This is a genomic window from Mycobacterium sp. JS623 (assembly GCF_000328565.1).
Taxonomy (GTDB): Bacteria; Actinomycetota; Actinomycetes; order Mycobacteriales; family Mycobacteriaceae; genus Mycobacterium.
Genome location: NC_019966.1, coordinates 344663 through 460005, shown reverse-complemented (window position 1 = coordinate 460005; position 115343 = coordinate 344663). Strand labels below are relative to the sequence as shown.

General features: G+C 65.0%; 95 protein-coding genes and 1 pseudogene (2 of these 96 running past the window's edge). 32 read left to right on the top strand and 64 right to left on the bottom strand.

Translation table 11 applies throughout. The annotated features are described in order from the left end of the window. Positions 1-20, bottom strand: the beginning of a protein-coding gene (gene fgd, locus MYCSM_RS02055) for a glucose-6-phosphate dehydrogenase (coenzyme-F420) (protein ID WP_015304464.1). Its footprint begins 991 nt before the window's first position; the window shows 20 of its 1011 coding nt (coding positions 1-20); the start codon lies at positions 18-20; its stop codon lies off the left edge, out of view. 35 nt (positions 21-55) lie between these two features. Between fgd and MYCSM_RS02050 the strand changes: the two genes are divergently transcribed. Further along, complete coding sequence (locus MYCSM_RS02050) at positions 56-787, top strand: MBL fold metallo-hydrolase (RefSeq protein ID WP_015304463.1); 732 nt, start codon at positions 56-58, stop codon at positions 785-787. Here MYCSM_RS02050 and MYCSM_RS02045 read toward each other — a convergent pair whose 3' ends face one another. Genes MYCSM_RS02045 through MYCSM_RS02025 form a run of 5 tightly spaced genes read right to left on the bottom strand, consistent with a single transcriptional unit; the run spans position 788 to position 5128 of the window. Then, positions 788-1084 carry a hypothetical protein gene (locus MYCSM_RS02045; protein ID WP_015304462.1) on the bottom strand — a complete coding sequence of 99 codons (297 nt, stop codon included), beginning with the start codon at positions 1082-1084 and terminating at the stop codon, positions 788-790. A gap of 36 nt (positions 1085-1120) precedes the next feature. Continuing rightward, positions 1121-2455, bottom strand: a complete 1335-nt coding sequence (locus MYCSM_RS02040; RefSeq protein WP_015304461.1) for an NtaA/DmoA family FMN-dependent monooxygenase — start codon at positions 2453-2455, stop codon at positions 1121-1123. Between the two features lie 2 nt (positions 2456-2457). Beyond that, entirely contained in the window at positions 2458-3573 is a 1116-nt protein-coding gene (locus MYCSM_RS02035) for an LLM class flavin-dependent oxidoreductase (protein WP_015304460.1), read from the bottom strand. Then, positions 3570-4637 (bottom strand): LLM class flavin-dependent oxidoreductase, encoded by a 1068-nt coding sequence (locus tag MYCSM_RS02030; RefSeq protein WP_015304459.1) that lies wholly within the window; start codon positions 4635-4637, stop codon positions 3570-3572. Before MYCSM_RS02030 ends, MYCSM_RS02035 begins: the two co-directional genes overlap by 4 nt. Then, complete coding sequence (locus MYCSM_RS02025; RefSeq protein WP_015304458.1) at positions 4634-5128, bottom strand: GNAT family N-acetyltransferase; 495 nt, start codon at positions 5126-5128, stop codon at positions 4634-4636. Before MYCSM_RS02025 ends, MYCSM_RS02030 begins: the two co-directional genes overlap by 4 nt. Before the next feature lie 151 nt (positions 5129-5279). Here MYCSM_RS02025 and MYCSM_RS36955 point away from each other — a divergent pair, with 151 nt between their 5' ends. Both MYCSM_RS36955 and MYCSM_RS02020 read left to right on the top strand, forming a co-directional pair. Continuing rightward, the gene (locus tag MYCSM_RS36955; protein WP_157681265.1) at positions 5280-5417 is read left to right on the top strand and encodes a hypothetical protein; all 138 of its coding nucleotides are present in this window, start codon (positions 5280-5282) and stop codon (positions 5415-5417) included. 20 nt (positions 5418-5437) lie between these two features. Continuing rightward, a complete protein-coding gene (locus tag MYCSM_RS02020) occupies positions 5438-6331 on the top strand; it encodes an SDR family oxidoreductase (protein ID WP_015304457.1) in 894 nt (297 codons plus the stop codon). A 114-nt stretch (positions 6332-6445) separates the two neighbouring features. On the opposite strand, the gene MYCSM_RS02015 is transcribed toward MYCSM_RS02020, so the two are convergent. The 6 genes from MYCSM_RS02015 to MYCSM_RS35670 are packed head-to-tail and all read right to left on the bottom strand — an operon-like array spanning position 6446 to position 10557. Then, on the bottom strand, positions 6446-6868 hold the full coding sequence (locus tag MYCSM_RS02015; protein ID WP_015304456.1) for a hypothetical protein: 423 nt from the start codon (positions 6866-6868) through the stop codon (positions 6446-6448). After that, positions 6869-8101, bottom strand: a complete 1233-nt coding sequence (locus MYCSM_RS02010) for an O-succinylhomoserine sulfhydrylase (protein ID WP_041311205.1) — start codon at positions 8099-8101, stop codon at positions 6869-6871. Next, entirely contained in the window at positions 8086-8499 is a 414-nt protein-coding gene (locus tag MYCSM_RS02005) for a rhodanese-like domain-containing protein (protein ID WP_015304454.1), read from the bottom strand. The genes MYCSM_RS02010 and MYCSM_RS02005 overlap by 16 nt, the downstream gene beginning before the upstream one ends. Before the next feature lie 19 nt (positions 8500-8518). Beyond that, on the bottom strand, positions 8519-8926 hold the full coding sequence (locus MYCSM_RS02000) for an Rv0361 family membrane protein (protein WP_015304453.1): 408 nt from the start codon (positions 8924-8926) through the stop codon (positions 8519-8521). Positions 8927-8961: 35 nt separating this feature from the next. After that, positions 8962-10215: a formate-dependent phosphoribosylglycinamide formyltransferase gene (purT, locus tag MYCSM_RS01995; RefSeq protein WP_015304452.1), complete on the bottom strand. Its 1254-nt coding sequence runs from the start codon at positions 10213-10215 to the stop codon at positions 8962-8964. Between the two features lie 24 nt (positions 10216-10239). Then, on the bottom strand, positions 10240-10557 hold the full coding sequence (locus MYCSM_RS35670) for a UBP-type zinc finger domain-containing protein (RefSeq protein WP_015304451.1): 318 nt from the start codon (positions 10555-10557) through the stop codon (positions 10240-10242). Between the two features lie 24 nt (positions 10558-10581). On the opposite strand from MYCSM_RS35670, the gene MYCSM_RS01985 reads away from it, so the two are divergent. Genes MYCSM_RS01985 through MYCSM_RS01970 form a run of 4 tightly spaced genes read left to right on the top strand, consistent with a single transcriptional unit; the run spans position 10582 to position 14358 of the window. Then, positions 10582-12153 carry a Na+/H+ antiporter gene (locus MYCSM_RS01985; protein WP_015304450.1) on the top strand — a complete coding sequence of 524 codons (1572 nt, stop codon included), beginning with the start codon at positions 10582-10584 and terminating at the stop codon, positions 12151-12153. Beyond that, positions 12146-12955, top strand: a complete 810-nt coding sequence (locus MYCSM_RS01980; protein ID WP_015304449.1) for an alpha/beta fold hydrolase — start codon at positions 12146-12148, stop codon at positions 12953-12955. The genes MYCSM_RS01985 and MYCSM_RS01980 overlap by 8 nt, the downstream gene beginning before the upstream one ends. Before the next feature lie 9 nt (positions 12956-12964). Beyond that, on the top strand, positions 12965-14170 hold the full coding sequence (locus MYCSM_RS01975) for a cytochrome P450 (RefSeq protein WP_015304448.1): 1206 nt from the start codon (positions 12965-12967) through the stop codon (positions 14168-14170). Further along, on the top strand, positions 14167-14358 hold the full coding sequence (locus MYCSM_RS01970; RefSeq protein ID WP_041313011.1) for a ferredoxin: 192 nt from the start codon (positions 14167-14169) through the stop codon (positions 14356-14358). Before MYCSM_RS01975 ends, MYCSM_RS01970 begins: the two co-directional genes overlap by 4 nt. Here the strand turns inward: MYCSM_RS01970 and MYCSM_RS01965 are convergent. The 3 genes from MYCSM_RS01965 to MYCSM_RS01955 are packed head-to-tail and all read right to left on the bottom strand — an operon-like array spanning position 14332 to position 16967. Then, positions 14332-15009, bottom strand: a complete 678-nt coding sequence (locus MYCSM_RS01965; RefSeq protein WP_015304446.1) for a hypothetical protein — start codon at positions 15007-15009, stop codon at positions 14332-14334. The genes MYCSM_RS01970 and MYCSM_RS01965 overlap by 27 nt on opposite strands. An 18-nt stretch (positions 15010-15027) precedes the next feature. Further along, a complete protein-coding gene (locus MYCSM_RS01960; RefSeq protein WP_015304445.1) occupies positions 15028-15672 on the bottom strand; it encodes a PaaI family thioesterase in 645 nt (214 codons plus the stop codon). Beyond that, complete coding sequence (locus MYCSM_RS01955; protein ID WP_015304444.1) at positions 15669-16967, bottom strand: adenylosuccinate synthase; 1299 nt, start codon at positions 16965-16967, stop codon at positions 15669-15671. The genes MYCSM_RS01960 and MYCSM_RS01955 overlap by 4 nt, the downstream gene beginning before the upstream one ends. A gap of 81 nt (positions 16968-17048) precedes the next feature. On the opposite strand from MYCSM_RS01955, the gene MYCSM_RS01950 reads away from it, so the two are divergent. From MYCSM_RS01950 to MYCSM_RS01940, 3 genes are read left to right on the top strand one after another with little or no spacing between them, the layout of a single operon-like run. Continuing rightward, positions 17049-17639, top strand: coding sequence for a hypothetical protein (locus MYCSM_RS01950; protein WP_015304443.1), 591 nt, complete (start codon positions 17049-17051; stop codon positions 17637-17639). Between the two features lie 36 nt (positions 17640-17675). Continuing rightward, positions 17676-18455 carry a site-2 protease family protein gene (locus MYCSM_RS01945; RefSeq protein WP_015304442.1) on the top strand — a complete coding sequence of 260 codons (780 nt, stop codon included), beginning with the start codon at positions 17676-17678 and terminating at the stop codon, positions 18453-18455. 41 nt (positions 18456-18496) lie between these two features. Continuing rightward, positions 18497-19390, top strand: coding sequence for a cation diffusion facilitator family transporter (locus tag MYCSM_RS01940; RefSeq protein ID WP_015304441.1), 894 nt, complete (start codon positions 18497-18499; stop codon positions 19388-19390). Between the two features lies 1 nt (position 19391). Here the strand turns inward: MYCSM_RS01940 and MYCSM_RS01935 are convergent, their stop codons facing one another. After that, the gene (locus tag MYCSM_RS01935; RefSeq protein WP_041311200.1) at positions 19392-19808 is read right to left on the bottom strand and encodes a DUF3151 domain-containing protein; all 417 of its coding nucleotides are present in this window, start codon (positions 19806-19808) and stop codon (positions 19392-19394) included. 59 nt (positions 19809-19867) lie between these two features. Here MYCSM_RS01935 and MYCSM_RS01930 point away from each other — a divergent pair, with 59 nt between their 5' ends. Then, on the top strand, positions 19868-20656 hold the full coding sequence (locus MYCSM_RS01930; RefSeq protein ID WP_041311198.1) for an Rv0361 family membrane protein: 789 nt from the start codon (positions 19868-19870) through the stop codon (positions 20654-20656). Here the strand turns inward: MYCSM_RS01930 and MYCSM_RS01925 are convergent. The 3 genes from MYCSM_RS01925 to MYCSM_RS01915 all read right to left on the bottom strand — a co-directional run bounded on the left by MYCSM_RS01925 (position 20653) and on the right by MYCSM_RS01915 (position 23135). Continuing rightward, positions 20653-20934: a hypothetical protein gene (locus MYCSM_RS01925; protein WP_015304438.1), complete on the bottom strand. Its 282-nt coding sequence runs from the start codon at positions 20932-20934 to the stop codon at positions 20653-20655. The genes MYCSM_RS01930 and MYCSM_RS01925 overlap by 4 nt on opposite strands. Before the next feature lie 36 nt (positions 20935-20970). Further along, positions 20971-22008 carry a class II fructose-bisphosphate aldolase gene (fbaA, locus tag MYCSM_RS01920; protein WP_015304437.1) on the bottom strand — a complete coding sequence of 346 codons (1038 nt, stop codon included), beginning with the start codon at positions 22006-22008 and terminating at the stop codon, positions 20971-20973. Between the two features lie 113 nt (positions 22009-22121). Further along, complete coding sequence (locus tag MYCSM_RS01915) at positions 22122-23135, bottom strand: alcohol dehydrogenase catalytic domain-containing protein (protein WP_015304436.1); 1014 nt, start codon at positions 23133-23135, stop codon at positions 22122-22124. A gap of 81 nt (positions 23136-23216) precedes the next feature. Between MYCSM_RS01915 and MYCSM_RS01910 the strand changes: the two genes are divergently transcribed. Beyond that, positions 23217-23912 carry a VTT domain-containing protein gene (locus tag MYCSM_RS01910; RefSeq protein ID WP_015304435.1) on the top strand — a complete coding sequence of 232 codons (696 nt, stop codon included), beginning with the start codon at positions 23217-23219 and terminating at the stop codon, positions 23910-23912. A 16-nt stretch (positions 23913-23928) separates the two neighbouring features. Here MYCSM_RS01910 and nhaA read toward each other — a convergent pair whose 3' ends face one another. From nhaA to clpB, 7 genes are all read right to left on the bottom strand, one after another. Then, the gene (gene nhaA / locus MYCSM_RS01905) at positions 23929-25734 is read right to left on the bottom strand and encodes a Na+/H+ antiporter NhaA (protein WP_015304434.1); all 1806 of its coding nucleotides are present in this window, start codon (positions 25732-25734) and stop codon (positions 23929-23931) included. Positions 25735-25763: 29 nt separating this feature from the next. Then, complete coding sequence (locus tag MYCSM_RS01900) at positions 25764-26867, bottom strand: glycoside hydrolase family 76 protein (RefSeq protein WP_015304433.1); 1104 nt, start codon at positions 26865-26867, stop codon at positions 25764-25766. Positions 26868-26882: 15 nt separating this feature from the next. After that, a complete protein-coding gene (locus MYCSM_RS01895) occupies positions 26883-27554 on the bottom strand; it encodes a TrmH family RNA methyltransferase (RefSeq protein WP_015304432.1) in 672 nt (223 codons plus the stop codon). Further along, positions 27551-28450, bottom strand: a complete 900-nt coding sequence (locus MYCSM_RS01890) for a hypothetical protein (RefSeq protein WP_015304431.1) — start codon at positions 28448-28450, stop codon at positions 27551-27553. Before MYCSM_RS01890 ends, MYCSM_RS01895 begins: the two co-directional genes overlap by 4 nt. Positions 28451-28461: 11 nt before the next feature. Beyond that, entirely contained in the window at positions 28462-29238 is a 777-nt protein-coding gene (locus MYCSM_RS01885; RefSeq protein WP_015304430.1) for an SDR family NAD(P)-dependent oxidoreductase, read from the bottom strand. Between the two features lie 14 nt (positions 29239-29252). Beyond that, positions 29253-30113: a trehalose monomycolate transport factor TtfA gene (gene ttfA, locus MYCSM_RS01880; RefSeq protein WP_015304429.1), complete on the bottom strand. Its 861-nt coding sequence runs from the start codon at positions 30111-30113 to the stop codon at positions 29253-29255. Positions 30114-30238: 125 nt separating this feature from the next. Next, positions 30239-32809: an ATP-dependent chaperone ClpB gene (gene clpB, locus MYCSM_RS01875; protein WP_015304428.1), complete on the bottom strand. Its 2571-nt coding sequence runs from the start codon at positions 32807-32809 to the stop codon at positions 30239-30241. 47 nt (positions 32810-32856) lie between these two features. Between clpB and MYCSM_RS01870 the strand changes: the two genes are divergently transcribed. Together MYCSM_RS01870 and MYCSM_RS01865 are read left to right on the top strand one after the other, a co-directional pair. Next, the gene (locus MYCSM_RS01870) at positions 32857-33423 is read left to right on the top strand and encodes an Rv0361 family membrane protein (RefSeq protein ID WP_232425706.1); all 567 of its coding nucleotides are present in this window, start codon (positions 32857-32859) and stop codon (positions 33421-33423) included. Next, entirely contained in the window at positions 33423-34070 is a 648-nt protein-coding gene (locus tag MYCSM_RS01865) for a GAP family protein (RefSeq protein ID WP_015304426.1), read from the top strand. Before MYCSM_RS01870 ends, MYCSM_RS01865 begins: the two co-directional genes overlap by 1 nt. Here the strand turns inward: MYCSM_RS01865 and MYCSM_RS01860 are convergent. Next, complete coding sequence (locus MYCSM_RS01860) at positions 34065-34703, bottom strand: TetR/AcrR family transcriptional regulator (protein WP_015304425.1); 639 nt, start codon at positions 34701-34703, stop codon at positions 34065-34067. The two genes, MYCSM_RS01865 and MYCSM_RS01860, sit on opposite strands and share 6 nt — an antisense overlap. A 99-nt stretch (positions 34704-34802) precedes the next feature. Here MYCSM_RS01860 and MYCSM_RS01855 point away from each other — a divergent pair, with 99 nt between their 5' ends. From MYCSM_RS01855 to MYCSM_RS01845, 3 genes are read left to right on the top strand one after another with little or no spacing between them, the layout of a single operon-like run. Next, positions 34803-35822 (top strand): hypothetical protein, encoded by a 1020-nt coding sequence (locus tag MYCSM_RS01855; RefSeq protein ID WP_015304424.1) that lies wholly within the window; start codon positions 34803-34805, stop codon positions 35820-35822. An 11-nt stretch (positions 35823-35833) separates the two neighbouring features. Next, entirely contained in the window at positions 35834-37000 is a 1167-nt protein-coding gene (locus MYCSM_RS01850; RefSeq protein ID WP_015304423.1) for an FAD-binding oxidoreductase, read from the top strand. A gap of 20 nt (positions 37001-37020) precedes the next feature. Then, complete coding sequence (locus MYCSM_RS01845) at positions 37021-37920, top strand: aldose 1-epimerase (protein WP_015304422.1); 900 nt, start codon at positions 37021-37023, stop codon at positions 37918-37920. Here MYCSM_RS01845 and MYCSM_RS01840 read toward each other — a convergent pair. The 8 genes and pseudogenes from MYCSM_RS01840 to MYCSM_RS01805 form a co-directional block, all read right to left on the bottom strand. Further along, positions 37917-38297 (bottom strand): heat shock protein transcriptional repressor HspR, encoded by a 381-nt coding sequence (locus MYCSM_RS01840; protein ID WP_015304421.1) that lies wholly within the window; start codon positions 38295-38297, stop codon positions 37917-37919. The two genes, MYCSM_RS01845 and MYCSM_RS01840, sit on opposite strands and share 4 nt — an antisense overlap. After that, positions 38297-39463, bottom strand: a complete 1167-nt coding sequence (dnaJ, locus tag MYCSM_RS01835; protein WP_015304420.1) for a molecular chaperone DnaJ — start codon at positions 39461-39463, stop codon at positions 38297-38299. Before dnaJ ends, MYCSM_RS01840 begins: the two co-directional genes overlap by 1 nt. A 42-nt stretch (positions 39464-39505) precedes the next feature. Next, a complete protein-coding gene (gene grpE / locus MYCSM_RS01830) occupies positions 39506-40159 on the bottom strand; it encodes a nucleotide exchange factor GrpE (protein ID WP_015304419.1) in 654 nt (217 codons plus the stop codon). Further along, a complete protein-coding gene (gene dnaK, locus MYCSM_RS01825; protein ID WP_015304418.1) occupies positions 40156-42015 on the bottom strand; it encodes a molecular chaperone DnaK in 1860 nt (619 codons plus the stop codon). Before dnaK ends, grpE begins: the two co-directional genes overlap by 4 nt. 252 nt (positions 42016-42267) lie before the next feature. After that, positions 42268-43779, bottom strand: a complete 1512-nt coding sequence (locus MYCSM_RS01820; protein ID WP_015304417.1) for an amino acid permease — start codon at positions 43777-43779, stop codon at positions 42268-42270. Positions 43780-43870: 91 nt separating this feature from the next. Continuing rightward, positions 43871-44050 (bottom strand): annotated as a pseudogene (locus tag MYCSM_RS01815) (hypothetical protein); the annotation flags it as partial. A 121-nt stretch (positions 44051-44171) separates the two neighbouring features. Next, positions 44172-45404: a glycosyltransferase gene (locus MYCSM_RS01810; protein ID WP_015304415.1), complete on the bottom strand. Its 1233-nt coding sequence runs from the start codon at positions 45402-45404 to the stop codon at positions 44172-44174. Next, positions 45405-48587: an ATP-binding protein gene (locus MYCSM_RS01805; RefSeq protein WP_015304414.1), complete on the bottom strand. Its 3183-nt coding sequence runs from the start codon at positions 48585-48587 to the stop codon at positions 45405-45407. It abuts the gene before it with no gap. A gap of 72 nt (positions 48588-48659) precedes the next feature. Between MYCSM_RS01805 and MYCSM_RS01800 the strand changes: the two genes are divergently transcribed. The 3 genes from MYCSM_RS01800 to MYCSM_RS01790 are packed head-to-tail and all read left to right on the top strand — an operon-like array spanning position 48660 to position 50542. Then, a complete protein-coding gene (locus MYCSM_RS01800; protein ID WP_015304413.1) occupies positions 48660-49376 on the top strand; it encodes a flavoprotein in 717 nt (238 codons plus the stop codon). Further along, a complete protein-coding gene (locus MYCSM_RS01795) occupies positions 49373-49912 on the top strand; it encodes a hypothetical protein (protein WP_015304412.1) in 540 nt (179 codons plus the stop codon). The genes MYCSM_RS01800 and MYCSM_RS01795 overlap by 4 nt, the downstream gene beginning before the upstream one ends. A 9-nt stretch (positions 49913-49921) precedes the next feature. Continuing rightward, the gene (locus MYCSM_RS01790) at positions 49922-50542 is read left to right on the top strand and encodes a TIGR03085 family metal-binding protein (protein WP_015304411.1); all 621 of its coding nucleotides are present in this window, start codon (positions 49922-49924) and stop codon (positions 50540-50542) included. A gap of 1 nt (position 50543) precedes the next feature. On the opposite strand, the gene tpx is transcribed toward MYCSM_RS01790, so the two are convergent. Both tpx and MYCSM_RS01780 read right to left on the bottom strand, forming a co-directional pair. Next, positions 50544-51047, bottom strand: a complete 504-nt coding sequence (tpx, locus tag MYCSM_RS01785; RefSeq protein WP_015304410.1) for a thiol peroxidase — start codon at positions 51045-51047, stop codon at positions 50544-50546. A gap of 43 nt (positions 51048-51090) precedes the next feature. Further along, positions 51091-51387 carry a hypothetical protein gene (locus MYCSM_RS01780; protein WP_015304409.1) on the bottom strand — a complete coding sequence of 99 codons (297 nt, stop codon included), beginning with the start codon at positions 51385-51387 and terminating at the stop codon, positions 51091-51093. Positions 51388-51442: 55 nt separating this feature from the next. Between MYCSM_RS01780 and MYCSM_RS01775 the strand changes: the two genes are divergently transcribed. Beyond that, positions 51443-52384 (top strand): LLM class F420-dependent oxidoreductase, encoded by a 942-nt coding sequence (locus MYCSM_RS01775; protein ID WP_083906225.1) that lies wholly within the window; start codon positions 51443-51445, stop codon positions 52382-52384. A gap of 63 nt (positions 52385-52447) precedes the next feature. On the opposite strand, the gene MYCSM_RS36950 is transcribed toward MYCSM_RS01775, so the two are convergent. Beyond that, entirely contained in the window at positions 52448-52876 is a 429-nt protein-coding gene (locus MYCSM_RS36950) for a hypothetical protein (protein ID WP_015304407.1), read from the bottom strand. 38 nt (positions 52877-52914) lie between these two features. Here MYCSM_RS36950 and MYCSM_RS35660 point away from each other — a divergent pair, with 38 nt between their 5' ends. Further along, positions 52915-53382 carry a hypothetical protein gene (locus MYCSM_RS35660; RefSeq protein WP_083906223.1) on the top strand — a complete coding sequence of 156 codons (468 nt, stop codon included), beginning with the start codon at positions 52915-52917 and terminating at the stop codon, positions 53380-53382. Between the two features lie 95 nt (positions 53383-53477). Here MYCSM_RS35660 and MYCSM_RS01760 read toward each other — a convergent pair whose 3' ends face one another. The 4 genes from MYCSM_RS01760 to MYCSM_RS01745 form a co-directional block, all read right to left on the bottom strand. Continuing rightward, positions 53478-54962, bottom strand: a complete 1485-nt coding sequence (locus MYCSM_RS01760) for a dynamin-like GTPase family protein (protein ID WP_015304405.1) — start codon at positions 54960-54962, stop codon at positions 53478-53480. 237 nt (positions 54963-55199) lie between these two features. Then, positions 55200-57059, bottom strand: a complete 1860-nt coding sequence (locus MYCSM_RS01755) for a dynamin family protein (protein WP_015304404.1) — start codon at positions 57057-57059, stop codon at positions 55200-55202. Between the two features lie 103 nt (positions 57060-57162). Then, complete coding sequence (locus tag MYCSM_RS38830) at positions 57163-58185, bottom strand: IniB N-terminal domain-containing protein (RefSeq protein ID WP_015304403.1); 1023 nt, start codon at positions 58183-58185, stop codon at positions 57163-57165. A 279-nt stretch (positions 58186-58464) separates the two neighbouring features. After that, a complete protein-coding gene (locus MYCSM_RS01745) occupies positions 58465-59013 on the bottom strand; it encodes an Rv0340 family IniB-related protein (protein WP_015304402.1) in 549 nt (182 codons plus the stop codon). 199 nt (positions 59014-59212) lie between these two features. On the opposite strand from MYCSM_RS01745, the gene MYCSM_RS01740 reads away from it, so the two are divergent. From MYCSM_RS01740 to MYCSM_RS01720, 5 genes are all read left to right on the top strand, one after another. Beyond that, a complete protein-coding gene (locus MYCSM_RS01740) occupies positions 59213-60991 on the top strand; it encodes an Hsp70 family protein (protein WP_015304401.1) in 1779 nt (592 codons plus the stop codon). A 3-nt stretch (positions 60992-60994) separates the two neighbouring features. Beyond that, complete coding sequence (iniR, locus tag MYCSM_RS01735; protein WP_015304400.1) at positions 60995-63526, top strand: isoniazid response ATPase/transcriptional regulator IniR; 2532 nt, start codon at positions 60995-60997, stop codon at positions 63524-63526. Between the two features lie 107 nt (positions 63527-63633). Further along, entirely contained in the window at positions 63634-65493 is a 1860-nt protein-coding gene (locus tag MYCSM_RS01730) for an Hsp70 family protein (protein ID WP_015304399.1), read from the top strand. A gap of 126 nt (positions 65494-65619) precedes the next feature. Then, on the top strand, positions 65620-68487 hold the full coding sequence (locus MYCSM_RS01725) for a (Fe-S)-binding protein (protein ID WP_015304398.1): 2868 nt from the start codon (positions 65620-65622) through the stop codon (positions 68485-68487). A 38-nt stretch (positions 68488-68525) separates the two neighbouring features. Continuing rightward, complete coding sequence (locus MYCSM_RS01720; protein ID WP_015304397.1) at positions 68526-69800, top strand: pyridoxal phosphate-dependent aminotransferase; 1275 nt, start codon at positions 68526-68528, stop codon at positions 69798-69800. A 263-nt stretch (positions 69801-70063) separates the two neighbouring features. Here the strand turns inward: MYCSM_RS01720 and MYCSM_RS01715 are convergent, their stop codons facing one another. Further along, entirely contained in the window at positions 70064-70774 is a 711-nt protein-coding gene (locus MYCSM_RS01715; protein WP_015304396.1) for an enoyl-CoA hydratase/isomerase family protein, read from the bottom strand. A 192-nt stretch (positions 70775-70966) separates the two neighbouring features. Between MYCSM_RS01715 and MYCSM_RS01710 the strand changes: the two genes are divergently transcribed. Further along, a complete protein-coding gene (locus MYCSM_RS01710; protein WP_015304395.1) occupies positions 70967-72190 on the top strand; it encodes a YibE/F family protein in 1224 nt (407 codons plus the stop codon). Here the strand turns inward: MYCSM_RS01710 and rfbA (MYCSM_RS01705) are convergent. The 10 genes from rfbA (MYCSM_RS01705) to mtf2 all read right to left on the bottom strand — a co-directional run bounded on the left by rfbA (MYCSM_RS01705) (position 72144) and on the right by mtf2 (position 96167). Beyond that, positions 72144-73007: a glucose-1-phosphate thymidylyltransferase RfbA gene (gene rfbA, locus MYCSM_RS01705; RefSeq protein ID WP_015304394.1), complete on the bottom strand. Its 864-nt coding sequence runs from the start codon at positions 73005-73007 to the stop codon at positions 72144-72146. The two genes, MYCSM_RS01710 and rfbA (MYCSM_RS01705), sit on opposite strands and share 47 nt — an antisense overlap. Further along, positions 73007-73354 (bottom strand): nuclear transport factor 2 family protein, encoded by a 348-nt coding sequence (locus MYCSM_RS01700; protein WP_015304393.1) that lies wholly within the window; start codon positions 73352-73354, stop codon positions 73007-73009. The genes rfbA (MYCSM_RS01705) and MYCSM_RS01700 overlap by 1 nt, the downstream gene beginning before the upstream one ends. Positions 73355-73373: 19 nt before the next feature. Then, positions 73374-74126, bottom strand: a complete 753-nt coding sequence (locus MYCSM_RS01695) for a maleylpyruvate isomerase family mycothiol-dependent enzyme (RefSeq protein WP_015304392.1) — start codon at positions 74124-74126, stop codon at positions 73374-73376. A 60-nt stretch (positions 74127-74186) separates the two neighbouring features. Further along, the gene (locus MYCSM_RS01690) at positions 74187-74990 is read right to left on the bottom strand and encodes a GAP family protein (protein ID WP_015304391.1); all 804 of its coding nucleotides are present in this window, start codon (positions 74988-74990) and stop codon (positions 74187-74189) included. 116 nt (positions 74991-75106) lie between these two features. Continuing rightward, positions 75107-82789, bottom strand: a complete 7683-nt coding sequence (locus MYCSM_RS01685) for an amino acid adenylation domain-containing protein (RefSeq protein WP_015304390.1) — start codon at positions 82787-82789, stop codon at positions 75107-75109. Then, positions 82786-93024 (bottom strand): non-ribosomal peptide synthetase, encoded by a 10239-nt coding sequence (locus tag MYCSM_RS01680; protein ID WP_015304389.1) that lies wholly within the window; start codon positions 93022-93024, stop codon positions 82786-82788. Before MYCSM_RS01680 ends, MYCSM_RS01685 begins: the two co-directional genes overlap by 4 nt. A gap of 40 nt (positions 93025-93064) precedes the next feature. Beyond that, positions 93065-93295, bottom strand: coding sequence for an MbtH family protein (locus tag MYCSM_RS01675; RefSeq protein WP_015304388.1), 231 nt, complete (start codon positions 93293-93295; stop codon positions 93065-93067). 734 nt (positions 93296-94029) lie between these two features. Then, complete coding sequence (locus tag MYCSM_RS01670; RefSeq protein WP_041311186.1) at positions 94030-94344, bottom strand: hypothetical protein; 315 nt, start codon at positions 94342-94344, stop codon at positions 94030-94032. Between the two features lie 675 nt (positions 94345-95019). After that, a complete protein-coding gene (locus MYCSM_RS01665) occupies positions 95020-95274 on the bottom strand; it encodes a hypothetical protein (RefSeq protein ID WP_051073691.1) in 255 nt (84 codons plus the stop codon). Between the two features lie 71 nt (positions 95275-95345). After that, on the bottom strand, positions 95346-96167 hold the full coding sequence (mtf2, locus tag MYCSM_RS01660; RefSeq protein ID WP_015304385.1) for a fatty-acid O-methyltransferase Mtf2: 822 nt from the start codon (positions 96165-96167) through the stop codon (positions 95346-95348). 102 nt (positions 96168-96269) lie between these two features. Here mtf2 and MYCSM_RS01655 point away from each other — a divergent pair, with 102 nt between their 5' ends. Then, a complete protein-coding gene (locus MYCSM_RS01655; RefSeq protein ID WP_015304384.1) occupies positions 96270-97532 on the top strand; it encodes a glycosyltransferase in 1263 nt (420 codons plus the stop codon). A 9-nt stretch (positions 97533-97541) separates the two neighbouring features. Here MYCSM_RS01655 and MYCSM_RS01650 read toward each other — a convergent pair whose 3' ends face one another. The 5 genes from MYCSM_RS01650 to MYCSM_RS01630 all read right to left on the bottom strand — a co-directional run bounded on the left by MYCSM_RS01650 (position 97542) and on the right by MYCSM_RS01630 (position 102386). Beyond that, entirely contained in the window at positions 97542-98330 is a 789-nt protein-coding gene (locus MYCSM_RS01650; protein WP_015304383.1) for a class I SAM-dependent methyltransferase, read from the bottom strand. Positions 98331-98416: 86 nt separating this feature from the next. After that, complete coding sequence (locus MYCSM_RS01645) at positions 98417-99205, bottom strand: TylF/MycF/NovP-related O-methyltransferase (RefSeq protein WP_015304382.1); 789 nt, start codon at positions 99203-99205, stop codon at positions 98417-98419. A 70-nt stretch (positions 99206-99275) separates the two neighbouring features. Then, entirely contained in the window at positions 99276-100544 is a 1269-nt protein-coding gene (locus MYCSM_RS01640) for a glycosyltransferase (protein WP_015304381.1), read from the bottom strand. An 81-nt stretch (positions 100545-100625) separates the two neighbouring features. Beyond that, positions 100626-101426: a TylF/MycF/NovP-related O-methyltransferase gene (locus MYCSM_RS01635; RefSeq protein WP_015304380.1), complete on the bottom strand. Its 801-nt coding sequence runs from the start codon at positions 101424-101426 to the stop codon at positions 100626-100628. Between the two features lie 225 nt (positions 101427-101651). After that, positions 101652-102386 (bottom strand): class I SAM-dependent methyltransferase, encoded by a 735-nt coding sequence (locus MYCSM_RS01630; protein WP_041312988.1) that lies wholly within the window; start codon positions 102384-102386, stop codon positions 101652-101654. Between the two features lie 564 nt (positions 102387-102950). Here MYCSM_RS01630 and MYCSM_RS01625 point away from each other — a divergent pair. Continuing rightward, positions 102951-103922 carry a sulfotransferase family protein gene (locus MYCSM_RS01625; protein ID WP_015304377.1) on the top strand — a complete coding sequence of 324 codons (972 nt, stop codon included), beginning with the start codon at positions 102951-102953 and terminating at the stop codon, positions 103920-103922. 62 nt (positions 103923-103984) lie between these two features. Here MYCSM_RS01625 and MYCSM_RS01620 read toward each other — a convergent pair whose 3' ends face one another. Continuing rightward, entirely contained in the window at positions 103985-105250 is a 1266-nt protein-coding gene (locus MYCSM_RS01620; protein ID WP_015304376.1) for a glycosyltransferase, read from the bottom strand. 550 nt (positions 105251-105800) lie between these two features. On the opposite strand from MYCSM_RS01620, the gene rfbA (MYCSM_RS01615) reads away from it, so the two are divergent. Both rfbA (MYCSM_RS01615) and MYCSM_RS01610 read left to right on the top strand, forming a co-directional pair. Further along, positions 105801-106664 (top strand): glucose-1-phosphate thymidylyltransferase RfbA, encoded by an 864-nt coding sequence (gene rfbA / locus MYCSM_RS01615; protein WP_015304374.1) that lies wholly within the window; start codon positions 105801-105803, stop codon positions 106662-106664. Between the two features lie 286 nt (positions 106665-106950). Then, positions 106951-107289: a hemophore-related protein gene (locus MYCSM_RS01610; RefSeq protein WP_015304373.1), complete on the top strand. Its 339-nt coding sequence runs from the start codon at positions 106951-106953 to the stop codon at positions 107287-107289. A 28-nt stretch (positions 107290-107317) separates the two neighbouring features. Here MYCSM_RS01610 and MYCSM_RS01605 read toward each other — a convergent pair whose 3' ends face one another. The 5 genes from MYCSM_RS01605 to MYCSM_RS01585 form a co-directional block, all read right to left on the bottom strand. Further along, the gene (locus tag MYCSM_RS01605; protein ID WP_015304372.1) at positions 107318-110221 is read right to left on the bottom strand and encodes an MMPL/RND family transporter; all 2904 of its coding nucleotides are present in this window, start codon (positions 110219-110221) and stop codon (positions 107318-107320) included. Between the two features lie 10 nt (positions 110222-110231). Then, positions 110232-113114, bottom strand: a complete 2883-nt coding sequence (locus MYCSM_RS01600) for an MMPL/RND family transporter (protein WP_015304371.1) — start codon at positions 113112-113114, stop codon at positions 110232-110234. Then, positions 113111-113530, bottom strand: coding sequence for an MmpS family protein (locus tag MYCSM_RS01595; RefSeq protein ID WP_015304370.1), 420 nt, complete (start codon positions 113528-113530; stop codon positions 113111-113113). Before MYCSM_RS01595 ends, MYCSM_RS01600 begins: the two co-directional genes overlap by 4 nt. A 395-nt stretch (positions 113531-113925) precedes the next feature. After that, positions 113926-115266 carry a UDP-glucose dehydrogenase family protein gene (locus tag MYCSM_RS01590; protein ID WP_015304369.1) on the bottom strand — a complete coding sequence of 447 codons (1341 nt, stop codon included), beginning with the start codon at positions 115264-115266 and terminating at the stop codon, positions 113926-113928. A gap of 73 nt (positions 115267-115339) precedes the next feature. Beyond that, positions 115340-115343 carry the end of a DUF7159 family protein gene (locus MYCSM_RS01585; protein WP_015304368.1) on the bottom strand. The gene runs 1583 nt beyond the window's last position, so only the last 4 of its 1587 coding nucleotides appear in the window; its start codon lies off the right edge, out of view — the gene reads right to left on this strand; the stop codon is at positions 115340-115342.

Below are 115343 nucleotides of genomic sequence, written 5' to 3'. Positions count from 1 at the left end.
CCGAGTTTCAGTTCAGCCACGGGTTCTTTTCTACTCCCCTGCTTAGACTCGCGGCATGGCAGCAGCCCTGACCGCCCTCACCGACCGCGTGCACTTCGCAGAGACCGACCTGGTCAACTGGACGCTGGTCACCGACGACTCCGGCGTCATGCTGATCGACGCCGGATTTCCCGGCCACCGCGACGACGTGCTCGATTCGCTGCGGCAGCTCGGGTACGGCGTCGACGACCTGCGTGCGATCCTGTTGACCCACGCGCACATCGACCACTTCGGCACGGCCATCTGGTTCGCGAAAACCCATGGCACACCGGTGTATTGCCACGCCGCAGAGGTCGGACATTCCAAGCGGGAGTATCTCGAACAGGCCGGGCCCGCCGACATCGTCCCGCACCTGTGGCAACCGCGGTTCTTGAAGTGGACGCTGGCGATTTCCCGAAAGGGCGGCATGGTGCGCGACGGGATTCCAACCACCCAGGCTTTGACGGAGGAGGTCGCGGCAGCCCTGCCGGGTAAGCCGATGGCGATTCCCACGCCCGGCCACACTGGCGGACATTGCTCGTTTGTTGTCGACGGCGTGCTGGTGGCCGGCGACGCGTTGGTGACCGGCCACCCGCTGTTGACGGACACCGGACCGCAGCTGCTGCCCAATATGTTCAACCACGACCAGGACGGCTGCGTGCGCAGCCTTGACGCGCTGGGCATGCTCGACACCGACGTGCTGCTGCCCGGCCACGGCCCGGTGTGGCGTGGCGCGATCCGCGAGGCGGCGGCGCAAGCGGCGCGTTAGTTAGTTCAGAAACTCGTAACCGAGCAGGAAGATCGCGGTCAGGCACAGTCCACAACCGATGACGATGGTGGGCATCAAGATCATGCTGTCGAGTTCGTCGTCGTCGAGGACGTCACCCTCGAACCGCCCGAACAACACCCGCGCCACCCCGGTCCTGCGGAAGGTGTGAACGAGACCGCGCACCGCTTTGGTGTCGCGCTTACGACCGACGATCGTGCGCGACGCGAAGCCGAATACAAACGTGAGTGCGGCGGCGCCCAGGATCAGCCAGCCCAACGTTGTCTGCGAAATCGACACATCCCACCCCCGGTGCCCACGACACCACGGGCCAGCCTATAGGCCCAGGTGATCGCGCAGGGTATGCCCGGTGTATTCGGTTCGGAAACTGCCGCGCTCCTGCAGCAGTGGCACCACGCGGTCGACGAACTCGTCGAGGCCCCGCGGAGTCAGGTGGGGCACCAGAATGAAGCCGTCGCACGCATCGGACTGCACATGCAGATCGATCTCCGCGGCCACCTGGGCCGGTGTTCCGACGAACTGTTGGCGGCTGGTGACGGCGATGACCAGTTCCCGGATGGACAGGTTTTCCGCCTCGGCCCGTTCTCGCCATGCGGCGGCAAGGGCCTTCGGGTCGCCGTGGCGAACCCTGCCCTGCGTGACGGTCGGGTCGTCGGCCGGTTCGACATCCGGTAGCGGGCCGTCCGGGTCGTATGCCGACAGATCGCGCTGCCAGACCTGTTCGAGCATCGCGATCGCGGTTTGTGGGCCGACCTGTTGGTGACGAATGTGACGCGCCTTATCGGCCGCCTCCTGTTCTGTGTCACCGAGTACGAATGTCGCAGCGGGAAAGACCTTGAGCTGGTTGGGATCTCGGCCGTAGGACACCGCCTGTTGCTTGACGTCGGCATAGTATTGCTGCCCGGCCTCCAGCGACGAGTGCAGCGTGAACGCCGCGTCGGCGTATTTGGCCAGGAACGCCCGACCGTCGGCAGAATCCCCCGCCTGCAGCAGAACGGGATGCCCCTGCGGCGCGCGCGGCAACGTACTCACCCCGCGGACGTCGAACTGCGGGCCCTGATGCTCCACCACACGAATCCGGTTGAGGTCAACGTAGATTCCAGTCTCGCGATCGGCGACGACGGCATCGGGTGCCCAGCTGTCCCAGAATTCGCGAGCCACGATGACGAACTCCTCAGCCCGCTTGTAGCGGTCGGAGTGGTCGAGGAATCCGCCGCGTCGGAAGTTCTCTCCCGTGAAGGCGTCCGACGAGGTGACGATGTTCCAGCCGGCGCGGCCGTCGGACACGTGGTCGAGAGTGGCGAATTGCCTTGCCACCTCGAAGGGTTCGTTGAACGTGGTGTTGATGGTGCCCGTCAACCCGAGGTAGTCGGTGACGGCGGCGAGCGCGGCGAGCACGGTGAACGTGTCGGGGCGGCCGACGACATCGAGGTCGTGGATCCGGCCGCGGTGCTCGCGCAACCGCAGCCCCTCGGCGAGGAAGAAGAAGTCAAACAGTCCGCGCTCAGCGGTCTGTGCCAGATGGATGAACGAGTCAAACTCGATCTGGCTGCCCGATTCGGGATCCGACCACACGGTGGTGTTGTTGACACCAGGGAAATGTGCGGCCAGATGAATAGGCTTGCGCTGCTTGCCTTCTCGAATGGCCATAGTCAGATTCCCCAGCGCTTGGCGATCAGTTCGTGGGAGCGCAACCGGTCGGTGTGCCGGTGCGTGACGGAGGTGATGACGAGTTCGTCGGCCGCGGTGACTCGCTGAAGGGTGTGCAGCTTGTCGGCCACCTCATCGGGATCGCCGACGAATTGGGTTGCGGTGCGGTCCTTTACGAGCTCCAGCTGCTCATCGGTCAGCGGTTCGACATTGTCGGGGTTGGGATAGGGCACCGCACCGTCTCCCGCGCGGATCGAGTACACCCAGTGCCCGTAACTGGAGGCGAGATAGCGCGCGGTGGCGGTGTCGTCGGCCACCACGACGTCGGCCGACACCACGACGTACGGTTCGGCGAAAGCCTTGGACGGCTGGAACTGCGCGCGGTAAACGTCGATCGCGTCGAGAGCGGTGGCGGGAGTGATGTGATAGCTCGCGACGAACGGCAGCCCGTGCGCTGCTGCCACCCGTGCGCTTTGGCCCTTGCTGCTACCGAACACCCACGGCGTCAGGCCGGAGTTCTCACCGGGCGTGGCGTGCGCGTCGACGCCGTCGATCTCATAGCTGCCGTCGAGCATGGCAAGGATGTCGTTGACCTGCTCAGCGAAGTCGGGCGCAACAGCCTCGGGCTGTTGCAGCACAGACATCTTGGCCCGTAGCCGCGGATTACGCATCAGCGCGGTCATATCGAACGGCGGCGGCACGATCACGCCGCCGACGTCGAGCCATTCGGTTCGCGGCGGCCTTTTCGGCCTCTTCTCCCCCTCGTTGATCACCTCTCGTCGGCGCTGCCCCGACCGTCCGACACCGAGGTCGATGCGGCCGGGGTGGAAAGCCTCGAGCATGCCGAAGCTCTCGACGACGGCCACGGCCGTCGTCTGCCCGAGCTGCACCGCGGCCGCGCCGACGCGAATCGTGTTGGTGGCCGCGGCGATCTGGCCGATGAGCACGGCGGGTGACGAGCTGGCGACCGCGACGAAGTGGTGCTCGGCGATCCAGTAGCGCTTGTAACCCCACTGCTCGGCGTGCTGGGCCAGGTCGACGGTGTTGCGCAGCGCGGTGGCCGCATCGCAGCCTTCGCTGATCGGCGCGAGGTCGAGGATCGACAGCGGAACGCTCATCGCGGCCTCGCATAGCGGTTTTCGGCCACAGCCAGTCCAAGCCGGGTGCGTAATGTCTCGCCGTCGGTGTAGGCGGTGCGGAAGCGGCCGGCCTGCTGCAGCAGCGGCACCACCTCATCGACGATGATCGGTAGGTCGGTGGCGTTCACCGCGGGCCGCAGCCTGATTCCGTCGACCCCCGATTGCTGCCAATGCAGCAGCAGGTCGACGAGTTCGGTTGGGGTTCCGTCGAATACCAACGCATCCGAACGCGGGTCAGTCGTCCCGTCGAACGTCACGTACACGTCGGCATACACCTTGAGACCGGCTACCTCGGTCAGGATTGCCTGCAGCGAGTCGTCGTCCTTCGGCGTGATGAAGACGAGATCGGTGCTGCGCGAAGCGAACTCGTAAATGAGCGTCGCGTGGGCGAGCGCCGACACCACCGGTTGGCCCTGCGGCGGACGCGGGGTGATCGACGGCCCCTTGACCGAGAAGTACTTGCCGGCGAAGTCGATGTAGTGCAGCTTGTCGCGGTCGACGAACCGGCCCGTTGCGACGTCGCGGATGACGGCGTCGTCCTCCCAGCTGTCCCAAAGCCGACGGACCACCTCTACCGCGTCGGACGCCTCGTCGAACAGGTCGACTCCACTGACGTCGCGCCGCCCGAACAGCTCGGCCTCGTGCGGGGTGCCACTGACCCGCACCTGCCAGCCGGCCCGGCCATGTGAGACAAAGTCCAGGGTGGCAATGGCTTTCGAGAGATGGAACGGCTCGGTATGCGTGACGGTGGCGACCGGGATGAGGCCGATGTGCGTCGTCGTCGGCGCGACCCTGGCGGCGACGAGCACGGCGTCGGGCCTGCCTGCGAGCCAACGCGGCTCGATGTCGGGGCGTCGCCGCCGTTGCGGGGTGAGCGCGTCGTCGAACGTGATGAAGTCGAGCAGCCCGCGTTCGGCGGTGGCCGCCAGGCCCGACCAGTAGCGGCCGCTCGTCACGGGCGGCAGATCTGGTGTGCGGCGCCATGCTTCGGGATGCCAGCCGTAGCCGTCGAGGGCGACCGCGAGGTGCACGTGTTCGCTCATGACAGCGTCTTCCGGAACGCGAGCGGGTAGACCTCGCCCTCGGCGGGCAGCGGCTCATCGAGCCGGAGATAGCCGGTCGAGAGGTAGAGCGCCTCGGCCTCGGGCTGGCGATCGCCCGTCGTCAGATAGACGAAGCGGTAACCGCGGGCGACGATCTGCGCCTCGAGCTCGGCGAGCAACGCCTTGGCATGTCCTTGGCGGCGATAACGGCTGTCGGTCCAGATGCGCTTGAGCTCGGCGGTGGACTGGTCGAAGCGGCGGAACGCGCCGCCGGTCACGGGCAGCCCGTTGCGGACGCCGATGAGCAGGCCGCCGCCGGGCGGAGCGAACTCGTCGGCCGGGTAGCCGCGCAGCCATTTGGAGACCGCGCGCTCGGTGGCGCCGTATCGCGTGGCGTATTCGACCGCGAGCTCGGCGAGCAGCGGCTCGGCCAGCGGGTCGTCCTGGCCGGCCGCGACGAAGCGAAGCTCATTGAGCGCTGACACGGGCATCACCTAAATGTCTAACGCGAGTTGTCGGGCCGCATTCCAGAGTGGCAGATTCGCTCGCAGTGATCGGAAATTGCCGCAGGTCGCGACGGCGGGTGCAGATCGTTCGGGGAATCGCCGAACGCGTCCTTCGCGCGGTGTGCGCAATGCGGCGATGATCGCGGTGCCCGCGTGGTGGAAGGCCTTGTGGTACCTGGAGCTGCTGTCGCCGGCGTTGTCGCTGCGGCTTGCCAAGGTGATGCTCAAGCAGGTGCGTGAACTGGAGTCCACCGCTCTTCCACCCCAAACTTGACACGTGTAAAGTTTGGCCGCATGGACAACATCCGGGGCAAGACCATCGCGATCACCGGCGCCGCCCGCGGCATCGGCTACGCCACCGCCAAGGCCCTGCTGGCCCGTGGCGCCAGGGTGGTCATCGGCGACCGCGACGTCGCGCTGCAGGAGTCGGCGGTCGCCGACCTGACGAAGCTGGGCCCGGTCTCGGGCTATCCGCTGGACGTGACCGACCGCGAGTCGTTCGCCACGTTCCTCGACAAGGCGCGCACCGATGGTGGCGGCCACATCGATGTGTTGATCAACAATGCCGGGGTGATGCCGATCGGCCCGTTCCTCGAACAGTCAGAACAGGCCATCCGCTCCTCGATCGAGGTCAACCTGTACGGAGTCCTGACGGGCTGCCAGCTGGCGCTGCCGGATATGGTCGCGCGCCGCCGCGGCCACATCATCAACATCGCCTCGCTGTCCGGACTGATCCCGGTGCCGGGTCAGGTGGTGTACGTGGGCGCGAAGTTCGGCGTGGTAGGGCTGTCCGCGGCGCTGGCCGATGAGATGGCGCCGCACGGTGTGGAGGTGTCGGTGGTGATGCCGCCGTTCACCAACACCGAACTGATCTCGGGGACCAAGAGCAGCGGCGCGATCAAGCCGGTGGAGCCGGAAGACATTGCCGCCGCGGTGATCAAGACATTGCAGAAGCCGAAGACGCACGTGTCGGTGCCGCCTGCGCTGCGGTTCACCGCACAGGCGTGCCAGATGCTGGGGCCGCGTGGAAGGCGTTGGCTCAACAAGCGTTTGGGGCTCGACAGCGTGTTCCTGGAGTTCGACCGCGCGGCGCGGCAGGGCTACGAGCAGCGCGCGCAGGCTGCGCAGGGTGTGGTCGAGGGCTCGGACAAGGGCGGAACACGCATTGGTGCTCCCGACAACGTCTAGTCGAAATTGCCCGGCACTACGGCACATTGTGCTCAACGCGACGACGCGATCGGTCGCGCGGCGGCGCTGAGCGGCTTTGTCGCTCCCGACGACATTGTCGCCAAGAGCTGGGCACTACGAGGTATGGAACTCCGGAGCCGGCTCGCCCGCGCGGTATGCCTCGATCGCCTCGACGTGCCCGAAGAACTCCTCAGGCATGAATTCGCTTGATTGCGAGGCCCCGGCCAACATCAGATGAACGATCTCGGCGTCCTCGGCCGCCGACATCCAAATCGTCGTCACCGGCGCAAGCTCATCTGAATCGACCTCCGTGCCCGACGGCGCGTAGAGCCAGAACACGAAGTCCTCGTCGGACTCATCCTCGTCAAATATCCAGCCGCGCTCGGTGATCCGCGCATCGAACGCCTCCAGATCGGTGGCAATGGCGGCCTGGGTGGCCACCAGGTCCTCCATGACATTGTCAGGAACCCACGTCGCGTCCCGAGTCGCCCGCCGCTTGTTTCGGCGAGCCTTCTTGGCCTCGGACTTCCGCGACACCTAACTCAGAGCCTGATCGAGGTCGCCGATCAAGTCTTCAGTTCCCTCCAGCCCCACCGAGATTCGTACCACCCCGTCGCCGAGGCCGATCGCGGCGCGGCCCTCCGGGCCCATGGCCCGGTGCGTGGTGGTGGCTGGGTGGGTGATCAGCGACTTGGAGTCGCCGAGGTTGTTGGAGATGTCGATGATCTGCAACTTGTCGAGCACCTCGAACGCACGCTCCTTGGTGCCGCCCTTGAGCTCGAACGTGACAACCGTTCCGCCGCCGGTCATCTGGCGCTTGGCCAAGTCGTACTGCGGATGCGACTCCAGGAACGGATACTTGACCCAACTCACCGACGGGTGCTTCTCCAGGAATTCGGCGACGCGCTGCGCCGACGCGTTCTGATGCTCCACTCGAACCGTAAGCGTCTCAAGACCCTTCAACAGCGTCCACGCATTGAAAGGACTCAGCGCGGGCCCGGTGTGCCGCATCAACTTCTGCACCGGCTCGTCGATGTACTGCTGGTCACCGAGAATCGCACCGCCAAGGACGCGGCCTTGCCCGTCGATGTGCTTGGTGCCCGAATACACCACGACGTCAACACCAAGCGGAAAGCCCTGCTGCAGGATCGGTGTGGCAAAGACGTTGTCCAGCACCACCTTTGCTCCAGCGGCGTGGGCAAGATCGCATACCGCGGCGATGTCGACCAACGACTGCATCGGATTGGACGGCGTCTCGAAGAAGACCGCCTGCGTGGGTACCGACAGCGCCTCTTCCCACTGCGACAAGTCGTCGCCGTCGACGAACACCGTCTCCACACCCCAGCGCGGCAGGATCTCGCTGCACACCACGAAGCACGACCCGAACAGGCTGCGGGCCGCCACCAACCGGTCGCCCGCCCCCAACAACGCACCCAGCGACGTGAACACTGCCGCCATGCCCGTCGCCGTCGCGAAGCACGCGGGCGCACCCTCGATCAGCCGCAGCCGCTCCTCGAACATCGAGATCGTTGGATTGCCGTAGCGGGAGTACACGTAGCGGTCGATGTCGCCGGTGAACGCCTTCTCCGCCTCAGCCGCCGACGAGTACACGTAGCCCGACGTCAGGTACATCGCCTCGGCGGTCTCCTCGAAACCCGACCGCAGCAGTCCGCCGCGCACCCCGATGGTGGCCTGGCTGACCCCGTCGGGCAGCTGGGCCGGCCTACGCACCGAAGGCACCTGATCGTGATTGCTCAAGACTGTCTCCATGGCAGGCCGACGGCTTTCCATCCGGTGCCGCCGCGATGCTTGTTCTCGTCCAGGTTGCCTTCGAACCCGTCCAACACGTTGTAGGACGGCGCGATGCCTGCCTCGGTCGCGGCCTCGGCAGCGCCGATCGAGCGGTTGCCGGAGCGACACAGGAACACGACCGGCCGGTCCCCCGGCGTCACGCCTGCGGACTTCAACTCCTCGACGAAGTCGTCGTTGTGCTTCCCGTCGGTGCGGTTCCACTCGACGTACACCACGTCACGCTGCAACGAACTCAGATCCGGTACCCCAACGAAACGCCACTCGGCGTCCGTGCGGCAATCCACCAGCACGGCCTGAGGGTCGTCGCTCAGCAGCTTCCAGGCCTCCTCAGGCGTGATGTCTCCGGCATAGCTCACGATCGAAAGTCTTACACAGTCAGCTAGGGCCGGTCGAACAGACCTTCCACGCTCCGTCCTCGCGCACAAACGTCATTGCAACACCGGTTTTGGCGTCCGGCGCCTTGCCGAAATGATAGGTCACCTTGGCGGTGGCGCGGTGGCCGTCGACCTTGATATCGGTGACGTCGTCGACAAACCGCTCGCCGCGTTTGGCCACCGAATCTCGTTGCCGGGCAAGAACATCGGCTTCAACGCCCTGCTGGTCGCGGCAGGTGTAGGTGCGGAAGTCGGCGTAGTTCTGCCGTTGCAGCGCATCGTTCTGGCCGACCGCGGCCCGGCCAATCTGCTGGTCTGCCGGTGGCTCGTTATCGCCCAAGGCGTTGAACAAAACGATGGCGATCACGACGAGCGCAATGATTGCCAACGCACCCAGAAACGGAGCCATGGTCGGCCGATCCGCATCGGCAGCATCTGGCTCGGTCACCAGAGTTTGCGCAACACCGCCGACACCCGCCGGGCCCGGTCGCGCGCGACGATCGGGTCGGGGGCCGTGGCCAGCGCGACGCCAAGCCGCCGCCTGCCGTCGGTCTCATCGGGCCGGTCGAACAACCGCACGTCACTCTCGGCGACGGCCAACGCCTCCCCGACCACGCTGAGATCGACGTCCTTGGCCGCGGTCGACTCGGCACCCGCGTAGCTGACCTCCGCCGCGGCCGGCGAGATCATGATCGTGTCCACGGCGAGCCCCAGGATCGCCCTTGCGTGCAGCTCGAACTGTGAAAGCCGTTGCGACCGAAGGGTTACCAGGCCGCTGTCGTATGGCCGCGGCCGCACGTCGGCGAAATACACCTCGTCGCCGCGCACCAGCAGCTCGACGCCGAACACCCCGCGACCACCGAGCGAGTTGACGATGCGCGCCGCGATCGACTTCGCCGCGTCGAGAGCGGCGGGCGACATCCGCTGCGGCTGCCACGATTCCAACACGTCACCCTCGGCCAGGTGGTGCCCGATCGCCTCGCAGAACGACACCGCAGGACCCGACGGTCCGTAGGTGCGCACAGTCAGGAGCGTGACCTCGAAGTCCACCTCGACGACCGTCTCGGCCATCACCCGGTTGTGCGGGATGCGGCCCGCGGCGACAGCGCGGTGCCAGGCCGCCTCGACGTCCTCGAGCCGCACCAGCACCGATTGTCCCTCGCCGAGTGCCGCCGCGATCGGTTTGACGAGCAGAGGGAAACCAGCGTGCTCGGCCACCGCGGTCAGCTCCTCGACCGAGCCGGCGAACCAGAACGGCGCGGTGGGCAGGCCGAGTTCGTCGGCGGCCAGCCGGCGCAGACCCTCCCGATCGATGGACAGCCGCGTGCTGCGCGGCGTGGGGAACACCTCGATGCCGTCGCCTTCAGCCACCGCGATCAGCGCGTCGGCGGCAATCAGTCCCGACTCGGCGACGATGTAGCGCGGTTTCTCTTTCTCGATGAGCGCGGTCAGCTCCTCGGCGTCGTTCATCCTGACGACGGCGGCGCGGTCGGCAACGCGGTGCGCCGGGGCGTCGGCATACCGGTCGACGGCGATGACGTCGGCCCCGAGCCGCTGGAACGCCAGCGCCAACTCGCGGCTCAATTCGCCGGAGCCGAGCAACATCACCGTCGATCCGCCGCGCGTCGTTGCGGCGCCTTGCTCAGCAGGTAAGACAACCGGTTCCGGCCCGGTCGCGTCTTCGGTTGTTTCAGTCATCGCGCGTCCCAGCCTGCCAGATGCTCAGCCCAATCGGACGTCGATGTAGCACCAGCGCCAGTCCTCCCCCGGCTCGGCGGAGCGCATCACCGGATGGCCTGTGGCATGGAAATGTTCGCTCGCGTGTTGATGTGGGCTGGAATCGCAGCATCCGACGTGGCCGCATGTGAGGCACATGCGCAGGTGCGCCCAGGTGGTCTCACCGAGCTCGTCGCATTCCTGGCATTTGCCGGGTGTCAGCGGCTCCGGCTCGACTTGGGAACCCTCATCGGCGGCGAGGTGTTCGCATGTATCGGCGACCGCTGGGGCGTCGGCGTCGTTCCGGCGTGATCTCCTCAGCATGATGACCAAGGATAGGAGGTCGGTGTGGGTGCCTCATTGCTAGCGGTTCTGGTGGTGTCGGTCCTGTTGGCCGCGGTGGCCAGGCACTACGACGTGTCGGCCCCGCTGGCGCTGGTGGTCGCGGGCCTGCTGGGCGGGCTGATCCCCGGTTTCAAACAGATCGAACTGGACCCCGGGCTGGTGCTCTACGTGCTGCTGCCGCCGCTGCTGTGGTCGGCGGGCCTGGAGAGCAGCTACCACGGACTGCGGCGCAACATCCGCCCGATCGGGCTGCTGGCGGTCGGGCTGCCGCTGGCGACGACGTTCGCGGTCGGGTTCGTGGCGTACAAGACCGTGCCGGAGCTGACGGTCGCGGCGGCGCTGACGCTCGGGGCGATCGTCGCCCCGCCGGATGCGGTCTCCGCGACCGCGGTCGGGCGCAAGCTTGGGTTGCTGCTTGGCGGCGAGAGCCTGCTGAATGACGCGACCGCGCTCACCGCGTACAAGGTGTCGTTGGCCGCAGCCATCGGAACGGCCGCGACGTGGCGCAGTGGGCTCGAGACATTCGCGTTGGCTGCTGTCGGCGGCGTCGTGGTGGGTTTGGCGCTCGGCATGCTGACCGCCTTCATTCGATGGCGGCTCGACGATCCATTGGTGGAAAGCGCGCTGGGCTTGGTCGCGCCGTTCATCATCTATCTGGCCGCCGAGGAGATCCACGGTTCCGGTGTCGTGGCGGTGGTCGTCGCCGCGCTGATTCTCGGCCAGAAATCCACCAGGGCCGGTTATGCGACCCGACTGCAGGACAACGCGGTGTGGAAGGCCTTGACGCTGATTCTCGAGTCGTTCGCGTTCCTGATGATCGGGCTGCAGCTGCCGACGGTGGTGGGTGAGCTGAAGGGCATCACCTTCGCAGTGATCGCAATCTCGTCGGCGGCCGTATTGGCGACGGTCATCCTGGTCCGGATTGTCTGGATGTTCGTGTTCGCGTATCTGCCGCGTGCCCTCTTCCCGCGCATCCGCGAGCGTGAACCGGCGCCGACGCAAGCTCAGGTGTTCGTTGTCGCGTGGGCAGGCATGCGCGGCGTGGTGTCGCTGGCGGCGGCGTTCGGTGTTCCGTTGACAACCATGTCGGGTGCGGCGTTTCCGGGACGTCCCCAGCTGGTGTTCGTCACGTTCGTCGTGGTGATCGGCACGCTGCTGTTGCACGGGCTGACGCTGCCGTGGCTGATCCGGCGGTTGGGCGTGCAGGGCGACGAGGCCCGCACCGATGCGCTGGCCGCGGCGGGCGCTCAGGACAAGGCGGCGCGGGCGGCCGCGGAGCGACTCGACGAGCTGCTGGCCTCCGAAGAAGTCACCGACGTGCATGAGCGGGCCGCAGATGTGCTGCGCAGCTGGAACACTCGGCGACGAAACTCGGCGTGGGAACGATTGGGCCGCGACGCCGAGGAGATCGGTGAGAGCCCGGCCGCCGCGTTCCGGCGGCTGCGACTGGAGATGCTGGCGGCTGAACGCGCCGCGTTCATCGCAGAACGCGACAACGGGCAGATCGACGACGAAGTGCTGCGGGAAGTGCTGCGCGGTCTCGACTTGGAGGAGGCGACACTGAACCGTGGCTGAATCGCGATTGATCGACACCGTGCTCGGCACGGTGCGGGTGCAGGTAAGCGGGGCGGGCGAGGCGATGATGTTCTGGCCGAGCCTGCTGATGACCGGCGACATGTGGGCCGCGCAGGCCGACCATTTCGCCGCATCGCATCAGGTGATCCTCGTCGACCCGCCGGGGTTCGGTGAGAGTCAAAAGCTCACGGCGACATTTACTTTCGAGGACTGCGCGCGCTGCATCGTCGACATCCTCGACGGCCTCGGTCTGCAGCGCACGCACTTCGTCGGCAACTCGTGGGGCGGCATGATCGGCGGAACGTTCGCGGCCACCTACCCCGACCGCATAGGGAGCGCTGTGTTGATGAATTGCACGGCGTCGCCTGCGGGCGCCCGGCAGAAGATCGAGTACGGCTTTCTGTTGCGGATTGCTGGACTGCTCGGCGGGATCCGGCCGCCGTTGACGCGTTCGGTGCTCAAGGCGTTCCTGGGGGCGACGACGTTTCGCACTCGGCCCGAGGTGGTGTCGTTCGTGCGCGAGTCGGTGCAGCGCGTCGACATTCGATCGGGTGCGTGGGCGGTGCGAAGCGTCGTGCCGCAGCGGCCGGATCAGCGCCCGCTGATGTCGAAGGTGAGGACGCCGGTGTTGGTGGTCGCCGGAGTCGAGGACGCGACGTTCCCGGTCCCCGAGACCATGGCGATGGCCGAGGCGATTCCCGACGGGGCCGTCGCGGTGCTCGACGGCGTCGCACACCTGGCCGCGCTGGAGAACCCTTCGCTTGTCAACAAGCTGATCGGGGATTTTGTCACGCGCGAGTAGCGTCGATTCATGACCCAAGCACCCGAGCTGCCCCCGCTTCACATGCGGCGGGTCGCGTTCGATCCGACGCCCGCACTGCGCGACATCCGCGAGACGGATGGTGTGCGCACCATGGTCAATTCGTTCGGCATGAAGGTGTACCTGGTCACCCGGCACGAGGACATCAAAGATGTGCTGTCGGACCACGAGCGGTTTTCCAATTCCCGGCCACCTGGTTTCGCGCTGCCCGGCGCGCCGGAGATTCCAGAGGAGGAAGTGACCAGCGCACGGGCGGGCAATCTGCTGAGCCTCGACCCGCCGGAGCATCAGCGGCTGAGGCGCATGCTGACCGCCGAATTCACCATCCGGCGGATGAGGCTGCTCGAGCCGCGCATCGCTGAGATCGTCGACGGGCAGCTGGATCTGATGGAAAAGGCCGGTCCGCCAGTCGATTTGGTGACGACGTTCGCGTTGCCGATCCCGTCGCTGGTGATCTGTGAACTGATCGGTGTGCCGTACGACGACCGCGACGACTTCCAGCAGCGCAGCGCCCGTCAGCTGGATCTGTCGATTCCGATTCCCGAGCGGCTGGAACTGCAGCGCCAGAGCCGCGCGTACATGGGCTCACTGGTCGAGCGGTCACGTAGGCAACCCGGCGAGGACATCCTCGGCATGTTGGTGCGCGAACACGGCGACGAGTTGACCAATGACGAACTCATCGGCATTGCAGGCCTTTTGCTGCTCGCAGGGCATGAGACCACGTCGAACATGCTGGGCCTCGGCACGCTCGCACTGCTGCGGCATCCCGAGCAGCTGGCCGCGGTGCGCGACGACCCTGATGCGGTCGGGCCTGCCGTCGAGGAGCTGCTGCGGTGGCTGTCGATCGTGCACAGCGCGATTCCGCGCATCACCACCACCGAGGTCGAGATCGCGGGCGTGACGATTCCCGCGGGTGAGTTGGTGTTCGTGTCGCTGCCGTCGGGCAATCGCGATCCGGACTTCATCGGTTCGCCGGAGGTGCTCGACATTCGACGCGGCGCGCCTGGGCATCTCGCGTTCGGCCATGGTGTGCACCATTGCCTTGGTGCACCGCTGGCGCGCATGGAGATGCGGATCGCGTTCCCGGCGCTGCTGCGTCGGTTCCCTTCGTTGGCGCTGGCGGAAGACTTCGCGGATGTGCCGTTCCGCTCGTTTCACTTCATCTACGGTTTGAAATCGCTGGAGGTGACGTGGTGAAAGTTTCAGCGGATCGCGACGTGTGCATCAGCGCGGGCAACTGCGTGATGGTCGCGGGGGCGGTGTTCGATCAGGACGACGACGGCATCGTCGTGGTGCTTGTCGATGAGGTACCCGAGGCCGAAGAGGCGCACGCCCGCGAGGCGGTAAAGCTGTGTCCGTCAGAGGCTTTGCGGGTGGTCGACTGAGTTGTCGCGATCCAGGTCGATGACGCCGGCACGCGACAGTAGCAGCAGGCTGACGACCAGCACCCAGACCGGGAACGCCAGCACGAGCCACATCGTGATGTCGCTGGCAACGAGAAGTCCAACGGCCGCAAGGTAACTCACCCCTACCAGCCAGCGCGGCATCAGTCCGGTTTTGAGCCAGATGGTGGCCAGCGACATCATGAACACCGCCGCCATCCGAAGCGCGTAGGTCTTGGACACCGTCAGCAACACCATCTGACCGAAGGTGGCGACGTACGGATCAGCTGCCGCGTGGCTTCGCTCCAGCCCAGCGCCCACACCGGCCGCGACGAACATCATCGCGAGGAACAACAACCCGCTGCCGAGGAATACCGTCGAGAAGAACTTGTCCTCGTAGCGCCCGAGCCCGTCGCGCACCACACCCATGAACCACAGGAACGCGATGGCCGCGAACGGCATGATCGTCGCGGCGATCTTGAGATTCGTGCTGCCCGTCTGCAGCCATTGGGCACCGGGCTCCTCACCCTCCGGCAGCGCCAGGCGGATGAGCACCAACGCGGTACCGAACAGCAGAGCGAACAACACCCCCGCCACTGCCGCTGCACGCGGCGTCGTCAGACTGCGCAGACGATCGCCAGGCGGACGTGTCATGCCGTCATCGTGACACGGCTACGGCTGACCGGGGAGCAATCTGATCATCAGCCCGTTGGCTTCTGCGAGCACGTTGGCTTCAGGATCGCTGGGGTCATGTAGCGACGCGTTGACGAACGCCTTACGGCCCTCGGCCTCGCGAACCCAGCCGCGCGCAACGAGCGGCGTGTCGATCGGCGTCACCTTGCGATAGTCGACATGCAGGAACGCGGTGCGGCTGATCGGGCGACCTGCCGCGTGAATCACCATGCCGAACACCGAGTCGAACAGCAGCGGCAACACACCGCCGTGCACCGCATAGTTTCCGCCGACCGAGAACCTGCTGAATTGCACGCTCAATTCGACGCCGTCGGGTTCGAACTTCGTCACCCGATACGGCGGCATCAACAGGCTGCCCGCACCGGGCAACGATGGCACCCGGTTGGCCGGGCCGACGCCTTCGGGCGCCTCGAACGGGCCGAGCAGTTTCACGAGTTCCTCGGCACGATCGGCCGCCAGATCCCAAGTGTCACTGTCGGGATCGGCCGACACCGCCAGATCCTGGGCCCGGCGCATCGCGGTCAAGAATCGCGCGAATCCCGGACCTGGCTCTGCTGCTTCGAAATTCGGGAAGCCGCCGTGTTTGTCGTAATCGGGATCGACGAGATGCGGATCGTCGCTCACGAACTGGCCGCCAGGACGTCGCGGCGCACAATCGTCTGCTCACGCCCCGGCCCGACACCGATGCACGAAACATGTGCTCCGGCAAGCTCTTCGAGCCGCAACACGTAGTCGCGCGCCTTGGCGGGCAGATCGTCGAACTCTCGGGCGTCGGAGATGTCTTCCCACCAGCCGGGCAGTTCCTCGTAAATCGGTTCCGCGCGGGCGATGTCGCTCTGCGTCATCGGCATGTCGTCGACGCGCTTGCCGTCGACGCGATATCCGATGCACACCGGAACGGTCTCCAGACTGGACAGCACGTCGAGCTTGGTCAGGAAGTAATCCGTGATCCCGTTGACCCGAGTGGCGTAGCGGGCGATCACCGCATCGAACCACCCGCACCGGCGACGCCGCCCCGTCGTCACCCCGACCTCGCCACCCGTCTTCGACAGGTACTCGCCGAACTGATCGAACAACTCGGTGGGGAACGGACCGGAGCCGACCCGCGTGGTGTAGGCCTTCAAGATGCCCAACACGGTGGTGATGCGCGTCGGGCCGATGCCTGACCCGACGGCCGCGCCGCCCGCAGTTGGATTCGACGACGTGACAAAGGGATACGTGCCGTGGTCGACGTCGAGCAGCGTGCCCTGCGAGCCCTCCAACAACACCGTCTCGCCCTGCTCCAGTGCCTTGTTCAGCAGGTAGCGACTGTCGGCGATGCGGTGCTTGAACCCCTCGGCCTCGGTCAGCAGGTTCTCGACCACCTCAGCCGCGTCCAGTGCCTTGCGGTTGTAGATCTTGACCAGCACCTGGTTCTTCAATTCCAGTGCGGCCTCGATCTTTTGGGCCAGCAGCGACTCGTCGAGCACGTCGGCGACGCGGATGCCAATGCGCGCGATCTTGTCCTGATAGCACGGGCCGATGCCGCGGCCGGTGGTGCCGATCTTCTTGCTGCCCGCATACCGCTCGACCACCTTGTCCATCGCCACGTGGTACGGCATCAACAGGTGCGCGTCGGCGGAGATCAGCAGCCGCTCTGTGTCGACGCCGCGATCCTCGAGGCCCTTGAGCTCGGTGAGCAGTACGGCCGGATCGACGACGACACCGTTACCGATGACGTTCGTGACGCCAGGGGTGAGGATGCCCGAAGGGATCAGGTGAAGGGCGAAGTTCTCGCCACTGGGCAGCACCACCGTATGGCCGGCGTTGTTGCCACCTTGATAACGAACCACCCACTGGACACGGCCACCGAGCAGGTCGGTGGCCTTTCCTTTGCCCTCGTCCCCCCACTGGGCACCGATGAGCACGATTGCCGGCATGGCATTTTCTCCCGCACTATCTGCCTCAATACAGTGGCAGCCGGTGACCCACCCTATCCCAGCCCACCGCGAGGAGCCCTGTTGACCACAGTGGACGTCGTGGTGTCGGTGTTCGCGAGCCGTGAAGTGCCCCGCGGGCTGCGGGATCTGCCGGTGGTCGGCATCGACGACATCGCCAGTCACGGCAGGGTCATCGTGGTCGGATCGGACACCGATCTGGCGTCGGTGCTGACACGTCTACTGAAGGCAGACCGGCTCGACGTCGAGGTCGGCCACGCCCGTCGACCATGGCACGCCCGCCGTGCCCGAACCGGGCAGGCCCGACGGGTTCCGCTGATCCGCGACGAGACCGGAACCGTCATCGTCGGCGCCGCGTTCTGGCTGCCGGCAGGCGAAGACGCCCGAACCATTCACGGCGAAGCCGTCACCGACGACACCCTGCTGTTCGACGGCGACGTGACCGGGGTGCGGATCGAGCCGACCGAGACGATGCCGGGCCTGCGCGCCAGCGTGCTGACCTCTCGCATGCGGCCGAAACGCTGGGTGACGGGCCGCGCCGCGCAGCTCGGCACGGACGCTGCGCTGGTGGTGCGCGACGGCGTGCCCGCGCCGAGGCCGGTTCGGCGCTCGACGTTCTATCGGCACACCGAGGGTTGGCTGCGGGTCACGTAACGACCCTGTGCGCACTTTCGACGGTAGCGTCGTGACGTGAACATCCGCCCGCTGCGCCAATCGGTGCGGCCCAGCCCGGTCTTCTTGGCCATCGTGGCGCTCACAATCGTCGGCGGCGTGCTGGCCTGGCTGGCCACCGACCCCACTAAGCCCCTGGCCCGCGTCGGCGTCTTCATCTTCGTGATCGCCGGCTTTCTGGTTTCGCTGTGTCTGCACGAGTTCGCACACGCCTACACCGCATGGCGCTTCGGCGACCGCGACGTCGAAGTGCGTGGCTACCTGACCCTGAACCCGCTGAAGTATTCGCATCCGTTGCTGTCGCTCGGTCTGCCTGCACTGTTCATCGCGCTGGGCGGTATCGGTCTGCCGGGCGGTGCGGTGTACGTCCGCACCTCGTGGATGACCAAGCGGCAGAAGACATTGGTCAGCCTGGCCGGACCGGCCACCAACGTGGTGTTCGCGATCGTCGTGCTGGCGGTGACGAGTCTGCTTGCCGCGCAAGAACACTTGGTGTTCTGGGCGGCCATGGCTTTCCTCGGCTTCCTGCAGGTGACCGCATTCGTGCTGAACATCCTTCCCGTGCCGGGCCTCGACGGATACAGCGCGCTCGAGCCGCACCTGAGCCCACAGACACAACGCATGCTGGAACCCGCCAAGGGCTGGGCATTTTTCGTGCTGCTGCTGTTGCTGTTCACACCCCAGGTCAACCGCTGGTTCTTCGGCGTCATCGACTGGTTGTTCGGACTGTCCGGGCTCAATCCCGAGCTGTGGAGGGTCGGCATGTTGCTGACGAGGTTCTGGTCGGCCTGGTTCTGACGACCTTGCGACATATGCGTCTTTACGCATAGATTGCAGGCATGGGTGCCGGACACGACCACAACCATGCCGACACCCGTGTCAGCCGCATGGTCATCGCCGCGGGGATACTGACCGCGTTCTTCGCTCTCGAGCTCACCACCGCGCTGGTGATCAACTCACTTGTCCTGCTGTCCGACGCCGGGCACATGCTCACCGATCTCGTGGCGATGTTCATGGGACTTACCGCGGTGCTGCTGGCCCGCCACGGCAGCGCGTCCCCCGCGCGAACCTATGGCTGGCATCGAGCCGAGGTGTTCACCGCGGTCGCCAACGCCGTGCTGCTGCTCGGCGTCGCCGTGTTCATCCTTTACGAGGCCCTCGAACGCCTCGGCAATGCGCCCGAGGTCCCCGGGATTCCGATGATCGTCGTCGCGCTGGCGGGGCTGGTGGCCAACGCCATCGTCGTGCTGCTGTTGCGCTCGCACTCCAAGGAGAGCCTCGCCGTCAAGGGCGCCTACATGGAGGTGGTCGCCGACACAGTCGGCAGCTTCGGCGTGCTGATCGCCGGGATCGTCACCGTGACGACGCGCTGGCCCTACGCCGACGTCGTGGTCGCGGTGTTGGTGGCGTTGTGGGTGTTGCCCCGAGCCATCTCGCTCGCGCGTGCGGCGCTGCGGATCCTGTCGGAATCGTCGCCGAGTCACATCGACGTCGACGAACTGCGCAATGCGCTGTGCGCCGTCGAGGGGGTGGCCGAGGTGCACGATCTGCACGTGTGGACGCTGGTGCCCGGCAAGGACATGGTCACCGCGCACCTGACGAGCGATCGGGATTCGGCGCTGGTGCTCGACGACGCTCGGGCCGTGTTGAGCGCCCGCGGACTCGACCACGCGACGGTTCAGGTGGAACCGCCGGACGCGGCCGCCGACTGCGAATGCGAAGCGGAGTACTGAGCTAGAACAGACCCAGTTCGGAACGGGCCGCCGGGTCGCAGTCGTCGAGCAGATCGAGGCAGCGCTGATACTCGTCGGTCTCGCCGATCGAATCTGCGGCGCGCGCGAGCGCGGCCACGCACCGCAGGAACCCGCGGTTGGGCTCGTGGCGGTAGGGCACCGGGCCGAAGCCCTTCCATCCGTTGCGGCGCAACTGATCCAGCCCGCGGTGATAACCGGTGCGGGCGTACGCATAGGCGGCGACGGCCTTGTCGTCGGCAAGCGCATCCTCGGCGAGTGCGGCCCACGCCACCGACGCCGAGGGATGTGCGGCGGCCACAATCGATGGATTCTCGGAGGCGGCCAGTTCGGCCTCCGCCGCGGGATCACCAGGTAGCAGTACCGGGTCGGGTCCGAGGAGATCTCCCATGCGCGTCATGCCCACATTGTGCCGATAGGCTGCACCGGTAGTTCGCAGAGGGAGGGACCACAGCACGGATGTCGAACCCATCAGGGCCTGAGCAACCGGATGACGCAGGAAAACCTGCGGCAGAAGAGACTGCTAACACCCAGCCGGCGGAAGCCGTGACCGATCCGGTGCACGAGCCCGCTACCGAGATCCTGTTGTCGCCGGAGGCCGAGGCCCAACTGCCGACCGAGGAGACGAATCAGCCCGTCGAGCGCCGGTATACCGCGCCATCGGGATTCGACGGTTCGACCCAGCGCATCGATACCCCGGCCGATCCGGCCACCGAGGTGATGCCACCGGTGCCCGGCCCGAAACCTGTTGCACCGCAGCTCATTCCGCCCCGTGTAGAGACGCCGCTTAAGACGCCGCGAAACCGTCGCAGCTGGGGTTGGGTAGTGGCGGTGGTCTTGGTGATCGCCGCAATGGTGGCGGTCGCGATCCTCGGCACTGTGTTGTTGACCCGCGATTCGACACCGAAGGCGTCCGAAGAGGACAAGGTCCGCACGACGATCCAGAACTTCGACGTCGCCGTCCAGAACGGCGACCTGGCCACCCTGCGCAGCATCACCTGCGGCACCACCCGCGACAGCTACGTCAACTACGACGAGCGGGCGTGGAAGGAAACGCACGCCAGGGTCGCGGCGGCCAAGCAGTATCCCGTGGTCGCGAGCATTGATCAGGTGGTGGTCAATCGCGGTCATGCAGAAGCCAACGTCACCAGTTTCATGGCCAACGCGCCGCAGACGCGGTCGACGCGCAGCTTCGATCTACAGTTCCGCGACGATCAGTGGAAGATCTGCCAGGCGCCCGACGGCTAGCCGTTTTGAGACATCGCGTAGCAGGTGCCGAGGTGCTCCTGGCTGCACGGGATGCCGTTAACCGTCGGGTACTGGCCGGGCAGGCTGACAATGTCGGCGCCCTGCGGCGGAACCGTGATGCCGGCTGGCGGAGCGCCACCTGAGTGCCCCTGCGTGCACACGCCGTCGAACCGAGGCACGGTGCCCCACGGGCAAGTGTCGGCCGAGGCCGGCGCAGCGACCGCGATCGATCCCATGGCCATCGCGAAGGTGCAGGCGAGCAGGATTTGACGCTTCACGATGATCAGCCTAGCCCGGTCGGTTGAATTGCCGGCTCAGCCGGCCGACACCGACCGGCCAGCGCTATGCAGATCCTGGCAGGCCTCGACGATGCGCTCACTCATGCCGGCCTCGGCCTTCTTGAGGTAACTGCGCGGGTCGTAGGCCTTCTTGTTGCCGACCTCGCCGTCGATCTTCAGCACGCCGTCGTAATTGGTGAACATGTGGCCGGCCAGCGGACGGGTGAACGCGTACTGGGTGTCGGTGTCGACGTTCATCTTGACGACGCCGTACTTGAGTGAGTCCTCGATCTCGGACTTCAGCGAGCCCGATCCGCCGTGGAACACGAAGTCGAAAGGCTTTGCGCCCTCGGCCAATCCGAGCTTGGCGGCGGCGACCCGCTGACCCTGCTCCAGAACGTCGGGACGCAGCTTGACGTTGCCCGGCTTGTAGACCCCGTGCACATTGCCGAACGTCGCGGCCAGCAGGTACTTGCCGTGCTCACCCGCGCCGAGCGCCTCGATGGTCTTCTCGAAATCCTCTGGCGTGGTGTAGAGCTTGTCGTTGATCTCGTGGGCGACGCCGTCCTCCTCACCACCGACGACGCCGATCTCGATCTCGAGGATGATCTTGGCGGCCGCGGCCTCCTTGAGCAGCTCGCGCGCGATGTCGAGGTTCTCGTCGATCGGCACCGCCGACCCGTCCCACATATGTGACTGGAACAGCGGATTGCGGCCTTCGGCGACCCGCTTCTGCGAGATGGCCAGCAGCGGCTTGACGTAGGTGTCCAGCTTGTCCTTCGGACAGTGGTCGGTGTGCAGCGCGACGGTGATCGGGTACTTGTCGGCCACGACGTGGGCGAACTCGGCCAGCGCGACGGCGCCGGTCACCATGTCCTTGACGCCGAGGCCGGAGCCGAACTCGGCACCGCCGGTAGAGAACTGGATGATGCCGTCGCTGCCCGCATCGGCAAAGCCCTTGAGCGCGGCGTTGATGCTCTCCGAGCCGACACAGTTGATCGCCGGGAACGCGAACGAGTGCTCCTTGGCGCGCCCCAGCATCTCTGCGTAAACCTCAGGCGTTGCGATGGGCATTTGAAGTTCCTCTCGGCTGATCCGGTCTCTGCAGGGAGTATCTCAGGAACGGTTCCTACTCGGGAGTTCGGCGTCCAGCCACGGGCGACAGCAGGCGTTCAACGCGGTCGGCATCACATAGTCAGCACCATGCGGTAGCGGGCACGGCCTTCCTCCATCGCCGCATAGGCGTCGGCGGCCTCGGTCAGCGGCCGCTCCTCGATCCAGGCCCGAACTCCCGACAACACCGCGAAGTGCATCGTCTCCTCGACGTCGCGCGCCGTGCCGGACGGATGCCCCTGCACCGACAGGCCCGGGGTGATCAGCTGGATGGGCGCGATTGGCAACGGGTCAGCGGTGACGCCGACGATGACGAGCTCACCCTCGGCCGACAAGCCCCCGACGGTGTCGGCCATCGCCTGCGAGTTGGCCGCGGTCGCAAGCACGACCGCCGCCCCGCCGAGATCCTGCAATGCGGCGGCGACGTCGGTGGCCCTCGAATCGATGTAGTGATGGGCGCCGAGTTCGCGGGCGTTTGCCTCTTTGTCGGCGCCGCGCGCAATCGCGATCGTCTCGAAGCCCATGGCCTTCCCCCACTGCACGCCGAGGTGGCCCAGCCCGCCGATGCCGAGCACCGCGACCCGGTCGCCTGCGACGGCTTTCGTCCGCCGCAGCGCGTTGTACGTCGTCACGCCCGCGCAGCCCATCGGCGCCGCTTCGGCAAACGACAATTCGTCGGGGATGCGCGCGAGCGCCGTCGCGGGGGCCGCCACCGACTCCGCGTAGCCGCCCGGGTAGTGCCAGCTCGGCACCTCGCCGTTCACGCACTGCATGAACTTGCCCTGGCGACAGGGGATGCAGCGGTTGCAGTTGCCGCCGAACCAGCCGACCGCCACCCGGTCACCGACGGCGAATCCCTCAACACCGTCGCCCAGCTCGGCGATCGTCCCCGCGATCTCATGGCCAAGCGTCACCGGCCAGGTCATGTTCGGAAAGCCACCTGCGACGAAACCGTGGTCGGTGCCGCACACGCCACAGGCCGCGACCGTGATCCGGACATGGCCGGGGCCAGGCGGAGTGGTCTCGACGTCGACGAGGGTCAGCGGCGCATTGGCGGATGCGACATGGACGGCTTTGTGGGTGGTCATAGCCGGACCCTAACGCCGACGACCGCTCCCCACAGCCCGGTACAGAGGCCTCACAGGGCCGCACCGGTATCTTGGGGGCCCATGGACACCACGACCGCCGTCTCCGCGGCTGCGAACCAGCTGGCGTTGATGCCGGACTTCCTGGACCCGATCAAGCTCATCGGATACTTCGGTGCGTGGGCCTTGGTGGGGCTGCTGGTCGTGATCTTCGTCGAGTCCGGTGTGCTGTTCCCGGTGCTGCCCGGCGACACGCTGTTGTTCGTCGCGGGCATGCTCGCCGCGGGGACGGCCGCCGCGGGCCAGGCCAATTTCCAGCTGTGGCAGCTGCTGGTCTTCATCCCGATCGCCGCCATCCTCGGCGGGCAGGCCGGCTACTTCATCGGCCGCTACGTGGGCACGGCGATGTTCAAACCGAACGCCCGCGTCCTGCGGCAGCGCTACCTGGACGAGGCCCACACCTTCTTCGAGGAGCGCGGGCCGTTCGCGATCGTGCTCGCCCGCTTCGTGCCGATCGTGCGGACGCTGGCGCCGATCACCGCCGGCGCAGCCCGGATGAGCTACGGCGCGTTCACGCTTTTCAACGTCATCGGCGCGGTGGTATGGGGCGTCGGCCTCACGCTCCTCGGATATGGGCTCGGCCAATTCGAAGTCATCCAGAAGCTGCTCGAGCCGATCTTCATCCTGATCGCGGTGATCTCGGTCATGCCGATGGTCATCGAGTGGTACAAGCGGCGGCGGGCCGCGAAGAAGGCGGCTGGCGAGCCAGCCGAAGGCTAGAGCCGGTCAGCAGCTCCTAGCTCTCCAGCGCGCGAATCAGGCTGGCGGAATCCCACGGGCCCTTGTGCCGCTTGCCGTTGACGAAGAAGGTCGGCGTCGAGTTGAGATCCATCAGTTCGGCGTCCTGCGCGTCGTCCTGCACCCGGTGCAGCACCTTCGTCGGATGCACACGCACGTCCTGGTCGAACCGCTCGAGGTCGAGGTCGATCGCGTTGGCGTACCGGTAGATATCCGACCACTCCAGATCGTCCTGATGCGCGAAGAGCATCTTGCCCATCTCGAAGTACTTGCCCTGCAGACCCGCCGCCTCCGCCGCCCGTGCGGCATCGAATGCGCGAGGGTGCACGCGCTCCAACGGCAGGTGGCGCCACACGTATCGCAGCCGCGCGCCGAAGTGCTCGGCCACCTCGTCGATCGCACCGGTGGCACGGCTACAGAACGGGCACTCGTAGTCGCCGTATTCCACCAGTGTCAGCGGTGCCTGCGGGTCGCCCCGAATGTGGTCACGCGCCGGGTCGACGTCTCGGATTAGCTTGAGCCCCACGGGTTTCGGCGGGCTGAGCCAGTCGATGAGCCGGAAGATCGACAAGCCGGCAAGGAACGCGATGACCGAGGCCAGCAGCACCCCGACCCGCGCCTGATCCTGTCGTGCCGGTTCGGCGATCGCGATGTCGACGATGAAAAGCGAAATGGTGAAACCGATTCCGGACAACACGGCACCACCGGCCGCCCGGCCCAGCGTCCCGCCCGGCGCCAGCCGCCCCAGACCGGTGCGCTGCATGAACCACGTCGCACCCGTGATGCCGATGAACTTCCCGAGCACCAGGCCGGCGAAGATGCCCCACGTCAGGGTCGAGTGCAGCGCGGCCATCACGCTGGCGGCATCGAGCCGCACACCTGCGTTGGCCAACGCGAACAGCGGCAACACGACAAAGGACACGTAGGGGCCGACGGTGGTCTGCAAGCGTTCGTTGATCGAAATCGAATCCCGTAGACCGCGAGTGGCGGCGCGGGCGTATTGCGAGTTGGGCGACTGCCTGAAAGCGCGAATCATGTCGACGGTCTGCTCGACTTGGCTGCGGTCTGGCGTGAAGACGGGAATCAGCAGCGCGACGGCGACACCGGCCAGAGTCGGATGAACCCCAGCCGTGGACAACGCAACCCACAGCGCAAAGCCGAGGAGCGCATAGGCCGGGCCGCGGGCCGCAGGCAGGAACCGGACCAGTGCCAACGCTGCGATCAGGCCGACCGAAACGGCCAGCGGAACGACGTTGATGCGGTCGGAGTAGAACAGCGCGATCACGCAGAGCGCGCCGATATCGTCGACGACCGCCAGAGTCAGCAGGAAGATCCGCAGTCGGGCAGGGTATTTGGGTTTGATGATGGCCAGCGCGCCGATGAGGAACGCGGTGTCGGTGGAGATGACAACACCCCACGCCTGCGCGTTCTCACCTGACGCGTTGAAGACAAGGAAGATGACGGCGGGCAAGGTGAGGCCTGCGATCGCGGCGACGACCGGAACTGCAGCCCGCGCGCGATCGGTCAATTCGCCGATGGTGAACTCACTGGTGACCTCGAGCCCAACGATGAAGAAGAAGAACGTCATCAGGCCTTCGTTGATCAGATGCTTGACCGTCAGCTCGGCGGTGTGCTCGCCGAACGTGAAGCCGACGTGCATGTTCAGCAGCGCCCAATAAGACTGTGCCCAAGGCGAATTGGCCCAGATAATCGCCGCAAGTGTGAATGCGAGCAGTAGCGCGGCAGCGCAGTTTTCCTTCGTGCCTGGCGCCTTGGGATCGCGGCTGAACCGGCCCGGCAGCATGCGAACGATGCGGGGAACGGCGGGCGACGTCACTCGTTGGCGACGGTGTGGGCGGCCTCCATCAGCATCCAGCCCGACAACTGGACGGAGAGGTCACGCTCGGCAATCTCGGAGGCGTTGACGGCGCCCCCCACGAACTCCGCCGATTTTCCGCCGGCCGTGGGGATTTCGGCTGGGCGTTCCCAGAAAGCGGCAAACAACGGTAGGTCATCTACATTTTGGCGGTTGTCCCACGCCGCCTGCGCGGAGGTGTGCACGATCGTGCGGGCGATATCGCGGGCCTCGACGTCTTCGGGTGCATCACCGGGCAGCGTGGTGACCACCAACGCGAGGTAGCGCGCCAGGATGCCGCTGAACAGACCGCCGTCGCCGCCGCCAGCCCCCTTGATGATGCCGTCGGGTGCCATGTTGTCGCGCACCGCCTTGACGAGCCGGTGCACCCGCGCAGCGTGCACGGGATCTTTGGTGCGCGCCGCCAACTCGACGTCCAGCCCGATCACCACGCCCTGGCAATACGTGTACTGGGCGCGCACCAGTGACCCGGCCTTGATGCCGTCGAACACCAGGTGGGTGTCCGCATCGATGAGGGTTTCGTCGATCCAGTCCGACATCTGCTGGGCGCGCCGCAGCCGGTCTTCGTAGCGGGCCAGGAATATCGCGGCGGGCCCGTTGGCGGGCGCGTTGAAGAACTGGTCCTGTTTGCGCCACGGGATGCCGCCACCGTCCTCGGGCACCCATGCGTTGAGAAACTGCTCGGATAGTTTTTTCAGTGCGTTCGGTCGCTCAACTCCTGCGAGCCGGCCTGCGCGCTCGAGCGCGAGCGCCAGCCACGCCATGTCGTCGTAATAGTTGTTGACCCAGGAGAAGTTGTTGCGCAGCCGGTGTGACCGGATCTGCCTGGTTATCTTGATGATTCGCTCGGGTTGAGGGTCGCGCACCTGCGCGTCGACCAGACAGTCCAGCAGATGCGCCTGCCACCAGTAGTGCCACGTGCGGAACTCAGCGTCGTGCCGCGTCGGCGGCCAAGACACCACACCGAGTTGGGTCCCAGGCAGTTTCCAGACTCGCTTCAGATGTCGGGTGGCAATCGCGGCCTCCGCACTCGCGGCGCGGTTGGCCCATACCTGATCCATGGTGTTGATCCTGCCCTACCAGGCCGCCGAAATGTCCCCATGTTGAGTGATCCAGGTGTGCATGGCGATGCCCGCAGCAACCCCGGCGTTGATGCTGCGGGTCGAGCCGAATTGCGCGATGGACACCGTGACCGCGGCGCCCGCCCTTGCCTCATCGCTGATGCCGGGCCCCTCCTGGCCGAAGATCAGCAGGCAATTGCGCGGAAGCGCGGTGTGTTCGATGCGCACCGCGCCGGGAACGTTGTCGACGGCGACGACGGTCAGGCCGGCATCCGCGGCGAACGCCAACAGTTCGGGGGTGGTGTCGTGGTGACACAGGCGCTGATAGCGATCGGTGACCATGGCGCCGCGCCGGTTCCAGCGTCGCCTACCGACGATGTGCACGGTGTCGACGGCGAAGGCGTTCGCCGTGCGCACCACCGAGCCGATGTTCGCGTCGTTGCCGAAGTTCTCGATCGCGATGTGCAGCGGGTGCCTGCGTGCGTCGATGTCGGCGATGATCGCGTCGCGCGTCCAGTACCGGTATGCGTCAACGACGTTGCGCGTGTCGCCCTCTCGCAGCAGCGTGGGGTCGTAGCGCGCGTCGTCGGGCAGCGGGCCTTGCCATGGGCCGACGCCGGGTGTGTCACCCCACTCGGTGGGCCCCGGAACCGCTTCGGCGGCGACATTGGGCCGACGCGGCGTCATCCTTTTTCTTTCTCCCACAGCCCGGCGTGGGTGCCGACCATCGACACGGTCGCGTACAGCAGCGCCGCGTTGATGTCGCCCTGCGTGCACAACGAGACGCGAACCTGAACGGCGTCGCGCGACGCGTCGGGCAGAACGAGCACCGAGGCGCCGTAGACGTCGCAGGCATGGCTCAGTCCGGGGGGCGGCAGCGTCGGTGCGGCCAGCACCATCATTGGACCGCCGCGGCGCGCTGAATCGTCGCGGTACCGCGCTGCCAGACCGTCGATTTCGAGACCGAGCAGCATATAGCCGTTGCCGGAGAACGCATTCGGATCGCCCATGGCCGACGGGTCGAGCTGCGCACCGTCGGCGCGAAACGCGTCAACGCTCGATGTCTTCAGCATCAGCCCGGTGTCGTTCTGGTTCGTGGGCAGCAGGCCGACGGGAAACGCCGCGGGGTACGCCGCAACCGTGTCGGGAATCCGTTCCCGCGGCGAGTACACGTAGACACCGCGTACTTGCGACTGGTCACGCTGCGGCCCAAAACACAGGGTGCCGGTCATCCGATCCGGCGTCGGCATCGACAATGGTTGCACCGCAAGGCTTGTCACGTCCTTGCACGCGCCAAGCGCATTGGCCTCGATCGGATGCGCCAGCGCGCCGTACAACCCGAATCGGATGTCCTCGGGTTTGGCGTGCGGCGCATCCTTCTTCGGCACCGACCCATCGACGTCAACGAGGACATAGTCGGCGTCGAAACGAAGATTCGACACGGAGATGTTCCAGCCGAGCAGCGACAGCGATTGACCGAACGCCGCAGACTGTGTGGAGTACGGGGCGGGTCGCGGGTCGTCGCCGGAGCACGCCGAGGCGACCATGACAATCGCCGCCATGATGGCGATGAGTGCGCGCATCTAGGTGCGGCTCAAGTTCGTCCTCGGCCGCGGCCGACAACCTTTGTCATGGCGCGCAACACGTTTCGCGGCACCATCCGCCCGCCGGTGGTGAGCGCCTTGTACTGCAAGCCCGGCACGATGACGACCTTGCCCTTGGCGACGTCGGCCATGCACTCACGGACCACGTCGTCGACCTCGAGCCACAGGAACGACGGGGTGCCGCTCATCTCGATCCCGGCGCGGGCGTGAAACTCGGTGTGCACGAAGCCAGGACACAGCGCATGCACCCCGACATGGGTGTCGGTCAGGCCGTTGGCCAACCCTTCGGAGAACGCGATCACCCACGCCTTGGACGCCGAATACGTCGACCCGCGGCCGGGCAGCAGCCCCGCAACGCTCGCGACGTTGATCACGGTGCCCTCGTTGGCGGCCAGCATCGGTGGCAGTGCGGCGTGGGTCAGCTGCATCACCGCGGTGACGTTGACGTCGAGCTGGGCTTGCAGCTTCGCGTAATCCGCCGTCCAGAATTCGCCGGACGTACCAAATCCCGCGTTGTTCACCAGAACCCGCACGCCGGCCGATAGCCGATCCGCCACCTTCGCGCGGTCGGCGTCGGCGGCCAGGTCCGCGACGAGCACTTCGACTCCGGCGCCGGCTTCGTCATGCAGTTCGGCGGCGAGGCGCTCCAGCCGGCCGGCGTCGCGGGCGACCAGCACCAGGTCGTAGCCGTCGACGGCGTAGCGGCGGGCGAATCCCGCGCCGAGCCCGGACGTCGGTCCAGTGATCAGTGCGACGGGGCGAGACATGCCCTAGACATTACTTACCGCTGGTAGTGCGGAGACTGCCGACCGTTGCGCGAGGGCGGCGGCGGGCGGCGTACCCCTTCGGCACGGCCTGCCTCGGGGCGAGGGACGTAACGGCCGACGTCGGCGCGGCCCGGCGGCAGGTCCGCCCGGCCGGTTGTCGGCTGGGAGCGGGCGGGCGGAAGAGATTCAGCGCGCCCTGGCGCGGGCGTGAGGGGGCGGCTCGGCGAGCCGCTGCGGCGCGCGACGGGCTGGCCCGTGATGGCCTGAGGGATCGGCGGCAGCACCCGCAGCAGGTCGTTGAACTGGCGCACAGTGCGCAGGCCTTCGTCCCACTGCGCGCGCGTGCTGGTCACCGGCATCGACACCAGCGTCCAGTTCTGTTCGTTCCACATGATTTCCGCGCAGTCTGGCGCGGTGTGGGCGAACGTCACCATCCGCCGGTCACAAGCGCGGCGGGCTGCGTCGAGGTTGGTGGAGTACACCATCCGCGGGCCGATCGCGCCGAGCAGCCAGATGTCGTTTTCCCGCGGCTCTTTGATGCCCTTGAGCCGCAGGTCGACGACGACGTTGGTGCCGACCTTGCGGTGCAGCGCGATGACCGTTGCGACGTCCTCGAGGTCGAAGATGAACACCGCCTCCCCGCGGATCTGGCCAAGCACGACGTTCTTGGCGCTGATATCGCCGACCGTCGAAATGACGCCGCGCTTCCAGCGCTTGATGATGTCTGCCGATTCGTGCTCGTAATCGAAGCCGTGCGACTTCGCCCAGGACTTGCGGCGGCGACCCAGTCCGCGTCGACGGTCGATGTCGACATACAGCAGCACCGCCGCACCCACGAAACAGAGTGCGGACAGCGTGAACCAGAGCGGGACCATTGCACCAAGCCTATCTGTTAGGGGCTTGTATTCCCGAACTCAAGCGGATCACAACCCCATATCAGCGTCGGCAGACGCAAAAGGCCCCGACACGCCGAAGCGTGCGGGGCCTTTGCGGATCGCCATCAGCCCAGGACCAGTGAATTCCCGTCCGCGCTGACGTTGACCGGAACGACGTCGCCGTCGTGCACCTCGCCGGCCAGCAGCATTTTCGCCAGCTGGTCGCCGATGGCCTGCTGGATCAGCCGCCGCAGCGGCCGGGCGCCGTAGAGCGGGTCGAACCCGCGCTGGGCCAGCCACTGCTTGGCCGGTAGCGACACCTCGAGGGTGAGCCGCCGCTGCGCCAGTCGCTTCTGCAGCTGGGCCAACTGGATGTCGACGATCTGCACCAGCTCACCGGGCTCGAGGCCGGCGAAGATGATCACGTCGTCGAGCCGGTTGATGAACTCGGGCTTGAACGCCGAGCGCACCGCGGCCATCACCTGCTCTTCCGTCCCGCCCGAACCCAGGTTGGACGTCAGGATCAGGATCGTGTTGCGGAAGTCGACCGTGCGGCCCTGGCCGTCGGTCAGCCTGCCCTCGTCGAGCACCTGCAGCAGCACGTCGAACACGTCGGGGTGGGCCTTTTCGATCTCGTCGAACAGGATCACCGTGTACGGCCGCCGCCGCACCGCCTCGGTCAGCTGACCGCCCTGGTCGTAGCCGACGTAGCCGGGAGGCGCGCCGACGAGTCGGGCCACGGAGTGCTTCTCGCCGTACTCGCTCATGTCGATGCGGACCATCGCGCGTTCGTCGTCGAACAGGAACTCCGCAAGCGCCTTGGCCAGCTCGGTCTTACCGACGCCGGTGGGGCCGAGGAACATGAACGAGCCAGTCGGCCGGTTCGGGTCGGCGACCCCGGCACGGCTGCGCCGCACGGCGTCAGACACGGCCTGCACGGCCTTGCGCTGCCCGACGACGCGCTTGCCCAGCTCGTCTTCCATCCGCAGCAGCTTGGCCGTTTCGCCCTCGAGCATGCGGCCCGCCGGAATGCCGGTCCACGCGGACACCACGTCGGCGATGTCGTCGGGCCCGACCTCTTCCTTGAGCATGACGTCCTCGCGGGCCTCGGCGTGCGGCAGCGCCGCGTCGAGCTTCTTCTCGAGCTCGGGGATGCGGCCGTAGCGCAGCTCAGCCGCCTTCTCGAGGTTGCCGTCGCGTTCGGCGCGGTCCGCTTCACCACGCAGCTCCTCGAGCTGTTCCTTGAGCTCGCGGACCACGTCGATGGCGCTCTTCTCGTTCTGCCAGCGGGTGGTCAGCTCGGCCAGCTTCTCCTTCTGGTCGGCAAGTTCGGCGCGCAGCTTCTCGAGCCGCTCCTTGGACGCGGCGTCTTCTTCCTTGGCCAGCGCCATTTCCTCGATCTCGAGGCGACGGACCAGGCGCTCGACCTCGTCGATCTCGACGGGCCGGGAGTCGATCTCCATGCGCAGCCGCGACGCGGCCTCGTCGACCAGGTCGATGGCCTTGTCCGGCAGGAACCGGGCGGTGATGTAGCGGTCGGACAGCGTGGCCGCCGCGACCAGCGCCGAGTCGGTGATGCGTACGCCGTGGTGCACCTCGTAGCGGTCCTTCAGACCGCGCAGGATGCCGACGGTGTCTTCGACCGACGGTTCACCGACGAACACCTGCTGGAAGCGGCGCTCCAGCGCGGCGTCCTTCTCGATGTACTTGCGGTACTCGTCGAGGGTGGTCGCGCCGACCAGGCGCAGTTCGCCGCGGGCCAGCATCGGCTTGATCATGTTGCCCGCATCCATCGCGCCCTCGCCGGTCGCGCCGGCGCCGACGATGGTGTGCAGCTCGTCGATGAACGTGATGATCTGCCCCGCGGAGTTCTTGATGTCGTCGAGCACGGCCTTGAGCCGTTCCTCGAACTCGCCGCGGTACTTCGCACCTGCCACCATCGAACCGAGGTCCAGCGAGACGACGGACTTGTCGCGCAGGCTTTCGGGCACGTCGCCGGCCACGATGCGCTGGGCCAGGCCCTCGACGATCGCGGTCTTACCGACGCCGGGCTCACCGATGAGCACCGGGTTGTTCTTGGTGCGCCTGGAGAGCACCTGCACGACGCGACGAATCTCGTTGTCGCGCCCAATGACTGGGTCGAGCTTGCCTTCGCGGGCGCGCTCAGTCAGGTCGGTGGAGTACTTCTCCAGCGCCTGGTAGCTGCCTTCGGGATCCGGGCTGGTGACGCGGGCGCTGCCGCGCACCTTGACGAACGCCTCCCTCAGGGCTTGAGGCGATGCGCCGTGGCCCGTCAGCAGCTTGGCCACGTCGGAATCGGCTGCGGCGGCCGAGCCGCCTAATCCTCCCGCCAGGCCGACCATCAAGTGCTCGGTCGAGACGTACTCGTCGTCCATCTCGGTGGCGAGACTTTGGGCAGCCGTGATCGCGGCCAGCGACTGCGGGCTGAGCTGCGGCTGTGAGGCAGCGCCGCTGGCGCTGGGCAGCCGGTCGAGGAGCCGTTGCGTCTCGGCGCGGATAGTCGCAGGTTCGACGCCGACGGCCTCCAATAGTGGAGCGGCAATGCCATCGTTTTGGGTGAGCAGTGCCATCAACAGGTGGGCGGGCGTGATCTGCGGATTGCCTGCGGCCGTTGCCGCCTGCAGTGCCGCGGTCAGCGCCGCCTGAGTCTTGGTCGTCGGGTTGAAAGAGTCCACGACGGTCCTCCGATCATTCGAAAAGGGCCAGGTAAATGCTTGTCGGGATGTTCAACGTCGTCAAGGTTGAGTCTGTTCCGCTCAAGTCTGACTATTTTGCCACGAGCTTGCTGGAAGATCGCAAGATCCTCGCCGATCGCGATCTGGCCGCAGTCTCGAGGGGCGGTTTTTCGGCAGTTACGGCGTGCCGCATCAGCGGGCGAGAAGCCATGGGTCAGGCTAGGTCGGTGCGCTGGGTGGTGATGGTCGTCGCGAGTTTGGTGACACTGTCGTCTGCGACGGCCCAGGCGGCCACCGATGAAGACCAGGTGCGCGCGGTTCTCAACGGGATGAACGGCTCCTACAACCGCACCGATTTCACCGAGTTCGCCACCCATCTGTGCGACAACATCCGCAAGGCGGCCGGCTTCGAAGCGGGCTGGTATGCGAGCAGAAAATCCGACGGGCCCACGCAGATCACCATCAACTCGGTTCAGGTGACCGGCGGGGACGCGGTTGCCAACGTTCGATTCCAGGCCGCCAACCGCGCAAACCCCAAGACGTTCGACGTGGAATTTCGTCGCGATGGCACCGATTGGAAAGCCTGCCGCTACGACGCTGGTCAATACATATAGTGCTCACCGAACTCATCCCCCTGGCGTTGGTGGTCGCACTCTCGCCGCTGTCGATCATTCCGGCGGTGCTGGTGTTGCACACCCCGCGGCCGCGACCGACGGGGCTGTCCTTCTTGGCCGGCTGGCTGCTCGGCCTTGCGGCGCTGACGGTCATCTTCCTCGAGATCTCAAATCTGCTGGTAGATCTCAGCAAGCCGCCCGTCTGGGCGTCGTGGGTCCGCATCGGGGTCGGCGCGGCGTTGATCGTGTTCGGAATCTACCGTTGGCTGACCCGCAAGCGGGCTGCGCATACCCCGGGCTGGATGCAGAGTCTCGGCAAGCTCACCCCGGTTCGCGCCGGGCTCGCCGCAGCGGCGCTGACCGTCGTCAACCCCAAGGTGCTATTCATGTGCGCCGCAGCGGGTTTCGCGATCGGCACCGACGGGCTCGGTAGCACTGGTGTGTGGAGTGCCGTGGTTTGGTACGTGGCGGTCGCCGGGTCGACGGTGGCGATTCCGATCCTCGCCTACGCGGTGTCGGGTGACAGACTCGACGAACCCCTGCGACGGCTCAAGGACTGGATGGAGCAGCAGCACGCCGCGCTCGTCGCCGTCATTCTGGTCGTGATCGGTCTTCTGGTGCTGTACAAGGGAATTCACGGGTTATAGCTCGGGCAGTCCTAGCTGATCCGCGTCGGCCGTCAAGTACCGCGTCACCGTCGGCGCGATCAGCGCCACCACGTCATCGGGTGACAGTGTCGCAAGTGGCGGCACCTCGATGATGTAGCGCAGCATGGCCGTTCCGACGAGCTGGCTGGCGGCCAGCATCGCCCGCAGCCGGGCACGCTCGTCGCCGCCCAACACCCCCGACACCGCGGTCAGCACGTAGTTCTGCATGAAGCCGCGGAATGCATCGTGCGCGTCGGCGTTCGACGTCGCCGATTGCAGCATCGCCCGCATACTCGCCGCGGTGTCGGGTGTTTCCCACATCCGCAGATACGTGCGCACCATTCGAGTACCGATGTCGGGTTCGTCGCCGGTATCGCCGGTGAGCGCGGCGACCAACACATCGGGGTCGAGGATCAGGCGCAGCGATTCACGGAACAGCGCCTCCTTCGAGCCGAACAGGTAGAGCACCATCGACGGGTCGACGTGCGCGTCCGCTGCGATCGCGCGCAGCGTCGTCTTCTCGTAGCCCTCGGTGGCGAACCGATGTTTGGCCGCCGCCAGCACGGCCTCGCGCGACACCGGTTCGCCCTGACGTCGACCCCTGCGCTTCGTTGTCTTGGCTGGTGGCGGCATATCCCGACAGTATCATTTCAATAGTTGTTGAAATTCGCTCAGTGCAGCGTTACGCTCGCACGGAGGGATTAATTCAACGTCGGATGAAAAGGACTCCCCATGACTGGGACACCGCTGGGCACGCCGGTCCGGCACACCCACCACGCGTCACCCATCCATGAACCGCCCGCGGCGCTGCGCGCCACCGGCATCATCGTCGCGCTCACTGTCGCGCTGGCTATCCTCGCGATCGCGTTTGCATTGCCTGCCGCGCGCTCGAAACCACACCACATCCCGGTCGGTGCGGCCGGCCCTCAAGCCGCCAGTGGCCAAGTCGCCGACATGCTCGACCAGCACGCTCCCGGCGCGTTCGCGATCACCTACTACCCCGGCGAGGCGGCACTGCGCGACGCGATCCGCAATCGCGATGTGTACGGCGGCATTTCGTTTGGGCAGGACGGCCGGAGCCTGCTGATCGCCACCGGCGGTAGCCCGATGGTCGCGCAGATGTTGACACAGATCGGCAACGGCATCGCGCAGCAAGCGGGCGTGCCGCTGCACACCGTGGACCTCGCGCCGCCGACCGCTCAGGATCCGCGCGGCGCAGGCCTGGCCGCCTCAGCACTGCCGATCACCTTGGCCGGCCTACTGCCGGGAGTCGCCTTGGTGTTGCTACTGCGGCGCGAGGTGTGGACCCGCTTCGTCGGGGCCGTGGTGTTCGCCGCAGGGGCGGGCGTCACGATCGCGGCGCTGCTGCGCTATGTGTTCGGCTCCATCGACCAGAACATCTGGGGTGTTGCGGCCGGTCTCACGTTGGGCCTGCTGGCCGCAGGGCTGACGATGCTGGGCCTTGGCTCGTTGTTCGGCCGGGTCGGCCTCGCCATCGGCGCGCTGCTGGCGTTGCTGCTGGGCAACCCGCTGTCGGGACTGAACAGCGCGCCCGAAATGTTGCCAAGTGGCTGGGGCACGCTTGGCCAGTGGTTGCCGCAGGGTGCGACCGCGACGTTGCTGCGGTCGACCGCGTTCTTCGACGGCGCAGGCGCGACCACCGCGATCGTGGTGCTGACCTGCTGGACGGTGGCCGGTTTCGGGCTGGTCGTGCTCGCCGCCGTTCGCCAGGCCAGGTCTGCGCGCGCCTAAACTCGGGCGGCGTGGGACTCGAGGACCGTGATGCGCTGCTGCTTCTGCGCAACGCCGTCGATCCTGCGCTCGGGTCCGAAGGATTGATCCGCCGGTTCTACACCCGCTGGTTCGCGATCGACACCTCGGCCCGCGACCTCTTCCCGCCCGATATGGCTGCCCAGCGCGCCGCGTTCGCCAAGGTGATCACGTGGTTGTTCGCCGAGCTGATCGCCCAGCGGGCCGAGGAGCCGGTGGCGTTTTTGGCTCAGCTGGGCCGCGACCATCGCAAATACGGTGTCTCGCAACGGCATTACGACAGCATGCAGGACGCATTGCTGACGACGCTGCGCAGCCAATTGATCGAGAGCTGGGACGACCGGCTCGCCGGCACAGCCCAGGACGCCGTCGCGCTGATCATCGGGGTGATGCGTGGCGCGGCCGACGCCGAGAAGGGTCCGCCGTTTCGCGACGGCACAGTGACCGAGCACCTGCGGATCACCCGCGACGTCTCGGTGGTCCGGCTGCAACTGGATCAGCCGCTGTACTACCACCCAGGCCAGTACGTCACGGTGCAGGTGCCGCAGTGGCCTCGGCGGTGGCGCTACCTGAGCCCCGCGATTCCCGCCGACCGTGGCGGCGCCATCGAGTTTCACATCCGCTCGGTCACCGGCGGCATGGTCAGCACCGCGATCGTCGGCGAGACTCGGCCCGGCGACCGGTGGCGGTTGTCCAACCCGCACGGCGGAATGCATGTCGACCGCGGCGGTGGCGATGTGCTCATGGTGGCGGGCGGCACGGGTCTCGCGCCGTTGCGCACACTGATCATGGACCTCAGCCGCTACGGCGAGAATCCGCGCGTGCACCTGTTCTTCGGCGCCCGCTATCCGAGCGAGCTCTATGACCTGCGCACGCTGTGGCAGATCGCGTCGACCAACCCGTGGCTGTCGGTGACGCCGGTGTCGGAGTTCAACACCGATCCGCCGTGGGCCGCCGAGTATCCCGATGTCGAGCCGCCGCGTGGTTTGCATGTGCGACAGACCGGCCTGCTGCCGGACGTGGTGACGCGCTATGGCGGCTGGGGCGACCGGCAGATTCTGATCTGTGGTGGGCCTGCGATGGTCGAGGCCACGAAGGCAGCGCTCGTCGCAAAGGGTGCGCCGGTTGAGCGCATTCAACACGATCCACTCGCCAGCTAGGCGTGGCAGGATCGGCAATCGTGCCCGAGCTCGAGACCGTCACGCTTCGCGACTCGTCCGGCCTGTCTGCGGTTTACGTGCCCGGCGCGGGCATGATCGCTACGTCGCTGTCGGATGCCGGCACCGAACTGCTTGGCCAGCGGCGCGGGCTGGACGCCTACCTGTCTGCAGGCAAGACGATGGGAATCCCGCTGTTGTATCCGTGGGCAAATCGGTTGAGCGCCAGGACATATGCCGTCGATGGCTCGGTTGTCACGCTGGCGCCGGACGCATACGGCGTGCACACCGACAACAACGGCCTGCCAATTCACGGTCTGCTGGCCGGTTACCCCGGATGGCGCACACGGGAGGTCGCCGAGCAGAAGCTCACGGCCGAGTTGGATTTCGGGGCGCACGCCGAACTGCTGGCGAGCTTCCCATTTCCGCATCTGCTCGAGATGACCGTTGAACTGTCTGAGAGGACGCTGACGGTCAGCACGACGGTGACGCCGACGGCCGACAGGGCGGTGCCGGTGGCGTATGGCTATCACCCGTATTTGCAACTGCCCGACGTGCCACGGTCGGAGTGGCAGATTGAAATGCCGACGATGCGTCACATGATGCTCGACGACACCGGCATCCCGAACGGCGCGACGGCGGAAAGCACGGCCGACTCAGAACCATTGGGCGACAAGCTGTTTGACGACGGATTCGATCAGGTCGCCGAGGGAGCGGTATTCGCAGTTTCGGGAGGCGGCCGTCGGCTCGAGGTGTGCTTCGAGCGGGGTTATCCGGCGGCGCAGGTGTTCGCGCCCGCGAGCGAGACCGTCATGTGCTTCGAGCCGATGACCGCGCCAACCGATGCGCTGCGGCGCGGCGGTTACCGAACTGCGCGGCCGGGTGTGCCGGACACCGCGGTGTTCTCAATCAGGGTGAGCTAGCGGCTGCCCTTGCGTGGCTGCCAGACGACGACCGCCGTACTCTTCGGCACCACCGCAACATCGCGACGCTGGCGCGCGCGCAATTGCTCCAACTCGTCTGCCATTTCGCGCAGCCGAGACTGCAGCGCCTCGACCTGATTGGTCAGCTCGATGATGCGCTTGATGCCGGCCAGGTTCACACCCTCGTCCTGCGACAGCCGCTGTACCTCGCGCAGCAGGTCAACATCATGCTGCGAGTAGCGGCGCCCGCCGCCCGAGCTGCGCTGGGGGCTGACCAGGCCGAGCCGGTCGTACGTGCGCAACGTCTGCGCATGCATGCCGGCCAGCTCGGCGGCCACCGAAATCAGAAACGTGCGGGCGTCGTCCTTCTTTGCCACTACGCACCTGCCCAACCGGCCCGCGGGTCAAAACCGCTGGCGCGCTCCGCTTTCGCGTAAGCCTCCAGGGCCTCGGCCGCTTCACCTTCCAAGTTCGGCGGCACTGCGACCTTGACGGTGACGAGCAGGTCGCCGTGGCCCCCAGAGCGTTTCGGTACGCCGCGGCCACGCACCCGCAGGATCCGGCCGTCAGAGGTGCCCTTGGGCACCCGGACACCGACCTTGCCCTCCAGCGTCGGCACCGAAAGCGTTGTGCCCAGCGCCAACTCGTGGAATGCGACAGGAACGGAGACCGTGAGGTCGTCGCCGTCACGGCCAAACACCTTGTCCGGCCTGACATGAACAGTCACGTACAGGTCACCAGACGGTGCTCCTCGCAGACCGGCCTCGCCCTGGCCCGCCAACCGGATCCGTTGGCCATCCTCGACGCCAGGCGGGATCCGCACATTGATGGTTCGGGTGCGGGTGGTCACCCCGGTGCCCTGACATTCGGTGCACGGGTGCTCGATGATCGAGCCGCTGCCCCGGCATTCGGTGCATGGCTCGGAGAACCCGAACGCGCCCTGATTGCGACTGACGACACCGGACCCGTTGCAGTTCGGGCACACTTTCGGGCTGGTGCCCGGACGTGCCCCGCTGCCATGGCAATTCGTGCACGGCGCCGGGCTGGTGAGCCGCAACGGCATCGCCACACCCTTGGTGGCCTCCATGAACGACAGCTCGGTTTCGGTCTCCAGATCGTTGCCGCGCCGGGGGCGGCTGGGACGCGGCTGAGCGCCACGGCCAAACAGTCCCCCGAACAGGTCACCGATGTTCGCCCCGCCGGTTTGCCCGGCCGCATCGAACAAGTCGTTCAGGTTGAACTCCGTGCCGTCGCCGCCGAATCCGCCGAAGTTGCCGCCGGAGAACCGGCCCCGGCCGAATCCGCCACCCGCGAACAGGCGTCGGGTCTCGTCGTACTCCTTGCGCTTGGCCGGATCCGACAGCACGCTGTGCGCCTCGGACACCGCCTTGAACCGCTCTGCGGCGCTCGGGTCGGAGTTGGTGTCGGGATGAAGATCGCGGGCCAACTTCCGATAGGCCCGCTTGATCTCGTCGGCGCTGGCCTCAGAGGAGACGCCGAGCTCCTTGTAGAAGTCCTTCTCGACCCATTCTCGTTGGGCCATACCGCGTCACCTCCTTACCTGTTCTCTTGGTAGTAGTCGTTCTTACGATTCTGCGGCCTGGTCAGCCGGCTCGTCGCCGTTATCGGGCGTGTCTTCATTGCCGGTGACTTCCTCGACGTCCGGGACCGTGTCGACCACGCCGACGAGGGCGTGGCGCACGACCTGCTCGCCCACCCGGTAGCCGCGCCGCATCACCGAACCGACGATGGGATGCGTTCCCTCGCCCTCGTGCTGAACGGCCTCATGCAGCGCCGGGTCGAACGCGTCGCCTTCGTCGCCGAATCCCGAAAGACCAAGCCCTTCAAGGACAGTCGCCAGCTTGTCGGCCACGGACTTCAGCGGCCCGGACTCCAGGTCACCGTGGCTGCGGGCGCGATCGAGGTCATCGAGCACCGGAAGCAGTTGGGTCACAACGGCGACCTTGGTCCGCTCGGCGGCCAACTGCTGGTCGCGCAGTGCGCGCTTGCGGTAGTTGTCGTACTCCGCCTTCACGCGCTGCAGGGTGGATTTCAGCTCGGTGACTTCTTCGGACGCCGATCCCTCGGATTCCGTTTGCGCGGCTCCAGCCGCGGCGGCTCCCGGGGCCGGCCCACTAGGGGCCGGCCCGGTCGCCGATTCACGGATTTCGCCAGTCTCGGGATCGATACGCCGTTTGTCGGTGACGGTCACCGGCTCGTGCGAATCGTTTTGGCTCACTTGTTCTCCCGGTCATCGTCGACAACCTCGGCGTCCACGACATCATCCTGCGAGGAGCCAGCCGGTCCGGCATCCGCTCCACCGGTGCCGCCCTCGGCCTGGGTGGCCTCATAGATGGCCTGGCCCAGCGCCTGCGACTCGACGCCCAACTTCTCCATCGCGGCCTTGATCGCCGAGATGTCGGTGCCCGCCAGGGCCGTCTTGGCTTCGGCGATCGCGCTGTCCACCTTTGTCAAGGTGTCCTCGGGGACCTTCGAGCCGCCGTCGGCTTCGCGCTGCTCCTTGACGAACTTCTCCGTCTGGTACACCAGCGACTCGGCCTGGTTGCGGACGTCGGCCTCCTCGCGACGCGTGCGGTCCTCCTCGGCGTGCGCCTCGGCGTCCTTGATCATCCGATCGATCTCCTCCTTGGAAAGGCCGGAGCCCTCCTGGATTCGAATCGTGTTCTCCTTACCGGTGCCCTTGTCTTTCGCGGTGACGTGCACGATGCCGTTGGCGTCGATGTCGAACGTGACCTCGATCTGCGGCACGCCACGCGGAGCCGGCGGGATGCCGGTCAGCTCGAAGCTGCCGAGCAGCTTGTTGTGCGAAGCGATTTCGCGCTCACCCTGATAGACCTGGATTTGCACCGAGGGTTGGTTGTCGTCGGCCGTGGTGAAGGTCTCCGACCGCTTGGTCGGGATCGTGGTGTTGCGCTCGATCAGCTTGGTCATCACGCCACCCTTGGTTTCGATCCCGAGGGACAGCGGCGTGACGTCAAGCAGCAGAACGTCTTTCACCTCGCCCTTGAGCACGCCGGCCTGCAGTGCGGCGCCCACTGCGACAACCTCGTCGGGGTTGACGCCCTTGTTGGGCTCCTTGCCGCCAGTCATCTCCTTGACAAGATCGGAAACAGCGGGCATACGCGTCGAACCGCCGACGAGCACGACGTGGTCGATGTCGGCCACCGAGATGCCGGTGTCGGCGATCACCGACTGGAACGGCTTGCGCGTGCGATCCAGCAGATCCTGTGTGATGCGCTGGAATTCGGCGCGGGTCAGCTGCTCGTCGAGGAACAGCGGGTTCTTGTCCGCATCGACGGTGATGTAGGGCAGGTTGATCGACGTGCTCTGCGAGCTCGAGAGTTCGATCTTGGCCTTCTCGGCGGCTTCACGCAGCCGCTGCATCGCCATCTTGTCCTTGGTCAGGTCAATGCCAGTGGTGCCCTTGAACTTTTCGACGAGCCAGTCGACGATGCGCTGATCCCAGTCGTCGCCACCGAGGTGGTTGTCACCCGAGGTCGCGCGGACCTCGACGACGCCCTCACCGATCTCCAGCAGCGAGACGTCGAAGGTGCCGCCGCCGAGGTCGAAGACCAGGATGGTCTGTTCCTTCTCGCCCTTGTCGAGGCCGTAGGCCAGCGCCGCGGCGGTCGGTTCGTTGACGATGCGCAGCACGTTGAGCCCCGCGATCTGGCCGGCCTCCTTGGTGGCTTGGCGCTGGGCGTCGTTGAAGTACGCGGGCACGGTGATCACCGCGTCGGTGATGTCCTCACCCAGGTAGCTCTCGGCGTCGCGCTTGAGCTTCATCAGCACGCGCGCACTGATCTCCTGCGCGGTGTACTTCTTGCCGTCGATCTCGATGGACCAGTCGGTGCCCATTTCGCGCTTGACCGACCGGATGGTGCGGTCGACGTTGGTCACCGCCTGGTTCTTGGCGGGCTGTCCGACCAGCACCTCGCCGTTGCGCGCGAACGCGACAACCGACGGCGTGGTGCGGGAGCCCTCCGAATTGGCGATCACAACCGGGTCGCCGCCTTCGAGCACGGCGACGACGGAGTTGGTGGTCCCGAGGTCGATTCCGACCGCACGAGCCATGGTTTTGCCTCCTGATTAGTCCTGCTAGGGGTCTGAGTGCACCGCACTCAAGACTGCTCCGATCGACCCTACCGTGTCAATCCAGACTTGAGTCGATATCACTCAACTGTCGAAGTGGTCAACGGCGGGCCGGCGGAAATTGTTCCCGGGGGGACCGACACGCCGACGACAGCCACCCGGCTGATCGAGCTCGGTCTCGTCGAGTGGCGCTGAAGCCACTGTTCCGCGGTTGGCTCGAAGTGACTGGTTAGGTCACTTGTCCTTGTCCTTGTCTTTGTCATCCTTGTCGCGTGGCAGCGGGCGGTTGGCGACGACCGGGAACTGGCCGGTGAAGCCCTGTCGTTCCCGAGCGACCTCCATCACCCGTCCGCGGACCGCGTACCACCCGATGATGAGTGCCGGAATGATGATCACCAGGGTGGCGACGGTCCAGGTGCCGATCGGCGGGTCAAACGCCATCAGCACGACGACGCCGACCAGGAACGCCAGCGTGGCATAGCCGGTGTACGGCGTGCCCCACAAGCGGAATGACGGCCGCTCGAGGATGCCGCGCTTCGACCAGCGGTAGAGCTGAATTTGACAGATGACGATGGTGCCCCAGGACGCGATGATGCCGAGCGCCGCGATGTTGAGCACGATTTCGAACGCCTGGCCGGGCACCAGAAAGTTGAGGATGACGCCGAACAACCCGACGGCCGCGGTCAGGAAGATGCCGCCGTATGGCACGCCGCGACTGGACATCACTGCAGTAAATTTCGGTGCGCTGCCGTTCATCGCCATCGACCGCAGGATTCGGCCGGTCGAGTACAACCCGGCGTTGAGGCTGGAGAACGCGGCGGTCAGCACGACGATGTTCATGACCGTGCCCGCGCCCTCGACCCCGATCCTGGAAAAGAACGTGACGAACGGGCTCTCCCCGGCCTTGTAGGTGTTGTACGGGAGAAGAAGCGCCAGCAGGAACAGTGAACCGACGTAGAACACTGCGATACGGGCGATCACCGAGTTGATCGCACGCGGCATGATCTTGTGCGGATGGGCGGTCTCACCGGCCGCTGTTCCGACGAGTTCTACTGCGGCATAAGCAAACACGACGCCGGACATGACAATGACCAGGGGGAACATGCCTTGCGGGAAGATCCCGCCGTTGTGCGCGATCACGCTGAAACCGGTGGACTGCCCTTGAATGTGGTACCGGCCGGCAAGAAAAATGGTGCCCGCGACCAGAAAGGTCAGCAGCGCAAGGACTTTGATAGCCGCAGCCCAAAACTCGAGCTCCCCGAACAGGGTGACCGAAATGAGGTTGATGCTCACCACAGCTGCCAGCGCAAGCAGTGCGATCAGCCACTGCGGCACGCCCGCTAACGCCTTCCAGTAATGGAAGTAGGTGGCGATTGCCGTCGAATCGACAATGGCCGTGAATGCCCAGTTCAACCAGTACATCCAACCGGCGACGAACGCCGCCTTCTCGCCGAGGAATTCGCGCGCATACGACACGAAGGACCCGGATGACGGCCGATGCAGCACGAGTTCGCCCAGCGCCCGCAGGATCAGGAAGACAAAGATGCCGCAGAACGCGTAGCTCAAGAACAAGCCGGGGCCGGCGTTGTGTAGTCGTCCGCCGGCGCCGAGGAACAGTCCGGTGCCGATGGCTCCGCCGATTGCGATCATCTGCAACTGCCGGGGTTTGAGGCCCTTGTGGTAGCCCTCGTCCTCCGCCGTCAGCGCGGAGTTGTCGTACACAGACTGCTGGGGTTCGGTGGTCATGAGCCAGTCCTCGCGCTAGTCAGTTTTGGGGTGACGACGGATCGATGGGGTTGCCACGGGGATCCCAGTGCTCCGGGGGGCCTGGCGTATCGCTGACATCACGAAATGTCATGACGAAGCCGCACACTGCGACGACGGCCGCGATCGCGTAGCCGATTATCGAGTACCAACCGGCATGCAGATACGCGGTCACGGCGACAATGAACATCGCCAGGAACACCAGGGTCATTCCGATCAACGGAATCTTCGCAAACAAATCAACGCGTGCCATCTGACCCACCTCGATAGACCGAACGACGGTGTACCAGTGATACACCCTCTGGGGTTGTGACGCTCGCCAAATGGAGTTAAGTCTAGTTCGGCTGCGTCTTGGCCGAGCATCTGCTCAGCGCTCAGCTGACCCGGAGTCCCAGCACGCGCTGTTCGAAGAGATCTGCGCCGCGCGCTACGCCACCGGTGGCCGCGAAGCCCTCAGCAACGCGTCTCGCGCCGTCGGACATTGTCATCGCCTCCCGCACCTTTGCCCGGAGACGTTCTGCCGACAGTTTTTTCGCCGGCAGCCGGGTGCCGCACCGGGCTACCTCGACGCGTCGCGCAACCTCGAACTGATCGCGCCCAAATGGTACGACGCACACCGGAACCCCACGGGCCAAGGCCTTTTGAGTTGCTCCCATCCCGCCGTGCGTCACCGCGCACACCGCACGATCGAGCACCGGGCCATGCGGGACGAGTCGGCAGACAGTGGCATTGGAGGTCATCGGCACCTCGTCCGGGTCTCCGGCGGGAACGGTCGCGACCACGTGTACCGGTTCATCCGCTAATGCTGCCAACGCCGTCTGCACCAGGTTGTCATCACCCTGTTTCTCCGACGAGGTCGTCACGAGGACGATCGGCCGGTCGATGGACATCAGCCAATGTGGAACAGCGTCTCCTGGATCAAGTGCGCATGGGCCGACCATCTGGACGGCGTCGCCATAGTCGGCATGTGGATATTCGAACGGCCTGCCGCTCGCGACCAACATCAGCGGTGCGCGACGCCAAAACTCGTCCATCGAGGCGACCCGCTGCAGTCCCAGATCTTCGCGAACCGCATTGAGAGCAGGCAATCCGCTGTTGACTGTGCCACGCATCATGGCCCGGAGTACGTTGTCACGAACGCGTCCGAGGACGTTCGACATCGGTTTCAGCCCAGGCCCGAAGGGCGGCATCCCCTCTGCGCGCAGCAGGGGCGTGAATGGCGAGAAACAGGCCCACGGAACGCTGCCCGCTTCCGCGGCCGACAACGCACCCCAGCACAACACGTCGACAAGCAGCGCGTCCGGCTTCACGTGCCCAACCGCATCGGTGAGATCAACCACTTCTAGCGGGGCGCGTCGACCGAACACCGCGAAAGCGCGTTTCAGCCCGTCGGGCGCTTTGCTCGCCTTCCAGTCGTCGTGCTCGATCGCCTCGATCCGGGGATCGATTGTGTCGGTTGTGAACCCGAGCCGTTGTCCGGTCTCGACACCGGCACGCAGCGTGCGCAGATGAACTGTGTGGCCGCGGCGGCCAAGCTCCGAGAGCAGCGCGCTGATCGGCAGCGCGTGACCAAGCGCGGGCGATGTGTACGCCAATATCTTTGCCACTTATGTCACCCTCCCTGTATCAACCATTCGACGTGCTTCGGCCAGCAGCCCACGGGCGTCGAGCTTTTCGCAGAGCTCAAGGTATTGTTGGGTCAACTCGGCGTACCGATCCGTGTCGCCCTCGGCCTCTGCTAACAACGCGCGCGACTTCAACCACCACAGATCCGCGGCGGGAATCCCTGGTCGTCTGACCTGCCACTCGTCGACGATTCGATGGGCGTCAGCGAAGTCCTCGACGCGTCCGCGGTCGATGAGCAGCGTGACGAGTGCCTCACCGGCACAGCCGATTTCGACTCGAATGCCACTGTCCATGTGAAGGCCGAACAGAGCACGGAGCTCATCAATCGCTTCGTCGCTGCGTCCATTGCGCGCGGCCTCGGTCGCAAGGTCAGCACCGATGACGGCCATCGTGTTGGTCTGTATCCTGTACTTCTCGATGCTGTCGCGGGCGCGTTCGAGTACTTCGATCGCCTCGTCCCGCGACGGACCGCGCGCGCGTAGTAGCACCGTGCCATATGCGAATTGCGCGTCGATGATGCCGCAGATGTCGCCAAATGACTCGGCCCGCCGTAGCACCTCGAACATCTCGTCCACCAAGTCGTCAGGCTCGTAAAGGCCCATGGCAACGATGAGACCCGTGAACGAGTGGATGATCGCGGCGCTGACCGGCGGCAGGGCCCTCGCGTTCTGCATTCCTTTTCGAAAATGCCGTCGGCCGATCTCGAAGTCGCCGCGGCACATCTCGATAACTCCCCGAAACGTGAAATTCCCCGCGAACTCGATCGTCGTCTCCTGTTGGGGCCGTGCGAGGAGCGCGTCACTCACCGCCAGGGCCGCGTCGAAGTCGCAGTTGGCGTAGTACGCACGGAGCACGGCAATGAGAATGATGTCGATCTCCGGTACGGCGTCCCAATCCATCTGGCGCAGCGTGCCTTCGAGTTCCCTCGCCAACGCGGCAGCTTCGGGAACTCTGGTCTCATTGAAGGTGAACGACATGATGCGTCCCGCCGTCGCGATACCCCAAGACCTCAGGTCGCCGGCTTGCGATGCCAGTTCCCGTAACTCGCGATACTGCTCATCGCCATCGTCATCGATACCGACGTAGGATGCTGTCGAGATCAGCATGGTGCGTGGCGCGATGCGCATCGTGATGGCGGTGTCGTCGTCGCCTAACTGGTCGGCAAGGCGGCTCGCACCTAGCCATTGGGCACGGGCTGCCGCCATGTCGCGGGGCCGAAGCCATTCCGCTGCGCGCATACGCCAGCGGTATGCGTCGGCGAGTTCGCCTGCCGCTTCTAGATGTGTGGCGATCAGCGCCGCATTCTCGTCACCCGCCGCGGGATCGCGTGTCTCAATCGCAGAGGCCAACTTGAGATGCGCATGTGCGCGCGTGGTGCTCAGCTGCGATTCATAGGCGACCGTGCGCACCAGCGGATGTCGGAAGCAATACCGTTGTCGCGGAATGAATTCTGTTTGATCGATCAGCTCGGCCGAGACCAAGTCAGCCAACGCCGACGAAATCCTGTTCGGAAGAAGAGCCTGCAGCGTATCGATGTCAAACCGGGTGCCGATCACCGCCGCCGCGTTCACAATTGCCTTGGCCTCTGCCGGCAGACGATCGATGCGCGCTGCGAGTACCGATTGCACCGTGGCCGGCACACCGATCTCATCCACACCGCCGACCAGTCGATAGCCGCCGCGGCTGCCAGCGAGCACGCCGCGGTCGGCCAGATCGCGCACGATCTCCTCGACGAAGAACGGATTACCCACCGCGGCAACGGCAATCCGTTGCGCAAGAGGAGCCACCGACTGGTCGCTGCCGAGGAGCTGGCAGACCAGCCGCACCGCCATCGCATCGCTCAGCGGTTGCAATGTGAAAGTTTCGTCCGCATGCTCCTTCAGTGCCCCGCGATACTCAGGGCGATACGTGGTAACGAACATCGATTGCGTCGCAGTGATCGCAGTCGTGAAATCGGCTAGCACTTCGTCGCTCGGCGCGTCGATCCAATGCGCGTCCTCCAGCACGAACAGAATTCGGTCCGGCCGGGCCGACACTGCCTCCGACATCACCTTCACCAGTCGGCGGCGACGACCGTCGACGCTTACCTGCAACGGCGGTGCGTCGGCATCGGCGATGCCCATCACGTCGAACAGGATCTGCAGGTCGGCCGAATCCGCTCTCAGCGCGCCATCGCACTGGGCCAGCACGCGAGTTCGGGCGTCGGCGTCATCGAAACCGTCCAGGCTGAACATCGCCCGCAGCAGCCGTGATACAGCGCGAAATGCCACCGTGGTGGTCGGGGCGTCGCAGCGGGCGAGGACGGTCGTCGCGCCCGCGCGTGCGGCCAGCGCGCTGAATTCCGCGATCAACCGGCTCTTGCCCAGCCCCGCTGCGCCGGCCACGCCGACCAGATGACCGCTGTTGCTTTCGAAAATGCGCTGCAGACGATCCAGGTCTGCATCACGACCGACCATCGCACCTTCGTTGCGCCCCAACACCATTTGGCGCGAGCCCACTGCGAGCAGGCGCCGCGCTGGCACCGGCACGTCGGATCCTTTGATCGCAACCTCTTCGACGGGCGCGAGGTGGGCGGCGCCGTCGACCAGCCGTGCCGTGGACAACGAACACAACACCCCGCTCGGCGGTGCGGCCGACTCCATCCGTTGTGCCATACCTACCGGGTGCCCCACCGCGGTGTACTGGCCGACACCGGTGCCCATCGAGCCGGCGATGACCTGACCGGAGTTGAGCCCGGCGCGAACCTCCAAACGCACGTTGTCGCGGCGAAAGACGTCAACGGCGAATTCCTGCGTGACCGTCTGGATCTCCAGCGCCGCGATACAGGCCCGCAACGCGTGATCCTCCAGCGCGACCGGCGCGCCGAACAACGCCATCAGCCCGTCACCGGTGAACTTGTCCAACGTGCCCTGATACCGCTGCACCACCGCAGCCGCCCGGTTGAACAGTTCATTCATGATTTCGCGCAGCCGCTCTGGGTGCAGCACAGCGGCCAGCTTCATCGAACCGACCACGTCGACGAACAGCACGGTCACCTGCTTGTACTCGGTCACCGCCGACGACGCGACGGGTGCGCCGCATACGTCGCAGAAGCGCGCCTTGGCCCGCAGGTCGTTACCGCACGACCCACAGCGACCCATCGCCTCGCTGACCGGACTGATCATCCCCCGGAACTCTCCCCGCCGCGGCTATCCCAATGATCCACGGCGCGCGCGTTCAAGGCGGACGATTATGTAATGGAAACGACTGTCGTTGAGATCGCAACAGATATTTACCGGCTGTCCACCTTTGTTGCGGACGTCCCCCCGAATGGGTTCACCTTCAACCAGTTCCTGCTGACGGGCGACGAGCCGTTCCTGTTTCACTGCGGGCATCGGCAGTTGTTCCCGCTGGTCTCTGACGCCATCAACCGGGTCAAGCCGCTGGAGAAGCTGCGCTGGATCGCGTTCGGCCACGTCGAGGCCGACGAGTGCGGTGCAGTCAACCTGCTGTTGGCCGCCGCGCCAAATGCCGAAGTCATCCACGGCGCGCTGGCCTGCGCAGTGTCACTCAACGACCTCTGCGACCGACCCCCGGTGATCGCACCCGAGGGTGTGCATGATGTCGGCGGCCACCGGCTGCGGTTCATCCCCACACCGCACGTTCCGCACAACTGGGAGGCCGGCCTGTGGTTCGACGAGACGACGTCCACGCTGCTGGCCGGCGACATCTTGACCCAAGTCGGCCAGTGCTCGCCGCTCACCGAATCCGACTGTGTAGCACCGGCATTAGAGGCCGAAGCCATTTTCCACGCGACGGGGCTGACGACTAACCTACAGCCGACGCTCGAACAGCTCGCCCAGCTGAACCCGACTACGCTGGCCGCCATGCACGGTTCGTCCTACTCCGGTGACGGCGCTGCGCAATTGCGGGCGCTTGCCGGCGAATACGCCGCGATGGCGAGCGCTGGATGACACCACGACGGACCGTTGCCGTCGTCCTCGCATTCGCCGTACTGACGGGCTGCCAAACGAGCACCCGCGGTACCCCCGTCATCAATCCAACAGAGCCCACCGAACCGAGCTTTCCAACCAGCCGTCCCCCCACGCCGACGGCCGCGCCGCCAAAGACGCTGACACCGTCGCCGAGCAGGACTCCGAACGCGCCCGGCGGCGAGGTATTGACGCCCGAGAACGGCTATGTGTTCATCGTGACGAAGTCGGGCAAGACGCGCTGCCAGCTCAGCGAGGCCGAGGTGGGCTGCGAGGCACAGTTCACCAACGCGCCGGTGCTGAACGGCACCCAGGCCAATGGGGTCCGTGTCACCGCGAACGGCGAACTCAGTTGGGTCGTGGGCAATCTGGGTGACATTCCGGTGATTACGCTCGACTACAAGACCTATTCGGCCGTCGGATGGACCATCGAAGCAAGCGAGGAGGGCACCAGGTTCACCAATGACGGCACCGGCCACGGCATGGTTATTGCTGTCGAGGGCGTTGCGGCGTTCTAGAGTTTGACCATGACTGCGGCTCAGCGCGAACGCGCCGCCCTCGTGGACACCATGCGCGACGTCGGGCCTAACGCGCCAACGCTATGCGGTGACTGGACCACCCGCGACCTCGCCGCACATCTGGTGGTCCGTGAAGGCAGGCTGGACGCGACGGCCGGAGTCGCCGTCCCGTTCCTCGCGGGCTACACCGCCAGGGTGCAGCGCCAGGTCACCCAGACCACCGCCTGGGACGACCTGCTGGCGAAGGTCGCCTCAGGCCCGCCGCTGTATTCGCCGTTCAAGCTTCTCGATCCGATCGCCAACCTGGGCGAGATGTTCATCCACCACGAGGACGTGCGCCGAGCCCAAAGTGGTTGGGAACCAAGGCGACTCGATGACACCTTGGTCAAGGCGCTGGGCCGGGGCCTTCCGCTGATGGCCCGGCTGAGCCTTGGCAAGGCGCCGGCGCGGGTGTCGCTTCGCACGCCGGACGGCAAGACGCTGGCCACCGTCGGTGGTGGACCGGAGCTGATCGTCACCGGCGAACCCGAGGAGCTGCTGTTGTTCCTCTCGGGGCGTGACGAGGTTCGATTGACCTTCTCTGACGCCCAGGCGGCCCAGGCGGTTCGCACCGCCCGGCGCGGGCTGTGAGTTAGACCGAGGCGCCCAATGCGTCGAGCCCGGCGTCGTAGCTGGGTTCGGAGGCGATCTCGGGCACCAGCTCGCTATAGGCGACGTTGCCGTCCGCGCCGATCACGACAACGGCGCGGGCGAGAAGACCCGCAAAGGGACCGTCGGCGATCGTGATGCCGTAGTCCTCGCCGAAGCTGCCGCGGAATGCCGATGCCGTGGTGACGTTCTCGATGCCCTCTGCGCCGCAGAACCGCTTCTGAGCAAACGGCAGATCGTTCGACACGCACAGCACTGTCAGCCCGCTGGCCTGGGCGCGCTCGTTGAAGACCCGCACGCTGGTGGCGCAGACAGGCGTATCCACTGACGGAAAGATGTTGAGCAACAACGGCTTACCGCGGAACTGCTCGCTGGTCACCTCACCGAGGTCAGTGCCGATCAGGGTGAATTGAGGAGCGGGAGATCCGACGGCCGGCAGCTCGCCGACTGTGTTGATCGCGTTTCCACGAAGCGTTATCTGTGCCATTCGTACAGTGTGCCAGCGGTGGCTGAACAACTCGTGTCAGGGGTCAGCCGCCGCGGCAGGAGATGTCCACGTACACGGTATCGAACTGGGTCGGGTCGATCCGTCGTCCCCACGAGTCGATGTTGGAACTGTTCAGTCCCTCGATCCCGGTGACCTTGCAGCCCGACAACGGGTAAGTGGCCGCGCCGTTGAGCACCACGTTGAAACCCTGGCTTTGCAGGGCGTTGATCGTGTCTTGCGCATTGCCGAAACCGGACGGGGCTGCTGCGGCCGCGCCGGTCGGACCCACGGCTGTGAGCATCCCGAGAACGGCTATCCCGGCTAGGAATGTGTGCTTCATGAACTGAGCTAGCGGCACGGGTTACGGTCGACGACCCACAGGCGCGCCCCATAGGCTGGCGCTCGTGGATTTCCGCGTCTTCGTCGAGCCCCAACAGGGCGCCACCTATTCCGACCAACTGGCCGTCGCCCGCGCCGCCGAATCGCTGGGTTATTCGGCATTCTTTCGGTCTGACCACTACGTCGCGATGAGCGGCGACGGGCTACCCGGTCCGACCGACTCCTGGGTGACGCTGGCCGGTATCGCCCGCGAAACGTCGACAGTCCGGCTCGGCACCATGGTCACGTCGGCGACCTTCCGCCATCCAGGCCCGCTGGCGATCTCGGTGGCGCAGGTCGACGAAATGAGCGGTGGCCGTGTGGAATTGGGCATCGGTGCAGGGTGGTTCGAGGCCGAACACCAGGCATACGCGATCCCGTTCCCACCGCTGGGCGAGCGCTTCGACCGGCTGACCGAACAGCTCCACATCATCACCGGAATGTGGACGACGCCCGTCGGCGAGACGTTCGACTACTCCGGAACGCAGTACACAGTCGTGGAGTCGCCCGCACTGCCCAAACCGGCCCAGTCGCCGCACCCGCCGATCATCATCGGCGGCGGCGGCCCCAAGCGCACGCCCGCACTCGCGGCGGCCTTCGCCGCCGAGTTCAACATTCCGTTCGCGCCGCTCGACGTGGCCAAGACTCAAATCGAGCGGGTGGCGGGGGCGCTGGCCGAGGCGGGCCGGCCGGCGGACTCATTGACCTACTCGGCGGCGTTCGTGGTCTGCTCCGGCCGCGACGATGCGGAGGTTGCGCGGCGGGCGGTCGCCATCGGCCGCGACGTGGACGAACTGCGCAGCAACTCCCCGCTGGTGGGTACCCCCGCGGAGGTCGCGGACAAGCTCGGGCCCTACATAGCGGTCGGGGTGCAGCGGGTATATCTGCAGCTTCTCGACCTGTCTGACCTCGATCACCTCGACTTCTTCGCCACCGAGGTCATTCCGCAGTTCGCGTGACGCGGCCGCGGGCCGAAACCCGCGGCTACTATCACTGGCCATGGCAGGCCAGGACCCCGACGATTACGACGACGAGTCGTCGGAAACGCCGTGGTACAACCGCACGCCGAACGTCATCGGGGCGAGCGTGGCGGCTATCGCCGCCGTCGGCATCATCATCGCGGCGGTGACGTTCGTGGCGCGCCAGTTCGGCGAGCCCGACCAGGCGCCGCTGAACTTCGTCGACCCGTCGTTCTCGGCGACCGCCAGCCATTCGTCGACGCCGACCACCACCGCGACGATCACCAGCACCAGTCCCCCGGTCACCACCGACATCAACGGTCCGTCGTCCACCACGCCGTCGTCGCCCGATACGTCGAGCCCCGATACGACGAGCCCCGATACGACGGACACCACGCACACCGCATGGACGCGGCCGTACACGCCGCCAAGTGGCGAGCAGTCCTCGCCGTCGACGACGCGTCGCGGCCCGCGCACCAATGTCACGCGCACGCTCTATCCGCAGCCCTGACGGCCTACTATCAGAGCCCGTGGCGCGCTACGGACCTCCCGACGATCCGAACAATCCCGACAACCAGCCGACCGCCTACATCAATTACGGCGACGGGGGGCCGCCTGCGGCGGATGTGGTGCCATGGCACCGCAAGCCCGTAGCCCTGGTGGCATTCGGCGCGCTCGGCGCCGTGCTGGTGGCATTGATCATCTTCGGCCTGGTCAAGCTGCTCACCGGCGGCAGCTCTCCTGAGCCTGTGACCACGCTGACCCCGATCACCCGGACCACGACGTCGGTGACCGCGCCGACGAGCACCACGGCGGCAACGACGACGGCACCGACCACCACCGAGCCAACCACGACCACGGTGACCACCGAGCCCACCACGACGACGACCACCACGACCACCACGACGACGACCTCGCCGAGCGTCAGCACCAGCGTCAGTACGAGTACGTCCACCAGCACCATCACCCAAACAGTGACCGTCCCACCCCCGCCGTGACCCGCGCCGCATGCGCGCATGACGCCGCAGGGCTTATCGCGCTAGCGGGTTGATCACTCGCACCATATGTGAGGAATGAACCCGCTAAGCCGGAATCAACGTCCCCTTGCCGCATACTCGGCGACCATCGCCTCGGCACTGCGCACGGCTGCCCGACATGCGCGGGTAGTGAACGGATCGTTGAGGGGATGGTCGGCGCGCCTCCGCCACCGCTGGGCCGCCGCGAACGCTGCCCGCGGCCCGTCGTACGGCGCGTCGGGCCGGAGCCCAAGCCTGCTGGCGGCGTCGGTGCCAGAACCTCCGATGATGCGCCGCAGCGACGCGATCTCGTCTTCATTCAAAGTCGTTGCACGCGAACGCAATGCACTCAACAGGCGCAGCTCTTCGAACGCATGCGTGTCGGCCAGCAGCGGGTCGATGTCGGCGATGATGTAACGCGTCGCATAGATCGGGTTGGTCTGGACGAACTGTCGCAGCGACAGCAGCGCGGTGTGTGCCTTGAGCAGATCCGAACGCTGCGCGAACTGTTGGTCGATGACGTCGCGCAGCGCCACCAGACCACTGCGTTCCAGTAGCTCGTCGGCCAGCGCAACCGAATCGCTGACCCCCGCGCGCAGCACCGCGATCGAGATTCTGATGCCGAACATGCCGAACCGGTCCAGCAGTGCGGCGCGAGTGGCGGCGTCGACGGGCAGTGAGCTGTCCTCACGAACGAAGCGGTCCACCGACAGCATCGCCTTGGTCAGCTCGGCGGCGTCTACCCCGGCCAGCTTCTCGAGCGCGACGAACTCGCTCTGACGCAACGTGCGGGCGGTCAGCGCCAGCAGCCCGGACACCGGCACCACGGCCTGGCAGATGCCGGTCTTGTCCATTTCGGTGGTGAATCGCTTGGCCACATCCTTGGCCGACAGCATCGCGTCGATCCGGCCCGCGCCGATCTCGTCGGCCCGCGAAGCCACCCCTATCACGCCCAGTGCACCGGCTGAGCCGCCGACCAGCTCACCGATCTGCTTGAGCAGCGCGATGTCTGCGGCGTTCAGCGTGCGCAGCAGGAACACCACCGCGTCGACGCGCGGCACCCCGTCGTCGGGCACCAGCAGCCTCAGGGTGCGTTGGGAGACATCACGGCTGAGCGACGACGTGCCCGGTGTGTCGATGATCGTCGAATCGATCAGCTCGGCGGCGGGCCACTCCACGTCCAGATCGACGACGTCCTCCGGATCGAGGTTTGCGAAATCGAATGTCAGCCCGCGATCGCGGGCGATCGGCACATTCGAGCGCCTGCCGCCCCGGTGGTTGGCGGTCACCTTGGGGATCGGGCCGTGCCGGAACCAGGTGACGATGCGGGTGGCCTCGGTGGCGTCGGTCGGCGCAATGTCCTCGCCCACAAGCGCGTTCACGAGCGTGGACTTGCCCGCCTTCAGCGTGCCTGCGAGCGCGATGCGGATCGGCTGGTTGAGCCGGTAGCCGATGCGCTCCAGCTCGTTGTGCACATCGGGCCGATGCTGGTAGGCGGGATCGTTGCGGTAGGCCTGAATGGTTCCGCCAAGGATCGCGCGCACCTGATCGCTAGTGCTCATCTCGCGCTACTCACCAACGTTCCCTGGATTTCCTCCACTCCGGCAATGACCGGAGGTCCAGCTTAGAACGTGTCGACGAAGCGCTGGGCGGCCGCGTGGTCGCCGGCCGGCTGATCTGCAGGCGGCGGGTCGTCGGGAGGGGCATCGGAACAGTGGTCGGCGGTCAACGGGCACTCTTCGATGCCGAGCGCCTTCTCGACCGACCCGATCTCCTGGTGATGACTACCCCGGTGGTGGTTACGCCGTCCCGACGGGTTCGCGGGCTACTTCGGCGGCGCTTGACGCCAGATTGACCGCGTGATCGGTCACCTGTTTGAGAATGTTGAGCTGACGCTCGAGTTCCCTTATGCGCGTGTTGCGCTCGCTTTCTTCGAGCTGCGCAGTCGCGACGGTCGCCTGCAATGACTCGTTGAGCGAGCGGGTCATCTGATTGGCGATGCCGCGGTAATGGTCGCGCAGCTGACGCTGAATTCCCTTGAGCCGATCGCGGGATTCCTTGGTCACCACGAACGAGACGTCGTCGACGAACTTTCGCATGTTCATCTTCGCCTCACTGCGCACCCGCATCATGCGGTTCTCCATGTCGTCCTTGTATGTCTTGCGGCCCAGCAAAAGACCGGCACCCAGCGATAGCGGGTTGAACATGCCAAGCCCGGCGAACGACGTCAGCATGCCGAACATCAGCACACCGCCGTAGGAACCACGCATTCCGGTGACCATCTTGTGCCCGGCCTTGATCGGCTTGGCCTCCAGCTTGGCCAGCGACTTCAATTCGCCAAAGTTGGCACCCATTTCGCGCGCGTCGAGCTGCGGCATCTTGACTGCCTCAAGGCCCGCCTCGACGAATGTCCGCGCCACTTCTTGGGCCAGCACCTCGGCGCGTTGGTAGGCCCAGACGAAGTTGTCGCCGACGGCGGTGGCGATCGCATTCTCCAGCTCGGTGCCGATTTCGGCCCAGTGGTGAGTGGGATCGGTGGTATCGATGACGTGCTCAGTGTGCTGGGTGATGGCACGAAACCTGGCACGCAGGTCGTGATCGACATCGGCTGTCAGATCGGCGATTCCGTCGTTGAGCACCTGTTGCCACAGCGCAGTCTGTTGAAGCGCGTCTTGGGCCTCGACCTTGCGGCGCTCGAGCTCGGCCTTCAACCGCTCGCGCGCGTCGGGATCGTTGAGCGACGACAGCTCAGAGTCTGCGGCAAGCATCAAATGCTCGGCAGCAGAACGTATTTCGGCGAGCACCTGATCGCGCACGCGGTCGTTTTCCCGCGACATCACCTTCTCGCTGAGGAACTTCACGATGGCAGGAAAGTTGGACTCCTCGTTGAGTTCCTTGTCGTTGAGCTGGATGGCGTGGCTGCGAAGCAGCGACGATGCCGGAATCATCGGCAACGACAGGCCGGCACGCTGCAGGTGGGCCTTGTTGACCTCGACGATCTGCCGCCAGTGTGGATAGAGGTCGGTCTTGGTCGCGACAATCGTTGCGACGGGGCAGATTTCGAACGCCTGACGGATGAACGTCATCTCGGGTTCGGTGAACTCTTGACTGGTGTCGCTGACCATCATCATCGCGTCCGCGTCGGGCAATAGGCCAAGCGTGGCCGACAAGTGCGGCTGGCCGTGCCCGCCGACGCCAGGGGTGTCGACGAACACCAAACCACCCTTGAGCAGTGGGCTGTTTGCAGTCACCGCGACACGCAATACCTGCCGCCCGCCCGCGGCGGGGTGGCGGCGCAGGTCGTTTTTGATGTCGGCGATCGGGATCTCGATGGCCTCGGGCTCAGCGCCATCGACGCTGGCGACCATCAGCTTCGCGGTGGCCTGTTCGCCGTAAGAGACCATCGTGGCGACCACCGTGGTTTCGTCGTCGCCGACCCGCGAGACCGGGACATTCAGCAGTGAATTCAGCAGCTGGCTCTTGCCCTGCTTGAGCTGACCGGCGATCACGACGCGGATCTGGGGATCGCTGATGCGCACCTTGGCCTTGGCCATCCGCTCGACCAGGTCGCCTCGCTCCTGAATCTCGGCGATCTTGCTGGTGTGGTCGATCAGCTCAACGATGACCTTGACCTTGCGGGGGTCATTCGGTTGCGTCATGTCGTCCTTTTTGTGTTGCCGCCGTCCCGTTAACGGTAGACGTGCCAACTGGCGGGGACCTGTGGTTGGTCCCCGCCAGCTGCGCTATGTGGTTGTCGGTCGGTCAGAAGTGGATTCCGGTGTCCACGTGGGTGTCGACCTGGTTGTGCACCGAGTTGTCGGTGTGCACCGAGTTGTCGTTGTGGCTGTCGTGCGTGCTGTTGTCGACGTGCACCGAGTTGTCGTCGTGGTGACTGGCGTCGACGTTGCCACCGATGTCACCGCCGTGGGTGTTGACCGTGGTGACGTCACCACCGTGCGTGTCGGTCGTGGTGGTCTGCGTCGGAGCGATGACCACGTTGCCGCCGGAGCCTGCGGTCGCATTGCCGCCGTCACCGCCGCCACCCGAGAGGATGCCGCCGCCGCTGCCACCGTGGCCGCCGGCCGCGCTGCCGCCGCTGGCGTCGATGTTGCCGGTCTTGACAACCGGGCCGTCGTTGCCGGAGATGACGTCGCCGCCACCGCTGTTGTGGATGGTGGTGCTGCCGTGGCTGTCGCTGGTGTTCGCGACCCCGCCGGACTGCACGGTGGAACCCTCACCGGCGAGGATGTCTCCGGTGCTGTTGCCGACGTTGCCGTCGCCGGTCACGTTGCCGTCACCGTGGACGTTGGTGTTGTCGATGTTGCCGGCGTGACCGGTGTTGATGACGCTGCCGTCGGACGCGGTGTTCTTGTTGCCGAAGGTGACGTCACCGAAGTCGAGGTTGACTCCGCCCTGCTGGACATCGTGGCCCGCATTCGGGCTCAGCACGTCGTTGTGGCTCAGCGTGTCGTTGTTGCTGAACGCCTGGTTGTGGCTGAGCGTGTCGTTGTTGCTCAGCGTCTCCGGGGCAAAGCTCGGCGCGTACTGCGGTGTGAAGGCGATGCCGTGAGTCTCGGCGACCGCCTGCTGCAGGCCGTACACCGGGTCGCCGCCACCGTGGAGGACCGCGGCGGGCGCCACTGTGGCGGCCACCGCGTTCACCTGTGCGGCCGTCACACCCTGAACGCCGGCGTTGGCCATTGCGCGCTCGGGGTCGCTGACGAAGTTCGCAGCCGCGACCGGGTCGCGGAAGAGGTCGAGAATCCAGTCGATCACGTTGGTCATTTCTCTGGTCCTTTTCTGTGTGGGTGTTCTACCGAAGCTGGTCGCCGGGCTGTCCGGCGAACTGATGACAACGTTATGGAGTCGGCGGCGTTGAAGAAACGGGGTCGAATCCCCTCCCTATCGATATGTACCCCGGGATAGGGGTCGGGCCCCCATTAGGGGGTTAGGGGGTGGTTAGGGGTCTTCGCCGCCGCCGGGCGGTATTGACCGTATTTCTGCAGGTCAAACGCACAAATGCGCGGCCCGAACGGGACCGCGCATCGCGTGTGGTGCTGGTGGCTACGTATCGAAGATGTCGAAGCCGGCGTGATCGGCATCCAGATGGTGATCCTCCGGAGCCGTGTGGCTCCAATCGTCGGTGTGCGTGTCATGCACGTCGATGGCCGGCGCATCGTCGATCACCGGGCCCTCGAAGTGCAGCGACGGGTCGTCCGCGGCAGCCACGTCGGGTACATCGGTGTGGGCGAGCGTGTCGAGCCCGGAGTGGATCCCCGCATCGGGTTCGGTGACGAGATTGCTGGCCATCGAGTGCACGTCGTCGACCGCGACGGCGGGCACATGATCGTCGAACGCATCGAAGGCTGCCGTGGCGGCGCCACTTGTCCAAACATTGCTGGCGTGGTCAGCGAGCACCGTGTCAGCACCCGTAGAGGGCACTGCCATCGACAGTGATTCCGAAACAACCGGAATCAGATTGTTGACGTCCACACTGGTCACATCGGTCAGATGCGCGTCAGCGATCGTCTGACCCGGATCAGCAGCGTAGGCTGCGGCGGCGTCGGGGTCGCGTAGCAGCGACATCACGAAATCGAGTAGCGAATTAGCCATGGAAACCCTCCTTTCCATTGCAGATAGATGTGCGGCGTAGCCCAAGGCTTGACTCGATGCTATCGACGGACCCGACCCCGGAGATCGGTGCGAAACCCAGCTCTGCCGCACGGGCGTTAGGGGACCGACCGTTAGGGGTTCTCCCACCATTAGGGGGAATTGCGGGCTATCGTGTGGAACTGCCAAACAAGAGGAGACCATGAACGACTCACTCGGGTTGTCCATTGGGATGACCAACTTGGTGGCGGCCCGAATCGGTCGCGCTCCGGTCATGCACCGTTCCGTGCTCACCCTGTTCAACGACCGGGCCCCCGAAGTCGGCGTGCCGAGCGACAACCCGAACCTGAATCAACCCGGTCTCGTGCTGACGGGTTTCGTCGAGCGCGTCGGCGATCCGGTTCCGTTGGTGGCCGCTGACGGCTCCCCACACTTGGGCGAACGTGTGCTCGTCGAGGCTCTCGATGCGATGGCGCGCACGGTCGGCGGCGGCTCACCCGTCGCGATCGCGGTGCCCGCGCACTGGGGTCCTGGCACCGTTGGCGCGTTGCGGGGCGCGCTGCGCGCCAAGCCGAGCCTCGCCCCGGACGGCGTGCCAGCTGCGCTCATCCCCGATTCGGCTGCGGCGTTCGCGGCGCTGCAGGCGGCGCCGGGATTGCCCGCGAGCGGCGTCGTCGCGCTGGTGGACCTGGGCGGCAGCGGAACCAGCGTCACGCTCGCCGACGCCGGCGCGAACTTCAACCAGATCGGCCAGACCGTCCGCTACCCGGAATTTTCCGGTGACCAGGTAGACCAGGCGCTGCTCAACCACGTGATGGCTGGAATCGCCGATGCCAACGACGCCGACCCCACCGGCACGCTCGGACTCGGGTCATTGGCCCGACTGCGCGAGGAGGCCCGGCTGGCCAAGGAACGGCTGTCGGCCGAGACCGCGACTGTGGTGCACGCCGACCTGCCAGGCTTCAACTCCGACGTGCGCGTCACCCGCAACGAGCTCGAGAACCTGATCGCCGCGCCGCTGGCCGGTTTACTCGACACCATCGAAGAAACGTTGCTGCGCAACAACATTCCGGTGGCCAACGTGTCGGCTGTGGCGACCGTCGGCGGCGGAGCCAACATTCCGCGGGTAACCCAGCAGCTCTCGGAGCGGTTACGCGCCCCCGTCGTCACCACACCACAGTCACAACTCAACGTCGCGGCGGGCGCCGCGCTGGTGGCCGACCGCGGCCTGGAGGCCGACGCGCCAACCGGCATGGCGCCCACGGGATTGGCCCCCGCCGCGGACGCGCCGACCGGCATGGCCGCTGCGGGCTGGGCCGCGGGTGCGGCAGGCCTGGCCGCCTCCGAATCGGCGTCCGACGGCGCCGCATCCGCCACCTTCCGTGCGATGGCGTGGTCGCAGGACGATGCGGCCGGCGCGGAGCCCGTGCCGTACTCCGGCGAGGACTACACCTTCGAGCAGGGCGGCACCGAGGCTCGCCCGCAGATGGCGTTCGCTCACGAAGAAGAGGGTTACGAACCCGAACCGGGGCCGCTGCCCTGGTACAAGCGGCCTCCGATCCTGTTCGGAGCAGCGGCCGCGGCCCTGCTGCTCGCCATCGGGGGGCTGGCGGTCACGCTCACCAGCGGCAGCGGAACCAGCGGCCCGGTCACCGAGACGGCCACCCATGTCCAGACCGGACCGTCGCCGACCGGACCGGCCACCGAGGGCGCCCCGGTGACGGTGACGGTGACCGGCCCGAACGGCGAGCCGAGCACGACGGTGGTGCCGTCGCCGACATCAACGTCGAGCGAGACCACCTCGTCCACCACGACAACGACCACCACAACGACCACCACCACCACGACCACGACAACAACCACGACGCCGCCGACCACGACGACGAAACCTCCCACCACGACCACGCAACCACCGACGACCACGCAGCAGGTGACAACGACCAGCGCGGCGGCATTGTCACCGGTGACCTCGACTCCGTGACCTATGGCGACACCGGCGTCCGAACCGCTGACCGACATCCCGCCGGCCGCCCGCGATGCGGTGGCCGGACTGGTCGCCGCGCCGACCGTCCCCGTCAAGATCCTGGTGTCCGGGGGCATCGGCACCGGTAAGAGTTCAGTTCTCGCGGCTATCCGGTCGGCGCTGCGCGCAGCGGAGGTCCCGGTGCTGACGCGGCCGACCAAAAAGGGCGGCACCGCGGCGGTCGTCATCGACGATGCGCATCTGCTCGATGACGCGGACCTCGCCCGCCTCGGCGAACTGGTCGCCGACCCGGCAGCGACGGTCGTGGTGGCCGCCGAACCGCTCGCCCACCACCCGGCGCTGCGCTCGCTTGCGACCGCCATCGAGCGCGAGAACCCGATCATCTCGCTCGGCGCGTTCAGTCCCCCCGAGGTCCACCGCCTGGTGGTCGAAACATTGCGTGCCCCAACGACTTCCGAGATAATCCGGTCGCTGATGATGGCGACGGCCGGCCTGCCATTCCTGCTCGCGCCGGCAATCGCAGCGGCGGGGTCACCCGACGGTGAGGCACCCGCGACGGCGATCATGCAGGCGGCTAAGTTCGCATTGATCGAGCGGCTGCGCCGACTCGACGAACCGGTGCTCGACACGCTGCTGGTGTCGTCGCTGAGCCCCGAACTCGGGCCGGACGACGTCGCCGCGACGTTGCGCATAGGTGCCGAAGGTGCGCAGGTCCTTGTCGATCGCGCCCGCGCCAGCGGCTTGATCGAGCCGTCGCACAGCCACACGTTCCTACGCTCGGTGCATCGCTGTATTGCAGGCATCATCGGCGCAGCGCGCCACCACGACACCGAGATCTCACTGCTCGTCTCCCAGCTCGAATCATCAACGCTCTCACCAGATCTCGCCCTCAGGCTGGCCGAGCATGGGCTGCGCGACGGCCGACTCGCCACGGCGCTGGCCGACTTGGCGTCCCGCGCGCACGGTCAGCCAACGCGGGCAGCGCGGCTCTACCGGGCCGCAGCCGACGCGGGCGCGACCGCGTTGTCCACTCGGCTGGCCGATGCGCTGGCGTTGACCGGTGACTGCACCACCGCCGGCCGGCTGGCCGACGAACTACTCAGCTCCGACGACGCGGCCGAGCGCGCTGCCGCGGTGCGGATTGCCGCCAGCGTCGCCGTACACGACGGCGGCGCCGCGCAGGCGGCCGACCTATTCCGTTGGCTGGGACCGTATCCCGATGCGTTCGTCAGTGCGGCAGGCGCGATCGTGTTGGTCGCCGCGGGCGATGCCGACGCTGCTCGATCAACGCTGACCGCCGAAAGCGCCGGACCGCCGACGTCGACCGCGCGCGCCGCGCGCAGCCTCGCCGAGGGTCTGCTGTTGTCACTGGATCAGCCGTTCCCGATTGCCGTTGCGCGCCTTGGTCAATCGATCATCGCCGAACAGCAATCCGCGGGCGTCGCACCCGACACCCCTGCCGCACTGGTGACACTGGCCTCCTTGCACGGTGGCGACCCGGTGCGTGCCCGCAGTGTGATCGGGCGTGCCGTGCGGGTGGGTGGCCAGACAGACACTGCGGATGAGTCGTTCAATGCGCACCGGCACCGGCTGTTGCTCGGCTGGGTGCGGATGCAGGACGGCCAGCTCTCAGCGGCCGCCGCCGACGTCGCCACGACGGCCGAGGCCACCCTGCACCGCCGCGACGCGCTGTGGGCAGCCGCGCTGCAGACAGCGATCGCCAGGCGCGCCGGCGACAGCGGCGCGGTCCAAAAGCATTGGTACGCAGCGATGGAAGTGCTCGCCGAATATTCGGTGGACCTGTTCTCACTGTTGCCGTTGGGCGAACTGTGGGTGGCCGCGGCCAGGATGCGTCAGGTCGATCGGTTGCAACACACGCTGACCCAGGCGTTCGAACTGCTCGAGTCGCTCGGCAGTCCGCCGCTGTGGTCGGTGCCGTTGCACTGGGCAGGCGTGCACGCGGGCATCCTGGCCAACTCCCCGGCCGCGGTGGCGCCGCACGGGCAGGCATTGACCGCGGCCGCGGCCAACAGCACCTTGGCCAAGGCGCTTGCCACGGCCGGACGTACCTGGCTGCGCGTGTTGGCCAATCACGTCGATATCGACGAGGTGACCGTGGCAGCACGGGGCTTGTCGCAGTTCGGCTTGACCTGGGATGCCACCCGGCTGGCGAGCCAGGCCGCGCTGCAGACGCCCGACGGTCGCGTTTCCGGCGCGATGCTGCAATTGGCCCGCGACCTCAAGCAGACAGCCGCAATCGACGAAGCGCCCGGACTCGAGCCGGTGACCACGATCGCGGACGCCGGCCGCGCCGGACCGTCCCGGCCGACCTCCTCGCGGCTGTCCGACCGCGAGCGCGAGGTCGCCGAACTGCTGCTACTCGGCATGCCTTACAAGGACATCGGCAGCCAGCTGTTCATCTCGGCCAAGACCGTCGAGCATCACGTCGCGCGGATCCGCCGCAGGCTCGGCGCCGACTCTCGATCGGAGATGCTGTCGATGTTGCGCGCCATGCTGGCGCCTCAGGGTTAAACCCCCAACGCGGCCGATTCCCCTAATCGAAATCCCCTATAGGGGTCGTCGAGCGACGGGTGCGGCACCGGATTTGCTGTGGCGCCGCTCACCATAGCGTCGTTCACATGTTGAATTCCCCAGGCAACCACGGCCATTGGATGGGCCTGTCGGTCGGCGCGACGAACCTGGCCGGCACCCGCGACAGCCAGACGGCCGTCATTCGTCCCGCCGAGTTGTGGCTGCGGGGGCAGCGCCTCACCGGGTTCGTCGACCGCGTCGGCGATCCGGTTCCGATGGTGGCCCCCGACGGCGCGACGTATCGGTCAGAAGAACTGCTCGCCGACGCGCTCGGCGCCATGTCCCACGCGGTCACCGAGGGCACGCCGATATCGGACGCGGCCGTGACCGTACCCGCACACTGGCGGCCGTCCGTCGTCGATATCCTGCGCAGGAGTCTGCGCGACAAGCTGCCGGTGGTGTCCGATGCCACCGCGGCGCTGGCGGCGTTGCGGGCCAACCCCGGCCTGCCGACGCACGGCGTGATCGTCTTGTGCGACTTCGGCGGCAGCGGTACCAGCATCACGCTGGCCAACGCCGCGAGGGACTTCTCGCCGTTCGGCGAGACGGTTCGCTTCCCCGAGTTCTCCGGCGACCAGATCGATCAGGCGCTGCTGAGCCATTTCATCACCGGGCTGGCCGACGTCGATCCGTCGGGCACGGCGATGGTCGGTTCACTGGTCCGGTTGCGCGACGAATGCCGGCGCGCCAAGGAACGGCTGTCGGCGGAGACCGCGACCGCCGTCATCGCGGATCTGCCAGGGCATCGGGCCGACATTCGCATCACACGCACCGAGCTCGAGGTGCTGATGCAGGCTTCTCTGACGGATTTCCTTGCGGCGCTTGATGAAACGCTGGAGCGTTACGGTGTGCCGAAGGCCAGCGTCGCGGCGGTCGCGACCATCGGCGGCGGTGCCCGCATCCCGCTGGTCACCCAGCGGCTGTCCGAGCACCTGCGGGCACCCGTCGTCACGACGCCACACCCGCAATTGACGGCGGCCGTCGGTGCCGCGCTGATCGCCCGTCGCGCCCGCGCCGTCGATACGGCCACGGTGAGGGCGGCGATCGTTCCGGTCGCTGCCGCCGCTGCCGGCGCTGTGGCCTCGACCGTGGCGCTGGTGGCCAACGAGCAGGCGCTGGCCTGGTCCGAAGACTCCGAAGACGACGCCGCCAAAGAGGTGCTTCCTTATCACGAAGCGACCGACTCCCGCCCCGAAGTGGTTTTCCGCGGCGAGCAGTGGCAGGACAATGACGTGCCGCCGCGGCGCGGCCCGCTGGTGCTGTTCGGCCTGTCGGCGGTCGCCGCGACTGTCGCGGCCACGGTGTTCGGCTTCTCGCTTCTCAGCGACACCACCACGACTCCGGTGGAAGCCGCGACCACCTCCACCTCGACCGCCTCCCCGACGCCTGCGGCGCCGGCAACTCTCCCAGCACCCCCGGCGCCGCAGGCCCCCCAGGTCACCACGGTGGTTGTGCAGCAACCCGCACCCCGCTATCAGGCGCCACGGCAGGCTCCCGTCACGCACCAGCCGTACGTGCCCCCGACGACCGAGGTGACGACGACGTCCGAGACGCCGCCGACAACTGATCCCACCCCGCCGTCAACACCGCCGACACCTCCGCCGACGTCGCCGCCGTCGTCGCCCAAGCCACCGCCGATCGATCCCGGCCCCGGCAACGGTGGAACGGGAACCGGCGGAACCGGGACGGGAACCGGGGGTTCAGGGACGGGAACTGGAACAGGCACCAGCGGAACCGGGACAGGAACTGGAACAGGCACCAGCGGAACCGGGACAGGAACCGGCACCGGGTCCAGCGGAACCGGGCCAAGTCAAGCCGGTACTGGCACCGGGACCGGCGGAACGGGGTCCGGCACGGGAGGCACCGGCACCGGCGCTGGAGGGACCTCCATGACTCCCAAGGTCTAGTTAGGGCAGCCTTCGTAGCAATCTTTCCCGGCGAGATGCAACTATGAGCAGGCATCTAGCGAAAGTTACTGGCCAGTAACATTGAATAAGTTACCCTTGGGTAACTTAGCAACCGGGAGGCATGCGGTGGATACGCAGACGCTGATCAGGCTCATCATCGGGCTACTACTGACAGCTGTTGTGGCGGCATTCGCCCTCAAGCGCGTGCTCTGGCTGGCGAACCTGGTGCGTGCGGGCCAACCGATCGGCGAGGAGAGTGGCCGCACCGACCACATGGGTGAGCGCATCGGCACACAGCTCAAAGAGGTGCTCGCGCAAACTCGCATGCTGCGCTGGTCGATCCCCGGTCTGGCCCACTTTTTCACCATGTGGGGCTTCTTCATCCTCATCACGGTGTACATCGAGGCTTATGGGGTGCTGTTCGACCCGAAGTTCCACATCCCGGTGGTCGGCCGGTGGGCGGTCCTGGGCTTCCTGCAGGATTTCATTGCACTGGCCGTACTCGCAGGCATCACCACCTTCGCGATCATCCGGCTGCGTACCGAGCCGAAGGAACACGGCCGGTCGTCGAGGTTCTACGGCTCACACACCGGCGGCGCCTGGCTGATCCTGTTCATGATCTTCCTGGTCATCTTCAGCTACGCGTTCTTCCGCGGCGCCGCAGTGAACACGGGCAACTTCCCCTACGGCTGGGGAGCGTTCTTCAGCCACGGCATGGGGCAGCTGCTCGCACCGCTCGGCCATACCGCCAACGAGTGGATCGAATCCATCGCGCTGCTGGCACACATCGCCGTCGCACTGATCTTCCTGCTGATCGTGCTGCACTCCAAGCACCTGCACATCTTCCTGGCGCCGATCAACATCACGTTCAAGCGGCTGCCCAACGGCCTGGGGCCGCTGCTCGCCGTCGAGCACAAGGGCAAGCCGGTCGACTTCGAGGATCCCGCCGAGGACGCGGTGCTGGGCCGCGGCAAGATCGAGGACTTCACCTGGAAGGGCTACCTCGACTTCACCACCTGTACGGAATGTGGCCGCTGCCAGTCGCAATGCCCAGCGTGGAACACCGGCAAGCCGCTGTCTCCCAAGCTCGTGATCATGAACTTGCGCGACCACATGTTCGCCAAGGCCCCCTACATCCTCGGCGATAAGGAAACGCCGCTGGAGAACACTCCGGAGGGCGGCCTCGGCGAGGAACTCGGCGGCGAAAAGCACGACGAGGTGCACCACGTGCCCGAGTCGGGCTTCGAGCGAATCCTTGGCTCCGGTCCCGACCAGGCCACCCGTCCCCTGGTCGGCACGCTCGAACAGGGCGGCGTCATCGACCCCGACGTGCTGTGGTCGTGCACCACCTGCGGTGCGTGCGTCGAGCAGTGCCCGGTGGACATCGAGCACATCGACCACATCGTCGACATGCGCCGCTACCAGGTGATGATGGAGTCCGAGTTCCCGTCAGAGCTCGGCGTGCTGTTCAAAAACCTTGAGACCAAAGGCAATCCGTGGGGTCAGAACGCCAAGGATCGCACCAACTGGATCGACGAGGTCGACTTCGACGTGCCGGTGTACGGCAAGGACGTCGAATCCTTCGACGGTTACGAGTACCTGTTCTGGGTGGGCTGCGCAGGCGCCTACGAGGACCGCGCGAAGAAGACCACCAAGGCCGTCGCGGAACTGCTCGCAATCGCTGGGGTGAAGTACCTGGTGCTCGGCGAGGGCGAGACCTGCAACGGCGATTCGGCCCGCCGATCGGGCAACGAATTCCTGTTCCAGCAGCTGGCCGCCCAGAACGTCGAGACGCTCAACGAGATGTTCTCCGGTGTCGAGCGCGTGGACCGCAAGGTCGTGGTGACCTGCCCGCACTGCTTCAACACGCTGGGCCGCGAGTATCCGCAGGTCGGCGGCAACTACACCGTGCTGCACCACACACAGCTGCTGAACCGGCTGATCCGCGACAAGAAGCTGGTGCCCGTACAGGCTCCTGGCTCAAACGGGCAGAGCAAAGACATCACCTACCACGATCCCTGCTACCTGGGCCGGCACAACAAGGTCTACGAGGCGCCGCGTGAGCTGATCGGGGCCTCGGGCGCCAAGCTCACCGAGATGCCCCGGCATGCCGACCGCGGCCTGTGCTGTGGCGCCGGTGGCGCGCGGATGTGGATGGAAGAGCACATCGGCAAGCGCGTCAACCACGAACGCGTCGAAGAGGCGCTGGACACCGGCGCGTCGGCGATCGCGACCGGCTGCCCGTTCTGCCGCGTGATGATCACCGACGGTGTCGACGACGTCGCCGCCGCCAACGACGTGCCGAAGGCCGAGGTGCTCGACGTGGCGCAGCTGCTGCTGGGCTCGCTCGACAAGAGCAGCGTTAAGCTGCCCGAAAAGGGCACGGCCGCAAAGGAAGCCGAGGAGCGGGCCGCTAAGGCGCCGAAGGTGGAAGCGTCGACCGCAGTCGCCGAGCCGGAAGCCAAGCCGGAGCCGACACCTACGGCGTCGACGGCGACCGAATCCAAGCCGGTCACGGGTCTCGGCATCGCTGGTGGCGCGAAGCGACCCGGCGCGAAGAAGGCCGCACCCCCCGCCGCCGAGGCGCCTGCCGCGGCTGCGGAGGCGCCTGCCACCGAAGCACCGGCCAAGCCCGAGGTCAAGGGGCTTGGCATCGCGGCGGGAGCCCGCCGTCCAGGTGCCAAAAAAGCCGCACCCGCGGCCGCAGAACCCGCATCGACGGCAGCCGAATCGGCGTCCACGGCCAGCGAACCGGCGTCAACCGCTGCCGAACCGGAGGTCAAGGGTCTGGGCATCGCGCCGGGCGCACGTCGGCCCGGGGCCAAGAAGACCGCAGCAGCACCGAAACCCCCTGCGCCGCAACCTGAGTCGACTGATGACGGCGAATCCACTGCTGCGCCTGAGCCTTCCGCAGAGGGCAACGGCGATAAGCCGCAGCCGCCAGTGAAGGGGCTCGGTATCGCCAAGGGCGCGCGTCCGCCCGGCAAGCGATAACCAGCGCTTTTACAAATTAATTGGACTGCGGTGCGATCATGAGAGACGTGACTACCCACCACGTGCCGTGGCAGACGACCGGGCATCACCCGCGGCAGCGCACGTTCACGCAGTCGTCAAAGCTGCAGGACGTCCTCTACGAGATCCGCGGTCCGGTACACGACCACGCGGCTCGGCTTGAGGCTGAGGGTCACCGCATCCTGAAGCTGAACATCGGCAACCCCGCGCCCTTCGGCTTCGAGGCGCCCGACGTGATCATGCGCGACATCATCCAGGCGCTGCCCTACGCGCAGGGCTATTCGGATTCCAAGGGCATCATGCCCGCCCGTCGCGCGGTGTTCACCCGCTACGAACTCGTGGACGGCTTCCCCAAGTTCGACGTCGACGACGTCTATCTCGGCAACGGCGCATCCGAACTGATCCAGATGACGCTGCAGGCGCTGCTGGACAACGGCGACCAGGTACTGATCCCCGCGCCTGACTATCCGCTGTGGACCGCATGCACCTCGCTGGCCGGTGGCACCCCGGTGCACTATATGTGCGACGAGACGCAGGGCTGGATGCCCGACATCGCCGACCTGGAGTCGAAAATAACCGACCGCACCAAGGCGATCGTCGTGATCAACCCGAATAACCCGACGGGCGCGGTGTACACCCGCGAAACCCTCACGCAGATAGCCGATCTCGCGCGTAAGCATCAACTGCTGCTGCTGTCCGACGAGATTTACGACAAAATCCTCTACGACGACAGCAAGCACATCGCGACGGCGTCGGTGGCACCGGACGTGCTGACGTTGACCTTCAACGGGCTGTCGAAGGCCTACCGGGTGGCGGGCTATCGGTCCGGCTGGCTCGTGATCACCGGCCCCAAGGAGCACGCGAGCAGCTTCATCGAAGGCATCAGCCTGCTGGCCAACATGCGGCTGTGCCCGAATGTCCCTGCGCAACATGCGATTCAGGTTGCGCTCGGCGGTCATCAGAGCATCGAGGATCTGGTGCTGCCCGGCGGCCGACTGCGCGAGCAACGCGACGTGGCGTGGACCAAGCTCAACGAGATCCCCGGCGTGTCATGTGTGAAGCCGGAGGGCGCGCTCTACACCTTCCCGCGGCTCGATCCCGAGGTGTACGACATTCAGGACGACGAGCAACTCGTCCTCGACCTGCTGCTGCAAGAGAAGATTCTGGTCACCCAGGGCACCGGATTCAATTGGCCGACACCCGATCACCTGCGCATCGTGACGTTGCCGTGGTCGCGTGACCTCGCCAACGCGATCGAACGGCTTGGCAACTTCCTGTCCTCTTATCGACAGTGAGGCGGCGGGTAGTCGACGCGCTGCATCGGACAGCGAAGCCGATCGCCAGACGAGACGACGCCCGCGCCCGCAACGCCCAATTCTCCTGGGTGAACAGAACGGTCTCCTGGGTGAACAGAACGGCCAACAGTCGGCTCGGCGGTGAAACTGCTCACGGTCCGCATCGACCTCGACCCCGAGTAGCCGCCTCCGGCTGCCGCGACATTGCACTTATTGCGCGGCTCACTCGAACTTCTTCGCAACAACTGCGGTTTCGAGCACCGCTACCCCGCGGGCCCGATCAAGAAGTCGTCGAACACCTTGTCGTGCTCGACGGCGAAAGCGTCTTCGAATGTCGCACTGGCGCTGCTGATCAGGTAGCGCTTCGCCGCTTCCAATGCGACCTGTGGCGCCTCAATGATCGATCGCGCCATCGCGAGCGCTTCGGCAACCAGGTCGTCGGGTTCGGTGACCCGGGTGACCAGACCCATGCGCAGCGCCTCCTCGGCGTCGATCCGACGGCCCGTCAAGCACAACTCGCGGGCATTGCCCAAGCCCACGATCCACTGCAGTGGGGTGAACAACGGGGCTGCGCCGAACTTGATCTCTGGATGCCCGAATACTGCTGCGCTGGAAGCGATTCGGCAATCACAAAGCACACTTAAATCGAACCCGCCGCCCATGGCTGGCCCGTTCACCGCTGCCACCAGCGGCTTGGGGAAATTCCACACGGCGAGGTGATATCGGCGAGAGCTGTCCTTGATCTGCCGGGCTAGCTCGGTTTGCCCGAATTCGCTGAGGTCGAACCCTGCGCAGAACGTCGGCCCCGATCCGGTCAGCACGACCACACGCACGGCTGGATCGGTTGCCCAGTCGCCGAGTTGTCGGGTGATCTCGTCGCGCAATTTGATCGACAGCGCGTTGCGCTTTTCGGCCCGCGCCAGTGTCAGCGTGGCGACGCCGTCGTCGGCCACCTGCATCTCGATGTCTCTCATCGGTCAACTCTAGGACCCCGTGTCCGGTAACCCGCACATCCACCAACCGCCCCCGAGGCCCACCGCGGCCAGGCGCGAACGTGCGCCGACGACCACGGATCTCTGCTCGGTCCCCACAACCTTCACATCTACCCTGTCCGGGTGGCGCATTCGCATTCGCACTCACTGAGCGGCCCGGCACCGCTGGGCCCGATGGCGGCCAAGGTCGTCGTGGGCGCCCTGATTGCCATCGGCGTCGCCGTGCTGGCAGGCGCGGTGTGGCTATGGCCCAGCCAGCAGAAGGTGGACATCCCACTGCCGTTCCAGAACGCAACGGGCGGTGCGGTCACCACCGAGGCTGGACATGTGCTGTCGAGCAAGACCGCTTCATGTGGCAGCCCGTCGAACGGCGCCGTGCTGACCGCCGAACCCGAGCAGGCGCCAGCGGGCGGCGGACAGTGCGTGCAGACCCTGATCCGCATCGATTCCGGCCCGAACAAGGACGCCAACACGATGCTCGAGTTCAGCGGCGGACCGGGCCAGCCCCATCTTGCCGTCGGTGACCACCTCCGGATCAGCCGCCAGGTCGATGCCGGCGGCGCGACGAGCTACGCGTTCTACGACTTCGAGCGGACTTGGCCGCTGATCGCGTTCGCGGCGGTGTTCGCCGTCGTGATCGTCGCAGTCGCGGGCTGGCGCGGACTGCGGGCGTTGATCGGCATCGTGGTGGCATTTGTCGTGCTGGTGGTGTTTCTGCTGCCTGCGCTGCGTGACGGCGCATCGGCTATTCCGGTCGCGCTCGTTGCCTCGGCGGTGATCCTGTATGCGGTGATCTACCTGGCGCACGGGGTCAGCCTGCGCACCAGCGCGGCATTGCTGGGCACCTTGGCCGCTCTGCTGCTGGCCGCTCTGTTGTCCTGGGGCGCAATCGAATTGGCCCACTTGACGGGACTGTCGGAGGATCAGAACAACGAGGTGGCCGCCTATCTCGGCAATGTCTCGATCACTGGATTGCTGCTGGCGGGCTTCATCATCGGCTCGCTCGGTGTGCTCAACGACGTCACCGTCACGCAGGCCTCGACGGTGTTCGAGCTTGCCGAGACCGGCGCCAGCCGCAGATCGATATTCCTCGGCGCCATGCGGGTGGGCCGCGACCACATCGCCAGCACCGTGTACACGCTGGTGCTGGCGTACGCCGGCAGCGCCTTGCCGCTGTTGCTGTTGTTCAGCGTGGCCAACCGGTCTCTCGGTGATGTGCTGACCAGTGAGAGCGTGGCCATCGAGATCGCCCGCTCCGCGGTCGGCGGCATCGCACTGGCGTTGTCGGTCCCGTTGACAACGGCAATCGCGGCGGTGCTCGCGACGCCTCACACCACTGCTCGCCGACCCGCTAGCGCTCCAGAAGCTCCAAAAGGTAAGCGCCGTAACCGGATTTGAGCAGGGTGCGCGCGCGGGCGGCGAGTTGCTCATCATCGATGAAGCCGACCCGCCAGGCCACCTCCTCGGGCACACTGATCTTGAGGCCCTGTCTGCGTTCGATGGTGCGGACGTAATCGCCTGCGTCCAGCAGTGAATCGAAGGTTCCGGTGTCCAGCCACGCGGTGCCGCGGGCCAGCACCTCCACCGACAGCCGGCCCCGGTTCAGGTAGTGCTGGTTGACCTCGGTGATCTCAAACTCACCACGCGTCGACGGCTTCAGGGAGCGCGCGATTTCTATCACATCGTTGTCGTAGAAGTACAGCCCCGGCACGGCATAATTCGACTTCGGCGTGGCCGGCTTCTCCTCGATGGACAGCGCCGTTCCGTCGGCGGCGAACTCGACCACGCCATACGCCGACGGGTTGGCCACCCAATACGCGAAAATTGCTCCGCCGCTGACCTTTTGGAATCGGCTCAAGCTGGTGCCCAGTCCCGGACCGTAGAAGATGTTGTCGCCCAACACCAATGCCACCGAGTCACCGCCGATGTGGTCGGCGCCGATGACGAAGGCCTGAGCAAGGCCGTTGGGCTGTTGCTGCTCGGCGTAGCTGATGTTGATGCCGAAATCCGAACCGTCGCCTAGCAATCGGTGAAATGCGGGTGCATCGTCGGGCGTGGTGATGATCAGGATATCGCGGATGCCTGCCATCATCAGCGTCGACAGCGGGTAGTAGATCATCGGCTTGTCGTACACAGGCATCAGCTGTTTGGACGCGCCCCTGGTGATCGGATAGAGCCTCGTCCCCGATCCGCCGGCCAGGATGATGCCGCGCATCAGCCTGCGAGGTCCTGTTCGGTCAGGTCAGTTGCGGCCAGCGCGGTGGCCAGGTCGGGATGCCGAAACACCGACGTGACGTGGTCTCGCACCACACGGAACGCCACGGCATCGCCACCGTGTTCTTCGGCGACCACCACGCCGTCGCGGACGTACATCCGGCCCGGGTCGGCAGCTGTCACAGCCAACGAACCCGCCCACTTCAGCAGGGCCTCATGCCCTTGGCCGGCGCCGTTCGCATCACCGAACTCGATGTCGTCGCTGGACACCTTCGCCAGGGTGTCGAAGTCCTGCTCGTTGAGCGCGTCATGCCAGGCGAGGACGGTCGCGATCTCCGAAGTCGTCATGGTCGAGAAGCTACGCCTCCTAAAACGGTGTGTGGTCCAACCAGCTGTCCCAAACAGCGGTGTCGCCGAATACTTCGACACCGAGTTCGGCCGCGGTGCGACGACGCACCGTAGCCAACAGCAGATCCTTCGCCGGGCCGCGCAACGCGACGTCGCCCTTGCCATGATCGTGTGACCATGCGACGCCGTCCACCCGGTCGCTGGTGATGGTCCACTCACCGGTGGGGCCCAGACCCTCGTCGGTAGCGTGCAGGTGCAACGTCCTGCCGACCTCCAACGGCAGCGAATGCGAGCGGGACTCGACACTGACGCGCTCGATCCACTCGCTGATCCCGTCGGCCGCCAGCTCTGGCGACAGTTCGAAATCCATCCCCAACGCGAGCGCCGCATCGGCCCGGTGCACCGTGGCCTCGTGCAGCCGACGCCGGATCCACCAGCCGCACGGGCGCGCACCGATGAACGTCCAGACACGCGTCTCGGGGCCGACGCGGTCGACGGCGTCGACGATGAGCTGGACGCCGTTGTTCAACCAATCGATCGCGGCGTCGGGATCATCGGGCGGTCTGCCGTCGCGGACGTCACGCGGGTCCAACGCGTCGGTCCTGCGGTCGGCGATGATCTGTGCGGCCCAACGGTTTCCGCGTCCGACATGACGGAACAGCTGTTTGAGCGTCCAGTCGGGGCAGGTCGGCACGGGCGTTGACGGGTCTGCACTGCGGATCAGTTCCCCGAATTCCCGGGTCTGGTCGAGCAGCGCCGCTCGGAAGTCCACATCACGAACCTAGCTCAATATTCGGCACAGAATCCTCCGACCAATCTGATTGTGCTGAGCTCAGGTGAGGCCAAGACCCGTGATCACCTGCCAGATCCCAACCAGTACGAACAGGGCTATCAGCACGTGCTGGCGATGTCGGAGCGCCCAGTCGTGTACCGGTCGCAGGACCGCTTGGGTTCGCGCTGGAGCGACCAGATAGCTGATGAGAACAATCTCGAAAACCGCAAGCATCGCAAAGATGAACGCGATGACGGCGATGACTTGCATCCCGATTGCGGCTCCCGAGCCCACGATGATGGTGTCGACCAGCAGGACCAGGGGCGGTGGCGGCAAATACGCCATGCCGAACACCATCGCGACCCACAAGGCGCCGTCTTCCCAAGCGTCGTGGCCGCGGCGCAGAAGTCTTCGGATCACCGATCGAATGCGCACCACGACACCTCTGATCCGACCCTGCGGTCGCGAGTCAGATGTCGGGGTGTCCGAATCCAGCAGCAGCACCGGCGTGTTGCCGACCACGCCCACCGGTGCGGGCTCGATCGCCCGCTGACGCACCCAGAGGCGAACCGCCATCAGTGTGCCGACCAGCAGCGCAAGCACACCGGTGCCGAGCTGAAGGGGTTGGACCGTGGAGCCCTGCTCCGGGGTGGTCAAATCCCGTGCCGCAGAGGTGAATGCCGGCACGAGGTGCATCACCATCAGCGAAATCAGAAAGGCCGGCACATTCACGATCAGGCAGCCGACCCAGAAGGCGAGCAGATTTTGCACCGGCCGTGGGCGCGACATCACGAGCAGAATGAAGCCGAGAAGCACCGGATTGAGCGATGTCACCAGTGCCAGCCCCAAAATTTGGCCCCACATGCCCGTGGCCCTACCTTGTCCGCAGTGTCAGATGAGCTGTACGCAACAATTGCTCAAGCCATCGGGGTGCCAGATTGTCCGCTGCACGATGAATTGGCAATTCTCCCAAACCTGCCCTAGAGCAATCCGAGCAGTTGCAGGTCGGTGACGTATCGGACGATCATCGGCGCAGAAACGTGGGGAATGTCATGATCCGCACCGATTTTCGCGTCTCGCACCGCAGCACGGAACCTGTCGGCCGGAGCCATGGAGCCGCGCGACGGCTCTGGGGGCTGTCGATCCCAACCGTGCTGTTGCACCACCTTCAACATCTGCAGCACCGAACCTTGGCGCTGCTGATCCGGCAAGGCATCCAAACCGGCCTCGAACCGCTGCAACCACTCCTCGAAGTCACTGATGCGCTCGATCGGGTAGCCGGCTTCGATCAGCCAGTCCACGTACTCGTCAATTCCTATGCCGTCGTCGTGCGGATTCATCACGTGATATGTCTCGAAATTCGGCGAAGCTGAACCGACTAGTTGCGAACCCAGCTTGGTGATCGCCTCTGCGACGAATTCCACGGACAGCCCGTCGAAGTGCGCGCGCTGCCGATTGCCGTCAGCGTCGAGCCGGTAGAAGGACTGCGGTGCCAATCCGGTGGCGATGATGCTTAGCACCATCCGGCTGACCGTGTCGGACGCGTTCAATTGGCCCGCATAGCTGGTGCCGACCATGATCATGCCCGGGCGGAACACCGAGACCGGCAGCCCGCACCGGTCATGGGCTTCCCGCAACAGCACCTCACCTGCCCACTTACTGTTGCCATAGCCGTTGGCATAGCTTCCGTCGGCAGGGCGAGTGGCACTGATGACCCGGATATCGGCGTCCTCGGTAAACGTCGACGACTCGATCTCGCGGCCGACGTCCGCTGTCGACACGAATGAGTAGGGCTTGAGCTTCGTGGTCAACGCGAACCGGATCAGCTCGGCAGTGCCCACCACGTTGGGGCCGAAAAGCTCGCTGTATGGCAGCACGCTGTTGACCAACGCCGCTGAATCGACTATCAGGTCGACGCTTTCGGCCAGCTGCTGCCACGTCTGCGCGTCTAATCCGAAATTGGGTTCGCCCTTGTCGCCGGCGATGACCTTCAACCTCTCGGCCGACAGTTCCTTGAAGTGCCGACGCAGAGCAGGGTCGGTGTCGAACGCCGCCTCGAGCCGGCGTCGCGCATCGTCGTCGGACTTGGCCCGCACCAAGCAGATCACGGTGTCATCGACACGGCGCAGCCGCTTGAGCCATTGCAGCAGCAGATACCGTCCGAGGAACCCGGTGGCCCCTGTCAGCAGGACCGTCCGTACCTGCCCGTTCGGGCGCGGCAAAGTCGGGGCGGTCCTCAGGGTGCCAGCGTCGATGAATTTGTCCAAGGTCAGGTCACTGGCATGCACCTCGGTGCAGTCGTGGCCATGCACGGAGGCGAAGCTGACACGGGCGGTGCCCGACACTGCGTCCGATCCGGCGTCGCTGTCCAACCGCCGGCTCAAACTGCTCACGGACGGGGCGTCGAACAATGTTCGCACCGCGAGATTGGCATCCAGGGCTGTATTGAGTGCGGCAACGACCCGCATCGCCGAAATCGAATCCCCGCCCAGATCGAAAAAGGACTCATCGGTCCCAACCCGCTCTATACCCAGCACTTGGGCGTAGATCCCGGCGACGACATCCTCGGTCGCTGTGGCTGGCGCACGGTAATGAGCGGCGTCGTCGTACTCGGGCACTGGCAGAGCGCGCCTGTCGAGTTTGCCGTTGATCGTGAGCGGCAGCTTGTCCAACACCACCACCGCGGCCGGCACCATGTACGCCGGCAACCGCTCAGCCAACGCGGCGCGGGCTTCCGCCGGATCGGCCGTGCCGATGATGTAACCGACCAAGCGTTTGTCGCAGGGGCGGTCCTCACGAGCGATCACAACCGCCTGATCCACCCCATCCACTTCGGCGAGCGCCGCCTGAATCTCACCGAGCTCGATACGGAAGCCGCGGATCTTCACTTGCTCATCGGCGCGGCCCAGATACTCGAGCTGACCATCACCACCCCACCGCACCAAATCCCCAGTGCGATACATCCGCGTCCCGGGCTCCCCGAACGGGCACGCCACAAACCGCGACGCGGTCAATCCGGTCCGGCGCACATAGCCAACACCGACGCCTCGGCCGGCAACATACAGCTCGCCGACTACACCCGCCGGCACCGGCCGCAGCCACCCGTCCAAGACGACCAATGCCGTGCCCGCCACCGGTGAGCCAATCGGAGCCACACCGGATCCCGCTGTCATTGGCCTGCTGAACGTGGCATAGATCGTTGTTTCTGTTGGCCCGTAGCCGTTGATCATCACCCGCCCGGATGCCCACCGATCCATCACGTCGATCGGGCAAGCCTCACCTGCGACAAGCAACGCGGTGTGTTCCAGTCCCTCCGAAGGCAACACTCCTAACGCGGACGGAGTCTGGAACAACAGGTTGACCTGTTGCGCGACCAGGAGATCACGGAGGTCCTCCGGCGAGTGAACGACCGAATCCGGCGCGATCACGAGTCGGCCACCGTGCAACAGTGCACCCCAGATCTCCCACACCGTGATGTCGAAGACCAGGGAACCCGTGTGCGACCACACAAGACCTGGCCCAGTGGGCATATGAGCTGGCGGCGACTCCAGCGCTTGGGTCACATTGCCGTGCGTGATGGCCACCCCTTTGGGGACGCCGGTGGTCCCCGAGGTGTAAATCGTGTACGCGATGTCGTCGGAATCCGGCGTCAGCAACCTGGCGCCGGGGTAGATGTCGAGGGCGACGTCGACGGCGGGGTCATCGACTTCGATGACGGGCACATCGGACACGGCCAGTCGAGCGCGCAGGTCCGCCGTCGTGACGGCAGCGATCGGTTTGGCGTCGGCGAGCATGAACTCCAGCCGTCTGGCCGGCACCGCAGGGTCGATCGGCACATACGCCGCCCCCGTCTTGAGCACCGCCAGGATCGCCACGATCGCGTCGTCCGAACGAGGAACGAACAGCGCCACCGACTCACCCGGCCCGGCGCCGTAGACGGCCAACAGGTTCGCCAACCGGTTGGCGGCATCGTCGAGTTCCCCGTAGGTCATCGAGCGCCCGTCGAACGTCAGTGCCACCGCCTCCGGGGCCCGATCCACCTGCCTTGCGAACACCTCAGGAATCGACGCCCCGGCGGACATCGGCTGCGCGAACACCGATCGGTTGCCCCACTCGTCGAGTCGGTCGTGCTCATCGTCATCGAGCAGGTCGATCGACGACAGCCGCCGGGTGGGATCGGCCGTCATGGCCGCCAGCACCAGACGGAACCGCTCGATCAGTGCTTCGATGCTCGCCACGTCGAACTTTTCGGTGTCGAATTCGACGCGCAAGCCCAGTTCGTGGCCGGGTAGAGCCATCACCGAAACGGGGTAGTGGTTGTATTCGCGGTTGTTGAACTCGGTGATCGCCAGCTCTTGCACGCCCACATACGCGCTCGTGTCGATCGGGTAGCTCTCGTAGAGGAAGAGGGTGTCGAACAACTGATCGTGACCAGCGATGTGGTGAATCTCGTTGAGCGCCAGATGTTCATGCTCAATGGTGTCGTTGTGGTGGCGCTGCAACTGGTCGAGCAGGTCGGCGACGGTGGTGGCCGCGGTGGCGCGGGCCCGCACCGGCACGGTGTTGATCAGCAGCCCGACGATTGATTCGGCCCCGGCCAACTCCGCTGGCCGCCCCGAGACCGCGGTGCCGAACGCGACATCACACTGTCCGGTCAGCACCATCAGCACCTGCGCCCACGCGGCCTGCAGCACCGTGTTGACCGTGGTGTGCTGTGCGCGGGCCAACTCGCCGAGGGCCTTCGTAGTCGCGGCGGACAACCGATACGATTCGACGCCGCGCGGCCCGGGCTGGGCCTGCGAAGCGACCAGCGTCGGGGTGTCAAAACCGTCCAACACCTCGCGCCAGGCCGCGCGTGCGGCGTCGCGATCCTGACTCGTAAGCCAGTTGACGAAGCTCCGATACGACGGCGCTGCCGGCAGACGCTGCCCGAAGTAGCAGGCGAAGATCTCCTGCAGCAGGATCGGCAGTGACCAGCCGTCGATCACGATGTGGTGGAAGGTCAGCACGAACCTGTGCTGGTTGCCAGCGCTGCGGATCAACGCGGCCCGGAAGGTCGGCCGCTCGACGAGGTCGCAGACGGCGGCGCGTTCCGCGTCGCACAGCTGCTGGATCTCCACATCCGGGTTCAGGTCGTCCCCGCGAAGATCCAGATACCGCCAGGCGATCGCCGGGTCGGCGGTGATGATCTGCACCGGCTCGCCGTACTGTTCGCAGAATCGGGCCGCCAGGTTGGGATGTCGCGCGACGACCGTGCGCACCGCGTCACGCAGCCGGTGCTGGTCAACGACACCGGTCACGGTGATATCCAGCTGCACCGCATACATATCGTCTCCGGTGCCCCGCGCAAACGTGGAGTGGAACAGCAGGCCTTGCTGCACGGGGGTCAGCGGAAGGACGTCAGTGAGGTCATAGCGCTGCGTCAGCTCATCGAGCTGCCGCTGGCTCAGCCGGGCCGGGGCGACATCTGACGGGGTCAGCCCGCCACCGCCGCTTTTCACGTGCGCACAGATGCCGGCCAGGGCGTCGAACCACAGCCGGCTCAGCCGACGGACGTGATCTTCATCGAGTGCCGATGGCGCCCATATCCAGCCGGCCTGCAGTCGCGGACCGGCGTCGGTGTCCATCGTGCCTGCGTTGAGCTCGAGGGTGTGCATCAACGGCATGAGCACACTCGCGCCCGCGCTCGTCGCCGACAAACTCTCCTGACTGATCCGCCACAGCTCATCGGACAGGTCGGCCGCGCCCGCGCCAAGGCGCCCCAAATAGTTGAATCCGATCGTCGGGTCCGATCCGGTCAGCTCGACGTCCGGGTTCATGTAGCGCAGCAGGCCGTAGGTCACGGGATGGGGCAGTGCGCGCAGCTGCTCCTTGGCGGCCTTGATCACCGCTCCCAGCGCCGCGTCCCCGGCCACCACCTGCGCCCACGACAACTGACCGACGGCAAGAGACGTCGGGTACTTCGTCGTGAACCATCCCACGGTGCGGGTCAGGTCGACATTGGCGGCGAGCTCCTCGTGGCGGCCGTGGCCCTCCACGTCGACGCCGACCGGCGCCCCGTCGGCGCCCAAGAACTCCGACAACGCCAACCCGAACGCGATCAGCAGAATGTCTTGCACCCCAGCGTGAAACGCCGCGGGCACCTCCCCGAGAATCCGACGGGTGGTCTCGGCGTCCAGTGACACGGACAACTGCCCGGCGTTGGCGTAGGTGTCGGTCGGCGCTATTGGCGGCAGCGCCGTCGGTATCGCCGTCACCTCGCGCCAGGCCTCGGCTGCGTCCACCACCGCCGGGTTTCGCGCATACTCGTCCAGCAGCTCAGACCAGTGGGCAAACGAGGTGCCGCCCGTCGGCACGGCCACCTGCTGACCCGAATGACGCTGGGCCCACGCAATGTTCAAGTCTTCCAACAGGATTCGCCACGACACCCCATCGACCGCCAGATGGTGAATCGTCAACGCCAACTGGCCGGTGTCAGGCACCCATAACGCGCTGAGCATGCCCCCGGCCGCCAGATTCAACCGCGACCGCGCCGCGGCCAGCGCCTCATCCGACAACGCGTCGGTCGTCTGCACACACGCGGCCGCGTCCACCGATCCGACCTCGGGCACCGTCAGCGACCAGCCGCCTGCCCCGCCATCCTCTGCACGCAGGCGCAGCGTGGCATGTCGATCGAGCAGGGCCTGCAAGACGGCCACGACGTCGCGTTCGGTCACTGTCGCGGGGGCCTGCAGCACCACCGTCTGACTGAACTCATCGACCGGCCCGTCGACGCTGTGCAGCCAACGCATGATCGGGGTTGGCACCACCTCGCCGATGCCCTCATCGACGACACCGGCCTCACCGCCGGCCACGTCCACCACCGACGCCAGTCGGGCCACGGTCTGCTCTACGAAGATGTCGCGTGGCCGGCACACCAGCCCCGCCGCGCGGGCGCGCCCCACCACTTGCATCGACAGGATGCTGTCCCCGCCAAGGTCGAAGAACGACTCGTCTACCCCGACCCGCTCGACACCGAGGACCTCGGCGTAGATGTCGGCGAGGATCTGCTCGACCGCGGTAGCGGGGGCCCGGTAGTCGGCACCGGTGCCGCCGTAGTCCGGCGCGGGCAAGGCACGTTTGTCGAGTTTTCCGTTGACCGTCAACGGAATCGCCTCGATCACCTGCACCGCCGCCGGCACCATATAGGCGGGGAGTCGCTCGGCCAGTGCGGTGCGCAACTGCGCCGGGTCGGCGGTCCCGGTGATGTAACCGACCAGCCGCTTGTCGCCGGGGCGGTCCTCGCGGGCGATCACGACCGCCTGATCCACCCCGGCCAAACGGGCCAGGGCCGCCTGCACTTCGCCGAGCTCGATGCGATAGCCGCGGATCTTCACCTGCTCGTCGGCGCGGCCCAGATACTGCAGCTGCCCGTCGTCACCCCACTGCACCAAGTCACCGGTCCGGTACATCCGCGTCCCAGGCGCTCCGAAGGGGCACGCCAGAAAGCGCGACGCGGTCAACCCGGACCGACGCGCATAGCCGGCCGCGATGCCGGCCCCGGCGACATACAGTTCCCCGACCACCCCTTCCGGCGCGGGCCGCAACCAGTTGTCCAGAACGAACAACGCCGCACCCGGCACAGGCGAACCGATCGGGGCCACTGGCGAACCCGGTGTCAACGGCGCGCTCATCGCCGCATAGATCGTGGCCTCGGTCGGGCCGTAGGCGTTGATCATCACCCGCCCTGGTGCCCACCGATCCACCAGTTCGGGCGGGCATGCCTCCCCCGCCACCACCAACGTCGTCGAATCCAGCCGCTCCGGCGACAGCATCCCCGCCGCCGAAGGGGTCTGGCACAAGACGCTCACCTTCTCGGTGACCAACAGGTTGTGCAGGTCCACCGGTGAGCTCGCCACCGTCTCGGGCACCACGACCAGTCGGCCGCCGTGCAGCAGTGCGCCCCAGATCTCCCACACCGAGACATCGAAGACCAGCGAATGCCATTGCGACCACACCTGTCCCGGCCCTGCGGGCAGATCGGCGTGCAGCGCGGCCACTAGTTGCGTCACATTGTGGTGAGTGACCGCCACCGCTTTGGGGACGCCGGTGGTGCCCGACGTGTAGGTCATGTAGGCGAGGTCGTCGGGTGCCGGTGAGGGCAATGCGGTGCTGGGTCGGTTGTCGACAGCAGGATCGTCGACGTCGATCACCGGCACGCCGGACGCATCCAGCCGCGCACGCAGATCTGCGGTGGTCAGTGCCGCCACCGGCTCGGCGTCGGAAAGCATGAAGCCGATGCGGGCGTCGGGATGCGCAGGGTCGATGGGTAAGTACGCGGCGCCGGTTTTGAGCACCGCCAGGATCGCCACGATTGCCTCAGCGGAACGTTGAATGAGCAGCGCAACGGCTTCACCGGCCCCGGCGCCGTTGCGGGCCAACAGGTTTGCCAACCGGTTGGAGGCCTCATCCAGCTCGCGATAGGTCCACGATCGTTCGCCACACACCAGCGCCACGGTGTCAGGCGCGCGGTCCACCTGCGCGGCGAACAACTCCGGAATCGACCTCGGGCTGGGCGCGGGCCGGGTCAGCGCCGCCCGGTTGCCCCACTCATCGAGCCGCTCGTGTTCGCTGTCATCGAGCAGGTCGAACGACAGCAATGTCCGGTTGGAATCGACGCTCATGGCTGCTCCCTCGAATCTGCGGTCATGGCCACCAACAGCCGCCGCATTCGGTCGACCAGCCTTCCGATTCGCGCCGAATCGAAGACGTCAGTGTCGAATTCGACGCGCAGGCCCAACTCATGGCCGGGCACAGCTTGAACCGAAAGCGGGTAGTGGTTGTACTCGCGATTGGCGAAGCCGGTGACTGCCAACTCGTGGACACCCAACAACCCCGCCGTGTCGATCGGGTAATTCTCGTAGACGAAGACGGTGTCGAACAGTTGGTCGTGGCCGGTGGCGCGGTGGATCTCGGTGAGCGCCAGGTGTTGGTGCTCCAACGTGTCGTGATACGCGCTTTGCAGCTGTTCGAGCAGGCTCGCAACGGTGGTGCTCGGCGTGATGGTCGCCCGCACCGGCACCGTGTTGATCAGCAGGCCCACCATCGATTCCCCGCCGACCAGATCGGCGGGTCGCCCAGCAACCGCGGTGCCGAACGCCACGTCGGGCTGACCAGTCAGCCACATCAGCAGCTGCGCCCACGCGCCCTGCAGCACCGTACTGACCGTGGTGTGACAGGACCGTGCGAGCTCGCCGACGGCTCGCGTGGTTTCGGCTGACAGCTGGAATGATTCGACGCCGCGTCGCCCGAGCGTCGGCCGGCCCGGGGGGCCGACGAGCGTTGGGGTGGCGAAACCGTCGAACACGTTGCGCCACACGGCTTGGGCTGCACCGTTGTCCTGTTCCGCCAGCCACGCGACGAACCGTCGGTAGGGCACCGGCGCGGCCAGCCGCTCGCCGAAGTAGCTGGCGAATATCTCCTGCAGCAGAATCGACTTCGACCAGCCGTCGAGCACGATGTGGTGATTGGTGAGCACGAACCGGTGCCGGTCTTCTGCGGTGCGGATCAGCGCGGCCCGCAACGTCGGTTGGTCTGCGAGCTCGCACACCAAGGTGCGTTCGGAAGCGCATAGCTGTTCGATCTGCTCCTCGGCATCGAGTTCGAGGTATTGCCAAGCGATTTCGGGATCCGACGGGATCACCTGCACCGGTTGGCCGAACCGTTCGACGAAGCGGGCCACCACGTTGGGGTGCCGGTTGATCACGGTGTGCACCGCAGTGCGCAGACGATCGGGGTCGAGCGGACCTGCCAAGGCGACGTCCAGCTGTACCGCATACAGGTCTTCGCTGCCCTGCGCAGTCCCGGTATGAAACAGCAGGCCCTGCTGTAGGGGGGTCAGCGGCAGCACGTCGACCAGCTGATATTGCGCTGTCAGCTCGTCGAGCTGACGCTGGCTCAGCATGGCCGGAGCGACGTCAGAGGGAGTCAACCCGCCGCCGCCGCCCTGGACATGAGCGCAGATGCCGGCGATGGCGTCGAACCACAGTCGGCTCAGCCGGCCGGCTTGGTCGTCATCCAGCGCCGAGCGCGCCCACGTCCATGTCGCATGCAGCTGCGGACCCGTGTCGGTGTCCATGACGCCGGCGTTGAGTTCAACGCTGTGTCCCAGCGGCGTTGGTACCGCGGTAGCCGCGGCGGTGACCGACAGAGCATCTCCGTCGATCCGCCACAAGTCCTCGGAAAGGTCGGCCGCGCCCGCGCCGAGACGCCCGAGATAGTTGAACGCGATTGCTGGATCGGAGCCGGACAACTCAACGTCGGGATTCACATAGCGCAGCAGACCGTAGGTCAGACCGTCCGGCATGACGCGAAGTTGCTCCTTGGCGTCCTTGATCACCGGGCCCAGTGCGCTGTCGCCCACGGTCACCTGTGACCACGGCAGTTCGCGCAGGGTGAGCGCGACCGGGTACTTGGTGGTAAACCATCCGACCGTGCGCGAGAGATCTACATCTGCCGCGAGTTCCTCATTGCGGCCGTGACCCTCGACGTCGATGCCGATCGGCGCCGCACCCGCGCCAAGGAATTCCGTCCACGCCAACCCGAACGCGATCAGCAGAATGTCTTGCACCCCAGCGTGAAACGCCGTCGGCACCTGACCCAGTAACACCCGCGTGGTGTCGGCGCCGAGCGACACCGTCAACTGCCCTGCGCTGGCATAGGTATCGAGCGCGGGTTGCACGGCGGGCAGCGCGGCCGGGATCTCCGACACTTTGCGCCAGGCGTCGGCCAGCTTCACCACCGGCTGGGTGTGCGCGTGCTCATTAAGCAGCGATGCCCACCGAGCAAACGACGTTCCCCCCGCCGGCAACTCCACCGGCTGCTCTCCGTGATGTTGCGCCCAGGCAATGTTCAAGTCTTCCAACAGAATTCGCCACGACACCGCGTCGACGGCGAGGTGGTGGATCATCAACGCCAGCTGGCCTGTGCCGGGCGCCCACAGCGCACTGAGCATCGCCCCGGCGGTCGGGTTCAACCGCGACCGCGCCGCCAGCAGCGCCTCGTCGGAGAATTCGTCGACCACGTGCAGGCAGCCGCGCGCATCGACCGTCCCCGCCTCGGGCACGGTCAGCGACAAGTCGCTGTCGTCCTGGGCGCGCAGCCGCAGCGTGGCGTGCCGATCCAGCAGCGCCTGCAGCACGACGACCACGTCGTCCTCGGTGACGCCCGCCGGAGCGGCAAGCACGACCGTTTGATTGAACTGATCAACCGGGCCGTCAATGCCGTACAGCCACCGCATGATCGGGGTGGGCAGCACAGGCCCGATGCCGTCATCGCCCACATCGGCCACGCCATCGGTGAACGCCGCCACCTGAGCCAACCGGGCCACGGTCTGCTCGACGAAGACGTCGCGCGGTCGACACCGCAGACCAGCCGCCCGCGCCCTGGCCACCACCTGCATCGAAGAGATGCTGTCGCCGCCGAGGTCGAAGAACGAATCGTCCACCCCGACCCGTTCGACACCGAGGACTTGGGCGTAGATGCCGGCCAGGATCTGCTCGACCGCGTCTGCCGGCGCGCGGTAGTGATCGGCGTTCTGGTACTCGGGTGCCGGCAGGGCACGGGTGTCGAGTTTGCCGTTGACCGTCAGCGGCAGCGCGTCCATGACCACCACGGCGGCGGGCACCATGTAAGTCGGCAACCGGTCGGCCAGCGTCGCGCGCACCGCGGCCGGGTCGACCGAGCCGGTGACGTAACCCACCAGCCGCTTGTCACCGGGACCGTTCTCGCGCGCGATCACGGCCGCCTGATCCACACCGTCGATCGCGGCCAGCGCCGCGTGCACCTCCCCCAATTCGATGCGGTAGCCGCGGATCTTCACCTGCTCATCGGCGCGTCCCACATACCGCAGCTGACCGTCGGTGCCCCACTGCACGAGATCACCCGTGCGATACATCCGCGCGCCGGGCCCGCCGAAGGGGCACGCCACAAACCGCGTCGAGGTCAGACCCGAGCGACCGACATATCCCGTCGCGAGACCGGCACCGGCCACATAGAGCTCGCCGACCACACCGACCGGCGCCTGCCGCAACCATCCATCCAGCACGAAGAAGGCAAGATGCTCGAGTGGCACTCCGATGGGGCTGGCGTTGCTGTCGGCGTCGGCTTCACCGATCTCCCTGAATGAGGCGTGCACCGTTGTCTCGGTGATGCCGTACATGTTGATCATGCGCGGCAATCCTGGGTGACAGTGCAGCCAGTTCGAAAGACGTTGCGGCTCAAGGGCTTCACCGCCGAACACGACGGTTTGAAGTTTCAGCTGCTGCCCCAGCTCGGGGTGTAGCGCGTCGGCCGTCTGCAGCGCATAGAACGCCGACGGGGTCTGACTCAGGACGCTGACCTGTTGCGTAACGAGCAAGGCGTGCAGGTCCTCGGGCGAGCGGACGACCGAGTCGGGCACGACCAGTAGTCGGCCGCCGTACAGCAGCGCACCCCACATCTCCCACACCGAATAGTCGAACGCCAAGGAATGGCACTGAGTCCATACCTGCCCCAGCGCTAGTTCGGCATCGAGGGACTCGAGCAGTCGGGCGACGTTGCGATGAGTGACCGCAACCCCTTTCGGAACGCCGGTGGTGCCCGAGGTGTAGATGATGTATGCGATGTCGTCCGGCGCGGGGACCGGCAACGCGGCGCTCGGCTCGGATTCAATGGCAGGGTCTTCGACATCGATGACGGACACGCCGGACGCCGCGAGCCGCGGGCGCAGGTCAGCCGTTGTGACAGCAGCAATCGGCGCCGCGTCGGCGAGCATGAACTCGATCCGACTATCGGGATGCGCGGAGTCCATCGGCAGATATGCGGCTCCCGTCTTGAGCACCGCCAGAACTGCCATCACCGCCTCGGCACTGCGGGGCACCAACAGCGCCACCCGCTCACCAGGACCCGCACCCTGGCGAGCCAGAAAATGCGCCAGCCGGTTTGCGGCCTGATCCAGTTCGCGATAGGTCAAGGACCGGCCGCCGCAGCTGATCGCCACCGCCTCCGGGGCGCGGGCCACCTGGGCGGCGAACAACGCCGGGATCGACTGCAGCGCCGGAGCCGGCTGGGTCAACACCGCGCGGTTGCCCCAAGCGTCAAGTCGGTCATGCTCACCGCGATCGAGTAGGTCGATGGCCGACAACCGTTGGGAGGCATCAGCGGTCATGGCCGCCAGCACCTGCTGCAACCGATTGACGAGAGTTTCGATGCCGGCCGCGTCGAATATCTCGGTGTCGAATTCGACGCGAAGGCCGAGTTCGGGACCCGGCATCGCCACCACCGAAAGCGGGTAGTGGTTGTACTCGCGACTCGTGAAGTCGGTGATGGCCAACTCCTGCACGCCCAGTGGCGCGTCGGCATCGATCGGATAGTTCTCGTAGACGAAAAGGGTGTCGAACAGTCGATCGTGGCCGGTGGCGCGATGAATCTCGCCAAGTGCCACGTGCTCATGTTCGACGGTGTCGTTGTGGAAACCTTGCAGCTGCTTCAGCAGGTCGGCGACGGTGGTGGTCGCGGTGACGTTCGCACGGACCGGCACCGTGTTGATCAGCAGGCCGACCATCGATTCCGCGCCGGGCAGATCCGCGGGCCGCCCCGAAACAGCTGTGCCGAATGCCACGTCGTGCTGGCCCGTGAGCCTCGTCAGCAGTTGCGCCCATGCGGCTTGGAGCACCGTGTTGACAGTGGTCCGCTCGGAGCGCGCCAACTCGGTCAAAGCTCGCGTGGTGTGTTCTGGTAGGCGATGGGACGCGACGCTTCGTGGCCCTGCCTGGACTGGCGGACCCACCAGGGTCGGGGTTTCGAACCCGTCGAACACCTGCTGCCACGTCGCGCGGGCGGCGTCGCGGTCCTGTCGGGCCAGCCACGTCACGAACGCGCGATACGGCAAGGCGCTGGGTAGCCGTTGTCCGTAATAGCAGGCAAACACCTCCTGCAGCAGGATCGGCAGCGACCAACCATCGATGACGATGTGGTGAATGGTGATGACCAGCCGGTGCCGGATGTCCGACGTACGGATGAGCACAGCCCGGAAGACCGGCCCGTCCGACAGCGTGCGGACCTCGGCGCGCTCTACCGCGCACAGCTGCTCGATCTGCGCGTCGGAATCGAGTTCGCGGTATTGCCAAGCGATTACGGGATCCGCCGGAATGAGCTGCACCGGCTCGTCGAACTGTTCGCAGAAGCGGGCCGCGAGATTGGGATGGCGGGCGACAACGGTGTCCACCGCATCACGAAGGCGGTTCGGATCAAGAGGCCCGGTCATGGTGATGCCCAGCTGCACGGCATACACGTCGTCGGCGGAGCCTTGGTCGAAGCCGGCCTGGAACAGCAGCCCTTGCTGCAAGGGGGTCAGTGGCAGCACGTCGTCGATCTGGTCGAGCTGCGCGAGCTCGTCGATCTGCTGCTGGCTCAGCCGAGCCGGGGCGAGGTCTGAGGGGGTGAGCCCGCCACCGCCGTTTTGCACGTGTGCGCAGATGCCGGCCAGTGCGTCGAACCACAGCTGGCTGAGCCTGTTCACCTGCTCGCGATTCACCGCGGACGGCGCCCACGTCCAGGCGGCCTGCAGGAGCGGTCCGGCGTCGGAGTCCATGGTGGCGGCGTTGAGTTCCACGGTGTGCGCCAACGGCATCGGCACCGCCGACGCCGCGTCTGTCGTCGACAAACTGTCGTCGGCGATCCGCCACAGGTCGTCGGAAAGCCCGGCCGCGCCAGCGCCGAGGCGCCCGAGGTAATTGAACCCCACGGTCGGGTCCGAGCTGGCCAGCTCGACTTCGGTGTTCGCATACCGCAGCAGACCGTAGGTCAAGCCGTCCGGCAGGGCGCGAAGCTGCTCTTTGGCGTCCTTGATGACCGGGCCGAGAGCGCCGTCGCCGGCGGCCACCAGATCCCAGGAAAGTTCGCCAACGGCCAGCGCTACCGGGTACTTGGTGGTGAACCAGCCCACCGTGCGGGACAGGTCGATGTTGGCGGCGAACTCCTCGTCCCGTCCGTGGCCCTCGACGTCGATGCCGATCGGAGTCGTTGCGGCGCCAAGGAATTCATTCCAGGCCAATCCGAAGGCGATCAGCAGAATGTCCTGGACGCCGGCGTGGAACGCCGCGGGCACCTCGCCGAGCAGCAGCCGCGTGGTCTCCGCGTCGAGCGATGCGGAAAGGCGTCCCGCGTTTGCATAGGTGTCGACGTCCGGCTGCACTGCAGGCAGCGCGGCCGGAGTCGCCAAGACCTGCCGCCACGCGTCGGTCTGGCCGACAACCTCCGCGCTGCGGGCGTACTCGTCAAGCAGCGAGGACCAATGGGCAAACGAGGTCCCTCCCGCAGGCAGCTGTACCGGCTGCCCGTTGTGATGCTGGGCCCAGGCGATGTTCAAGTCTTCCAACAGAATTCGCCAGGAGACGCCGTCGACAGACAGGTGGTGAATCATCAACACCAGCTGGCGGGCGTCGGACACCCACAGCGCACTGATCATCGCGCCCGCGGCCGGGTTCAACCTGGACCGCGCCGCCACCAACGCCTCATCCGACAGCGCGGCGACGGCGCGCAGGCAGTCGCTGGCATACACCGACCCCTGTTCAGGCACGGTCAGTGACCAGCCGCCGTCGTCCTCGGCGCGCATGCGCAGCGCGGCGTGCCGATCCAGCAGTGCCTGCAGCACGACGACCGCGTCGGCCTCGGTCACGCCGGCGGGGGCCTGCAGGACCAGCGTCTGATTGAACTGATCGACCGGGCCGTCGACGCTGTGCAGCCAACGCATGATCGGGGTGGCGGTCACGGGCCCGACGCCGTCATCGACCACATCGGCCTCGCCGCCCGCGACTTCGGCCACCAGGGCCAGTCGAGCCACCGTCTGCTCGACGAAGACGTCGCGCGGCCGGCACAGCACACCGGCTGCGCGGGCCCGAGCGACCACCTGCATCGACAGGATGCTGTCCCCGCCCAGGTCGAAGAACGAGTCGTCGACACCGACCCGGTCCTGGCCGAGCACCTCGGCGTAGATGTCGGCCAGGACCTCCTCGAGGGGGGTGGCTGGCGCTCGGTAGTCACCACCGATGCCGCGGAACTCCGGCGACGGGAGGGCGCGGGTGTCCAGCTTGTTGTTGGCCGTCAGCGGGAGCGCATCCAGCACCACCACTGCGGCAGGCACCATATATGCCGGCAGCCGATCCGCCAACTGGGCCCTGGCCTTGACTGGATCGGCGTCGCCGGTGACATAGCCGACCAAGCGCTTGTCGCCGGGACGGTCCTCGCGCGCGATCACCACCGCCTGATCGACGCCGTCCAGCGCACGCAGTGCGGCCTGGACCTCACCGAGCTCGATGCGATACCCGCGGATCTTGACCTGCTCATCGGAGCGGCCAAGGTACTGCAGCTGCCCGTCGGCGCCCCAGCGCACCAGATCGCCGGTGTGATACATGCGAGCCCCAGGCTCGCCGAACGGGCAGGCCACAAACCGCGACGCCGTCAACGCGGACCGGCCGAGGTATCCCGACGCCACGCCTGCGCCGGCAACGTACAGTTCGCCGACCACACCCGCAGGCATCGGTTGCAGCCAGGAATCGAGCACGAACAATGCCGCGCCGGGTACCGGCGAACCGATCGGCGCGACACCCGTACCCGCCGCCAGAGGGGCGCTCATCGCCGCGCAGATCGTGATCTCGGTCGGGCCGTAGGCGTTGATCATCACCCGCCCGGCCGTCGCCCACCGATGCATGAGCTCGGGCGGGCAGGCCTCGCCAGCGACCACCAACGCGGTCGACTCCAGGCCCTCAGCGGAGAGCATCGCCACCGCCGACGGGGTTTGAGTGACTACGGTGACCTCTTCGTCGACCAGCAGGCGATGGAAGTCCTCTGGTGAGCCGGCCACCGATTCGGGCACCACCACCAGTCGGCCGCCGCGCAGAAGCGCATGCCCGATTTCCCAGACCGACGCGTCAAAGCCGAGGGAATGGCACAGCGGCCAAACGCCTTGGCGCGGCAGGCTGCCATCCAACGACGTCATCAGCGCAGTCAGGTTTTGGTGGGGAACCGCGACACCCTTTGGCGTTCCGGTGGTGCCGGACGTGTAGATGACGTAGGCGATGTCATCGGGGGCAGGGCCGGGCAATGCTGTGCTTGGCTGTGTGCCGACGCGGGGGTCATCGACGTCGATGATCACGAGGTCGTGACCATCCACTCGGGACCGCAACTCGTTGGTGGTGATCACGGCCGCCGGCGCGGCGTCGGCCAGGATGAAGTCCAACCGCGATGCGGGTACGGCCGGGTCGATCGGCAGATACGCCGCGCCGGTCTTGAGCACGGCCATAATCGCGATGACTGCGTTGGCTGATCGCTCCGACAGCAGCGCCACCCGCTGAGCCGGGCCGACACCCTGGCTGGCCAGCAAGTGCGCCAACCGATTTGCGGTCTCATCCAGCTCGCGGTAAGTCAGTGATCGACCGTTGTAGGTGAGCGCCGTTGCCCCGGGGACGCGCTCGACCTGTGCGGCAAACAACTCGGGTATCGACAGCGGCGTGGATGCAGGCCCGGTCAAGGCGGCGCGATTGCCGATCTCGGCTAACTTGGCGTGCTCAACCGGATCCAGCAGATCGATCGACGACAACCGTCGATCGGGGTCGTCCGCCATCGCGGTGACAATTCGCTGTAAGCGCCGCGCCAGATCCGCGACTTCGAAATCCGCGTACGGCTGCCCTGCGCCCGCCGTGCTGAGAAAGAGTTGATCACTGGCGCCGATGAAGAAGAGCCCGAAGTTGCCCATCGGGCCATGATTGGTGTACGACACCTCAACCGGTGCACCCGCGAGGTCGAGGGTGAGCCGGGACGGGATGAAGTTGACCGCTACCCGATTCGACGCCTGCCGTGGGCCACGAAAACCTCCTTCGCCGTCGAGGGTGTGCACCGGAAAACGCTGATGCTTCAACAGTTCTCGGATACGCGAGTCGACGTGCCTGCAGAACTCGCCGACCGTCCAATCCGGCGGACTTTGCAGCACGAGAGGCACCACCCCGGCGAGCATCGTCGGAAGTGTCTTCGACTCCGAGGTCACTCGCCGACTGACGGGGAAGTCGAGCGCAACCTCTGAACTATTTGCTGACCATGCTCGAACCAAGAGTGCGCACGCCGCGGTGGTCACCGAGTATCGACGGATGCGCAGACTTTTGGACAGCTCTTTGATGTGGCCGACGACGGCGTGATCCACGGGAACCGACGCGGAAGGGGTGTACGCATCACGCTGCTGCGCCGCGGTGGGCAGTCGGTAATCCAGCGCATTGTCGGGCGGAAGGTTCTTGCTCCAGTAGGCCTGGTCTTCGCGGAAATCGCTGGACCCTTGGTAATCCGTCTCGCAGTCGACCGCGTCGCGCAGCGAGCCGAAATAGGCTGGCGGGACGGGGGCACCCGAGACCATGGCCGAATAAATAGTCGCGATCCGACGGCACACCAGCGCCATGCTCAGGCCGTCTACGGATATGTGGTGGCACAGGCCGAACCAGTAGTACTCCTCCGCCGCTGTCCGAAACAACGCGAATTTCGCCAACCTGCCGCTGAGCGACATCGGTGTGCGTTGGATCGATGACGCCGCTTCCCGGACCTTTTGGACCGGATCGGCCGCGTTTCGGAAGTCATGGAACGGAAGTTCGATATCGGAGTAATCGATCGGTTTCTGAAACACCTGACCATCGATTTCAAAGAACGCCGCCCGCGCCGGTTCGGCTTCTTGCATGGCTTGCCGGATCGCCTCTTGCAGGAGCTCCTGTTGTACCGTGCCGTCGATTCTTCCCAAAAGGCCGAGTTGCCATTCCGTGCCGGCAAGACCGCTTTCATGCGACAGCCAGATTTCCAACTGGCCGCGCGAAAGCGGAAGGAACCCGTCCTCACGATCCATTATTCAACTTCCCACAGATTTTCAACTTCCCACAGGCGGTTCAGTGCTCCACAGGCCTTCCCTGCGCTAACCTCTCGCGCAGGCTCTTCGGCCGGATATCCGTCCAATTCTGCTCAATGAAATCCAAACACGCGGCGCGGTCCGCTTCGCCGTAAACCACCTGCCAGCCAGCGGGTACATCGGCAAAGCTTGGCCATAGACTGTGTTGCTCCTCGTCGTTCATCAGGACGAAAAAGCTGCCGGCGTCATCGTCGAATGGATTGATGCTCACGTTTCTCCAGATTGCTGAGCGGACATCGCAAACATATCGCAAACATACGGCCGGTTGCACGGCGGCGTCTGGGCTTTTCCCGAAATTTCAGTGTCAGCAACGTCGACCAATGTTGATCAGTCGATCCAATCAATTAACTACTTTGTCTAGGTGACGGCATTTACCCAGGTGGGGCCCGAGTATGGGCCCGACCGGGCTATTTGCGGGTATTGCTACTTTGTGAAAGCCCTGTGGGTTCGTCCGGGCCAGCCGGATGGCGACCTGCAATATGTATAGCGGGGCCGGTTTTTAGCAAAAACAAATGCGACTCGCCGCAGACTATTGTTTCCACCATTGACCCCATCGATCGCTTACGAACTGCATAGATCGGGAAAATAGCTAGTTATTCGAAATACGACAGTTTGCCCAGCTTGAAAGAGGATCGCCAGGCATCATGCTATTGCGCGTATTGCGAGTTCATGCACGGCGTGTGGGCTGCCCCTTCTTCGGTAGTAAGCAATCTGAGCCCCGCGCGGCGCGGACAGCTACACCATCGAGATGCACTGGGATGGCAGGCTTTTGGGCCGGGGCATACCGGGCTGCGCTTGCCGCCCCTACCGGACGGCGTGCTGAACCACCAGCGGAAGTGGTTGCGGGGCTGCTCGTTTTGAGTCGTTTCGAGCCGCAAAGACGCGAGCTTGCTGTCCGCTACCGCCTCGGCTGCTCATGCGCAACACCGCGAGTACGCGTGTTTCCTACGAATCCACCACCTTCAAATGCCCCCACGGCCACCCCAACCCCGCGCCCACACCATCAACGCCATGCACCGACGCCCTGCCGACCACGAGCGGGCATGCGGGTTCATGACCGCTGTCCGCGGCGTGAACGAGGGCATCCACAACGGCCGTGCCGCGCAGGAAATGTCGCGCTCCGCTCCAGCCGCATGTGCATGCGGCGCGGCGTCGCCATCGAGACGCCCGGTAGACCGCCGCCACATAAATCTCGCGTCCACGCGAGGCGCGGACGTGGCCACTGCGGGCGCGGTGGTCCTGCCGGACGAATGTGCTCATTCAGCCGGGCCGCCGTCCATCGATCTCAAAGATCGCCGCCAACTGCCCGCCCGAAAGCGGAAGCAACCCGACCTGAGGATCCATTGTTCAACTTCCCCACACACTATTCGGCGCGTACACCCGCCTCGCAGGCTCTCGCCAGAACGCCAGCTCCATAGCGCCACCATACGGGCGGCTCCAGGGCGCCGTCTGACGTTTTCTTGGAATTCGGACGCCGCGATTTCGAATGGTGTTTCTCAGTCGGCACCCACAATTAACCAGGGCTCCAAGGTGGCGAGGATTGCGCAGGTCAAGATAAATTATCGTGTGCGTCAACGTGTTTGCGATTATTGCCACATTGTGGAAGAGTTCTTTGGATCCGTTCGGTGTGAAGCGATATGTAAAAGGCTGCGGATTTAGCAAAATAGTGTGCCTGTCGATCACGCTTTTGTTTCCAGCTTTGACCCCATCAGCCACGCATGACGTGGGCCTTGGCGCGAGAATAGCTAGGTCGTCGAAATCAAGATTTTAGTCCAGCTTGTAAATGGGATTGCATGGCATCTCGCTATTGCGAGTGCTGCGCGTCTGCGCGCGGCTGATGGACGTCCCACCGCCCAGCGGTGACGGACAACATGAAATCTGCGCCGCACGAACAATTACAGCAACGGATGCCTGCCAGGGGCACGCATCCGGCGGCTAAACCGAGGCGTCGTCGTCCTGCTCTGGATGCGTGCGTGAGCCGCGAACGGGTGAGGACCCGACCGGCATGATCATCATGAACACCGGCAGCCGCACCAGTACCCCACCGGCGATCGGCATGCGGATCGCGAAAGACACGACCTCGAGCTCGAGGCGCCTGCCCCGCTGGGTCTCCATTTCCAAGCGTCCCGGCAAGCGCTTCGGCGTCGACAGCCAATCCAGGCCGCGTTCGATCGACTCGACCAGGTTCATGCGCTCGACTATACCCATGCAAGAAGGGCAGAATTCTCATGCAATAGACCGCGTTTGGGTCGAAGTGCCGCCTATGTTCTGGCGAAGCAGTACATCCGATACTCCGACGCGCCCCCGCTCCGCAAGTTGTCGTAGGCCCTCTGCGCCGGCGCAAATCTACGGACCAATCCGCGCAGGAGTGCCGGCGTGGCGCGATCGATCACGTACTGCCACGACTCCAGGGTCTTCTCCATCCCACGCATAACCTCGGTGTTGATCTGCCGTTCCGAAACCATCCGCATCGGCGCGTTCGCCAGCGCCTCCTCCCACTCAGCAATGTCGTGAGACGGTCGCGCATCGGCGTAGAGGAAATGCCCACCCGGGCGCAGCACTCGCGCGACCTCTGCGAGGAAGCGCGGGAATCGAGGGTAGAGGTGCGAGGATTCGATATTGATCACCGCATCGAAAGATTGGTCGGCGAACGGCAGGTCTTCGGCATCGCCTTGCCTGAACTCGAGGCCCGCAAGTTTGTGCCTATTCCGGCAAAAGTCGATGCCGGCCGAGTTCAAATCCAGTCCGGTGTAGGAGGCCGGGTGCAATGTGCGGAAGAGATACGAGGCTCCGCCGCCGTGGCCACAACCGACCTCCAATACCTGTTTTCCGTTGATGTCCACTTGGCTCGCGGTGCGATGATAGAGCTGAATGGGAAAACGGTTCGGCTCGTCGGCGGCCGAAAGCGGGACATCCATCGGCGGATCTTCCTCGTAGCCGTAGTTGAGGAACATGACGTCGTCCGCTTTTAGCCTCCGCGTCGCATACCGGTAGAGGAACTTCTGAACATAATTCGTAAGGTTCTTATTGAGATTCCAGGCGAACCGGTCACGTGAGTCCAGTACCCGATTTGTCAGAGACATAGGCGGATTATGGCAGAGACCGAAATGCACTGAAGTCGATTGTATTGACCGCATAGTCTTGTCATCGTCGACGCGCACGCAACCAGAAAGGCTCGAACCTGCATGAAGTTTGCGCTGGCATGTTACGGAACTCGCGGCGACGTCGAGCCGTCCGTCGCTGTCGCCCGCGAGCTTCGACGCAGAGGTCACGGAGTTCACATGGCCGTTCCGCCTGACCTGGTTGGCTTTGCCGAGACAGCTGGGTTTGCCACGGTCGCCTACGGGCCTGAACTAAAGGCGTTCTTGCGAGACGATTTCCTGCGGAACTTCTGGACGCAGTTGTTACGCAATCCGATCGGTTCACTGCGAGAGCTCTGGGAACCTATCGCCCGGTACTGGGAGGAGGCCAGCACGACGCTGATGTCGCTGGCGGACGGAGCCGACCTGCTATCGACGGGCCTGAACTACGAGCAGCCCGCTGCCAACGTCGCGGAATACTACGACATTCCGCTGATCACACTGCATCACTTTCCGATGCGGCCCAACGGCCAACTGATCCCCACTCTGCCTTCGCTGGTCGTCCGCTCCGCAGGCACACTGTCCGAATGGCTGTTTTGGCGCTCGACCAAGAATGTCGAGGACGCGCAGCGGCGCGAACTCGGCCTGCCGAAGGCAACGCGGCCTTCGCCACGTCGGATGGCTGAACGGGAAACCCTGGAAATCCAGGCCTACGACCCGGTTTGCGTGCCGGGCTTGGCAGCCGAGTGGGCGAATTGGGATGGCCGACGTCCCTTTGTCGGCGCGCTGACGATGGAGTTAGCGACCGAGACCGATGAGCAGATCGCGTCGTGGCTCAGTGCGGGAACACCGCCCATTTGCTTTGCTACTGGCAGCATTCCGGTCGAATCCCCTGCCGATACGATCGAAATGATCGGTGCGGCCTGTGCGCAGTTGGGCGAGCGGGCGTTGGTGTGTGCCGGCGGGACCGATTTCGGCGACGTGCCGCATTTTGACCACGTGAAGGTGGTGGGGGTGGTCAACTACGCGTCGGTGTTTCCGGCTTGCCGAGCTATCGTGCATCACGGTGGGTCGGGTACCACCGCGGCAAGCCTGCGCGCCGGAGTCCCTACGTTGATCCTCTGGAGTTCCGCCGATCAGCCATATTGGGGCAATCAACTCAAGAGACTGAAAGTGGGTGCCTCCCGGCGCCTTTCGACCGCTACCCGCGAATCGCTGGTCGCCGACCTACGCCGAATCCTTACCCCGGAATACGCCACCCGAGCCTGCGAACTCGCCAACCAGATGACCAACTCCGCCGAAAGCGTTGCCAAAGCCGCCGACCTATTCGAGGATTCCGTCCGCCTGAGGACGGGCGGACCCACGTGACCGTTGGTCTCAGCGTGCCGGCTTGATGATCAGGCCCTGGCCGGTTGGCAACGCGCACACCGGCACACCAAGTTCGCACGCCAACGAGTCGATGGCGATGCGCTGCTCGTCGCGTCCGCGATTCGCGTAGTCGTCCAGTAGCACGAAGGCGCCGGGAGACAATCGCGGCCAAAAATGCCGCAGCGCCGCGACTTCGGGTGGAGCACAGTTCATGTCGATATGCAGGAACGCCACTGCGTCCGCGTGTACCTCTTCAAGTGTTTCTGGAACCGTGCCGGCGATGATGCGTTGGTTACGCCACTCCTGGAAGTTGGCCCGGACACTCTCGACGGAGCTCGCGTAAATCCCGAAGTCCAGAGCCGCCTTGCTCTTGGTAAGCGCGCCGGCCTCGCGCTCACCGGGTGTAACGAAGCGCGCATCCATTCCATCGAAGGTGTCGAGCAGGTAGAACGTCTTGCCAAGCCGATCCCAGTCGAGATACTCCATCACGGCGCTGCTCAAAAACCCGTAACTGGCCCCACACTCGACGAAATCACCGTCGAGCTGACTAGCGCTCGCCGCCGCCCACAACCCGACGTGCACCCGCCACTCCCAGTGATAGAAGTCCTTGCCGCCGAGGGCCTGCACGCCACGTTGGTAGGCGCGCCGAAAGGCCGGGTCGTTAACGAACGCGTGACTGTTGAAACAGATCAACGCATCGTCTGAATAGACATCGGGTAACACAGTGCGCGGGATCCAATACGCGGTGCGCAGTGCGAACCACGCTAGCCGGAACCTGACCGGCCACTTTTTCGCCACGGCGGCAACGCTACTCGAAAGTCCGCCTGACTACGACTCTTCCGCGGCTTGACGAAGCGGTGGACAGCCTTTGGCGTGATGTCGCCTCAGCGGCCTGGCTTGATCAGCAAACCCTGGCCCGTGGGAAATGCACAGATCTTCACGTCCAGTTCGCTGGCTAGTTCATCCATGGCAACGCGCTGCTCGTCGCGTCCGCGATTCGCGTAGTCGTCCAGTAGCACAAACGCGCCGGGCGACAATCGCGGCCAGAAATGCCGCAGCGCAGCGACTTCGGGTGGAGCACAGTTCATGTCGATATGCAGGAACGCCACCGCATCTGCGTCGACCTGGTCCAGTGTTTCCGGTACCGCGCCGACGACAATCCGATGGTTACGCCATTGCGCGAAATTGGCACGAACACTGTCGACAGAATCGACGTACATACCGGTGCGCACGTGGTGCTCGCTCACCTCCAGTGCCCCGGCCTCGCGTTCACCGTCGGTGACGAAGCGCGGATCCAGTCCCGCGAAGGTGTCGAGCAGATAGAACGTCTTGCCCAGGCGATCCCAATCGAGGTACTCCATCACGGCACTGCTCAAAAACCCGTAACTGACCCCACACTCGACGAAATCACCGTCAAGCTGGCTGGCGCTGGCGGCCGCCCACAGCCCGACGTGCACCCGCCATTCCCACTGATACCAGTCCTGTCCACCGAGCGCGCGCGCTCCGCGCCGATAGGCGTGCTGGAAGGCCGGGTCGTCCACGAACGCGTAACTGTTGAAACAGATCAACGCATCGTTGGCATAAGTCTTTGGTAGCAGAGTGCGCGCAAGCCAGTACTCGGCGCGCACCGACCACAACCAGAGGCGAGTCCTTCTGGAAAGCCCACTCACCACGGCAGTAACCTTAACACCGGCTGTTCACGGGCATCAGCTCTACTCCAAATCGACAGGCCACCTTCGCTTTTCAGGCTGCACAGCCTGAAAGGGCGAAGTTCTCCACAAGGTCGGCAGCTTTGGCGACGCTTTCGGCGGATGGGGTCATTCGGGAGGCGATTTCACGTGCTCGCAAGGCGTATTCCGGAGCAAGGATCCGACGCAAGTCTGCGGTCAGCGAGTCGCGGGTTGTGCTCGAAAAGCTGCGGACCGCGCCCACTTTCAATAGTTTGACGCGGGACGCCCAGACCGGCTGGACGCCGTCTATCCAGAGGACTAGCGTGGGGACCCCTGCGCGCAGGCTCGCCGCCAAGGTGCCCGCTCCACCGTGGTGGACTACTGCGCGGCAGGCGGGGAAGACGGTCGCGTAATTCACCGCCCCCACCACCTTGACGTGATCGAATGGTGGCACTTCGCTGTAATCACTCCACCCAGAGCACACCAACGCCCGCTCACCCATCTCCGCGCAGGCTGCTGCAATCATTTCGACTGTAGCCGAGGGAGATTCAACCGGCATGCTGCCAAAACCGAAACAGATCGGCGGTGCGCCTGCGGCAATCCACGACAAAACCTCCTCGTCGGCCTCCGTCGTCAACTCCATGGTCAGCGTGCCGACAAAGGGTCGTTGGCCAACCCATCTCGTCCATTCGGCTGCCAACCCGGGGAAGCACACCTCGTCGTAGGCCTGGATTTCCAGCGATCCCCGTTCGGCGACCCGTCGCGAGACGGGACCCGTCGCCTTCGGTAGACCTAGTTCACGACGCTGCGCGTCCTCGATCTTTTTGTTCAAGCGCCAACCGAGCCAGTCGTAGGCCCACATTGCGAGGCGAGCGAGCGGCGGCGGCAGCCTGGATAGCAGCCTGCCGTTGACACGCACCGGGGTGTTATGCAGCGTGGCGAAGGGAATGTCGTGATACTCGGCCACATTGGCAGCCGGCTCCTGGTAACTCTGGCCGGCGAACAGCAAGTCCGCGCCCTCCGCCAGCGACGTCAGCGTTGTACTCATCTGGGTCCAGGACTGGTCACTGAGCTTCCACATCTCGCGCCACAAGCTTCCCAGCTCCCTGACCCTCCACCACCTGTGAAAGAGACACGTCCAGAAGTCGCGGTACACGCCGAGCCACGCCTGCGTATCCAGCCCGTAAGGGACTGCCGCCAGGCCGGCGGTCTCGGCGAAGCCAACCAAGTCGGGCGGGACCGCGATGCGCACGTCGTGCCCTCTGCGCAGCAATTCACGACCGACAGCGACGGAAGGCTCGATGTCACCACGAGTCCCATAGGCCGCCAGCGCGAGTTTCATTGCGGATCCCAACCTTTCAGCTGTGGCATACGAGCGGTGATATGTGGCGGTCGTAGCGCAATCAAGCCAGGTGCACTGAACTCACTCCTTGCGCCAGAACACACCTGTTCCGTCTATTTCAACGATTTGCGCAGACACTCCATGCTTCGCGCGGTAATCCGTGACAGCTTGCCGGCATCCGTCAATCGCGTGGTAGTCGTCAATGATGCAGAACCCCCCAGGAGACAGTCGCGAGTAGAGACCGTCCAGTGCCTGGATCGTCGACTCGTAGAGGTCGCCGTCAAGCCTCAACACTGCAATGCGTTCAATCGGGGCGTCATGCAGTGTGTCTTTGAACCACCCGGGGAGGAAGCGAACCTTGTCATCGAGCAGCCCGAAGCGCTCGAAATTCGCTCTTACGTCCTTTTCGGACACCGCCAATATAGGTGCAGCGAGGTGCAGCCTATCCCCTTTGTCTGCTTTGTAATTGGCGGAATCCGGGGGTGGCACGCCCGCGAACGAATCGGCGAGCCAGACGCATCGGGTTTCGTCCCCGTAGGCCGCCAGGACCGCGCGCATCAGAATGGAAGCCCCGCCGCGCCATACCCCACATTCGACCACATCTCCGGGGATGTCGTCGGCGAGCACCGTCTCCACACAATGCTGCAGACTGGCGAGTCTCTGCATCCCGATCATCGTCAGCGCATCCGCGGGCCAATCTAGGCCCAAATCGCGTTTGCGCCGATCGAACGGGCGCTTACGCACGAGCACAAGATTGCCGACTTTGAAAACCGGACGGTGCAGCCAGTTCCACCCCACCGGCACCAACTCGTCGACGCCGTACCCGGTGAGGTCCTGTCGGAGCAGGTCCAGATATGCAGCTCGGGTATCGCGATCAATCACGGTCAAGAAATTGCCCCTATCTCGAATGCCGGCGCTCCCGGTGATGAGCCTAGACCTCTGCTGGCGCAGTTAATGCGCTTCGGGACTGACCGCTGCAAGGTTGCGCATTTAATCTCCAAGGCGGCTAATGCGATAGCGTTATCGTTCGCGGCGAGGATATGGTCATATAGAGGATATCGGCTGCCACGGCAAAGAGTCTCGCCGCCATTCCTGAATTCTGCTGCTTCATCGGAAGGCGGCCCTCGGCAGCCGCTTCGGCGCCTCTGATCGGTGAACCACGACCATCGAGTCGAACACCTCGATCCTGTCGACGACGGTCGCTGCGAACGGCACCTCAACGTCCTTAACGCGCTTCGCATGGCCCTCCATAATCTGATATACGGAGGTCATCTGCATGTAGGGCGCATGCATAGCATCCATCAACCATTTGGTGAAGTCGATAAACGATTCGGGTTGGTCGCGATACAACGTCCAGTAATTGGCGCAGATGTCTTCCACGATGTACACACCGCCGGGTTTCAGCCGCGGGAACAGGTATTGGAACGATCCGATCATCTGCTTCGGCGTGTGTCCGCCGTCGTCGAGCACTGTGTCGAACGCGCCGAACTCGTCGACGACGGCGCGGAGGAAGCCGATGTCGGTTTGGTCACCGATCCGCACATGAATGTCGCGCTCGGGGTCGTCGTATTGTGCAGCCTTGGGGTTGATATCGAGCCCCACGATGGTGGCGTCAGGCATGTATTGCCGCCACATGCGCAGAGACCCACCCCTATCCACGCCGATCTCCAGCATTCGCTCGGTGGTGGTGAGGACGGCTTGGTAGATGGGCAGGTAGTGGCGAAGCTTGTGAATTCCGTCGGTGCCCTCAAATATGCGCCCGAGCGCGGAGTCTTCGGGAGACGTGTCATCGGCGCGCATAACCACGGGTCGAGCTAGCTCGGGACTGAGCGCGTCGAGCATCCGCTCGCGATCAGTGTATGGATAGCGCCTGGTGATGAACGGTGGCTTCGGCTGCAACGCCAGCCTGAATAAGTGCATAGTCCCGCAATCGTACGGCCGGCAACGCAACGAATGCCAACGCACGCGACTCGTCAGATGTCAACGGCCGCGATCTCACCGGAACGCACGCCGGTGCAACGGACATTCGCGAACATGATTACAGCAATGACCTCCGATTTCGGAATTGCGGGTCTTACAGCATATAAATCTACGCGTGGCGTCGATTACGGCAATGCAACATAAATGAGCTCAAAGGTTGCATCTTCGGCGAGTCCCCGTGAGCGACAGATATCTAAGACTGGACCCAGCGAAAAGATAGCGATATTACTGAAGACCTCTTGCGTCAAGATCACGGGAGGCTCGCGTCTGCCGGCAGTATTGTTTCGTTAGCGAGCCAAACTGGTGGCATCAAGGGAACTGCCAGATAAGGGGTCATATGGCTGACACTCCGTACCAATTCGCGTATCTGTTGGCGTTGCACAGCATTTCTGCGCCGCGCGCGGGATCGCTCCTGGAGATGTGCTCATGATCGCGGCCGCCGAACAGAAGGCGACGGCATCCCGCCCGGTCGTGCTGTTCGTATTGGGCATGGGCCGCTCGGGGACGTCTGCGCTCACGCGGGTTCTGTCGCTGTGTGGTGCCACCCCCCCGGCAGGCATGTTGGGCGCCGATGCGAGCAATCCGCGTGGCTATTGGGAACCGCGCGCGGCCCTCTATCTCAACGAGAAATTCCTGTACCGCCACGACAGCAGCTATTTCGACCCGACGCTGCGGCTTCAGGAAAAGGGCGCATTAGGCGACGATGAGCGCGCCGCCTTCATCGCCAAGATCGTGGGCTACCTCGAGACGCTGCCAGCCGCGCCACTAGTGGTCATCAAGGTGCTGCATATATCCGTGCTGTCCGGCCTGTGGTTCGAGGCGGCGTGCATTGCGGGCTTCGATGTTGCGGCCGTGATTGCGGTGCGGGAGCCGCAGGAGGTCATCGCGTCGCTGTCAAAATTCATGCGAGCCTCCCCGCAGCTCTCGAGTGCGTTGTGGCTCAAATACAACCTCCTCGCCGAGAGGGATACGCGCGGTCTGCCACGCGTTGTCGTCGACTACGTCAACTTCCTCGACGATTGGCGCCGGGAAATGAAGCGAATTTCCGATATCCTCCCGATCGATCTCGAGACTGAGGATGAAGGCCCAATCGAGGAGTTTCTCGAACAAGATCTCCGGCGGCAGCGTCAATGCGGCCCGGTCATGGAGGCCTTCGGGACCGATTGGCTCACTGTGGTTTACGACGCGCTGAGCGCGGCCGCGCGGGACGAGTCCTGGGATGAGTCGGCATTGGATCGCGTTTTCGAGGCGTACCGGGCGAGCGAGCATGGTTTCCGCACGGCGTTGGAGGATTTCCGCGGTCACTTCAATGTGCTCTACCGATTCTCGCGGACGTTCATCAGGCCGCTCTTCGAGGGCGTGGCGCTTGCTCACGGGCGCCGAGGAACGTGGGCCTAACAGGCGGCAATGGATGACACCGAAGGTGACGTTTCTGGCGCCTTCGGACCCCCGCAGGCTCGTCAGCACAGCTTTGCGCGGGCGAAATCCTCGACGCGATCGGCTGCTTTCGCAACGCTTTCGGCGGGATGGGTCATCTGGTTGGCAAGTTGGCGAGCTCGAGTGGCGTATTGCGGGGTGAGGATCCGGCGCAGGTCGGCGACCAGCGATTCGCGGGTAGTGGTCGAAAGGCGCCGGGAGGCACCCGCTTTCAATCGGATGAGCTGATTTCCCCAGAACGGCTGATCTCCGACTGTCCAGAGGATCAACGTGGGGACTCCGGCACGCAGGCTCGCCGCGGTGGTACCCGAGCCACCGTGATGTACGACCGCACGGCAGGCGGGAAAGACTGCCGCGTAGTTGACCATCCCCACGACTTTGACGTGGTCAAAATGCGGCACGTCGCTGAAATCGGTCCCGCCGGCACACACCAACGCCCGCTCGCCCAACTGCGCGCTGGCCGCGCTGATCATTTCGAGCGTGTCGGCGGGGGATTCCACCGGAATGCTGCCGGTAGCAAAGCAAATCGGCGGTGATCCCGCATTAATCCACGAGGTGATCTGCTCATCGGCATCGGTGGTCAACTCCATCGTGAGCGCGCCGACAAAGGGACGTCGACCGTCCCAATTCGCCCACTCGGCTGCCAAGCCCGGCACGCAAACCTCGTCGTAGGCCTGGATTTCCAGCGACCCGCGTTCAGCCATCCGCCGCGGCGAGGGACCTTTCGCCTTCGGCAGGCCGAGTTCACGCCGCTGCGCATCCTCAGCCGCCTTTGTCAGCCGCCAGGCGAGCCAGTCGTACGCCGTCATTGCAGAGCGCGTCAACGGCGGTGGCACGATTGGAAATAGTCGGCCGTTCGGCCGCCATGGAAAGGTATGCAGGGCGACCAACGGGATGTCGTAATACTCCGCGACGTTGGCAGCGGGCTGCTCGTAACCCACGCTGGTCGAAAGCAAGTCAGCCCCGGCCGCGAGCGACATGAGCGTCGTGCTCAATCCGGCCCACTGCTGGGTAACCATCTTCAAAGCTTCGCGGGACAACGCGATCAGGTCCTGAATCCTCCAGAAGTGGCGGCTCCAAGACGTCCATAAGTCGCGGTAGGCGTCCAGCTGCGGCTCCACCTGCAGCCCGTAGTCAACCGCCGCAAGGCCAGCCGCCTCGGCAAAGCTGACCAGGTCGGGCGGGACGGCCATGCACACGTCGTGGCCCCTGCGCTGGAGTTCGCGACCGACGGCGACGGCCGGTTCGATATCGCCGCGAGTCCCGTAGCTTGCCATCGCGAGTTTCACGACGGTTCCCCTCCCCGATATACGTTTATTCGTAGACGACCGTCAGTTGCTGTCGGTCAATTATCTCTCATTCGTTCGCCTGCCGGGGGCCATCGATCCAACCGACCCCGACATCAATGTCACCGAATACGCAGGCGTCAACACAGCTCATACCGAGGAGAACTCGATATGCGGTTTATCACACATGAAATGACGGCCGGGATCCATCTAGCAAACGCAATACAGGTGAGCCCGGGGGCACACAAGGCGGTGTCCACTTCCGAGGTCAGATGCGAAAAATCTCCTGATCGCGTTTATCATGTGTCGTTCAACGACCCTCACGCGTGAGATTGGGGCAGCCAATGTACGGGCCCGAAGTGCACCTGGCCGTGTTAAGCACAATATGAATCGACAGGATCACGGCGGACGATCAGCACATCGGCGCCGCCGGTTCGTCGCAAGCGATATAGCGATTCGCGATAAAATGGCGCGTGTGTTTCGCCACGACAAACTAAAGAGCCCCACGCCACCGAACGCAGCGAATCCTTGATTTTCGTCGGATAGGGGACATATGCGCGGAATCATTCTCGCCGGCGGCTCTGGCACTCGGCTGCATCCGATCACGATGGGTGTCAGCAAGCAGCTGCTACCGGTGTACGACAAGCCGCTCGTCTACTATCCGTTGTCCACGCTCATCATGGCCGGCATTCGCGACATCCTCGTGATCACCACACCGGCTGATGCCCCTGCGTTCCAACGGCTGCTCGGCGACGGCTCGGCCTTTGGCGTCAGCTTGCGCTACGCCGTTCAGCGGCAACCCGAGGGGCTGGCGCAAGCCTTCGTGATCGGCGCTGACCACGTTGGCCCCGACACGGTGGCACTTGCGTTGGGTGACAACATCTTCTATGGGCCACGATTGGGCACCAGCCTTCGCAGATTCGAAAACGTCAGCGGTGGAGCGATTTTCGCATACTGGGTAGCCCACCCGTCGGCATACGGTGTGGTGGAGTTCGCCGACGACGGCACAGCGCTGTCACTAGAGGAGAAACCCCTCACACCGAAGTCCCATTATGCGGTGCCGGGGTTGTACTTCTACGACAACAACGTCATAGAGATCGCACGATCGCTTCGAAAATCGGCTCGCGGCGAGTACGAGATCACCGAGATCAACCAGACTTACCTCAATCAGGATCAGCTCTCTGTCGAGGTGCTGCCCCGCGGGACGGCGTGGCTCGACACAGGCACCTTCGATTCGCTTTTGGACGCCAGCGATTTCGTTCGCACCATTGAACGCCGCCAGGGCCTGAAAGTCGGGGTGCCTGAGGAGATTGCGTGGCGCGTCGGGTTCATTGACGACGAGCAGCTTGCAGCGCGCGGCAAGGAACTGCTCAAGTCGGGATACGGTCGTTACCTGTTGGACCTGTTGCAGCGGTAGTAACCCGAGTGTCGCGACAATCCGGCACTTTGTCATGAAAGTTCATATTTGGCAACAGCGCAACGATCGTCACGGGTATGTACACCCGGCGACATTCGCGCCAGTGTTCTCTCCGAGCAAATCTTGGTTGTCAGGTAACGGGCAGCCTGCCCTGCCGGATTCCGCTGTAACACAACGGAATCGCCGACAGATACGAGTAGTAGAGCTTTCGTTCGAAGTTGGGCAGGCCGGGTTTAGTTCTTTGTTGGACGGTTAGAGTTGGAGTAGTCGGTTCCAAGGAGGGCACATGTTCAAACTGTCGTTGACCGGACTTGGCGTCGCCGTCACCGGTCTGACATTGTCGTTGACCGCAGGAGCTGGGGTCGCCTCCGCAGATCCGGATCTCGGTCCGATGGTCGGCTCTACCTGCACGTACGATCAAGCGATCACTGCCTTGAGGACCGAGAATCCGATGGCTGTGCAGTACATGGACAAGTACCCGGCAAACTATGAATTCGTGCGGGTGTTCCTTGGTTCGTCACCGGATCAACGCGTGAATCTGCTGAACCAGGTCAAGAACTACCCCGGGATTGATCAGGCCTTGCCGGTTTTCCAGCAGATGCTGACCAGCTGCGTCAAGTACTGATCGGATCGGCGCAACTGCTTTGTAGCCCTTAGTCTTGGCGCCGCTCGTCATGCAGTAAGGAACGCACGAGCGGGCGCGGCCCGTACGGCTGCAGCAAGGCACTCGCGGGGCGGGGTCGCACTCGTTGCGGCCACCAGAACCAACGTCCGAGCAACGCGGCAATGGTCGGCGTCATGAATGAGCGCACGATCAACGTGTCGAACAGCAGGCCCAAGCCGATCGTCGTACCGATTTGACCGATAATCTGCAAGTCGCTGACCACCATTGAAGCCATGGTGGCTGCGAACACCAAACCTGCTGTCGTGACGACCTTGCCGGTACCGCCCATCGCGCGGATAAGGCCAGTGTTTATACCGGCCGCGATCTCCTCTTTCATTCGTGCGACGAGTAACAGGTTGTAGTCCGACCCCACCGCCAAAAGGATGATCACGGACATCGCAAGCACTATCCAGTGCAAGTTGATTCCCAGAATGTACTGCCATATCAGAACCGACATTCCAATCGATGCGCCCAGCGATATCGCCACCGTACCGACGATCACGAGCGCCGCAATAAAGCTCCGCGTGATGATCAACATGATGGCAAAAATAAGACACAGCGCTGCAATGCCTGCAATCCACAGGTCGTATTTGGAGCCGTCGCGCCAATCCTTCGCCGTCGACGCGGCGCCGGCAAGATAGATCTTGCTGTTCACCAGCGGAGTTCCTTTGAGCGCTTCCTCGGCGGCCGTTCTTATCTGCTCGATTCGAGCGATGCCCTCTGATGACAGGGGATCACCATTGTGGGAAATGATGAATCGCGCGGCTTTCCCATCGGGGGACAGAAAAGAATCCATCGCGCGCTTGAAGTCGGGGTTGTCGAACACTTCTGGCGGCAGGAAGAACGAGTCGTCGTTCTTGGCATCGTCGAAAGCCTGGCCCATGACGCTGGTGTCCTTGGTCGCCTCGTCCATTTGGGCGAACAACCCTGACATGGTGCTGTGCATGGTGAGGGTCATGGTCCGCATGGATTGCATCGTCGCGATCAACGGCGGGAACTGGGCGAGCAGCTGCGGCATGATCGCATCCAATTGATCCATGTTGTCGACAAGAATCGCCAATTTGTCGTCAATCTGGTCGACACCGTCGAATGCATCGAATATCGACCTCAAGGACCAGCAGATCGGAATGTCGTAGCAATGCGGCTCCCAGTAGAAGTAATTTCGGATCGGCCGAAAAAAGTCGTCGAACAGTGCGATGCTGCCCCGCAACGAGTCCGCGACCTGCTGAATTTCACGCATATGCCCGGCCATGCGATGAGTAGTGGCGGCCAGCTGTCTCATCACGTCGTACGTGCGCTGCATCGAATTGATCATCGTTGTCATATCGTCGGCCTGCTTCAGCATGTCGTCGATACGACCCCGTTGAAACCGTGTGGCTTCGACTTGGCCCGCGCTTTGCAAACTCAGCAGGAACGGTATGGATGTATTTGCAATTGGCGTTCCCTCCGGCCGGGTCACTCCTTGCACCCGAGAAATTCCATGGACTTTGAAGACGGCCTTGGCCAGCCTGTTCAGCACCAGAAAATCGGTCGGGTTCCGCATATCATGATCCGCCTCGACCATGAGGATGTCGGGCGTCAGCCGCGCCTGCGAGAAATGGCGTTCGGCGGCCGCAAATCCAACGTTGGCGGGAATGTCGCCAGAAATATATGCCCGGTCGTTGTAGCTCGTTTTGAAACCGGGCAGCGCCAGCAGTCCGACCAGCGCAGCCGCGCACGACGCGACCAGGATGGGCCCGGGCCAGCGGGCGATCGCCGTACCGATTCCGCGCCACCTACGAACCCGCAGTTTGCGTTTGGGTTCCAAGAGCCCAAATCGGCTGGCCACCACAATCCCTGCGGGAACCAGTGTCACGGCGACCGCGACTGCCACGAGTAGACCCACTGCGCACGGGATGCCCATGGTGTGGAAGTAAGGGAGTCGGGCGAAACTGAGGCAGAAGATCGCTCCGGCGATCGTCAGGCCGGACGCCAGGACAACGGGGGCGACCCCGCGGTACATGGTGTGGTAGGCCGCTTCCGGATCCTCCCCGGCCTGACGCGCTTCTTGATAACGACCGAAAAGAAATATGCCGTAATCGGTTCCGGCCGCGATGCTGAGGAACACCAGCATGTTGATTGCGAATGTCGAGAGCACGAAGACATCGTTGTGCCCGAGAAACGCCACTATTCCGCGCGCCGCCGCCAACTCAACGCCAACCATGGTCAACAGAAGAATCACCGTGGCGATCGAGCGGTAGACAAGCAGGAGCATCGTGAAGATGATCACGACGGTTACCGCGGTGATCTTCAGGATGGATCTGTTCCCGCTGTGCTGCATGTCCGAAGCCAGCGGCGCCGCGCCGGTCACATACGCCTTTACCCCGCCAGGGGGCGGCGTGCGATCCACGATCGCGCGTACGGCGGCCACCGACTCGTCGCCCAAGGGCGTGCCCTGGTTGCCTGCCAAATTCAGCTGCACATATGCAGCCTTGCCGTCAGGACTTTGTACGCCCGAGGAGGTGAGTCGATCGCCCCACAGATCCTGCACGTGTTCGACGTGCCTTGGGTCGTTTCGCAACGCGCGAACCAATCCGGCGTAGTACTGGCGCGCATCGTCATCGAGTGTCTGCTGACCCTCTAGCACGATCATCGCGGAACTATCCGAGTCGGCCTCTTTGAACACCTGGCCCATGCGCTTCATGGCCTGCGCCGCAGGCGCATCATCGGGCATCAGCGAGACGGAGTTCTGTTCCCCTACCTTTTCCAGCGCGGGGATTGCCGACTTCCAGTTCCAGCCGACCGACGCCAGTGTCACCACCAAAATCATTGCGACCCAAGCAACGATGATGAGAGGGGCAAACCCGCGGATGGTCCGCGCGATGAACGGCGGCCGGTTGTGCTCGGTGCTCATATGGCCGTCGCTAATCCCTCAGCAGCAGCGATCGCACCAGCGGGCGAGGGCCTATCCGCCGAAGCATGGCGCTGGCGGGGCGAGGGCGGACTCGCTGGGGCCACCAGAACCACCGACCCAACAGCGCGGCAATGGACGGCGTCATGAACGCACGCACCACCAGCGTGTCGAACAACAGACCGAGACCGATCGTGGTGCCCACCTGGCCGATGGTGAGCAGGTCGCTGACGATCATGGACCCCATGGTGGCCGCGAACACCAAACCGGCGGCCGTCACGACTTTGCCTGTGCCGCCCATCGCCCGGATGATCCCGGTGTTTATGCCCGCGGATATTTCCTCTTTCATCCGCGATACGAGCAGCAGATTGTAATCGGATCCAACCGCCAACAGCACAATGACGGACATGGCCAACACGACCCAGTTTATTTGCAGGCCGAGGAGATATTGCCAGACGAGTACGGAAAGGCCGAAGGAGGCGCCCAGGGAAAGCGCGACCGTACCGACGATGACCAACGCGGCGATGAAACTCCGCGTCATTATCAGCATGATGATGAAAATCAGGCAGAGTGCCGCGACCCCAGCGATCAAGAGGTCGTACTTGGATCCGTCCACCAAGTCTTTGACTCCGGCAGCGGTGCCTGCGAGGTAGAGTTTTGAACTTTCCAGTGGGGTGCCCTTGAGCGCCTCCTCAGCCGCCGTTCGTATCGGCTCGACCCGCGAGATTCCCTCCGGCGTCGCGGGATCGCCCCTTTGGGAGATCAACATGCGTGCGGCCTTCCCGTCCGGTGACAGGAAGATCTTCATGATCCGCTGGAAGTCCTTGTTATTCAGGACCTCGGGCGGCAGATAGAAAGAGTCATCGTTATTTGCGGCGTCGAAGGCCTTTCCCATGGCTGTCGCGTTGTTGCTCGAGTCGTCCATTTGGGCAAAAATGCCCGACATGGTGCTGTGCATGGTCAGCATCATGGCGCGCGTGCTCTCCATCGTCGCAATCATCTGCGGGAACTGGATGAGCAGCTGCGGCATGAGCGCGTCCAGTTGATCGAGATCCTTCACGAGCACTTGCATTTTGTCGGTTATCTCATTGACGCCGTCGAGTGCATCAAATATCGACCGAAGCGACCAACAGATGGGAATGTCATAGCAGTGCGGTTCCCAGTAAAAGTAATTGCGGATAGGCCGCCAAAAGTCATCAAAATCCGCGACGTGGTCCCTCAACTCAATAGTGGATTCCTCGACCTCGTGGGTGGTCGTGACAGTGCGATGTGTGGTATCGACCATCTGTTGCATCAAGTCGTACATGCTTTGCATCAGGCCGATCGTCGTCGACATCTCGTCGGCCTGTTTCAGAAGGTCTTCCATGCGCTCTTTCTGAAACGGCAGACTCAGTCGTTGACTGGCATTTGACATGCTGAGCATAAATGGAATCGAGGCGTGTTCTATTTGGGTGCCCTCAGGCCGAGTTATGGATTGCACATTCGCAATTCCTGGAACAGCGAACACCGCCTTGGCGAGTTTGTTCAGCACCAACAGATCCGACGGATTGCGCATATCATGGTCCGCCTCGACCACCAACAGATCGGGCGTGGTCATTCGCGATTCGGGAAAATGCCGCGATGCAGCCGCGAAACCCTGGTTAGCGGGAATGTCTTGGGGGATATATTTCTGGTCGCTGTAGCTGGGATTGTAGCCGGGCAGCGTCAATAGTCCGATGAGCGCAATTGCGGCTGTTGCGGCGAAAATGGGTGCGGGCCACCGGACGACGGCCGTTCCTACCCGCCTCCAGCGACGTGTCACGACCGGCCGCTTGGGGTCGAACACACCAAACCGGCTGCCGGCCGCGATAGCTGCCGGCACGAGGGTGAGCGCGACCGCAACTGCGACCAGGATGCCGACCGCGCCTGGGACACCCAGGGGTTGGAAGTAAGGCAGCCGGGTGAAACTAAGGCAGGCAATCGCTCCTGCGATCGTCGCGCCGGACGCCAGGACGACTTTGGCGACCCCACGGTAGGTGGTGTAGTAGGCCGTCTCCCGATCCTCGCCGGCCTGACGCGCCTCTTGGTATCGCCCGGCGAAGAATATCCCGTAATCCGTTCCAGCGGCGATGCCGACCGACACCAGCAGATTGACGACGTAAGTGGTGAGCCCAACAATTCCGTGCAGACCGAGGAAGGCGACGATTCCCCGGGCCACTTGCAGTTCTAATCCGACCGTTAACAACAAAATGACGACGACAAGGAATGAGCGATACAGCAGGAGCAGCATCAGGAAGATCACGCCGACGCTGACCGCGGTGATCAGAAGGATTGTCCTGTTTCCGCTCTGACCCATATCTGCAACGATCGCCGCTGGGCCGGTTACGTACGTTTTGACTCCGGGTGGCGGCGGATTGCGCTTCACGACGTTCTGGACGGCCTGCACCGATTCGTTGGCCTCAGCTTGTCCAAACCGACCGTTGAGGTTCAATTGGACGTAGGCGGCTTTACCGTCTGCACTTTGTGCAGCTCCGGCAGTCAGCGGATCTCCCCAGAAATCCTGGACGTGCTGAACGTGTTTCGGATCCTCTTTTAATTGTGCAACTATGCGATCGTAGTATTCGTGAGCATCGTCGCCGAGCGGTTCCTGACCCTCGAGAACGATTACCGCCACACTTTCGGAATTGGATTCCTGGAAAAGTTCTCCCATCCGCGTCATCGCTATGACGGACGGGGCGTCCGAAGGACTCAGCGATACCGAGTGCTCTCTTTCGACAACCTCCAACGGGGGCACCGCGATTGTCACAAGTACCGTGACTGCCACCCAGCCCAAAATAATCAGCAGCGAAAACCGGCGGATGAACGACGCAATTCGTGGCCGGGTGACTTGCTCTTTGTCGATATTCTCCTGGCTCATGCGGCCTTCAGGAGACAGGACGTAAAGGCATTCACCTGATTCGAGACCTTCTCCGCCTTGACCTCGTTGTCTACGGTGATCCGGCAGCCAATGCTGTCACTATCGCCCTGCGCCATGATGCTTCCCACGGCGGTCGCCTTGCTGATCTCGAATTGCAAGGTCCAAGGCAAACTAACCCTCTGAACAAATTGCGGATCAGTATTGACGTCGAAGTAGCTGATGTCGGCCATGGTCCCCGGTGGTCCGAAGACTTCATACGTCATGTGCTTGGGGTTGAAGCTTTTACTTTCATTGATCATAGTGTCGGCATATGATGGGCGTTTCTCAGAGCCGAAAACGGTGTGCAGTCGTGACACTGCAAATCCACCGGTAACGATTACCACGAGCACAAGTAGCGGGATCCACAGCCGCTTCAACAGCCCGAAAATCAGCCCGAAAATCGTCGCCCTCCCTCGCTATCGCCCCGTCCGGCACCATGCTGCGACATGTGCGACATGAACGCAAACGCGGGGAACCTCGGGGGCGCAGCCTGGTAGTCAAAGAGTAAACCATGCCGAAGACAGCCATATCGGCCCTTTCCCGACGCGATACGGGATCGGGACGCACCGTACATGTGTGTGTCATGTAAATAGCGCGGTACAAACGCAATGGCTATCGAAAACAACTTCGCTATTATTGCCGCAGCAATAGCTTAAATGCCCGTTTGCGGGTGCGTGGGCCTGGTTGAATTCCGAAATCGGACTAGCCTGGCGAACAAATGATTCTGTAACTGACAGGCTGCCGGGGAACTTTGACGTCAAGACAGGACAGCTCAGGCAGGCAGCGGGTGGTTGACGCTGCGGCCGAGGCTGTAGATCCGCCAACCGGAATTGGTCCACCGCTCGATATCGAGGCAATTGCGTCCGTCGACAACGACCTTCGCGCGCACAGTCCCTGCCAGTTCGTCGGGATCAAGCTCGACGAACTCGCGCCACTCGGTGAGCACCAGCACGGCGTCGGCGCGCTCACAGGCCTCGACCACTGACGTCGAATAGTTCAGCGTCGGGAACAGCCGCTGCGAATTCTCCATCGCCTTCGGGTCATAGACGTTGACGGTGGCGCCGTTGAGTTGCAGCATGCCTGCGACGTTGAGTGCCGGCGAGTCGCGGACGTCGTCGGACTCCGGCTTGAACGCAGCGCCGAGCACGGCGATGTTCGCACCCAACAGCGAACCGCCGCATGCCTTGGTGGCCACTTCGACCATGTGGGTGCGACGGCGCATGTTGATGCTGTCGACCTCGCGCAGGAACGTCAGCGCCTGGTTGGCGCCCAGCTCGCCGGCGCGCGCCATGAACGCGCGGATGTCCTTGGGCAGGCAGCCGCCGCCGAATCCGAGTCCGGCGTTGAGGAAGCGGCGCCCGATCCGCGGGTCATACCCCAGCGCGTCGGCAAGCAGCGTGACGTCCGCATCGGCGGCTTCGCACACCTCGGAGATCGCGTTGATGAACGAGATCTTGGTGGCCAGAAAGGCGTTCGCCGACACCTTGACCAGCTCGGCAGTCTGCAGATCGGTGACCAGAAACGGCACGGCCTCCGCCAGAAGCGGGGCGTAGAGCTCGCGGACCGCGGCTTCCGCGCGAATCGAATCTCGTTGCACGCCAAGCACAATGCGGTCGGGATGCAGAGTGTCGTGAACGGCGAAGCCCTCGCGAAGGAACTCCGGGTTCCACGCGATCTCGACGTCGATTCCCTCCGGCGCGATCCCGCGGGCACGGTCGGCGAGTTCAGCGGCTGTGCCGACGGGCACCGTCGACTTGCCGACGATCACGGCGGGCCTGCGCAGCCGCGGCACCAGAGAGTCGATGACCGCGTGCACATGACGAAGATCGGCGCCGTATTCCCCCTTCTTCTGCGGCGTTCCGACGCCAAGGAAGTGCACGTCGGCGAAGTCGGCGGCCTCGTCGTAGTCCGTGGTGAACCGCAGCCGGCCCGCTGCGAGGTTGTCGCTCAACATCTTTCGCAGGCCGGGCTCGTAGAACGGAATGTCACCTGATGCGAGCTTGGCGACCTTACCCGCATCGATGTCGACGCCGATGACGTCGTGTCCGAGTTCGGCCATTCCGGCGGCATGTGTCGCGCCGAGATAGCCCGTGCCAAAGACGGTGCATCTCATACTGCCTCTATAGGCAGCCGCTATGAGCAAACTGCTACGGGACACCAAGCGCCAAACCAACAGCAGGTTACGGCTAG

Coding starts and splice junctions, on each gene's coding strand:
- MYCSM_RS02050 (WP_015304463.1), top strand. CDS start 56: ATGGCAGCAGCCCTGACCGCCCTCACCGACCGCGTGCACTTCGCAGAG.
- MYCSM_RS02040 (WP_015304461.1), bottom strand. CDS start 2,455: ATGGCCATTCGAGAAGGCAAGCAGCGCAAGCCTATTCATCTGGCCGCA.
- MYCSM_RS02035 (WP_015304460.1), bottom strand. CDS start 3,573: ATGAGCGTTCCGCTGTCGATCCTCGACCTCGCGCCGATCAGCGAAGGC.
- MYCSM_RS02030 (WP_015304459.1), bottom strand. CDS start 4,637: ATGAGCGAACACGTGCACCTCGCGGTCGCCCTCGACGGCTACGGCTGG.
- MYCSM_RS02025 (WP_015304458.1), bottom strand. CDS start 5,128: ATGCCCGTGTCAGCGCTCAATGAGCTTCGCTTCGTCGCGGCCGGCCAG.
- MYCSM_RS36955 (WP_157681265.1), top strand. CDS start 5,280: ATGATCGCGGTGCCCGCGTGGTGGAAGGCCTTGTGGTACCTGGAGCTG.
- MYCSM_RS02020 (WP_015304457.1), top strand. CDS start 5,438: ATGGACAACATCCGGGGCAAGACCATCGCGATCACCGGCGCCGCCCGC.
- MYCSM_RS02010 (WP_041311205.1), bottom strand. CDS start 8,101: ATGGAGACAGTCTTGAGCAATCACGATCAGGTGCCTTCGGTGCGTAGG.
- MYCSM_RS02000 (WP_015304453.1), bottom strand. CDS start 8,926: ATGGCTCCGTTTCTGGGTGCGTTGGCAATCATTGCGCTCGTCGTGATC.
- purT (WP_015304452.1), bottom strand. CDS start 10,215: ATGACTGAAACAACCGAAGACGCGACCGGGCCGGAACCGGTTGTCTTA.
- MYCSM_RS35670 (WP_015304451.1), bottom strand. CDS start 10,557: ATGCTGAGGAGATCACGCCGGAACGACGCCGACGCCCCAGCGGTCGCC.
- MYCSM_RS01975 (WP_015304448.1), top strand. CDS start 12,965: ATGACCCAAGCACCCGAGCTGCCCCCGCTTCACATGCGGCGGGTCGCG.
- MYCSM_RS01965 (WP_015304446.1), bottom strand. CDS start 15,009: ATGACACGTCCGCCTGGCGATCGTCTGCGCAGTCTGACGACGCCGCGT.
- MYCSM_RS01955 (WP_015304444.1), bottom strand. CDS start 16,967: ATGCCGGCAATCGTGCTCATCGGTGCCCAGTGGGGGGACGAGGGCAAA.
- MYCSM_RS01940 (WP_015304441.1), top strand. CDS start 18,497: ATGGGTGCCGGACACGACCACAACCATGCCGACACCCGTGTCAGCCGC.
- MYCSM_RS01935 (WP_041311200.1), bottom strand. CDS start 19,808: ATGACGCGCATGGGAGATCTCCTCGGACCCGACCCGGTACTGCTACCT.
- MYCSM_RS01930 (WP_041311198.1), top strand. CDS start 19,868: ATGTCGAACCCATCAGGGCCTGAGCAACCGGATGACGCAGGAAAACCT.
- fbaA (WP_015304437.1), bottom strand. CDS start 22,008: ATGCCCATCGCAACGCCTGAGGTTTACGCAGAGATGCTGGGGCGCGCC.
- MYCSM_RS01915 (WP_015304436.1), bottom strand. CDS start 23,135: ATGACCACCCACAAAGCCGTCCATGTCGCATCCGCCAATGCGCCGCTG.
- MYCSM_RS01910 (WP_015304435.1), top strand. CDS start 23,217: ATGGACACCACGACCGCCGTCTCCGCGGCTGCGAACCAGCTGGCGTTG.
- nhaA (WP_015304434.1), bottom strand. CDS start 25,734: ATGCTGCCGGGCCGGTTCAGCCGCGATCCCAAGGCGCCAGGCACGAAG.
- MYCSM_RS01900 (WP_015304433.1), bottom strand. CDS start 26,867: ATGGATCAGGTATGGGCCAACCGCGCCGCGAGTGCGGAGGCCGCGATT.
- MYCSM_RS01895 (WP_015304432.1), bottom strand. CDS start 27,554: ATGACGCCGCGTCGGCCCAATGTCGCCGCCGAAGCGGTTCCGGGGCCC.
- MYCSM_RS01890 (WP_015304431.1), bottom strand. CDS start 28,450: ATGCGCGCACTCATCGCCATCATGGCGGCGATTGTCATGGTCGCCTCG.
- MYCSM_RS01885 (WP_015304430.1), bottom strand. CDS start 29,238: ATGTCTCGCCCCGTCGCACTGATCACTGGACCGACGTCCGGGCTCGGC.
- ttfA (WP_015304429.1), bottom strand. CDS start 30,113: ATGGTCCCGCTCTGGTTCACGCTGTCCGCACTCTGTTTCGTGGGTGCG.
- MYCSM_RS01870 (WP_232425706.1), top strand. CDS start 32,857: ATGTTCAACGTCGTCAAGGTTGAGTCTGTTCCGCTCAAGTCTGACTAT.
- MYCSM_RS01860 (WP_015304425.1), bottom strand. CDS start 34,703: ATGCCGCCACCAGCCAAGACAACGAAGCGCAGGGGTCGACGTCAGGGC.
- MYCSM_RS01855 (WP_015304424.1), top strand. CDS start 34,803: ATGACTGGGACACCGCTGGGCACGCCGGTCCGGCACACCCACCACGCG.
- dnaJ (WP_015304420.1), bottom strand. CDS start 39,463: ATGGCCCAACGAGAATGGGTCGAGAAGGACTTCTACAAGGAGCTCGGC.
- dnaK (WP_015304418.1), bottom strand. CDS start 42,015: ATGGCTCGTGCGGTCGGAATCGACCTCGGGACCACCAACTCCGTCGTC.
- MYCSM_RS01820 (WP_015304417.1), bottom strand. CDS start 43,779: ATGACCACCGAACCCCAGCAGTCTGTGTACGACAACTCCGCGCTGACG.
- MYCSM_RS01805 (WP_015304414.1), bottom strand. CDS start 48,587: ATGATCAGTCCGGTCAGCGAGGCGATGGGTCGCTGTGGGTCGTGCGGT.
- MYCSM_RS01800 (WP_015304413.1), top strand. CDS start 48,660: ATGGAAACGACTGTCGTTGAGATCGCAACAGATATTTACCGGCTGTCC.
- MYCSM_RS01795 (WP_015304412.1), top strand. CDS start 49,373: ATGACACCACGACGGACCGTTGCCGTCGTCCTCGCATTCGCCGTACTG.
- MYCSM_RS01790 (WP_015304411.1), top strand. CDS start 49,922: ATGACTGCGGCTCAGCGCGAACGCGCCGCCCTCGTGGACACCATGCGC.
- tpx (WP_015304410.1), bottom strand. CDS start 51,047: ATGGCACAGATAACGCTTCGTGGAAACGCGATCAACACAGTCGGCGAG.
- MYCSM_RS01780 (WP_015304409.1), bottom strand. CDS start 51,387: ATGAAGCACACATTCCTAGCCGGGATAGCCGTTCTCGGGATGCTCACA.
- MYCSM_RS01760 (WP_015304405.1), bottom strand. CDS start 54,962: ATGAGCACTAGCGATCAGGTGCGCGCGATCCTTGGCGGAACCATTCAG.
- MYCSM_RS01755 (WP_015304404.1), bottom strand. CDS start 57,059: ATGACGCAACCGAATGACCCCCGCAAGGTCAAGGTCATCGTTGAGCTG.
- MYCSM_RS38830 (WP_015304403.1), bottom strand. CDS start 58,185: ATGACCAACGTGATCGACTGGATTCTCGACCTCTTCCGCGACCCGGTC.
- MYCSM_RS01745 (WP_015304402.1), bottom strand. CDS start 59,013: ATGGCTAATTCGCTACTCGATTTCGTGATGTCGCTGCTACGCGACCCC.
- MYCSM_RS01740 (WP_015304401.1), top strand. CDS start 59,213: ATGAACGACTCACTCGGGTTGTCCATTGGGATGACCAACTTGGTGGCG.
- iniR (WP_015304400.1), top strand. CDS start 60,995: ATGGCGACACCGGCGTCCGAACCGCTGACCGACATCCCGCCGGCCGCC.
- MYCSM_RS01730 (WP_015304399.1), top strand. CDS start 63,634: ATGTTGAATTCCCCAGGCAACCACGGCCATTGGATGGGCCTGTCGGTC.
- MYCSM_RS01720 (WP_015304397.1), top strand. CDS start 68,526: ATGAGAGACGTGACTACCCACCACGTGCCGTGGCAGACGACCGGGCAT.
- MYCSM_RS01715 (WP_015304396.1), bottom strand. CDS start 70,774: ATGAGAGACATCGAGATGCAGGTGGCCGACGACGGCGTCGCCACGCTG.
- MYCSM_RS01710 (WP_015304395.1), top strand. CDS start 70,967: ATGGCGGCCAAGGTCGTCGTGGGCGCCCTGATTGCCATCGGCGTCGCC.
- rfbA (WP_015304394.1), bottom strand. CDS start 73,007: ATGCGCGGCATCATCCTGGCCGGCGGATCGGGGACGAGGCTCTATCCG.
- MYCSM_RS01700 (WP_015304393.1), bottom strand. CDS start 73,354: ATGACGACTTCGGAGATCGCGACCGTCCTCGCCTGGCATGACGCGCTC.
- MYCSM_RS01690 (WP_015304391.1), bottom strand. CDS start 74,990: ATGTGGGGCCAAATTTTGGGGCTGGCACTGGTGACATCGCTCAATCCG.
- MYCSM_RS01685 (WP_015304390.1), bottom strand. CDS start 82,789: ATGAGCGTCGATTCCAACCGGACATTGCTGTCGTTCGACCTGCTCGAT.
- MYCSM_RS01680 (WP_015304389.1), bottom strand. CDS start 93,024: ATGGATCGTGAGGACGGGTTCCTTCCGCTTTCGCGCGGCCAGTTGGAA.
- MYCSM_RS01670 (WP_041311186.1), bottom strand. CDS start 94,344: ATGAGCACATTCGTCCGGCAGGACCACCGCGCCCGCAGTGGCCACGTC.
- MYCSM_RS01665 (WP_051073691.1), bottom strand. CDS start 95,274: ATGAACCTGGTCGAGTCGATCGAACGCGGCCTGGATTGGCTGTCGACG.
- mtf2 (WP_015304385.1), bottom strand. CDS start 96,167: ATGTCTCTGACAAATCGGGTACTGGACTCACGTGACCGGTTCGCCTGG.
- MYCSM_RS01655 (WP_015304384.1), top strand. CDS start 96,270: ATGAAGTTTGCGCTGGCATGTTACGGAACTCGCGGCGACGTCGAGCCG.
- MYCSM_RS01640 (WP_015304381.1), bottom strand. CDS start 100,544: ATGAAACTCGCGCTGGCGGCCTATGGGACTCGTGGTGACATCGAGCCT.
- MYCSM_RS01630 (WP_041312988.1), bottom strand. CDS start 102,386: ATGCTCGACGCGCTCAGTCCCGAGCTAGCTCGACCCGTGGTTATGCGC.
- MYCSM_RS01625 (WP_015304377.1), top strand. CDS start 102,951: ATGATCGCGGCCGCCGAACAGAAGGCGACGGCATCCCGCCCGGTCGTG.
- rfbA (WP_015304374.1), top strand. CDS start 105,801: ATGCGCGGAATCATTCTCGCCGGCGGCTCTGGCACTCGGCTGCATCCG.
- MYCSM_RS01610 (WP_015304373.1), top strand. CDS start 106,951: ATGTTCAAACTGTCGTTGACCGGACTTGGCGTCGCCGTCACCGGTCTG.
- MYCSM_RS01605 (WP_015304372.1), bottom strand. CDS start 110,221: ATGAGCACCGAGCACAACCGGCCGCCGTTCATCGCGCGGACCATCCGC.
- MYCSM_RS01600 (WP_015304371.1), bottom strand. CDS start 113,114: ATGAGCCAGGAGAATATCGACAAAGAGCAAGTCACCCGGCCACGAATT.
- MYCSM_RS01590 (WP_015304369.1), bottom strand. CDS start 115,266: ATGAGATGCACCGTCTTTGGCACGGGCTATCTCGGCGCGACACATGCC.